This is a genomic window from Arthrobacter sp. (genome assembly GCF_031179985.1).
In the GTDB taxonomy this organism is placed as follows: Bacteria; Actinomycetota; Actinomycetes; order Actinomycetales; family Micrococcaceae; genus Arthrobacter.
On sequence record NZ_JAPSHJ010000014.1, the window covers coordinates 1 to 90064 of the forward strand.

Annotated in this window: 75 protein-coding genes, 3 tRNA genes and 1 riboswitch; of the genes, 57 read left to right on the plus strand and 21 right to left on the minus strand. The window is 62.8% G+C overall.

What is annotated here, in order from left to right:
* Window positions 1–78: 78 nt before the first annotated feature.
* Both RIN13_RS08730 and RIN13_RS08735 read right to left on the minus strand, forming a co-directional pair.
* The gene (locus tag RIN13_RS08730) at window positions 79–330 is read right to left on the minus strand and encodes an acyl-CoA carboxylase subunit epsilon (RefSeq protein ID WP_309106947.1); all 252 of its coding nucleotides are present in this window, start codon (window positions 328–330) and stop codon (window positions 79–81) included.
* Window positions 327–1910 (minus strand): acyl-CoA carboxylase subunit beta, encoded by a 1584-nt coding sequence (locus tag RIN13_RS08735; protein ID WP_309106948.1) that lies wholly within the window; start codon window positions 1908–1910, stop codon window positions 327–329. The genes RIN13_RS08730 and RIN13_RS08735 overlap by 4 nt, the downstream gene beginning before the upstream one ends.
* A 205-nt stretch (window positions 1911–2115) precedes the next feature.
* On the opposite strand from RIN13_RS08735, the gene RIN13_RS08740 reads away from it, so the two are divergent.
* From RIN13_RS08740 to RIN13_RS08825, 18 genes are all read left to right on the plus strand, one after another.
* Window positions 2116–3006 carry an NAD(P)-dependent oxidoreductase gene (locus RIN13_RS08740; protein WP_309106949.1) on the plus strand — a complete coding sequence of 297 codons (891 nt, stop codon included), beginning with the start codon at window positions 2116–2118 and terminating at the stop codon, window positions 3004–3006.
* Window positions 3007–3056: 50 nt separating this feature from the next.
* On the plus strand, window positions 3057–4049 hold the full coding sequence (locus RIN13_RS08745) for a biotin--[acetyl-CoA-carboxylase] ligase (protein ID WP_309106950.1): 993 nt from the start codon (window positions 3057–3059) through the stop codon (window positions 4047–4049).
* Between the two features lie 301 nt (window positions 4050–4350).
* Window positions 4351–4680 (plus strand): PH domain-containing protein, encoded by a 330-nt coding sequence (locus tag RIN13_RS08750; protein ID WP_309107014.1) that lies wholly within the window; start codon window positions 4351–4353, stop codon window positions 4678–4680.
* A 208-nt stretch (window positions 4681–4888) separates the two neighbouring features.
* Window positions 4889–5983 (plus strand): adenylate/guanylate cyclase domain-containing protein, encoded by a 1095-nt coding sequence (locus RIN13_RS08755; protein ID WP_309107015.1) that lies wholly within the window; start codon window positions 4889–4891, stop codon window positions 5981–5983.
* A 271-nt stretch (window positions 5984–6254) separates the two neighbouring features.
* Window positions 6255–12350 carry an Ig-like domain-containing protein gene (locus RIN13_RS08760; protein WP_309106951.1) on the plus strand — a complete coding sequence of 2032 codons (6096 nt, stop codon included), beginning with the start codon at window positions 6255–6257 and terminating at the stop codon, window positions 12348–12350.
* A gap of 111 nt (window positions 12351–12461) precedes the next feature.
* A complete protein-coding gene (locus tag RIN13_RS08765) occupies window positions 12462–13433 on the plus strand; it encodes a MoxR family ATPase (RefSeq protein ID WP_309106952.1) in 972 nt (323 codons plus the stop codon).
* A gap of 51 nt (window positions 13434–13484) precedes the next feature.
* A complete protein-coding gene (locus RIN13_RS08770) occupies window positions 13485–14834 on the plus strand; it encodes a DUF58 domain-containing protein (protein WP_309106953.1) in 1350 nt (449 codons plus the stop codon).
* The gene (locus RIN13_RS08775; RefSeq protein WP_309106954.1) at window positions 14831–17458 is read left to right on the plus strand and encodes a transglutaminase-like domain-containing protein; all 2628 of its coding nucleotides are present in this window, start codon (window positions 14831–14833) and stop codon (window positions 17456–17458) included. Before RIN13_RS08770 ends, RIN13_RS08775 begins: the two co-directional genes overlap by 4 nt.
* 257 nt (window positions 17459–17715) lie before the next feature.
* Window positions 17716–19065: an RDD family protein gene (locus tag RIN13_RS08780; protein ID WP_309106955.1), complete on the plus strand. Its 1350-nt coding sequence runs from the start codon at window positions 17716–17718 to the stop codon at window positions 19063–19065.
* Window positions 19062–20141, plus strand: coding sequence for a protein phosphatase 2C domain-containing protein (locus RIN13_RS08785; RefSeq protein ID WP_309106956.1), 1080 nt, complete (start codon window positions 19062–19064; stop codon window positions 20139–20141). The genes RIN13_RS08780 and RIN13_RS08785 overlap by 4 nt, the downstream gene beginning before the upstream one ends.
* Entirely contained in the window at window positions 20128–22050 is a 1923-nt protein-coding gene (locus RIN13_RS08790; RefSeq protein ID WP_309106957.1) for an FHA domain-containing protein, read from the plus strand. Before RIN13_RS08785 ends, RIN13_RS08790 begins: the two co-directional genes overlap by 14 nt.
* On the plus strand, window positions 22047–23891 hold the full coding sequence (locus RIN13_RS08795) for a serine/threonine-protein kinase (protein WP_309106958.1): 1845 nt from the start codon (window positions 22047–22049) through the stop codon (window positions 23889–23891). Before RIN13_RS08790 ends, RIN13_RS08795 begins: the two co-directional genes overlap by 4 nt.
* A gap of 58 nt (window positions 23892–23949) precedes the next feature.
* A complete protein-coding gene (locus RIN13_RS08800; RefSeq protein WP_309106959.1) occupies window positions 23950–24654 on the plus strand; it encodes a hypothetical protein in 705 nt (234 codons plus the stop codon).
* Window positions 24651–29138, plus strand: a complete 4488-nt coding sequence (locus RIN13_RS08805; RefSeq protein ID WP_309106960.1) for an FtsK/SpoIIIE domain-containing protein — start codon at window positions 24651–24653, stop codon at window positions 29136–29138. The genes RIN13_RS08800 and RIN13_RS08805 overlap by 4 nt, the downstream gene beginning before the upstream one ends.
* A 175-nt stretch (window positions 29139–29313) precedes the next feature.
* Entirely contained in the window at window positions 29314–31656 is a 2343-nt protein-coding gene (gene ligA, locus RIN13_RS08810) for an NAD-dependent DNA ligase LigA (RefSeq protein ID WP_309107016.1), read from the plus strand.
* Window positions 31653–32465, plus strand: coding sequence for an inositol monophosphatase family protein (locus RIN13_RS08815; protein ID WP_309106961.1), 813 nt, complete (start codon window positions 31653–31655; stop codon window positions 32463–32465). Before ligA ends, RIN13_RS08815 begins: the two co-directional genes overlap by 4 nt.
* 133 nt (window positions 32466–32598) lie before the next feature.
* Window positions 32599–33111 carry a GNAT family N-acetyltransferase gene (locus RIN13_RS08820; protein ID WP_309106962.1) on the plus strand — a complete coding sequence of 171 codons (513 nt, stop codon included), beginning with the start codon at window positions 32599–32601 and terminating at the stop codon, window positions 33109–33111.
* Between the two features lie 83 nt (window positions 33112–33194).
* Entirely contained in the window at window positions 33195–33578 is a 384-nt protein-coding gene (locus RIN13_RS08825) for a RidA family protein (RefSeq protein WP_309106963.1), read from the plus strand.
* A 112-nt stretch (window positions 33579–33690) separates the two neighbouring features.
* On the opposite strand, the gene RIN13_RS08830 is transcribed toward RIN13_RS08825, so the two are convergent.
* Complete coding sequence (locus RIN13_RS08830; protein ID WP_309106964.1) at window positions 33691–34380, minus strand: response regulator; 690 nt, start codon at window positions 34378–34380, stop codon at window positions 33691–33693.
* Entirely contained in the window at window positions 34373–36088 is a 1716-nt protein-coding gene (locus RIN13_RS08835) for a sensor histidine kinase (protein WP_309106965.1), read from the minus strand. The genes RIN13_RS08830 and RIN13_RS08835 overlap by 8 nt, the downstream gene beginning before the upstream one ends.
* Window positions 36089–36301: 213 nt before the next feature.
* Here RIN13_RS08835 and RIN13_RS08840 point away from each other — a divergent pair, with 213 nt between their 5' ends.
* The 5 genes from RIN13_RS08840 (at window position 36302) to RIN13_RS08860 (ending at window position 42164) form a co-directional block, all read left to right on the plus strand.
* Complete coding sequence (locus tag RIN13_RS08840; RefSeq protein WP_309106966.1) at window positions 36302–37789, plus strand: CitMHS family transporter; 1488 nt, start codon at window positions 36302–36304, stop codon at window positions 37787–37789.
* Between the two features lie 127 nt (window positions 37790–37916).
* Window positions 37917–38213: an Asp-tRNA(Asn)/Glu-tRNA(Gln) amidotransferase subunit GatC gene (gene gatC / locus RIN13_RS08845; protein ID WP_309106967.1), complete on the plus strand. Its 297-nt coding sequence runs from the start codon at window positions 37917–37919 to the stop codon at window positions 38211–38213.
* A gap of 3 nt (window positions 38214–38216) precedes the next feature.
* Window positions 38217–39797: an Asp-tRNA(Asn)/Glu-tRNA(Gln) amidotransferase subunit GatA gene (gatA, locus tag RIN13_RS08850; RefSeq protein ID WP_309106968.1), complete on the plus strand. Its 1581-nt coding sequence runs from the start codon at window positions 38217–38219 to the stop codon at window positions 39795–39797.
* Window positions 39797–41302 (plus strand): Asp-tRNA(Asn)/Glu-tRNA(Gln) amidotransferase subunit GatB, encoded by a 1506-nt coding sequence (gene gatB, locus RIN13_RS08855; RefSeq protein ID WP_309106969.1) that lies wholly within the window; start codon window positions 39797–39799, stop codon window positions 41300–41302. Before gatA ends, gatB begins: the two co-directional genes overlap by 1 nt.
* A gap of 223 nt (window positions 41303–41525) precedes the next feature.
* Window positions 41526–42164, plus strand: coding sequence for a DUF5666 domain-containing protein (locus RIN13_RS08860; RefSeq protein WP_309106970.1), 639 nt, complete (start codon window positions 41526–41528; stop codon window positions 42162–42164).
* 108 nt (window positions 42165–42272) lie between these two features.
* Here RIN13_RS08860 and RIN13_RS08865 read toward each other — a convergent pair whose 3' ends face one another.
* Window positions 42273–43196, minus strand: a complete 924-nt coding sequence (locus tag RIN13_RS08865; protein ID WP_309106971.1) for a LysR family transcriptional regulator — start codon at window positions 43194–43196, stop codon at window positions 42273–42275.
* Between the two features lie 133 nt (window positions 43197–43329).
* Here RIN13_RS08865 and tdh point away from each other — a divergent pair, with 133 nt between their 5' ends.
* Genes tdh through hutI form a run of 4 tightly spaced genes read left to right on the plus strand, consistent with a single transcriptional unit; the run spans window position 43330 to window position 47979 of the window.
* The gene (gene tdh / locus RIN13_RS08870; RefSeq protein ID WP_309106972.1) at window positions 43330–44376 is read left to right on the plus strand and encodes an L-threonine 3-dehydrogenase; all 1047 of its coding nucleotides are present in this window, start codon (window positions 43330–43332) and stop codon (window positions 44374–44376) included.
* An 8-nt stretch (window positions 44377–44384) separates the two neighbouring features.
* Window positions 44385–45593 carry a glycine C-acetyltransferase gene (locus tag RIN13_RS08875; protein WP_309106973.1) on the plus strand — a complete coding sequence of 403 codons (1209 nt, stop codon included), beginning with the start codon at window positions 44385–44387 and terminating at the stop codon, window positions 45591–45593.
* 47 nt (window positions 45594–45640) lie between these two features.
* Complete coding sequence (locus tag RIN13_RS08880) at window positions 45641–46765, plus strand: FAD-dependent oxidoreductase (RefSeq protein WP_309106974.1); 1125 nt, start codon at window positions 45641–45643, stop codon at window positions 46763–46765.
* Window positions 46766–46776: 11 nt separating this feature from the next.
* Window positions 46777–47979: an imidazolonepropionase gene (hutI, locus tag RIN13_RS08885; RefSeq protein ID WP_309106975.1), complete on the plus strand. Its 1203-nt coding sequence runs from the start codon at window positions 46777–46779 to the stop codon at window positions 47977–47979.
* A gap of 31 nt (window positions 47980–48010) precedes the next feature.
* Here hutI and RIN13_RS08890 read toward each other — a convergent pair whose 3' ends face one another.
* Window positions 48011–48691, minus strand: coding sequence for a histidine phosphatase family protein (locus tag RIN13_RS08890; protein ID WP_309106976.1), 681 nt, complete (start codon window positions 48689–48691; stop codon window positions 48011–48013).
* Between the two features lie 80 nt (window positions 48692–48771).
* Here RIN13_RS08890 and RIN13_RS08895 point away from each other — a divergent pair, with 80 nt between their 5' ends.
* Complete coding sequence (locus RIN13_RS08895) at window positions 48772–49539, plus strand: CPBP family intramembrane glutamic endopeptidase (protein ID WP_309106977.1); 768 nt, start codon at window positions 48772–48774, stop codon at window positions 49537–49539.
* 142 nt (window positions 49540–49681) lie between these two features.
* On the opposite strand, the gene RIN13_RS08900 is transcribed toward RIN13_RS08895, so the two are convergent.
* Window positions 49682–50320 (minus strand): VOC family protein, encoded by a 639-nt coding sequence (locus RIN13_RS08900; RefSeq protein WP_309106978.1) that lies wholly within the window; start codon window positions 50318–50320, stop codon window positions 49682–49684.
* Window positions 50321–50471: 151 nt separating this feature from the next.
* A riboswitch (SAM riboswitch) is annotated at window positions 50472–50587 on the plus strand.
* Window positions 50588–50599: 12 nt separating this feature from the next.
* Between RIN13_RS08900 and RIN13_RS08905 the strand changes: the two genes are divergently transcribed.
* From RIN13_RS08905 to RIN13_RS08920, 4 genes are all read left to right on the plus strand, one after another.
* Window positions 50600–51778 carry a homoserine O-acetyltransferase gene (locus RIN13_RS08905; protein WP_309106979.1) on the plus strand — a complete coding sequence of 393 codons (1179 nt, stop codon included), beginning with the start codon at window positions 50600–50602 and terminating at the stop codon, window positions 51776–51778.
* Window positions 51779–51958: 180 nt separating this feature from the next.
* Entirely contained in the window at window positions 51959–53341 is a 1383-nt protein-coding gene (locus tag RIN13_RS08910; RefSeq protein ID WP_309106980.1) for an MFS transporter, read from the plus strand.
* 6 nt (window positions 53342–53347) lie between these two features.
* Window positions 53348–54466, plus strand: a complete 1119-nt coding sequence (locus RIN13_RS08915) for a zinc-binding dehydrogenase (RefSeq protein ID WP_309106981.1) — start codon at window positions 53348–53350, stop codon at window positions 54464–54466.
* Window positions 54467–54569: 103 nt separating this feature from the next.
* Window positions 54570–54833, plus strand: a complete 264-nt coding sequence (locus RIN13_RS08920) for a DUF3072 domain-containing protein (protein WP_309106982.1) — start codon at window positions 54570–54572, stop codon at window positions 54831–54833.
* A 1-nt stretch (window position 54834) separates the two neighbouring features.
* On the opposite strand, the gene RIN13_RS08925 is transcribed toward RIN13_RS08920, so the two are convergent.
* Window positions 54835–55401, minus strand: coding sequence for a hypothetical protein (locus tag RIN13_RS08925; protein WP_309106983.1), 567 nt, complete (start codon window positions 55399–55401; stop codon window positions 54835–54837).
* A 50-nt stretch (window positions 55402–55451) separates the two neighbouring features.
* Window positions 55452–56327, minus strand: a complete 876-nt coding sequence (locus RIN13_RS08930) for an SGNH/GDSL hydrolase family protein (RefSeq protein ID WP_375164752.1) — start codon at window positions 56325–56327, stop codon at window positions 55452–55454.
* A 70-nt stretch (window positions 56328–56397) separates the two neighbouring features.
* Here RIN13_RS08930 and RIN13_RS08935 point away from each other — a divergent pair, with 70 nt between their 5' ends.
* Window positions 56398–57048, plus strand: coding sequence for an alpha/beta fold hydrolase (locus RIN13_RS08935; RefSeq protein WP_309106984.1), 651 nt, complete (start codon window positions 56398–56400; stop codon window positions 57046–57048).
* Window positions 57049–57056: 8 nt separating this feature from the next.
* Here RIN13_RS08935 and RIN13_RS08940 read toward each other — a convergent pair whose 3' ends face one another.
* Both RIN13_RS08940 and RIN13_RS08945 read right to left on the minus strand, forming a co-directional pair.
* Window positions 57057–57395 (minus strand): transcription initiation protein, encoded by a 339-nt coding sequence (locus RIN13_RS08940; RefSeq protein ID WP_309106985.1) that lies wholly within the window; start codon window positions 57393–57395, stop codon window positions 57057–57059.
* A 69-nt stretch (window positions 57396–57464) separates the two neighbouring features.
* Window positions 57465–57701, minus strand: coding sequence for an RNA-binding S4 domain-containing protein (locus RIN13_RS08945; protein ID WP_247044191.1), 237 nt, complete (start codon window positions 57699–57701; stop codon window positions 57465–57467).
* A 33-nt stretch (window positions 57702–57734) separates the two neighbouring features.
* On the opposite strand from RIN13_RS08945, the gene RIN13_RS08950 reads away from it, so the two are divergent.
* The 9 genes from RIN13_RS08950 to RIN13_RS08990 all read left to right on the plus strand — a co-directional run bounded on the left by RIN13_RS08950 (window position 57735) and on the right by RIN13_RS08990 (window position 67792).
* Window positions 57735–58748 (plus strand): DMT family transporter, encoded by a 1014-nt coding sequence (locus tag RIN13_RS08950; RefSeq protein WP_309106986.1) that lies wholly within the window; start codon window positions 57735–57737, stop codon window positions 58746–58748.
* 253 nt (window positions 58749–59001) lie between these two features.
* Complete coding sequence (locus RIN13_RS08955) at window positions 59002–60387, plus strand: glycine--tRNA ligase (RefSeq protein ID WP_309106987.1); 1386 nt, start codon at window positions 59002–59004, stop codon at window positions 60385–60387.
* Window positions 60388–60389: 2 nt separating this feature from the next.
* Window positions 60390–61367 carry a GNAT family N-acetyltransferase gene (locus RIN13_RS08960; RefSeq protein WP_309106988.1) on the plus strand — a complete coding sequence of 326 codons (978 nt, stop codon included), beginning with the start codon at window positions 60390–60392 and terminating at the stop codon, window positions 61365–61367.
* Between the two features lie 59 nt (window positions 61368–61426).
* The gene (locus tag RIN13_RS08965; RefSeq protein WP_309106989.1) at window positions 61427–62968 is read left to right on the plus strand and encodes a YibE/F family protein; all 1542 of its coding nucleotides are present in this window, start codon (window positions 61427–61429) and stop codon (window positions 62966–62968) included.
* 86 nt (window positions 62969–63054) lie between these two features.
* A complete protein-coding gene (gene dusB / locus RIN13_RS08970) occupies window positions 63055–64233 on the plus strand; it encodes a tRNA dihydrouridine synthase DusB (RefSeq protein ID WP_309106990.1) in 1179 nt (392 codons plus the stop codon).
* The gene (locus tag RIN13_RS08975; protein WP_309106991.1) at window positions 64226–65515 is read left to right on the plus strand and encodes a deoxyguanosinetriphosphate triphosphohydrolase; all 1290 of its coding nucleotides are present in this window, start codon (window positions 64226–64228) and stop codon (window positions 65513–65515) included. The genes dusB and RIN13_RS08975 overlap by 8 nt, the downstream gene beginning before the upstream one ends.
* Window positions 65516–65594: 79 nt before the next feature.
* Window positions 65595–67466 carry a DNA primase gene (gene dnaG, locus RIN13_RS08980; RefSeq protein WP_309106992.1) on the plus strand — a complete coding sequence of 624 codons (1872 nt, stop codon included), beginning with the start codon at window positions 65595–65597 and terminating at the stop codon, window positions 67464–67466.
* Between the two features lie 56 nt (window positions 67467–67522).
* Window positions 67523–67595, plus strand: a tRNA-Asn gene (locus tag RIN13_RS08985).
* Between the two features lie 124 nt (window positions 67596–67719).
* Window positions 67720–67792: transfer RNA gene (locus tag RIN13_RS08990), tRNA-Asn, on the plus strand.
* A gap of 114 nt (window positions 67793–67906) precedes the next feature.
* Here RIN13_RS08990 and RIN13_RS08995 read toward each other — a convergent pair.
* Genes RIN13_RS08995 through RIN13_RS09005 form a run of 3 tightly spaced genes read right to left on the minus strand, consistent with a single transcriptional unit; the run spans window position 67907 to window position 69779 of the window.
* Window positions 67907–68314, minus strand: coding sequence for a hypothetical protein (locus tag RIN13_RS08995; RefSeq protein ID WP_309106993.1), 408 nt, complete (start codon window positions 68312–68314; stop codon window positions 67907–67909).
* A 49-nt stretch (window positions 68315–68363) separates the two neighbouring features.
* Entirely contained in the window at window positions 68364–68543 is a 180-nt protein-coding gene (locus RIN13_RS09000; RefSeq protein WP_309106994.1) for a hypothetical protein, read from the minus strand.
* Between the two features lie 9 nt (window positions 68544–68552).
* Window positions 68553–69779 (minus strand): multidrug effflux MFS transporter, encoded by a 1227-nt coding sequence (locus RIN13_RS09005; RefSeq protein WP_309106995.1) that lies wholly within the window; start codon window positions 69777–69779, stop codon window positions 68553–68555.
* A gap of 179 nt (window positions 69780–69958) precedes the next feature.
* Here RIN13_RS09005 and RIN13_RS09010 point away from each other — a divergent pair, with 179 nt between their 5' ends.
* The 6 genes from RIN13_RS09010 (at window position 69959) to RIN13_RS09035 (ending at window position 75278) form a co-directional block, all read left to right on the plus strand.
* Window positions 69959–70816: a phage holin family protein gene (locus RIN13_RS09010; protein WP_309106996.1), complete on the plus strand. Its 858-nt coding sequence runs from the start codon at window positions 69959–69961 to the stop codon at window positions 70814–70816.
* Between the two features lie 55 nt (window positions 70817–70871).
* Entirely contained in the window at window positions 70872–71495 is a 624-nt protein-coding gene (locus RIN13_RS09015) for a CDP-alcohol phosphatidyltransferase family protein (RefSeq protein ID WP_309106997.1), read from the plus strand.
* Window positions 71495–72400, plus strand: coding sequence for a DMT family transporter (locus RIN13_RS09020; RefSeq protein WP_309106998.1), 906 nt, complete (start codon window positions 71495–71497; stop codon window positions 72398–72400). The genes RIN13_RS09015 and RIN13_RS09020 overlap by 1 nt, the downstream gene beginning before the upstream one ends.
* 115 nt (window positions 72401–72515) lie before the next feature.
* Complete coding sequence (locus tag RIN13_RS09025; RefSeq protein ID WP_309107018.1) at window positions 72516–73724, plus strand: glycosyltransferase; 1209 nt, start codon at window positions 72516–72518, stop codon at window positions 73722–73724.
* Between the two features lie 107 nt (window positions 73725–73831).
* Window positions 73832–73905: transfer RNA gene (locus RIN13_RS09030), tRNA-Ile, on the plus strand.
* A gap of 182 nt (window positions 73906–74087) precedes the next feature.
* Entirely contained in the window at window positions 74088–75278 is a 1191-nt protein-coding gene (locus RIN13_RS09035; RefSeq protein ID WP_309106999.1) for an acyl-CoA dehydrogenase family protein, read from the plus strand.
* 12 nt (window positions 75279–75290) lie between these two features.
* Here the strand turns inward: RIN13_RS09035 and RIN13_RS09040 are convergent, their stop codons facing one another.
* The gene (locus RIN13_RS09040) at window positions 75291–75797 is read right to left on the minus strand and encodes a peptidoglycan DD-metalloendopeptidase family protein (protein ID WP_309107000.1); all 507 of its coding nucleotides are present in this window, start codon (window positions 75795–75797) and stop codon (window positions 75291–75293) included.
* A 465-nt stretch (window positions 75798–76262) separates the two neighbouring features.
* Between RIN13_RS09040 and rpsB the strand changes: the two genes are divergently transcribed.
* The 6 genes from rpsB (at window position 76263) to RIN13_RS09070 (ending at window position 81252) form a co-directional block, all read left to right on the plus strand.
* Entirely contained in the window at window positions 76263–77138 is an 876-nt protein-coding gene (gene rpsB / locus RIN13_RS09045; protein WP_309107001.1) for a 30S ribosomal protein S2, read from the plus strand.
* A 133-nt stretch (window positions 77139–77271) separates the two neighbouring features.
* Window positions 77272–78108, plus strand: coding sequence for a translation elongation factor Ts (gene tsf / locus RIN13_RS09050; RefSeq protein ID WP_309107002.1), 837 nt, complete (start codon window positions 77272–77274; stop codon window positions 78106–78108).
* 149 nt (window positions 78109–78257) lie between these two features.
* Window positions 78258–78995: a UMP kinase gene (pyrH, locus tag RIN13_RS09055; RefSeq protein ID WP_309107003.1), complete on the plus strand. Its 738-nt coding sequence runs from the start codon at window positions 78258–78260 to the stop codon at window positions 78993–78995.
* Window positions 78996–79110: 115 nt separating this feature from the next.
* On the plus strand, window positions 79111–79668 hold the full coding sequence (frr, locus tag RIN13_RS09060) for a ribosome recycling factor (protein WP_247044156.1): 558 nt from the start codon (window positions 79111–79113) through the stop codon (window positions 79666–79668).
* Window positions 79668–80588 (plus strand): phosphatidate cytidylyltransferase, encoded by a 921-nt coding sequence (locus RIN13_RS09065; protein WP_309107004.1) that lies wholly within the window; start codon window positions 79668–79670, stop codon window positions 80586–80588. The genes frr and RIN13_RS09065 overlap by 1 nt, the downstream gene beginning before the upstream one ends.
* 91 nt (window positions 80589–80679) lie before the next feature.
* Window positions 80680–81252, plus strand: a complete 573-nt coding sequence (locus RIN13_RS09070; RefSeq protein ID WP_375164753.1) for a DivIVA domain-containing protein — start codon at window positions 80680–80682, stop codon at window positions 81250–81252.
* On the opposite strand, the gene RIN13_RS09075 is transcribed toward RIN13_RS09070, so the two are convergent.
* From RIN13_RS09075 to RIN13_RS09090, 4 genes are all read right to left on the minus strand, one after another.
* The gene (locus RIN13_RS09075) at window positions 81249–82760 is read right to left on the minus strand and encodes a cation acetate symporter (RefSeq protein ID WP_309107006.1); all 1512 of its coding nucleotides are present in this window, start codon (window positions 82758–82760) and stop codon (window positions 81249–81251) included. The genes RIN13_RS09070 and RIN13_RS09075 overlap by 4 nt on opposite strands.
* A gap of 4 nt (window positions 82761–82764) precedes the next feature.
* Window positions 82765–83118 carry a hypothetical protein gene (locus RIN13_RS09080; RefSeq protein WP_309107007.1) on the minus strand — a complete coding sequence of 118 codons (354 nt, stop codon included), beginning with the start codon at window positions 83116–83118 and terminating at the stop codon, window positions 82765–82767.
* Window positions 83115–83834, minus strand: coding sequence for a LytTR family DNA-binding domain-containing protein (locus tag RIN13_RS09085; RefSeq protein WP_309107008.1), 720 nt, complete (start codon window positions 83832–83834; stop codon window positions 83115–83117). The genes RIN13_RS09080 and RIN13_RS09085 overlap by 4 nt, the downstream gene beginning before the upstream one ends.
* An 87-nt stretch (window positions 83835–83921) precedes the next feature.
* Window positions 83922–85172, minus strand: a complete 1251-nt coding sequence (locus RIN13_RS09090) for a histidine kinase (RefSeq protein ID WP_309107009.1) — start codon at window positions 85170–85172, stop codon at window positions 83922–83924.
* A gap of 165 nt (window positions 85173–85337) precedes the next feature.
* Between RIN13_RS09090 and RIN13_RS09095 the strand changes: the two genes are divergently transcribed.
* Both RIN13_RS09095 and RIN13_RS09100 read left to right on the plus strand, forming a co-directional pair.
* A complete protein-coding gene (locus RIN13_RS09095) occupies window positions 85338–85718 on the plus strand; it encodes a DUF485 domain-containing protein (protein ID WP_309107019.1) in 381 nt (126 codons plus the stop codon).
* A complete protein-coding gene (locus RIN13_RS09100; protein WP_309107010.1) occupies window positions 85715–87331 on the plus strand; it encodes a cation acetate symporter in 1617 nt (538 codons plus the stop codon). The genes RIN13_RS09095 and RIN13_RS09100 overlap by 4 nt, the downstream gene beginning before the upstream one ends.
* 107 nt (window positions 87332–87438) lie before the next feature.
* Here the strand turns inward: RIN13_RS09100 and RIN13_RS09105 are convergent, their stop codons facing one another.
* Together RIN13_RS09105 and RIN13_RS09110 are read right to left on the minus strand one after the other, a co-directional pair.
* On the minus strand, window positions 87439–87843 hold the full coding sequence (locus RIN13_RS09105) for a hypothetical protein (protein WP_309107011.1): 405 nt from the start codon (window positions 87841–87843) through the stop codon (window positions 87439–87441).
* Between the two features lie 529 nt (window positions 87844–88372).
* On the minus strand, window positions 88373–88849 hold the full coding sequence (locus RIN13_RS09110; RefSeq protein WP_309107012.1) for an Lrp/AsnC family transcriptional regulator: 477 nt from the start codon (window positions 88847–88849) through the stop codon (window positions 88373–88375).
* 197 nt (window positions 88850–89046) lie between these two features.
* Here RIN13_RS09110 and pdhA point away from each other — a divergent pair.
* Window positions 89047–90064 (plus strand): pyruvate dehydrogenase (acetyl-transferring) E1 component subunit alpha (pdhA, locus tag RIN13_RS09115; RefSeq protein WP_309107013.1); only part of this gene is annotated, 1018 nt, incomplete at its 3' end.

The window sequence follows — 90064 nt, forward strand, 5'->3', positions numbered from 1 at the left end:
GGTTTCCGCAGCAGGGGCCTCCGCCGCCGAGGGTCCCCTGGCCGAGCGCAGCGAGGTTAGGGAGGCGGTGGGGACGAGTCAGCCGCGGCTGCGTTTCCAGGCCCCTGGCCCTGGTGTGGGCGCCAGCCGAAGTTGCTGACGCCTGACCCAGCCACGGATGGTGGGCTTCGTCGGTTCGGCTTGTTCTGCGCCACCGAGTGAAAGCACGACGGCGGTCAGCGCCGCGAGCTCCTCGGCTGTGGGATCGCCTCTTGTCACGGAGAAGAGCGGCGGCGCCAGAGGTGTCGCTGTTTCTTCGCCTTCGCTCCCGGCAGGAAGTTCAGTGCTCACAGCGGGATGTTTCCGTGCTTCTTGGCCGGAAGGCTGGCACGCTTGTCCCGCAAGGCCCGGAGCCCCTTAATGATCTGGACCCTCGTTTCGGACGGCACAATGACGGCGTCGACATAGCCGAGCTGCGCGGCCTGGTATGGGTTCAGAAGTTCTTCCTCATACTGCCTGATAACTTCTGCCCGCTTGGCTTCAACGTCACCGCCGTCGGCCGCCACCGCCGCGAGGTCGCGGCGGTACAAAATGTTGACGGCGCCCTGCGCTCCCATAACGCCGATCTGCGCCGTGGGCCACGCCAGATTGAGGTCAGCCCCCAGTTTTTTCGAACCCATGACGATGTACGCCCCGCCGTAGGCTTTCCTGGTGATAACGGTGACCTTGGGGACAGTGGCTTCAGCATAGGCGTACAGCAGTTTGGCTCCACGGCGGATGATGCCCTGGAACTCCTGGTCCTTGCCCGGCAGGAAGCCGGGGACGTCCACCAAAGTGATGATGGGAATGTTGAAGGCGTCGCAATGGCGGACAAAGCGCGCGGCTTTCTCAGAAGCGGAGATGTCCAGGGTGCCGGCGAACTGCATGGGCTGATTGGCCACGATGCCTACGGTGTGCCCTTCGACCCGTCCGTAGCCAATCATGACGTTCGGGGCGTAGAGGGCCTGCATCTCCAGGAAGTGGGCGTCGTCCACGATCTGTTCAACGACCTTGCGCATGTCGTAGGGCTGGTTCGCGGAATCCGGGATCAGCGTATCCAGCGCGAGGTCGTCGTCGTCGAGCTCGAGCTCCTGCTGGTGCTCAAGCACAGGGGCCTCAGCGAGGTTGTTCGAGGGCAGGAAGTCGAGCAGTTCGCGGACGAACTCGATGGCATCGGCTTCGTCAGCAGCAAGGTAAGTGGAGGTTCCGGTGGTGGCGTTGTGCTGGCGTGCGCCCCCCAGGGTTTCCATGTCCACGTCCTCACCGGTGACGGTCTTGATGACGTCCGGGCCGGTGATGAACATGTGCGAGGTCTTGTCCACCATGACCACATAGTCAGTGAGCGCGGGGGAGTACGCTGCGCCACCGGCCGATGGGCCCATAATGAGGGAAATCTGGGGTACAACGCCGGATGCGTGGACGTTGTTGCGGAAGATATCGGCGAACATCGCCAACGAGGCCACGCCCTCCTGGATCCTCGCCCCGCCGCCATCGAGGATGCCCACCACAGGGCAGCCATTGCGAAGGGCGAACTCCTGGACCTTGACGATCTTTTCACCGTTGACCTGGCTCAGGGACCCGCCGTAGACGCTGAAGTCCTGGCTGTACACAGCAACCGGCCGCCCGTCCACCGTACCGTAGCCGGAAACGAGCCCGTCTCCAAGCGGCTTCTTCTTTTCCATTCCGAAAGCGGTGGAACGGTGCACGGCGAGGGCGTCGAACTCGACGAACGAGCCTTCGTCGAGCAGGAGATCGATGCGTTCCCGGGCGGTATTCTTGCCGCGCGCATGCTGCTTTTCGATCGCTTCGGGGCCGGAGGGCTGTTCCGCACGCGCCTGGCGATCGCGGAAATCTGCAATCTTTCCCGCTGTCGTGGTCAGATCGTGGCTCATCAAGTGTCTCCGGCTCTGTAGCTGATTAGTCGCTGGCTCCCGGGTGCGGAACTTAAGTAGCATCCACACAAAATCCGGGCCCCGCTGGCTAGTCTAGTAACGTTTTGGACCCGCATGGCTGTAGAAAACCTACAAGGTTCACTGCTCGGGTCGGCTTGGTCGAACATGTTACTCACCAGTAACATACTTCGGCTAGAGTGTTCTCATGACTTCAAGCAACGTTGCTTCGGGCGCCGCAGCAGAGCCGTACAAGGCCGCCGGTTCCCTTTCCGGCCGAACCATCCTGATGTCCGGTGGAAGCCGCGGGATCGGTTTGGCCATTGCCCTGCGCGCCGCCAGAGACGGTGCCAACATCGCGCTGATGGCCAAGACAGGGACGCCCCATGCAAAGCTGGAAGGCACTGTTTTCAGTGCCGCGGATCAGCTGGTGGAAGCCGGTGGCCAAGCGTTGCCCATCGTTGGGGACGTCAGGAACGACGACGACGTCGCGGGCGCCGTTGATGCCGCCGTCGAGCGGTTCGGCGGGATCGACGCAGTGATCAACAATGCCTCGGCCATTGACCTCTCAAGCACCGACGCCATTGATATGAAGCGCTACGACCTGATGCAGGACATCAATGTCAGGGGCACGTTCCTGCTGTCCAAGCTGGCCCTTCCGGCGTTGCGCCGCTCCGATAACGGCCACATCCTGACGCTGTCTCCGCCCTTGAACCTTGATCCGAAATGGGCCGGCATGCACTTGGCGTACACCATGGCCAAGTATGGGATGAGCCTCACCACACTTGGTCTCGCAGAAGAACTCAAAGCAGACGGTATCAGCGTCAATTCACTGTGGCCGCGGACCCTCATTGATACCGCTGCCATCCGGAACATGCCCGGTGGCAGCCAGTTGGTCCAGGCGGCCCGTGGTCCCGGAATCGTCGCCGATGCTGCCCATGCGGTGCTGACCGGAAGCAATTCAGTGTCTGGTTCCGCTTCCCGGAGCGGAAATTTCTACACAGACGAGGAAGTCCTGATTGCCGCCGGAGTCACGGACTTTTCCCCTTACAGCCTTGGTGCGCCTGAGAACCGGCTTGTTCCTGACATTTTCCTTTGAGCCTGGCGCGCGGAGGCGCCGCCGCGGTGGCAACTCGATAGGATTCAGCTATGGAAGCCCCCCAGTCGGATAACAGCCAGGAACCCGTTGACTTTCCAGAGCACGCCGCACGGGAAGCCGAGCGCAAAGGCCTGGACCGGACAGCGCTGGTAAATGAGGATTTCCTGGCCGCCACTGGAATTCCGCGGATCACGGTGGTGGATTCCACCGGCTCTACGAATGCCGATCTGCTGGAAGCAGTCAGTGCTGACCCGCGGTCCTGGCCAGACCTTTCTGTATTGACGACCGAGCACCAGACCGCCGCCCGGGGACGGCTTGGCCGCAGCTGGGAAGCCCCGCCGCTGAGCTCAGTGTTGGTCTCAGTGGTCCTCCGGCCTGTGAACGCGGAGGGCCGTCCGCTGCCCACCCAGAGCTACTCCTGGTTCTCGCTCCTCGGGGCCCTGGCCCTGCGCGAGGCGCTCCTGGAGACGGCCGGCATCCCTGCCGAACTTAAGTGGCCCAACGACGTCATAGTCCGCGGACGAAAGATCGCCGGGATTTTGGCCCAGCTGGGCCCGATGGGGGATGCGGGCGTGCCTCCTGTTGTTCTGGGAACCGGACTCAACGTCACGTTGACCCAGGAGGAGCTTCCCGTTCCCACCGCTACGTCTGTCTTGCTCGAAGAGGCCCAAACCGTAGACCGCACGGTTCTGCTGAAAGGCTACCTTTCCCGGTTCGCCACCTTGTACCGCAGCTTCTGCAACGCCGACGGCGACCCCGCTGCAGGGATGGCGGGTGGGCCTTCCCTGCACAAGCGGGTGCAGGGCGTTCTGGTGACGTTAGGAAAGCAGGTGCGCGCTCAACTGCCCGGGGATCACGAGATTATCGGCCATGCCACACGGCTTGACGAGTATGGATCCCTTCTTGTGGTTGACGCTGCTTCACATGAGCATGTGGTGACCGCCGGCGACGTCGTTCACCTCCGTCCCTGGACTCCGCCAGGGCAAGACGGTTCGAAAGAGTCAAGCGGTTCGCGGGGCCCGACCGAGAGCGGTTATGCGTAGACAGCTGTTGCCGGGTGAACAGGTGATAGTGGTCACGCGGCCTCAGCCCAGGACTTTGATTATCCCGGCCGCACTCTTCATCGCAGTCCCTGCAGTGGGTGCCTTCGCAATGGCATGGATCGTCAAAGGGGAACCTGCGAGGATGTTTCCAGTCGTCACGTCCGCTTGGACGTTTTGGCTGGTGGCTGCGTGCATCTTGCTTGTCGCCTGGGTTCTCTGCGGGTACTGCCTTCCGCGCACTCTGCGGTGGCAGTCAACGCGCTACACACTGACCAGTCAGCGCATAGTTGCCAAGTATGGAATGTTGCGGCGGAGGGAATGGCAGGTGTCCCTTGCCGCTATTCGGCAGGTCTGGGTGGTTCAGTCGGTACTTCAACGCATATTGCGTTCAGGGAATATATCCTTGGATACCGGGCATCATGATCCAGCGGTGCTGGAGGACGTTCCGGAGGCGGGGAAGTTCCGTGATTTTGTCCTTGAGGCCATTGACGAACTGCCGCCGGCGTCGGTCCTGGTAGAAGAGGACAGGCCCGGAGACGGGCTCGAGGACGTGGACAGACGCTGGGAGGGCCGTGAACGACACCGGCCCTGGAGACCGAGAGAAGGTGGAAGAGATGAACGCTGGCAGTGAGCACACTGAAGCTGTGCCATTGGCATCTGCGCAGACTCAGCCACCCGGAGAGATTCCTGAATCGGCAGAATCACAGGAACGCGGAGAAGCGCGGGAACCGGAGGAATCCATTGAACCGGTGGTGGAGGCTGCCACCATTGAAGACGCGGTCCTTGAAACGGCCCCTGACTCGCCGTTCGCCAAGCCTGCTCCTGAGCGGGGTCCTCAAATGGGCGTGGAACCTCTCCGCGCCCCGCAGGATCCCCCAGCCACAGGCACTTTCTCGGCCGAGCGCCTGGCGGCAAAGGCCTTGGAGGCCCGGCTGCTGGGCGGCGAGCGAAAGCTACGGCGGCGCGAAGTTGCAGCAGGTGCAGGGCTCTCCTTGCTGTCGGCACGCAAGCTCTGGAGGGCGCTGGGCTTTCCGAATCTCGGCGACGAGGACGTCGCCTTTACTGAACGGGACCAGGCTGCCCTCTCCACCGTTGTTGATCTTGTCCGCACCGGAAAGCTGACGGAAGAGGCGGCTATTTCGGTGACGAGGTCCATCGGTCAGATGACAGACCGCATGGTGGTCTGGCAGATCGAAGCCCTCGTGGAAGACATGGTCCATCAGCAGGGAGTGCCGGACGCCGTCGCTCGCAAACGCCTGGTCAATGAACTTCCCGCCCTGGTGGACGCCCTCGAGGAAATGCTGGTGTACTCGTGGCGCCGCCAGCTCAACGCCGGCGTTCAAAGGTTGGCCGTCCGTGCCGAAGCCGGCCTGCAGGCCAGCGAAGAAGGCCGCGAAGGGGATGAAGACGACGCGCCATTGCCCTTGGCCCGTGCCGTCGGCTTTGCCGACTTGGTCTCCTATACGAGCCTCTCCCGCCGGATGAACGAAAAAACTCTCGCCCAGCTTGTGCAGCGTTTTGAGAACAAGTGCGCTGAAATCATTTCCGTCGGTGGTGGCAGGCTCGTGAAGACCGTGGGCGACGAAGTCCTGTACATCGCCGAGACCCCGGCCGCGGGCGCAGAAATCTCCCTGGCGCTTGCGGAAGCTTTCACCCAGGATGAGATTCTGCCGGAAGCCAGGGTGTCCCTGGTCTGGGGCCGGATACTGTCCCGCTTGGGCGACATTTACGGACCGACTGTGAATCTGGCGGCACGCCTTACCGCACTGGCGGACCCCGGTACTGTGCTGGTGGATTCCGTGACGGCTGCTGCTTTGGACAGCGACGAACGGTTCGTGCTGGTCCCGCAGCCTGCGGAGACCGTACGTGGTTTCGGCGAAATCCTTCCGGTACTGCTTTCGAGGGGAAGCGGCCGCGGCCTGGTCCTGGACTAGGTCTGGTCCTGGGCAACGCCGGTCCCTGCCCGGGCTGTCCTATTCATACAATTGATGGTCTTATAGGATGGTCGGATCCGTGCCGTTGTGCTGACCGAAGCGATGTCTGTCAGGCGCAGGGGAAGTACTCCCCATCGCCGGCTTTGGAATGCTTGGGTAGGCTATGGCGGGTAACGGAGAGCCCTGTATCGGGTCCGTCTTGTCTTTTATGGTCTTTGGTTGATCTTGTGCTGCTTTTGGTGGCTTCTTATTGCGGGGGAATTGTAGAGCTGTGACACATCTGTTCGGCAGGTCTGGGTCTCGTCGGCGCCGCAGTGGGTTTTTTACCGGCACTGTTTTTGCGGTGGCTGGTGCTGCGTTGGTGGTAGGTGCTGTGGTTTACCCGGGATTTAAAACCACTGAGGTGGAGTTGAACGACGGCGGCGTATGGGTCGTCAGCAAGTCCCGGAATGCTGTGGGGCGGCTGAATTATCCGTCGCGGGTCCTGGACGGGGCAGTGACGCCGGCAAGCACCACCTTTGACGTTTTGCAGAGCGCCGGGGATGTCTTTGTCGATGACCCCACGGGTTCCACCCTGAACCAGGTGTCGGCTGCCAACATGCGTCTGGGTGGGGACAAGCAGCTCCCTGGGTCGGCTGACGTCAGTTTTGGCCGCGGTGTTCTTTCAGTGACTGATCCTGGCAAGGGGACGGTGTGGGCGTTGTCGCCGTCCACAGTCAACGGTTTTGATGAGGAGTCCAGCGAGCCGGTGGTGGTGGGCTCGCAGGGTTTGGTGTCGGCGGTGGGGGCTGATGACCGGATTTACAGTGCTGATCCGAAGACTGGCAGGGTTTCGGTGACGTCGGTGGATGCTGAGGGGGTGTCCACGGGGGTTGAGGAGAGCACGTGGGAGGCTCTGAAGGGCGCAGGGGATCTGCAGTTGGCTGTGGTGGGGGATCAGCCGGTGGTGTTGGATGCTGCACGGGGGAAGCTGTTTTTGCCGGGTGGGCGTGAGTTGGCGTTGGCGGATGCGAAGGACGCGAAGCTGCAGCAGAGTGGTCCTGCTGCTGATGCTGTGGCGGTGGCCACTCCGAAGGCGTTGTTGTTGCAGCCGCTGGGCGGTTCGACGGCGAAGACGGTGACCTTCAATGGTGAGGGTGTGCCGGCTGCTCCTGTGCAGTTGGGTGGTTGTGTGCATGCTGCGTGGTCGGGGGCGAATAAGTATGTTCGTGAGTGCGCCAATGATGCTGATGACCGCAATATCGATGTTCCCAAGGCCAGTGCGTCGCCGGAGTATGTGTTCCGGGTGAACCGGGATCTGGTGGTTCTTAATGATGTGAATTCGGGCAATGTGTGGCTGGTGAACCAGAACATGCAGCTGGTGAACAACTGGGACGACGTCGTCCCACCCAAGAATGAATCCGATGAGCAGGACAAGGACTCAGCGGACAACAACACCATCAACATCCTGCCTGACCGGACCAAGCCGAACCGCCCGCCGGAAACCAAACCGGACGCGTTCGGCGTCAGGCCGGGACGCACCACCATCCTGCCAGTGCTGGACAATGATTCAGACCCGGACGGCGACGTCCTCACCGCCGCTGTTGGAGCGTCCGGCCCTAAGACAGGGAACCTGGAGAGTATTTACGGCGGAACAGCATTCCAGGTCAGTGTTCCGGCCGATGCCAAACCGGGCGTGGAAGCCTTTGACTACAACGCTTCGGACGGGCGGGGACTCTCCGCGGGTGGAAGCATCACGCTTAACGTTGTGGGTCCGGACGAGAACCGTCCCCCGGTCTTCAAGCGCGGCGAACCTACCACCATGCTGGTGGAACAGGGGAAAACGGTCAGCCAGAACATCCTGACGGACTGGATGGATCCCGACGGTGATGACCTCGTACTCATGGATGCGAAGGCGGACAACGACCAGGACCAGGTCAAGGTGCGGCGGGACGGACTCCTGACCTACCAGGACTCAGGAGCTGCCGCAGGCAAGAAAAACGTTACGGTGACCATCTGGGACGGCCGTGCCACAGTTACCGGCAAGGTTGTGATCAACGTCCAGCCTCCTGGCGCCCTGGCCCCGGTGGTGAACGCTGACCATGTCACCGCCGTCGTCGGCCAGGACCTGGTGATCGCGCCGCTGAAGAACGACGTCGACCCCAACGGCGGCGCCCTGAGGCTCGCCCAGGTGGAGGCTTCCGGTCCTGCCGAGCTTGGACCCGTCACTGACGGTGGCACATTTACTTTCCGCAGCGGGACGCCAGGGCCGGTTTACCTGACGTATATAGCCAGCAACGGTCCCCAAAGCAGCCAGGGCCTGATCCGTGTCGATGTTGAATCGGGGAAGGACACCGGTAATCCTGTGGCTGTCCACGACGTCGCCCTCATGCCCGTGGGCGGCAGCGTGCTGCTGGACCCGCTCGCGAACGACTCCGATCCTTCCGGGGGAGTGCTGGTGCTGCAGTCGGTATCCATGCCCGAAAACTCCACAGCCTCAGTGAGCGTCATCGACCACAGCGTCCTGCGCATCACCGACCTTGTGGGCACCAAGGATCCCTTTATTTTCAGTTACACCATGTCCAACGGAAAAAAGTCTGCCACGGGCAGCGTCTCCGTTGTTCCTGTCCCTGCGCCCGCCGTCGTTGAAGCACCGCAGCCCAAGCCGGACGAAGTGAACGTACGCGTCAACGACGTCGTGACCATCCCCGTACTGGATAACGACACCCACCCGCAGGGCGAAAAGCTCACAGTTGATCCTGTGTTGCCGCAAGAGGTTCCCGCGGAGGACGGGAAGAGCTTCGTGTCGGAGAATTCCCTTCGGTTCATTGCCGGGAGCCAGCCAAAGACCGTCCGCGCCATCTACAACGCCGTCGACCCCCAGGGCCAGAAGAGTGCCGCAGCGGTCACCATCCACATCCTGCCCCTTGAAGGGGCAGAGAACTCACGTCCGCAGCCGCGGAACCTGACGGCGAGGGTGGTTGCTGCCGGTTCAGTTCGGATTCCGGTGCCCCTGGACGGGATAGACCCCGACGGCGATTCCGTACAACTTACGGGCATCGACAGTTCGCCCAACATGGGCACGGCCACGGTCGGCAGCAACTTCATCGACTTTACGGCGGCGGGAGACGGCGCGGGGACCGACACCTTCCGCTACAAAGTGGTGGACCGCCAGGGTGCCGTGAACACCGGCACCGTGACCATCGGTATTGCTCCGCGAGGGGACACCAACCAGAAACCCACGCCTGTGGATGACGAAGTCAAGGTGCGCCCGGGACGCCAGATAGCCGTTGATGCCACCGGCAATGACAGTGATCCCGACGGGGACCTCATCCGCATCCTGACCGATGGTATCGAGGCAGATCCCGCACTGCAGGCCACTGTCAGCAAGCAGAGCGGCCGGATCATCCTGCTCGCACCCTCCGCCGAGGGCACAGTCAATGTCGGTTACACGATTGCAGACGATCGGGATGCGTCGGCGAAAGCCTCCATTAGCGTCTTAGCGGACAACGAGGTACCCCTCAAGGCACCTATCGCCCGCGATGACCGTGTCACCTCCGCGCAGACGTTGGGCAAGACCGCCGTCGACGTTCCCGTGCTGAAAAACGATGAAGATCCGGACGGTGTCGGGGAAAACCTGAAAGTCACCGCCCAGGCCGCGACGGCAGCTCCCGGAACCGAAGGCAACATGGTTGTGCAGCTCACCGAGCAGCCACAACTCATTCCCTACGAGGTGGAGGACGTCGACGGGCAAAAGTCTACGGCCATCATCTGGGTGCCAGGAATTGGCCAGCAGGTTCCCACGCTGTCCAAGGATGAAGTCCTCGAAGTGGTCGCCGGGCAGTCGGCCACGGTCAACCTGAATGAGTGGGTGAAGGTCCGTGAGGGGCACACGCCACGGCTGACGCAACGTGACCGCGTCAAGCTCATCGGCGCTGATGGGAGTGACCCCATCGTCGGTAACAACTCAGAATTGAAATATACGGCCGGGGCGGACTACGTCGGACCGGGTTCCATCAGCTTTGAAGTCACGGACGGGTCCGGTCCCGACGATCCGGCCGGCCTCAAATCCACGCTCAGCATCCGGACCAAGGTGCTGCCCGACCCCAACCGGAACAACCCGCCAACGTTGCTCGGAGGGTCCGTGGATGTACCCAAGGGGGATTCCGCCACCACCGACCTGGGCAAACTGACAGCAGATCCGGACCAGGACGATCTCGAAAACATGAAGTACGAGATTGTGGGCGGCAACCCCATTGGTTTCAACACCACCATCGACGGCAAGATATTGAAGGTTTCGGGCACTGACGGCGGAGCCATCGGCACTGCTGGAGCCGTGCAGGTGAAGGCAAAAGACCCAAGGGGTCTGGAAGCCACCGCCACGTTCCAGCTTGCTGTTACGGCGTCCGACCGGCCAAAGCCGGTGGCCAATGACGATCTTGAACCCAACGCGGCGGCCGGAAAACCTGTCACCGTAAACGTCTTGGGCAACGACTCCAATCCGTTCCAGGATTCTCCTCTGAAGATCATTTCCGCTCTGACGGAGACCGGCCAAGGCAGCGCCGTGGCCAACGGCGATTCGGTGACAGTGACGCCTGCCCCAGGGTTTACCGGAACACTGGTGGTGTCCTACACCGTGGCCGACAAGACGGAGGAACCGTCCCGCAACGCCACTGCGCGGATCCGCTTGACTGTCAAGGACAAACCCGTTGTGCCTACCACACCGCAGGCCCAAAGCGTCGGCGACCAAACTGCATTGCTGACGTGGCAGGCACCGGCGGACCGCGGCTCACCCATCACCAAATACACGGTGTATGGTGAAGGCGGCTTCCAGCAGGACTGCCCTGCAAACTCCTGCACCCTCACCGGGCTGACCAACAACACCAAGTACCATTTCCAGGTGACGGCGACCAACGCCATCGATGAATCCGACAGGTCCCCGGCGTCGGCTGAAGTCCGTCCGGACGTCAAACCGGACACACCGCTTGCGCCGACGCTGAAGTTCGGAGACAAGGAACTGACGGTGACTTGGGTGCCGCCGGCGAGCAAGGGTTCACCGGTGAAGTCCTATGACCTGGAAATTTCCCCTGCACCCGCAGGGCAAAACGCCCAAATCCAGAACCTTACCGCGGCCAGCTATGTTTGGAAGGGCCTTCAGAACGGCGTGGCCTACAAGCTGCGTGTCCTGGCGCGCAATGATGCCAAGGAACCATCGGAATGGAGCGCCTATTCGGCCGCCGAAGTACCTGCCGGCGTCCCGGCAACCCCTGCGGCCCCTGCGGCCTCGCAGGCAGGTTCCTTAGGGGCCGAGAGCCAACTGCAGGTCACTTGGACAGCCCCGGCCAACAATGGTGACGCAGTGTCCTCCTACACCCTCACTACGTGGCACGGGGGAGCTGCCGTGGCCAGTCAGCCTGTGACTTCGGGAACTTCCCAGAACGTGAAAGTGGCCAACTCCGAAGCCGACTACACGTTCAGCGTCTCGGCCACCAACAAGGCAGGAACCAGCGGCGACAGCGCTCGTTCCGCACCCATCAGGGCCGCGGGCAAACCAGGCACCGTGAACAGCGGGACAGTAGCAGCGAACGGCAGATCAGGGCAGTTGGACGTCACATTCACCAGACTGAACGAGTCCCAGCGCAATGGCTCCCAGGAAACAGAAATCACCTACTCCTATTCCGCAAGCACCGGGCAGTCGGGGCCAATCGCAGCCGGAGGCGGCACGATCACCGGCCTTCCAAATGGGCGGGACATCACGATCAACATCATTGCCACCTCGACCAAGAACAGTGTCTCGGGTGACGGCAAGAACATCGGGACCGGAAATCCGTACGGACCTCCGGGTGCTCCGGCGGTCTCCGGGCGGACCTCGGCCAAGGGTGACTCTGCCGTTCACTGGACGTGGAGCCCCCCTAACAACGACAACGGCAGGGCCATTACCAAATACGAAGTGAGCTACGAGAACGGCAATTGGACCAGCGTAGGCATGGACCGCAGCTACAGCCGCGACACCGGGGGATGGGATCGGCAGAAGAGACTCGAGGTCCGGGCATGCTCGGTTGTTTGTGGCGGGGCTGACGCTGCAAACTCAACTTCCGGCTCGGATCCCACCCCGCCGCCTCCTGCATCCCAGATCCAAGTGGATGCCTCCAGCGTGCGGACCTGTCCGGGTCAGCCGGGCCGGCCGGACTCCTATCAGGACGGTTCACCGGCTTCCTGTGGTGTCGGCTGGGTCGAGCGGTCCTGGGGGAGGCTGACCATCGACTGCACCAAGGACATCTATGGAAACGGAACACCTTGGTACCGGCTCACGGAATCAGCCAAGAGTGGTTGGTACGTCAAGTCCACAACAGTCGATCTGTATGGTGCGAGGCCCGGCGGATGCTGACGCCGTTCATCCCCACCGCATGACCCGGCGGCAATAAGCCGCAGCTACGCAGCTACAACGCAATGCCCCCCATACAACGCCCCACCACGATGCAAGGAAAAGGAACTACACATGACCATGACAACTGAGCAGGCCGCCTGGTTTGCAGGAACATTCGAGAAGCTCGTTGCCAACGTCGGCCACGCCGTGCTCGGTAAAGCACACGTTATCCGTTTGACTTTTACGGCCATGCTCGCGGAAGGCCATGTGCTGTTCGAGGACGCCCCGGGCACTGGTAAGACGTCGCTGGCCCGGGCGTTGGCGGCGACCGTTCAAGGTTCAAACAACCGCATCCAGTTCACCCCGGATCTCCTGCCTTCGGATGTTACCGGCGTGACCATCTATGACCAGAAGACCCAAAAGTTTGAGTTCCATAAGGGGCCGATCTTCAACAACATCGTCCTCGCCGACGAAATCAACCGCGCCTCGCCCAAGACCCAGTCCGCGCTCCTGGAGGTCATGGAGGAGTCCCGCGTGACGGTAGACGGCGTCACGTACGAGGCCGGGCGCCCGTTCATGGTGATGGCAACCCAGAACCCTATCGAGCAGGCGGGCACCTACCGCCTGCCGGAGGCACAGCTGGACCGGTTCCTCATGAAGACTTCCATCGGCTACCCTGACCACGCCTCAACTGTCCAGATCCTGGGTGGCAACAACCTTAAGGACCGGTCGAAGGACATTTCGCCGGTGATCACCACCCAGGCGATCGCTGACATGGCTGACCTGGCCGCCACCACCCACGTGGACACCGCCGTGCTCGAATACATCTCCCGGCTCTGCGAGGAGACCCGCAACGCCCCTGAGACCCGCCTGGGCGTCTCTGTGCGCGGGGCCTTGGCCATGGTTCGCGCGGCCAAGGTCTGGGCAGCAAGCCAAGGCCGGAATTTCGTTCTTCCGGACGACATCAAGGACCTTGCCGGCGTCGTATGGACTCACCGCTTTGTGATGGACCCCGAGGCCGAATTCTCCGGAGCCACCCCCGAGGCAATTCTGGCGCGTGTGCTTGCCGACGTGGCAGCTCCGCAGCAGCGCGCCAACGTTTAGCCAGAGTCCTTCCAAAACCATCCCAGTCAGTACGCGACCAAAGGCCTCATTATGTTCCGCAGCACTCCGTTAAACCGGCTTGCTGAACGCCTCCGGCGGTTCCTTCCCGCCGGGCAGTTGCTGCCCACAAAAAACAGAGGCAACCTCCTCCGTCCCTCCGCAGTCTGGACGGAAGCCCTCAGCACCGCCCAACTCGCGGTGGAGCCCGTCTGGCGCGTGGTCCGGGCGCAGTGGCTGCGCTTCGTCTGGCCTGTGCTCTCCATCGTCAGCGTGCTGGGCTGGTCCATTCTGGCTGGGTCCATCCTGCTGTGGGTGGTTGGGCAGTCCTTCGGCTGGCAGGAGGCCAAAGCAGCGGCCATAGCGGCCTTCGTGCTCTTCGTCATCGCCGTGGGATTTGTCCTTGGCAGGTCATCTTATGGGGTGATCCTGGACCTCACCCGCACCAGGGTGGCTGTTGGCGACAGTGCGGTAGGAAGCATCGCAGTATCAAACACCTCAGCCCGCCCGCTGTTGCCGGCTGCCCTTGAACTGCCGGTGGGCGCAGCGACCGCCATTTTCCACCTGCCGCGGATGAAACCCGCCCAGGTTCACGAGGATCTCTTCACTATTCCTACGGCACGGCGTGCGGTCATCGTTGTTGGCCCGGTGCGTTCCGTCCGGGCGGATCCCCTGCACCTGCTGCGGAGGCAGGTTCTGTGGACAGATCCTGAGGACCTTTATGTCCACCCCCGGACAGTGGCTTTGGCCGGATCGGCTGCCGGCTTTATCCGTGACCTCGAAGGAATGCCCACCACTGACCTGTCAAGCGCCGACGTTTCCTTTCACGCGTTGCGCGACTATGTGCCTGGTGACGACAGACGCCATATCCACTGGAAGACGACGGCGCGGACCAACAAGCTGATGGTCCGCCAGTTCGAGGAGACGCGCCGCGCGCACCTGGCCATCTCCCTGTCCATCAACACGGACGAGTACGGTTCCGAGCATGAATTCGAGATGGCCATCTCAGTGGCTGCGTCCATTGGGCGCCAAGCCATCAGGGAGCAGCGTGAGCTTGATGTCCTCACCCAAAAAGGACCGCTCCGTTGCGAGACCGGCCGGAACATGCTTGACGACATGACCAGGATCGTTGGCACCCCCATGCGCAAGACTGCAGTGGACCTCGCCCGGACGCTGGCCGACAAAGTCCCCAATGCTTCAGTCGTGTTCTTCATCGTTGGCAGCCAGGTCACCCCTGCCCAGCTGCGATCGGCGGCTGCATCCGTCCCTGCAGGCGTCCGCAGCCTGGCAGTTCGCCTTCAGCCCGGCGCCGCGCCCTCACGGGCCAACATAGCGGACCTGACTGTTCTCACCTTGGGAGACCTCTCGGATCTGGCCATCGTCCTTAGAAAGGCAGCAGCATGAGCTCCGCCACGGGACTCCGCCCCCGGCGCCAGCCCGCACCACCCGCCCAAGTGTCCCCGTTCCTGGACGGGCGGCCGGTGTGGCACTTCGCTGTCGATGTTGCAGCGCTAACCGTACTCCTGGGTCTGGGCGTGCTGGGCTTCAGCCTCAGTTACGGCGGTGACCCTTACTACCTTGTGGCCGGATGTGGTGGAATCGGCCTGGGCCTGGGCATAGCAGCCCTCAACGCCCACCTTCGGCTTGGCCTGCTGATCACGGCTGCGATTGCTTTGGCCGCCTACTTGATCCTCGGTACTGCACTTGCGGTTCCGGGCGCGGCTATTGCCGGGTTCATCCCCACCCTGGATTCTTTGCGGACCCTGCTGCTGGGCGTGGTCTTTTCCTGGAAGGACATGCTGACAGTAGGTGTGCCGGTTGGCACCGCCGGTGGCGTGCTGATCGTCCCCTTCCTGAGTTCCTTCATCACGGCCCTGGCCGCGGCCCTTCTGACCTGGCGCTCGAAGGGGCCATACTGGCCGTTGCTGCCGATCCTGGTGCTCTTTGTCACCGGCATCGCCTTCAGCACCAATGCAAGCTTCCTCACGGTGGAACGAGGGATCGCCCTGACGGTGGTGGCCATTGCCTGGGCTACCTTCCGGCGTGATGCCCTGCGGCGCAGCGATACCCGCAAGGTCTCGGTTAACAGCCCGCAGACTGATGCCTCAACCGCCCGCAGGGCACGGACCCGGCGGTTGGCCACGGCGGCGGGTGTCATTGCACTCAGTGTCGGCATCACGGCCCTGGTCTCGCCCCTGGTCACCGCCAGTGATGACCGCCGCGTCCTCAGGAATACGATCGTTCCGCCCTTCGACCCCAAGGACTACATCACCCCGCTGGCCAGCTTCCGGACCTTCGTGAAGGACAAGAAGGACGACAAGCTCTTCGTGGTCAAGGGCCTGCCCAAGGACGGGCGCGTTCGCCTCGCTGCACTTGATGCGTTCAACGGAACCAACTACAACATCGATCCCAACAGCTCAGGGAACTTCAGCAAGGTCGGTGACGCCAAATCCATCAACACGCTGGCGGACACCAACGGCATCGTGCCCACGGTTGACTACACCCTGGAAATCACCGTCGAGGACTACCAGGGCTATTTCGTTCCTGGGGGGCGGAAAACTACGGGCCTGAGCTTTTCGCAGGCCTCGAGCAATGCAGCCGCAGGGCTGTACTTCAACTCCGGCACCGATACCGCCGTGACCACGAAAGGGCTGTCCAAGGGGGACTCGTACAGCATCCAGATAGCGGATCCCGTCAAACTCGAACACGGCCAGCTCACTCAATATGACTTTGCCAAGTTCAGCATGCCTGATGCCGTTGAAGTCCCGCCCGTGGTGGGATCCCAGGCAAATGACCTTTCTGTCGACGCTCCGACCGCCGTGGACAGGGTCCGCCAGATCGAAGCGCATTTCCAGAAAAAGGGCGCCTTCAGCAATGGCCTCATCACCGAGGGCCAGTTGCCAAGTGTCTCCGGCCATGGGTCCGCACGGATCAGGAACCTCCTGACAGCAAAGCAGATGCTCGGCGACGACGAACAGTACGCCGTGGCCATGTCATTGATGCTCAGGCATCTCGGCATCCCCTCCCGGGTGGTCATGGGGTTCTATCCCGATCCCAAGAGCCCTGAAAACGGGGCAGGGGAAGTCAACATCACAGGTAAGGACGTGCACGCCTGGGTTGAGGTCGCTTTCGACCGTGTGGGGTGGGTGGCTTTCGACCCGACTCCGCCTAAGGACAACGTTCCCATCCCTCCGGATCCGGAGAGCAAGTCCAAACCCAAACCCCAGGTCCTGCAGCCGCCGCCCCCGCCACAGGAGCCGGCTGAGCTGCCGCCGGACTCCTCCCCGGACGCATTGGATGCAGATCAGAAGAAGAACAATCCCTGGCTCTTCTGGGGACCCATTTTGGCCGCCATCGGTGTGGCCATGATCCCGATAGGCATCCTTGCGCTGCCCCTGCTTCTGATTGCGTTGCTGAAGGGCCGGCGTCGAAAGGCCCGGTTCACGGAAGGCGATCCAGCCCGCCGTGTTGGCGGGGGGTGGAACGAACTCCTGAGCCTTGCAACTGACATGGGTGCAGGAGTGGATCATCGCGCCACCCGGCGGGAATCCGCCGTCGTCCTGGCTGACGCGTTCCCCGCAACCCAGTCGACTACCACCTTGCTGGCACACCGCGCCGATGCGAGCATCTTCGGCGCGGGGCAACCGAGCGAAGCGGAAGTCCGGGAATACTGGACCATCGTGGAAGGATCACTCAAGGACATGACGGGAGCTGTGGGTTTCTGGCGCCGCCAGCAGGCCAGGTTCTCGCCGCGGTCCCTCCTTGCCGATGGCAGGACGGCCCTCAGCCTGCGCGGTATGCGGCCGGTCTTGGGTGCGGGGCGCCAGCCTGAAGGAAAGGCCGGGCCTGAAGGAAGGGCTGAGCCCCCAGTCAAGGCAGAGACCCGTCCGGCCGCTTCTGTACCCTCCCGGGAGGTGCCATCCGCGGTGGCACCCTTCGGCGACGCGCCACGAGGACGCCGCGGACTTCGCGGCCAGTCCAATCCGGAGGACGACGGCACTGTCAGGAAGAACCGCAACGAGCAATGACACATGACGCAGAGCGCTGCCAGCGCTGCCAGCAGCTGATCCGCGCCGGAGCCACTTTTTGCACAGCATGTGGCGCCCCGTTGAACAACAGGGCCGCCAGGAGTATCCGCAACGTGAATCATGGTCAGCAGTCACGGGTGGAGGGGCTGTCCGCGCACCGCCCCTCAATACCCGGTAATATCCCGATAGTGCCCGCTCAACCGGGGCACAACTCCGGCCACGGAAATGGGGGCCTTGGACGAGGGGGAGAAGCCGCAATGGCAGCACGACTTGAGGTAGTACCCGCAGCTGCCGGTAAACGCCTTGGCGGTGCCGTGCTCGACTGGCTTCCCGCCTTTGCCGTGCTGGCAGTCAGCTTCACCATCGGTTTCGCCGGTGTGACGCGGACGCTCAGCGGAGGCTTCATCATCTATGACACGTCCACGGTGGTGCTTCTGGGCGGAATCGGCTCGGCTCTCGCACTCGTGTACGCGCTGGTCCTGATGGCCATCGAAGGCCGCACGGGTAACACGCTCGGAAACCAGATCATGGGCATTCGCAGCGCCGACAAGGATGGCTACGCACCTGGCACTGGTCCCGTCTTTCTCCGCGGCGTTATTACGGGGGCAGGCATCATCCTTGGCATCCTGGCGGCGATTGTGCTGGTGGCCCTGAAAGCGTTCGATATAGCGCTCTGGATCGTTGCTCCGCTGTTCCTTCTGGGAAGCGCATGGGCTGTCATCGTGGTCGTCTCCAACACTTGGGATAAGAACGGCAATCTCCGCGGGTGGCACGATGCCGCTGCGAAGACGCTCGTGTTCGATATCAAGGCGGGCAGGAATCCTGTCACCACCGGCGGTATCCAGGGCCCTTACAGCTTCGCGCCGCTTGATCTCCCGCCGGTCCAACAGGTTCCGTCCCCGGTTGCCGGCGCTGCCCCAGCGGCACCGCAGGTAATAAACGCCCAGCAGCTGAACCTGCAGGGCAACCAGGCTTCTGAAGCTCCGGCTCCAGGCGTTGCCGCATTGGACCCGAACAAATGGCAGGCCCCTGCAACACCCCAGCCCTGGTCGGCCCCGGCTGCCGGGCAGGCTTCACCTCTGGCCCAACTGCCGGCGCAGGCCCAACTGCCGGCGCAGGCCCAGCTGCCGGCGCAGGCCCAGCCTGCACAGGTAAACCAGCCTGCCGCGCCAGCTCTACAGGCACCGGCATCCCAGCCCTATTTCGCCGTAGCCCATCCCGATGACGACCACGAGCGTACCCAGCTGAAGGGCGGCGCACAGCTGCCCGCGCCGTTGGCTGTCCTCCGGATCCGGCTCGACGACGGCCGCGACTTCGAGCTCGACCGCACCGTTCTGATCGGGAGGAATCCCGCTGCCCATTCCGGGGAGCAGGTAGCGCAAATACTGGCCATCCAGGATCCGGGCCGTTCCATTTCCAAAACCCATCTTCATCTCCTTTCGGACCGTGACGGGATCTGGGTCACTGACCGGAATTCCACCAACGGCAGCGCCGTCACCACCCCCGACGGCGTCCGCACACCGTTGCAGGCAGGCCAGCCGGCATACGTCAGCCCAGGTTCCACCGTCCACTTCGGTGACCGCACCTTTCACCTAGGACAGGCATGAACACCGAGCCGGACTCCACCACGCCTCCTCAGCACGCCGAACACGGACTACAGCTGAGCTGCGGTTACGGAACGGACCGCGGATTGCGGCGGGAACTGAATGAAGATTCGTTCATTGCATCGGATCCGGTGTTTGCCGTGGCTGATGGGATGGGCGGCCATGAGGCGGGGGAGATCGCCAGCGGCATCTGTGTTCGGGTTTTGGCGGGAATGCCGCAACTGGCCACAGGCGAGCGTACCGCGACGGCCGCCGTCGTCCAGCAGTACCTGATGACGGCGGATGAGCGCATCCGGGAAGCCACCGGCTCAAGGGCAGGCACTACGCTCACGGGTGCCGTAGTGGTTGAGCAGATGGGCCTGCCATATTGGCTTGTGATGAACATCGGTGACTCCCGGACATATCGGCTCAGCCAGGGCGGATTCTCACAGGTCACCGTGGACCACTCCGAAGTCCAGGAACTGGTCGACGCCGGTGAGATCACGCCGGAGCAGGCAACCGTCCACCCTCGGAGGCACGTGGTGACGCGGGCCCTCGGCACGGGCGACGAAACCGAGGCGGACTACTGGCTCCTTCCCGTTGAAGAGGGCGACCGCATCCTGATCTGTTCGGACGGGCTCAATGCCGAACTCACCGATGAGCACATCTTCCGAATCCTCAGTACTGTGGGCCACCCCCAGGATGCAGTTGACGCCCTGATCCAATCCGCACTTCGCAGCGGCGGCCGGGACAACGTCACAGTCATCGTGGTTGACGCCAAGAACGTCCTGAACGACGCCGGCGCTGTCACCACAGCACCACGCTCGGTGGTTGCGGCCGAGGAAGAGGACACGCTTCCGAGGAACCTGATCGACGCCGGAATGGATGACTCGCAGCAGGAAAGTCACGAGGCTGGCGGAGAAAAGGATCCGTCGCCAGGTTCGGGAGCGGATTCGGAGCCAGATTCAGACGCGGGTTCAGCGGCGGTGCCGGAGACCACGCAAGAGGCGTCCGATACCGACATGGAACAGGCGCCACAGGCCGAAGGCAGCCCTGCCGCCGTCCAGGAAGACAGGGAGCAAGGTCATGGTCTCCAGTAGTTACAGCCCGGGGAGCTGGATCGGTGTTGTCCGGTCCGGCATGGCCGTATTGCTGCGTCCGGAGGCCGACCCCGCGCTGGTCCATTCCCTCTGGGGGCTGTTGGGAAATTCCCCCGAGGTCCATGAGGTCCTCCATGCTGTTACCAGTGCTTCCGGCGAATCATTGGCTCAGATCCCGTCGTTCGGCATTGTGGACTTCACGCATTCCCTTCGCGTTTTCCTCCGCGGCGATATCGAGCTCACAGCCCACCTGACAGAGGGCCCTGTTGATCTCAACGGTCGTGATGTCACCACCTGGACTGAACGTCATCTGGCGGATCCACAGTGGTACACAGTGAAGGCTCCTGGCGGGAATGCCGGAGGCGCCGAGTTGCCGTTGGCCGATGGCGTTGTGCTGTTGCAAGGCCTGCGGATGGACCGTGAAGGGGTTTCTGCTGTGCAGGTTCCGCTGGCCAGGGTGCCCTCCGCGCTGCTGGCGGAACCCGATGTTCCCGAGCCCCAGCTCGTGGCAAGGCAACTGCCGGAACCGCCGGTCCAGACGCCGCAGGTGCCGGAACGGCCCGTAGAGGCTGTGCCGGAACTGGTGCCTGCTCCCGCCGTCGTGGTCCTCCCCGAAGACAACGTGCGCGAAGAGAACCTGCCGGAAGAAGACCTGCCGGAAGAGGACCTTCCCGAAGAGAACCTGCCGCAAGAGGACCTGCCGGAAGCGAACGCGCCGGAAGCAACCGATAAGGAAGCGGTTGATCACGGGGTCTCGCAGGAGACCGTGATGGGCATCCACGACGACGATGAAGAATATAATGACGACGTCGCCGACTCTGTTGAACCGGTTGAAGAACCTGATTCCGCCGCAGTCCTCTTTGTGCCCGAGGAGGTCGCGGCCGTCGAAATGACAGGCAGCTACGATCACCTCTGGGAAAAGACAGTGATGCGGAACATCGAGGATGCCGCTGTTCGGGTAGACCCGGATGCCGACGAGGCTGCCCAAGGGACAAGCGCTGGGCCTGCAGTGACCAGCAAGGAACCAGCAGAAGAGGTCCCTGAAGCAGCGGACCAACCTTTGGCAGTCTCCTTCCAAGAGCACGTCCAGGAGCCAGCCCAACAGCCTGCTGAGCCATCAGCCGCACCGCTCCAGCAGGGCGGTTTGATCGACTCGGTGCCTTGGCGCAGCGGTTCCGCGGCCTCCGGCTTGATGCCTCCTTCCTTTAGCGCACCGTCCAATCCCCAGCCGTCCAATCCACTGTTCATTGTGCCTTTCCGTGGGCAGCCGAACATGCCCGCGTCCGGCAATCGGTCCGAGCAGCCGCTCCCGGTGGTAGCGCCCGTCCTGCCGCTGGTGGACGACAGTGACCATGACGGTCAGACCATCATGAAAAGTGATCTGGCCGGAATGGCAGCAGCCGGCCAGGCTTCCGTCCCCGGCAACGGTGACGCGAACGGTGGCGGGACAGGGCCCAGGGTCCTCGCCCGCGTTTGCCCGCTAAACCACGCAAATCCTCCTACTCATTCCGAATGCTCCACGTGCCACCAGCCTCTTCCCGATGATGCAGTCCAGGTTCCGCGGCCTGCGCTGGGCCGGATGCGGGTGTCCACGGGCGAGCTGATAGATCTGGACCAGTCGATGATTGTGGGGCGGCAGCCTTCTGTTTCCCGTGTTCAGGGCGGAGTCATGCCCAGGCTCGTCCAGGTGGCCAGCCCGAGCGGAGACATCTCACGTTCCCACGTGGAGGTGAGGCTCGAGGGCTGGCACGTTATGTTATGCGATCTGAAGGCCACGAACGGCACAGTCCTGGTCCGCGAGGGGCAATCTCCACGGCGGCTGGCTCAAGGTGAGATGGCCATTCTCCTGGACGGGGACATCGCCGAACTCGGTGATGACATTTCCTTACGGTTTGAGGAGATCCGTTGAGTTCCAAACGTCCCCCCGCTCCACCACCCCGTATTCCCGGCTTCACCTACGTCAGCCTCCTGGGCTCCGGCGGCTTTTCGGATGTGTACCTCTATGAACAGGACAGGCCCCGCCGCAAGGTGGCCGTCAAAGTTCTGCTTTCCGGCCTGAAAACTGATGGGGCCCGACGACGCTTTGAGTCTGAGGCCAACCTCATGGCTCAGCTGTCCTCGCACCCGTATATCGTGACCATCTTCGAAGCAGAAGTGACCGACGACGGCCATTCCTATCTGGCCATGGAGTACTGTTCCAGGCCAAGTCTGGATATCAGGTACCGTCGTCAGCGTTTCAGCGTGGACGAAGTCCTCGCCGTGGGCATCCAGGTGGCCTCCGCCGTCGAAACCGCCCACCGTGCCGGCATCGCCCACCGGGACATCAAGCCCGCCAACATTCTGGTCACTGATTACAACAGGCCTGCCCTGACCGACTTCGGCATTTCAGGGACCCTGGGAAGCGACGCCGATGAGGACGCCGGGATGTCCATTCCCTGGTCCCCGCCGGAGCAGTTCCGGGACGGTCCGGTGGACGGCATCATGGTGGACGTTTGGGCGCTGGGAGCCACGCTGTACACCCTACTGGCCGGGCGGTCTCCCTTTGTCATGCCGGGTGCCGACAATTCCCAGCGTGAGCTGATTTCGCGTATCTCCAATATGCCGGTTCCACGGCTCGGCCGCGCCGACGTCCCTCAGTCCCTTGAGCTGGCATTGTCGACGGCGATGGCCAAGTCCCCGACTTCCCGGTACTCCTCGGCTCACGCCTTTGCTCTTGCACTCCAGCGCATCCAGGCTGAACTGAACCTGTCCGTGACGCCCTTTGAGGTTTTGGAAGAGCCGCAGCACGACGACGGACACCCGGATGACGGCTTCGAAGAGACACGGGTTCGGAGCGTCGCTTCGATCGACCCCGAGTTGACCGGCAGCGCTCCCACGTTCCCCGCACGTACCCGCCCCCTCGCCGGTGAACCGACCCGTCAGCCAGCCGGGCAGCCGATCGGGCCGAAGTCTCAGACGCCTGCTCCCTCGGTGGCTCCTCCACCTGCTTCCCAGGTACCGGGGCCACAGTTGTTCACGCCCAAACCCGAGGATCGTACGGAGGTTGGATGGCAGGTTCCCGGCACGGCTTACGCAGCGGGGAACACCACCGAACAGGACGATTCAGCCCAGGCAACTATGCTGCGCGGACCAAGGGCGGTAGCTCCGGCCCGGTCAGCTGACGGCCTTGGCCCACAGGCTGGCGCTGGCCCACAGGCTGGCGCTGGCCCACAGGCTGCCCCTGGACAGTACGCTGCACATCAGGACGTCCGGGATGATGACTTGGCCGCCACGGTCAACCGGCCCCGGGCAATGGGAGCGGCAGATGCCGAGGAAGGTCCCGGGGACACCGGGAAACGGAACCTCTGGCTGGCAATCGCCGGTGGAACCATTCTGGTTGTGGCGATCATCCTCGGAATAACGTTGTCCCAGACGAGGCCCGAACCGCACGTAGTCGCTACTGAACAGTTCAGCCAGCCACCCGCTGATCCCTTGGACGATGGCGTCGTTCCTGATGTCGAGAATTTGACGGCAGTCGATGGAGCACCGGGCAAGGTGATTTTCACGTGGACCAACCCCAGTCCGAAACCGGGCGATGTCTATAAATGGAACCTTGATGGCGGACCTGTCGAGTCCACGACTGAGACCAGGGCTGAGATTATTGCAAACCCGCCCGGAAAGTTCACGTGCATCTCGGTGATAGTAGTTCGTCAGGATGGCACTGCTTCGGCTGGACTGACCATGGGCTCACGCCTATGCCATTCACTCTAGGACCAAGAAAAGATTACGGAACTGATCCGGGCATTGCCCTACAAGGAGGCACGGAAATATGGGGGATCTAGCAATAGATTTCTGTGGTGAGTGGCATGAGCCCTCAGACGAGGATGTCTTCAGCATCGGCCGCGAGGGTGACCTTGAGGTGGACGACAACCCCTACCTGCATCGGAGATTCCTCCAGATAGCCCATTATGACGGGATCTGGTGGCTCAGCAACGTCGGCAGCATGCTCTCCGCCACCATCGCGGACGGTTCGGGCGGAATGCAGGCCTGGCTTTCACCGGGGGCCCGGATCCCGCTCGTCTTCAGCCACACCAACGTGATCTTTACCGCTGGTCCAACGACGTACGAGTTTGCCGTGCACCTGAAGACTCCGTCTTTCCGGCAGGAGGTCCGCGACGACGAGAGCGGAGGGGATACCACCATCGGGCCCGTGGTCTTCACAGACTCCCAGAAGGCGCTGATCGTGGCCCTGGCTGAACCGATGCTCCGCCGTGAAGGAACAGGCTTCAGCGCCATTCCATCGTCGGCCGCGGCAGCAAAAAAACTGGGCTGGGCCCTGACCAGATTCAACCGAAAGCTGGACAACGTGTGCGACAAACTGGACCGGGTCGGCGTGGCCGGACTGCGCGGCGGAGGCGGGAAGCTGGCCACCAACAGGCGCGCCCGTCTCGTGGAACACGCCGTGACATCCCATTTGGTAACTGTCGATGACCTGTATTTGATCGAAAAGATGAGGGGAGTCGAAGAAGGGTGAGAATCCGACTGACGTTGCGCCGTGACCCGGCCGAAGCGAAGGATCTGGCCGTTACCGTGGACGGGCTGGCCACGGTGGCTGACATCGCCGTCGAGCTCTGGACCGCAGATCCGGAACGGCGCGGCACTCCGGCACCCCCCAACCTCACCCTGAGCATCGACGAAGCCTTTGTGGCCGGCGGCATGACGGGCAACGTCCTCAACAGGACGGACAACCTTTTGGAGTCGGGGCTCCGGCCGGGTTCCGTGGTTTCGCTGACGCAGGTCAGTGACCAGTTCGCCGTCCCGGGGGCCAACCGGGGACCGGCCGCGGCAACGCTCCGGATCCTGACAGGCCCCGACGTCGGCCAGGAATTTTCGCTGCCCACCGGAACCAGCTACATCGGCCGGGGCCGGGACGTGGACATCCGGTTGTCGGACCCTATGACGTCGAAGCGGCACGCCCGGATTACGGTGGGCGAGACGGTGGAGATCGTGGACACGAACTCCGCCAACGGGCTCATCATGGACGGACTACCCGTCACCCGGGCCACGTTGAACTCTTCAGACACCCTGATGCTCGGAGACACCACGGTGGCTGTGGTGTCCCTGTCACGCAACCAGGCGGCAGCACCGACGTCGCCCCTCGTCGATTTCAACCGTTCCCCCAGGGTGGTGCCGCGCTTCGAAACTCCCAAGCGGATGCTGCCGGCCGGGCCGAAACGTCCGGATAACCACCCTTTTCCGTTCGTCATGCTCATCGCCCCGTTGATGATGGGCACCGTTCTGTGGATCGTGACCCAGAACGCCATGTCGGCGATGTTTATGGCCATGATGCCGCTGTTCATCGTCGGGCACTATGTGGACCAAAGGATGCGCAGTAAGCGGGAGCGGAAGGAACAACTGAAGCAGTTCCGTGAATCAATGGCAGCGTTCCGGCGTGACATCACCGAGCTCCAGCACGTTGAGCGTTCAGTACGCCTTCAGGAGGCGCCGTCCGTCAGCGACACAGTTGACTCCATCTACAAACTCGGCCCGCTCCTCTGGACCCACCGGCCTGAACACGGCGGCTTCCTGGGGATCCGTTTTGGCCTGGGTACTCTTCCGTCGAGAGTTCCCCTTGAGGAACCGGGCAGCAACGACACCGAGCCGGAGTTCATGCAGGAGATCCAGGACTGCATTAAGCAGTTCCAGATCATCGAAGGCGTACCGGTGGTGTCCCAGCTCCGTTCAGCAGGCTCGTTCGGGCTGGCCGGCGCCCGTGGTCTCGTCGACGACGTCGCGCGGGGAGTAGTCCTCCAGGCCGTCGGTTTGCATTCGCCCGCGGAGGTGGTGGTTACTGCCATCACCTCGGCTCAATCAAAGGACCGGTGGGGCTGGCTGCAATGGCTCCCGCACGTCGGATCAGGGCATAGCCCGCTGAACGGGGACCACCTCGCGGCCGGCTCGGCGAGCGGATCCACGCTCCTGGCCCGCCTTGAAGACCTGATCGAGCAGCGTGAGGCGGCGGCCAAGATCCAGGGTCCGCAGGCCAGGCCAGCCATCGAAGCGGACAAAGAGGAACTTCCCGGCCCGGTGTTGCCCTCGGTCCTGGTCATTGTCGAGGACGATGCTCCAGTGGACCGTGGACGGCTCACCCGGCTCGTGGAGCGGGGACCGGATTCAGGCGTGCACGTGATGTGGGTTGCTACCAGCGTCCAGTCCCTGCCTGCAGCCTGCCGGGACTTTATGGTGGTCGACGGCGATCACGGAACCACTACCGGTCAGGTCCGGCTCGGGCGCCACACATACCCTGTCAGCTGCGAGAGCCTGGACGCTGAGCTCGCCCAGCAGCTTGCACGGATGCTCTCACCCGTCGTTGACGTCGGTAAACCTGTCGACGACGAATCCGACCTTCCCCGGGCAGTGTCCTATGCGACGCTGATCGGGAAGGACTTCATGGACAACCCGCAGGCAGTGGCGGACCGCTGGAAGGAAAACAATTCCGTCCGGGCCACGGCCGTCCCCAACCGCAAGGACAACGGCACCCTCCGCGCCCTGGTCGGGTCGAAGGGCATAGAACCTCTGTACCTGGACCTGAAAAACGAGGGTCCGCACGCCCTGGTGGGTGGAACCACAGGTGCCGGTAAATCGGAGTTCCTGCAGTCCTGGGTGATGGGCATGGCCGCCGCCTACAGTCCGGACCGCGTCAGTTTCCTGTTTGTCGACTACAAGGGCGGGGCAGCCTTCGCTGACTGCCTCCACCTCCCTCACACCGTGGGACTGGTTACCGACCTGTCGCCGCACCTGGTGCGCCGTGCGTTGACATCCCTGCGGGCGGAGCTGCATTACCGGGAACACCTGCTGAACCGGAAGAAGGCCAAGGATCTTCTGGGCCTTCAACGCGAAGCTGACCCTGAAGCGCCGCCGTATCTGATCATCATCGTGGACGAGTTCGCGGCCCTCGCCACAGAAGTACCGGAATTCGTGGACGGGGTAGTGGACGTCGCTGCCAGGGGAAGGTCCCTGGGACTGCACCTGATCCTGGCCACACAGCGGCCGGCAGGCGTCATCAAGGAAAGCCTCCGCGCCAACACCAACCTCCGTGTCGCACTGCGGATGGCCGATGAGGACGACGCCACAGACATCCTTGGCGTTCCCACTGCCGCCTACTTCGACCCATCCATTCCCGGGCGAGGTGCCGCCAAGACCGGTCCGGGCCGCATCCAGGGCTTCCAGACCGGGTATGCGGGTGGCTGGACCACGGAAAAGCCACAGCGTCCCCAGATCGACATCGTGGAAATGGCCTTCGGCTCAGGGGCAAGCTGGGAGCCTCCTGCACCGGAAAACCCCGTCAAGGAAGAGCCGGCCGGGCCCAATGATATTGCCCGCATGACCGCGAATATCATCAAGGCCGCTGACGTGCTGGCCATTGAAGCCCCGCGAAAGCCGTGGCTGAACGAGCTCGCCACGACCTACGATTTTTCCAAGCTCCCCAATCCCCGGACCGATGAGCGGCTCCTGCTGGGTGTGGCGGATGACCCCGCCCACCAGGACCAACCGACCGTCTTTTATGAGCCGGACCGGGATGGCAACATGGCCATCTACGGAACCGGCGGTTCCGGCAAGTCGGCCGCCCTAAGGGGAATCGCCATCGCGGCGGCAGTGACACCCCGGGGTGGACCGGTTCATGTTTACGGCATTGACTGCGGTTCTTCAGGACTGAAAATGCTCGATGAACTCCCGCACGTCGGCGAGGTGATCAGCGGCGACGACGTCGAGCGGGTAGGGCGCCTGTTGCGCTGGTTGCGCGATATCGCCGATGACAGATCAGCCCGCTTCGCCGAAGTCCGGGCATCCACCATTGTGGAGTACCGCAAACTCTCAGGCAGGCCTGACGAAAAGCGGATCTTCGTGCTGGTGGACGGTATGTCGGCCTTCCGCGAGACGTATGAGTTCAGCAGGCTGTCTGCGCTCTGGGACATCTTCCTGCAGCTCGCCACTGACGGCCGGCCCCTTGGTATCCACCTTGTGGTGGCAGGAGACCGCCCCAACTCGGTACCGGCATCGCTGTTGGCATCCATCCAGCGGCGGCTTGTCCTGCGGTTGTCCTCTGAGGACGACTACATGTCAGTCGATGTGGCCAAGGACGTACTGAGCAAAACGTCTCCGCCAGGCCGCGGGCTCCTCGGGAACAACGAAGTTCAACTGGCCGTGCTCGGCGGGAACTCCAACCTCGCCCTCCAGGCAAGGGAAGTGCACAAGCTCGCCCAGGCGATGCTTCGTCAAGGGGTGGAGAAAGCGCCGCAGATCGAACGGCTGCCGGACCAGGTGGACCTGGACATCCTTCCGGCGGGACGTCCGGACGCGCCGGTGATCGGCGTGGACGACGAAACGCTGCAACCAGCCGAAATTCTAGCGAAGGGACCGCTGCTGTTGGCCGGTCCCCCTGGTGCCGGCAGGACCGTGGCCCTGGTAACCATGGCCTACGCCCTCCGCCGCTCCAACCCGAACACGGAGCTTATCTATATCGGATCCCGCCGCTCAGCAGTAGCTTCTCTCCGGGTCTGGAACCGCTCCCTCGTGGGAGTGGACGATGTCCAGGAGGCCCTGGACGATCTGACGGAGTACTCCACGGGCAACCCGGGGAGCCTCGCCATTTTTATCGAAGGCCTTACTGAATTCACGGACACCATGGCGGAATCCGGCATCGGGCGCCTCGTGACGGCATCGATCAAGGCGGACCAATGGGTGGTGGGCGAATCCGAAACGTCCACCTGGTCCTCGGCCTGGTCCCTCGCGCAGCCGTTCAAGTCCGGCCGCCGCGGCCTGCTCATCAATCCGGGAGACATTGAGGGGGACAGCCTGCTCAACACCTCGTTGGGCCGGATCAGCACTGAATTCATTCCCGGACGGGGCTACATCGTCGGGAGGGGCAAGGTGCGCAAACTCCAGGTGGCCCTGCCCCCGGAGGACCGTGCCTATGGGGAGTCAGCCCTCAGCGGGGTCGGTGCGGCCGGCGTCTAAGGCAGATCTGGCGGTTGGAGTCCGCTGACACGAAGGCCCGGAAGCGCTGTGCAGGTTCAGGCGGCGGTCCGGGCCTTCCTGTTTACTGCTTCTGATTACTGCCTTCTGGCGGCCGGACATTGTCGCCCCCTTAAGGCAAGATAGGTCTGTGAGCACAGCACCGGGAAATGAAGCACTGGCAGACGACGCAGCACCGGCAGAAAAGGCAGCACCGGTCCAAACTTCCTCCGGCGCGGTACCACCCGAAGACCTGCGGGAAGAGTATGAGGCCCTGGCCGATCAGGTCCGCAAACACCGCTTCGCCTACTACCAGCAGGACGCACCGCTTATTTCGGATGCCGGGTTCGACGAGCTTTACCGTCGGCTGGAAGCACTGGAGGCCCTGCATCCGGAACTCGTGTCCAACGATTCCCCCACCCAGGAAGTCGGCGGAGAAGTTTCCGCGGCGTTTGCCGCCGTCGAGCATCTGCAGCGGATGTACAGCCTGGAGGACGTCTTTTCCCTCGAAGAGCTGAAGGCATGGATCACCAAGGCAGAGGCCTCCGTGGCAAAGCTGGGTGGGAACAATAACGGGCGCCCCAAATGGCTGACAGAGCTCAAAATCGACGGCCTCGCCGTCAACCTTCTCTACAGGGACGGGAAGCTCGTGCGGGCCGCCACACGTGGAGACGGCACCACGGGTGAGGACATCACCCACAATGTCCTGACCATCAAGGAGATCCCCCAGGAGCTCAAGGGCAGCGGCTTTCCGGCAGAAATGGAAGTGCGGGGAGAAGTCTTCATTCCTTCCGAAGCCTTCGCGGAGTTCAATGCAGCCCTGATCGAGGCTGGAAAGGCCCCGCTTGCCAATCCGCGAAACGCGGCCGCCGGCTCCCTGCGGCAAAAGGACCCCGCCGAAACCGCTAAACGCCCGCTCCGGATGTTCGTTCACGGAATCGGCGCCCGCGAAGGCCTGGACACCGGGAGCCAGTCAGAAACATACCGCCAGCTCGAGAGCTGGGGGCTGCCGGTGAGCCCTTATTTCGAGGTGCTCGATGGTCTTGAGGGCATTCTTGACTTCATTGCCCGTTACGGCGAAAAGCGCCACAAGCTGATGCATGAAATCGACGGCATCGTGGTCAAAGTCGATCACTTCGGCACGCAGCGCGCCCTCGGCTACACCACGCGCGTGCCACGCTGGGCGGTTGCGTACAAGTATCCGCCGGAGGAAGTCCACACGAAGCTGCTGGACATCGCTGTCAACGTCGGCAGGACAGGCCGGGTTACTCCGTTCGGCGTGATGGAGCCCGTCAAGGTCGCCGGATCAACCGTGGAAATGGCGACGCTTCACAATCAGGATGTTGTCAGGGCCAAGGGCGTGAAAATAGGTGACATTGTGGTCCTCCGGAAGGCTGGCGACGTCATCCCGGAAATTGTAGGGCCGGTCCTGGCCTTGCGCGATCTGCAGGACCCTCCGGTCCGGGACTTCGTCATGCCCACCGAATGCCCGTCCTGCGGAACTTCGCTGGCGCCGGCCAAAGAGGGCGATGTGGACATTCGTTGTCCAAATGCGCGTTCGTGCCCGGCCCAGCTTCGCGAGCGGGTTTTCCACCTGGCCGGACGCGGCGCCTTTGACATCGAGGCACTTGGTTGGGAGGCGGCGATCGCCCTTACCCAACCTGCCGAGCCGGAGACCCCTCCCCTCACCACGGAAGCCTCGCTTTTCGACCTCAAGCCCGAGGACCTGGCGAATGTGCGGATCCGTCGTGAGAAGCGCTCCAAGGGTGTGGGCACCGGAGAATATGAACTCGTGCCGTATTTCTTTTCGAAGCCCACGGCCAAGTCACCCTCGAAACCCACGGCCAATACAGAGAAGCTCTTCAAGGAACTCGAGAAAGCCAAGTCCCAACCGCTGTGGCGGATTCTCGTGGCGCTGTCCATCCGCCATGTTGGCCCCCGTGCTTCGCGTGCGTTGGCCACTGAATTCGGCAGCATGGACGCCATCCGCCGGGCTTCCGAGGACCAGCTTGCCCATGTCGACGGAGTCGGACCGACCATCGCCGCGGCCGTGACGGAATGGTTTGCTGAAGACTGGCACCGGGAAATCGTCGATGCCTGGGCTGCGGCCGGAGTGCGGATGGAAGACGAACGGGACGAATCAACGCCTCGGACCCTGGAGGGCCTCACCATTGTTGTCACCGGAAGTCTTGAGCATTTCAGCCGGGATGAAGCAAAAGAAGCCATCCTGATCCGTGGCGGGAAAGCGTCAGGTTCGGTCTCGAGGAACACGAGCTATCTGGTGGCCGGTGAAAGCGCCGGAACCAAGCTGGACAAAGCGGAGCAACTGGGTGTTCCCGTGTTGGACGAGGAAGGCTTCCGGGAGTTGCTGGCGAACGGACCGGCAAAAGCGACGGGCGGGGAACCTGAATCCGCCGCAGACGACGCCAATGCAGCCCCTGCCGGCAGCCCCGGCGGGGACACGGAGCCCGCAGAGGACAACGACGACGTGCAACTCCACAATGCGGGAGGCGCTCAATGAGTCAGGACCATACCCAACTGCTGGAACTGGCCAAGGAAGCCGCTGCCGCCGGTGCGGCTGTCCTGGCCAGCCGGAACGCCGCCGAGCTGAAGGCGAGCAACAAAGGCGCTGCCGGCGACTGGGTGACGGCTTTCGACGTCGCTGCTGAAAACGCAGTCCGTGATGTCCTCGTCCGGGCCAGGCCTGAGGACGCCATCACCGGAGAGGAATACGGTACGCACGTGCCGGCGTCGCCCAGCGGTTACCGCTGGTCCATCGATCCCTTGGATGGAACCACCAACTTCATCCGCAACATCGTTTACTACGGAACATCTGTGGCGGTCGCGGATCCCGACGGCGTCTGGCTGGCCGGGGTGGTCAACGCCCCTGCCCTGGGCAAGTTGTTTTACGCCTCCAGAGGTCAGGGCGCCTGGCTGGAGGAGGGTGGCCACGTCACCCGTCTGAACGGCCCCGAGCCCGGTCGTCCCGGGCAGATCCTGGCATCAGGATTCAGCTATGACCCCGAGGTTCGGGCCGAGCAGGCAAACGCCCTGGCCGGCTTTATGGAGGGCTTCGCGGACCTGAGGAGGCTCGGCTCCGCTGCCTTGGATCTTTGCCTTGTGGCTGACGGTACCCATGACGCCTACGGCGAACGGGGGCTCAACGAGCATGATTTCGCGGCTGGGGCGCTGATCGCCGAGGAGGCCGGCTGCTGGGTGCGCCGTCCCCGTCTTACCAGCCCGCTCGATGGCGGTCCCTCCCTTGAGGAGCGCTTGTCCGCGTGGACATGTGCGGGCACGCTGGACATGTCAGGCAAGTTCCCGCTCTGAGCTTTGAGCCTGGTGCTGGCGGCGGGGCCCGGAGTCTTGTGCCGCGCCGGGAGTGGGCGTCGGGAGTGATAGTTCAATCACGGAAACGATGCTTTCGCGGTGATATCCCGGAAGCCCCTATTAGCATGGCCACGTGCCTTCGCAGATTCTCATACGCCCCGCTGTCCCCGCAGACTACGATTCCGTAGCGCGCATTACACGGGACTCCTACCTGGCTGCCGGCTACTTCGAAACCGCCGAGCACCCCTACATGCGGCAGATTCAACAAGTGGATGCCCGGGCCGCGAAAGCTACGGTATGGGTGGCTGAGCGTGCGGGGAAAGTGATTGGCTCGGTGACGTTGGCCGTGGCTGGCGAACCCTTCGCGGACATTGCCCTGGAGGATGAACTGGAGTTCCGCATGCTGGTGGTGGATCCGGCGGTCCAGCGAAGCGGGGCAGGCAAAGCCATGGTGGAAGCCATTCTTGACTACGCCGGCTCCCTGGACGGGATCCGAGGAGTCTCACTGACCACCGGCATGACCTGGGAAAGCGCCCACGGGCTCTATAAGAAGACCGGGTTCCAGAGGGTGCCTGACCGTGACTGGCTCGTCCCGGGCACCGACATAAAGCTGCTCGTTTACCGGCGGGACCTCCCGGCGACCTAAAGTAGTGCCGACTCCATGACCCTGCTGCATTCGGTGACGGCAAAGAGCCGTCCGCCAGGATGCTGCACTGCGAAAGGCACACGATGCGCAAGACGTTTGGCTCCGGCTCCGCCTGGGAAAAGATCCTTGGTTATTCACGTGCCGTGCAGGTGGACAACACGCTCTACATTTCCGCTACCGCTGCCAGCGGCGAGGACGGGATTGTGGGCGAGGACTTCTACACGCAGACCAAATTCATCCTCGGGAAGCTGGGCAGGGTACTCGCCGATGCCGGGTTTGAGTTCTCTGATGTGGTCCAGTCCAAGCTCTATCTGACGGACATCAGCCAATGGGAAGAGGCGGGCCGCGCCCACGGCGAGGTTTTCGGGGAAATCCGCCCCACCCTGTCACTGGTTCACGTGCTGCCGTTCCTTGACCCCAAAATGCTGGTGGAAATCGAACTCGTAGCCCAGAAGAGCGCCAGCTAGCTTCGCACCCATCCCGCGCGAACTGGCAGGAAATGACCGCAACACCGTGTGCTGAGGGCACGCCTGCCAGTTCGGGCTCCGGGAAGCCGGGCCGGCTCCGGGAAGCCGGGGCCTAGTTGTCTGTTCGTGCCGCCCCGGAGGACGCAGGCGGAAGTCCGTAGCGGTGCTCGGGCCGGCCGGTGGTGCCGTAGCGAAGCTGGATATCGACCGAGCCGTCATCCGCCAGGGAGGACAGGTACCGTTGCGCAGTGGCGCGCGAGACGCCCACCCTCGCGGCAACCTCCGCGGCCGAATACTGTTCCCCCCGGACCAAGGACTCCAGGACAGCTGCTTCCGTTGCCGACCGGGGCCGCGCCGAGGGGCTGACCTCACCGGGAACCAGCGCGCGTTTGGCCCGCTCGACAGTCTCTTGATCGACGTTTCCCGGCTGGGCGAGGATACGGCGGTAGCGGGCATAGGAGCGCAGCTGCTGGGACAAGGACTCCGAAGTGAAAGGCTTGAGCAGATACGCCAGGGCACCGCGGCGGAAGGCAAGCCGCAACGATCCGGTGTCCGAGGCCGCGCTCAACATCATGGTGTCGACGTCGAGCTGCCGGAGCAGGTCCAGGCCCGACGCGTCGGGAAGGTACACGTCCAGCAGCACCAGATCCGGGCGCAGGCTGTGGATGGCCTTGAGGGCCTGGGAGGCAGAACCTACGGGAGCCAACGCAAGGAATCCCGGCACCGAATCCACGTAGGCAGCATGGAGTTTGGCAACGTGGAAATCGTCATCCACAATCAGCACCCTGAAATCCTCAGACATCGTTGTCCCTTCCTGATGAAACCGTTATGCCGGTGTCCGTGGTGCCCGGCAAGGTAGCCATGAACACCGCTCCCGGTCCTCCGGCGGTACCCTTCTCAAGGACAGTGACGTCCCCGCCCCGCCGCCGGGCCAGCTGGCGGGCGAGGGCGAGGCCCAGTCCCTGGCCCCCGGAGGAGCGAGCCGGCGTCGTCGAACTCCCTGCAGTGGTGAACCCCTCCGAAAACACATCGTCAACGTGGCCAGGGTCCAGTCCGTCCCCGGAATCGGCCACCACAATGTGCAGGGTTCCCCCGTCCTCGCCCGGGGCATCCAGAGCCTCCACTTCAACCCAGCGATCGGCAGCCGCACCCGCGACGGCGGCATTGACGGCATTGTCGATGAGGTTGCCAAGCACAGTAGTGACATCCTGGGGATCTGTGACATGTCCGCGCACCAGTGTTTCCGGGCCGATGCGCAACGCAACGCCCCGCTCATGGGCTTCCACACCTTTGGCTCCGACAAAAGCCTGAAGATATGGATCCTGCAGCAATTCAGCCTGGTCCACCGGAAATTTCAAAGGGCCCGTCGCCACCAGCTGCTTCAGATAGTCCTGCGCCTGCCGGAACTGTCCGATGCTCATGAATCCCGCAAGGGTGTGCATCTGATTCGCGAATTCGTGACGCTGGGCCCTCAACGCCGTGGACATGGTCCCAACAGCGTCGAGTTGGCGCGTCAGATGCTGCAACTCGGTGCGGTCCCGCAGCATGATGACCCAGCCGAGGTCCTCTTTCCGGTGCAGGGCTTTCCGTGCGCTTGCGACGACCACCCGGGCACCGACAACAAGTTCGATTGCATCCCTCTCCTGGCCGTCGGGTTCCGTCAGTGCTTTCAGCTGGGCGGGAAGCGGGGCCCGGGTCCAGGGAGTCCCTGTCAGATCGTCGCAGTCGAGAAGCCTCTGGGCTGCTGTGTTGAAGACACTGATCCTGCCGTCGCCGGAGATGCCGATAACGCCCTCGTCCACACCCTGAAGGACAGCAACCTGGTCGTGGACAAGGGTGCTGATTTCCTCCGGTTCCAGTCCCAGCGTGAGCCGCTGCAGGTGGCGTCGCAAAAGGAACGATGCGAACACGCCGGCGAGGAGGGCTCCGGCCGCCGTCACTGCAATGGGGACAATATCCCGGGCAAGGCTCCGGGAGATGCTCTCCGTGGAATATCCCACGCTTACCTCGCCGACGATGGCCGGAGAGTCAGGGGCAAAAACGGGCACCTTTGCCCCGGCGGAAGGACCCAGCGTGCCTGTGTTCCGGGTGGTCACTTCCTTGCCCGCGAGCGCATCGGAAGGATCTGTGCTTACCTTTTCCCCCAGACGGTCGGCGTCAGGGTGGGCCAGTCGGAGTCCAGTCTCGTCGGTGATGACCACAAAGAGTGCCCCGGTGCGGTTGCGGGCACCTTCCGCCGCAGCCATGAGGGGGCCCTTTATCAGCACTGATGCCGGGGGAGTGCCCTCCTTCTGGCTGATGGACTGCACCTCGGCACGGACAGAAGGATCCGAAGCTACGGTTCGGGCCAGCGTGAGCGCCTGGTTTTCCGCCTCGCGGCCTAAACGGTCATAGGTGAGCCACGCGTGCATTGCCCCGCTGAGCAGGACTACGAGCAATACGACGCCAAGCTGCAGGAAGAGGGTCTGTGTCGAAAACCGCAGGGGAAGACGGGTTGTGGAGCGCTTCATGATCCTCCTGCCGATCCCCTCAATCTAACTGACCCTTGCTGAGCGGGCGTTGAATGCATCTGCCACATGGCTGTGAGCTAAATGAGCAAAATGCTCCCAATAAGCAGTATGCCAATCAATTGAGCCAAAGGCACAGCCGTGATCGAGGCCACTATAACGTCTGTATCGCGCATCACACCGTTGTGGTGCTGTTCACAGGAAAAGGAGCCGGCCGTGCTGGTATTACTTGGATTCGCCATGATCGCAGTATTCATGGTGCTGATCATGACGAAGAAGTTGACGCCGGTCCTGGCGCTGATCATTGTTCCCACCGTATTCGGATTGTTTGCAGGCGCTGGCCTGGGCATCGGCGACATGGTCATGGACTCAATGAAGTCCATGACCTCCACCGCTGCGCTGCTGATGTTCGCCATCATCTACTTCGGCCTGATGATTGACGTCGGGCTGTTCGATCCGTTGGTCCGGTTCATCCTGCGCAAGCTCGGCAACGACCCCGCAAAGGTCGTACTGGGCACGGCGATCCTGGCGGCAGCAGTATCCCTGGACGGCGACGGTTCCACCACATTCATCCTCACCACGGCTGCCATGTTGCCGATCTACCTCCGGCTGAAGATGAGCCCCGTGGTCCTGACCTGCGTTGCCGGCCTGGCCAACGGCACCATGAACATCCTTCCATGGGGAGGGCCCACGGCACGCGCCGCCTCCGCGCTGAAGATCGACGTCAACGACGTCTTCGTTCCGATGATCCCGTCCCTGATCGCAGGCCTGGTTGTAGTCTTCGTGTTCGCCTGGCTGCTGGGCCTTCAGGAGCGCAACCGGCTTCGGGCAACGGCTCCCGAGGTCTGGGGCGATCTTTCGGATCCGTCCGACGCGTTCGACGGCGGCACCCCGGCCCTGGGCGGTCCGGGTGCGACGGGTATATCCGGTAGCGGCCGCAGCGGAGGCAGGAGTGACGCAGCTGCCGGCGGAAGCCCCGCCGTCGGGGGCTCAGCAGTTGCGGTCCTGGACCATCCTGAATTGCTGGTTGATGACAAGGATTCAGCCATGGCAGACACCGCACTGGACCCCAACCGCAAGACCTTGCGCCCTAAGCTCCAGTGGTTCAACCTTGGCCTGACTGTTGCCGTCATGGGCATGCTCATCGCTGACCTCGTGCCCCTGCCATACGTCTTTATGGTGGGCTCGGCCATCGCCCTGCTGGTGAACTTCCCCAGGGTCAAGGACCAGGCCACCCAGCTCATCGCCCACGCGCCGTCGATTGTTGCCGTGGTCAGCATGGTCATGGCCGCCGCTGTACTGACCGGCGTGCTCACCGGCACCGGCATGGTCGAGGCCATGTCTGCCTGGCTGGTGAATATCATCCCGTCCCAGATGGGTCCCTTCATGGCCGTGATCACCGGGGTCCTGAGCATCCCGATGACGTTCTTCATGAGCAACGACGCGTTCTACTTCGGCGTGCTGCCCGTTCTGGCCGAGACGGCCGGCCACTACGGCATCAGCGCCGCGGACATGGCGCGCGCCTCCATCACCGGCCAGCCGTTCCACCTGCAGAGCCCGTTGGTTCCCGCTATCCTGCTGCTCGTCTCCCTCGCAAAGGTTGACCTCGGCGACCACCACAAAAAGGTGCTGTGGCGCACGGCCGTTATTTCCCTCGTGATGCTCGGGGTGGGAGTCCTTACAGGAGCGATAGGAATCGGCTAACCTGAAATTGCCGGCGGCTTGCCGTCTGGCCGGTTGTGCCCGTCTCACGCCCGCTGGGGGTCGTCAGGCGGGCACACTGTTGCCACGTAGACTATGGGGGAAACCAACTACCTTGCAGGGGAGATCCATGGCTGCGATCAACCGTGACGACGTCGCGCATCTTGCGCGGCTGGCGCACATCGAGATGAGTCCTGACGAGCTCGACAGAATGGCAGGCGAACTCGCCGTCATCGTTGACGCCGTGAAGTCGGTGAGTGAAGCCGCCGGTGATGACGTCCCGGCGACGTCCCATCCCATCCCGCTCACCAACATTTTCCGTGAGGACGTCGTGGGGCACACGTTCACCGCAGAAGAGGCATTGTCCGGCGCGCCGGATGCCCATGAGAAGCGGTTCAAGGTTCCGGCAATCCTGGACGAGGACTGAGACATGACTGAATACAACACCACCGGTACAAGTGCCTCCGAGCTCATCCGCAACTCCGCCGCGCAGCTGGCTGAGAAGCTTGCGGCCCGCGAGGTTTCCGCCGTCGAGGTCACCCAGGCGCACCTGGACCGCATCGCCGCAGTAGACGGCGGCGACAGGGGAGTCCACGCCTTCCTGCACGTCAACACCGAAGAAGCGCTGGCCGTTGCCGCCGAGGTGGACAACATCCGCGCCGCCGGCGGAGCCGCAGCAGAAGAGTTGCACGCGCTCGCCGGCGTGCCCATCGCCGTCAAGGACCTCATCGTCACTGTCGGCCAGCCCACCACGGCGGGCTCCAAAATCCTCGAAGGCTGGCACAGCCCGTATGACGCCACGGTCGTGAAGAAGCTGCGCGCCGCGAAGATGCCCATCCTGGGCAAAACCAACCTTGACGAGTTCGCGATGGGTTCCTCCACGGAGCACTCCGCCTTCGGACCCACCCGCAACCCGTGGGACCTGGACCGCATCCCCGGTGGTTCCGGCGGTGGCTCCGCTGCCGCCGTCGCGGCCTTCGAAGCACCCCTGGCCCTCGGCACGGACACCGGTGGCTCCATCCGCCAGCCCGGCGCCGTGACCGGAACCGTAGGCGTCAAGCCCACGTATGGTGGCGTTTCCCGCTACGGCGCCATCGCCATGGCTTCTTCCCTCGATCAGATCGGCCCCGTATCACGCACGGTACTGGACTCGGCCTTGCTGCATCAGGTAATCGGCGGGCACGATCCCTTCGACTCCACCTCACTGCCGGATCCCCTCGCTGACCTTGTTGCCGCTGCGTGCATCGGCAACATCGAGGGCATGAAAATCGGCATTGTCAAGGAACTTCACGGCGAGGGCTACCAGGCCGGCGTCGAGAACCGTTTCAACGAGTCCCTTGAGCTGCTGAAGCAGGCCGGAGCCGAAATCGTTGAGGTCTCATGCCCCAACTTCAAGTACGCGCTGGGTGCCTATTACCTGATCATGCCCTCCGAGGCCTCCTCCAACCTGGCCAAGTTCGACGGCGTCCGGTACGGCCTGCGGGTCCTCCCCGAAGACGCGCCGATGACCATTGAACGCGTGATGGGAGCCACCCGCGCAGCCGGCTTCGGCGACGAAGTCAAGCGGCGCATCATCCTTGGCACCTACGCCCTGAGCGCCGGCTACTACGACGCCTACTACGGGTCTGCGCAAAAGGTCCGCACCCTGATCCAGCGTGACTTCGAGGCCGCCTTCGCCAAAGCTGACGTCCTGGTTTCGCCCACGGCACCCACCACCGCATTCAAGCTCGGTGAGAAGCTGGACGATCCCCTGGCCATGTACCTCAACGACGTCGCCACCATCCCCGCCAATATGGCGGGTGTACCAGGCCTGTCCCTTCCCGGCGGACTGGCCGACGAGGACGGGCTCCCCGTGGGCATCCAGCTCCTTGCTCCGGCCCGTGAAGATGCCCGGTTGTACCGCGTTGGTGCAGTCCTTGAATCATTGCTCGAGGCGAAGTGGGGTGGCCCCATCCTGGCCAGTGCGCCGTCGCTGACTGAGCTTGTCACCACACCCGGAGGTTCACGCTGATGTCCGACCCGATCCTGACCTTCGACGAGGCCATGGAGAAGTACGATCCCGTCCTGGGGTTCGAGGTCCACGTGGAGCTCAACACCAAGACCAAGATGTTCTCCTCGGCGCCCAACGTGTTCGGTGACGAGCCCAACACAAACGTCAACGAGGTGGACCTTGGCATGCCCGGCGTCCTGCCCGTGCTGAACAAAACGGCCGTGGAATCATCCATTAAGATCGGCCTCGCACTCAACTGCAAGATCGCCGAGTACTGCCGCTTTGCCCGGAAGAACTACTTCTACCCGGACACCCCAAAGAACTTCCAGACTTCGCAGTACGACGAACCCATTGCGTATGACGGCTACCTGGACATTGAGCTCTCCGACGGAACGGTGTTCCGCGTCGAAATCGAACGGGCGCACATGGAGGAGGACGCCGGCAAGCTGACCCACATGGGCGGATCCGCCGGCCGCATCCAAGGTGCCGATTACTCCCTGGTGGACTACAACCGCGCCGGTGTTCCTCTGGTCGAGATCGTCACCAAACCCATCCAGGGTGCCGGCTCGCGGGCTCCGGAACTGGCCAAGGCCTATGTGGCCGCGGTCCGTGAAATCGTGAAAAACCTCGGCGTTTCGGATGCCAGGATGGAACGCGGCAACGTCCGCTGTGACGCCAACGTTTCGCTCCGCCCGCACGGCCGCGAACGCTTCGGCATCCGGTCCGAGACCAAGAACGTGAACTCCTTGCGCGCCGTCGAACACGCCGTCCGCTACGAGATCCAGCGGCACGCCGCGGTTCTGGACTCGGGCGAGCCCGTGGTCCAGGAAACCCGCCATTGGCACGAGGACACCCGCACCACCACGTCCGGGCGGGCCAAGTCCGACGCCGACGACTACCGCTACTTCCCGGAGCCTGACCTGGTTCCCGTCGTGGCTTCCCGCGAATGGGTCGAGGAACTGCGGGCGACTCTGCCCGAGCCCCCGGCCGAGCGGCGCAAGAGGCTGCAGGCCGACTGGGGCTATTCGGATCTGGAATTCCGCGATGTCGTCAACGCCGGTGTGATGGACGAGATCGAAGAAACCATTGCCGCTGGCGCCACTGCATCGGTGGCCCGTAAGTGGTGGATGGGCGAGATCGTCGGGCGCGCCAAGAACGCCGACGTCGATCCCGGCCAGCTGGGTGTTGCGCCTGCCACCATCGTTGAGCTGAACAAGTTGGTTGAAGACGGCAAGATCAACAACAAGATGGCCACGGAAGTACTCGACGGCGTGCTCGCCGGCGAGGGCACTCCGGCGGAGATCGTGGAGAAGCGCGGCCTCGCCGTGGTGTCCGACGACGGCCCGCTCCTGGAAGCCATCGACGCGGCCCTCGCCGCGCAGCCCGACGTCGCAAACAAGATCCGCGGCGGCAAGGTGCAGGCCATCGGAGCAATTGTTGGCGGAGTCATGAAGGCAACGCGCGGACAAGCCGATGCGGGCCGGGTGCGCGAGCTGATCCTGGAAAAGCTTGGCGTCGAAGCCTGAGTCGAGGCCTGAGGTTTTTTCCTTCCCAACCGGGTTGCAGTGAACGTTGTTTTGAGCAGTCAAAACAGCAACAACTGCGACCCGGTCGGGTTTGGGACCGGGGAAGTCTGCAGCAGAATTGCCGGATCTGAACTTGTGTCAATCTTGTGCATTCGCCGCTGCTTCCGGTCGTAAACTGCTCACAGGGCGCCGGTGTCCACTCGGCGCGGTGGGAGGAAGTGCCATGGTTACTCAGGAGCCCAGGAACATACGTAAAGCTGCCCTCGTGGGCACCATTGCAGTCGCGCTGACCGGAACGGGAGCAGCTGTCGCATGGTCGGCCGGTGATCCGCCCAACAACGGCCAGTCCCAGTCAGCCACCCCGCCGGGCCATTCTGAGGACAAGGGACAGAAGAACAGGCCGGACAAGGCCCAGCGAGGTCAGGCCCTGCATAGCGAGACCGTGGTCAAGAACAGCGATGGTTCCTTCCAGACCGAGGTCTCCCAGCGTGGAACGGTGGAATCAGTCAGCGAGAACTCCGTCACGGTCAAGAGCGAGGACGGGTTCAGCCAGACCTACGCCATCAACGCTGAAACACGGATCACCAAGCTTCCGCCACTGGCAGAGGATGGCTCCGCACCCACTGATGAGTCGGGGAAGCGGCTCAAGCCCACCGATGTCAGCGCAGCGGACCTGAAGGCCGGCGACACCGTCCGCGCCCAGGGGATCAGGGACGGCGACTCGGTTACAGCCGAAAAGATTGTTGCCGGGGTAGCTCCGGACGGACGCGGGAACGGTATGGGCTTCGGCAGGGATCACCGGCCAGGCAAGGATCACGCCAAAGGCAATGGCAAGTCCCTGGGCAAAGATCAGGCACCCTAGGCGGAACGCCTGAGCCACCAGAGCCGCTCGGGACGCGCAAACGGTCGGAGGACACCCAAATTTAGGTGTCCTCTGACCGTTTCGGCGTCCTGATGCCCTTTGCGTGTCCTAAACCGGAGACCCGTCCGCGTCAATGAGTCCGTCCATGATCTTCTGGAGTGCTTCGCAGACCATCATGACCGACGTCCGTTTCAGGTTTTCGGGGCGTGCCAGGATGTCGATCCTCCTCCGGGTGCTGATGCCCTCCAACGGGCGCAGCACGATACCCGGGTTCAGTGCCGGCCTGGCTGTGTAGCGCGGCAGCAGGCCGATGACACTGCCTGCGGCCACGAGGGCTGCGACGGTGGAGTAGTCGTTGATGCGGTGCACGATGTTGAGTTCCCGGCTTGATGAGGCAGCGACGGCGGTCAGGACGTCCGCCGGGGAGTAGCCCGCGCGGCTGGTCACCCAGCGTTCGCGAGCGACATCGGCGGTTGTGAGTGAGCGCAACTGGGCCAGCGGGTGGTTGGCTGGCAGGGCGACGTCGAGCGGTTCCCGCGCTAGCGGAATCACGGCCACCCTCTCCTCAGGCCATGGCGGGCTGTGGTCCATGCGGTGCGCCAGCACCAGGTCATAGCGCGCGGTCAGCGCCGGAAAGTCCTGCTGGGCCACGTCTTCGTCGGAGAGTAGCACCTTCGGAGTATCAGGAGCGTCCAGGACCCGGGCAAGCGGGGCGAACAGCACCTGGCCGGCACTGTGGAAACCGCTCACCGTCACCGGGGAGACGGGAGATACGTGGTAGGCGCCTATCGCCCGCCGGGCTTCGGCCATTGCGCTGACGACGGCGGCTCCCGCATCGGCCAGAACCTGCCCGGCGTCGGTGAGGACAAGGTTCCGTCCTTCCTTCCGTGTCAGCGGCACATCCAGGCTTTTCTGCAAAGCCGCCAATTGTTGGGACACGGCGGAAGGTGTTACCAGGAGCGTTTCTGCCACGGCTTTGACGCTGCCAAGGGCACCGAGTTCCCGCAGCATCTCCAGCTGGTGAATTTCCATAAGCATGATTGTATGCCTAAGCAAAATCTAAATCGTCGATTGAGGAATTGCCGGTTGTGCTAATGCGTTATTGAGGCTCTAATGAAGGAAGTTCAGCCTCGGAGACGCAGGCCAGCAAGAGTGGAGGAAGCCAATGAAGGCTCTGTATAAGTCCGGTGCCCATTCCGGGTTTGAACTGGCAGACAGGCCAGAGCCCGAAGCCGGCCCCGGCGATGTCAAGATCAGGGTAATGACCACGGGAATCTGTGGCACCGACCTCCACATCCAGTCCTGGGATGCCTGGGCGCAAAGCATCATTGAGGCCCCGCTCATCCCGGGTCACGAGTTCTACGGCGAAGTGGTGGAAACAGGGGACGGCGTCCGGGACGTCAAGGTCGGCGACAGGGTTTCCGGCGAGGGCCACGTGGTATGCGGGATCTGCCGTAACTGCCGAGCAGGACGGAAGCAGATGTGCATCCATACCGTCAGCGTCGGTGTCCAGCGCGACGGCGCCTTCGCTGAGTACGTGGTTATCCCGGAAACGAACGTCTGGGTCCATCACGATCCCTCGGTGACCCCGGAGTTGGGCGCGATCTTCGATCCCTTCGGCAATGCCGTCCACACCGCCCTCAGCTTCCCGCTCGTCGGTGAAGATGTCCTTATCACCGGGGCCGGTCCCATTGGTTTGATGGCCATCGCCGTCGCCCGGCATGCGGGAGCCAGGAACATCGCCATTACTGACGTCTCGGCTCCACGGCTGGAACTGGCCCGCAAACTGGGCGTCGACCTGGCCATTGACGTCTCCAAGATGAGGATCAAGGACGCGCAGCAGGCGCTTGGCATGCGTGAGGGTTTTGACATCGGCATGGAAATGTCCGGCCATCCCACCGCGCTGCCGGAGATGATAGACAACATGAACCATGGCGGCCGCATCGCCATGCTTGGCCTTCCCAACCAGTCAATTGATATCGATTGGGGCAAGGTGGTTACCCATATGCTGACCCTCAAAGGCATCTACGGCCGTGAGATGTTCGAGACCTGGTACGCCATGAGCGCCATGCTGTCCTCAAACCCTGCATTGCATGCCGGCATATCGGCCGTCGTTACCGACACCCTCCCGGCCGCCGACTGGGAAAAAGGCTTTGAAATCGCCCGTGCCGGCATCGGCGGCAAAGTCGTCCTCAACTGGACCGAAATCTAAGGAGCACCATGTATTCAGGCATCAAGGATCAGCTGCAGGGCGAGCTCGACGAAATCCGCACCGCAGGGCTTTTCAAGACTGAACGGCACATCGATTCCCCGCAGGGCAACCACATCCTGGCAGGGCAAATCGGTGAAGCAGGAGCAGACGTCCTTAACTTCTGCGCCAACAACTATCTCGGCCTCGCCGACCATCCGGAGATCATCGCAGCGGCGAAGTCCGCCCTGGACGAGCGGGGCTTCGGCATGGCCAGCGTCCGTTTCATCTGCGGCACGCAGGATGTTCACCTGGCCCTGGAGGAGCGGGTTTCGAGGTTCCTGGGCACCGAGGCCACCATCCTGTTCTCCAGTTGCTTCGATGCCAACGGCGGCGTTTTCGAGTCACTGTTCAGCGCCGAGGACGCCATCATTTCCGATGCCCTGAACCACGCGTCCATCATCGACGGTATCCGCCTGTGCAAGGCCCAGCGGTTCCGCTATGCCAACCGGGACATGGCAGACCTCGAGGCGAAACTGATTGAGGCAACGCAGGGGGAGAAGCCGGCACGAAGGACCATCATCGTCACGGACGGTGTGTTCTCGATGGACGGTTACCTTGCCCCGCTGGAGGCCATCTGCGATCTTGCCGAGCAGCATGACGCCCTGGTCATGGTGGACGACTCCCATGCTGTGGGCTTTATGGGAGGCACAGGGGCCGGCACCCCTGAGCATGCCGGAGTTTCCTCCCGCGTGGACATCTACACGGGAACGTTCGGCAAAGCCCTGGGAGGCGCATCCGGCGGCTACGTCTCAGGACGCAGCGAAATTGTGGCGATGCTTCGCCAAAAGGCGCGCCCCTACCTCTTTTCCAATTCGCTGGCGCCTTCCATCGTCGCAGCGACCCTCAAGGCCCTCGACCTGGTGGAAAATTCCGCGGAGCTGCGGAGCAAGCTCTTCGCCAATGCCGAATTGTTCCGCAACAGAATGACCGAAGAAGGTTTTGAACTTCTTGAGGGCGAACACGCGATCGTTCCGGTGATGTTCGGTGACGCAGTGGCAGCTGCCAAGGTGGCAGACCGGATGCTGCAGCACGGAGTCTTCGTGACGGCGTTCAGCTACCCGGTGGTACCCAAGGGCGCAGCGCGGATCCGGGTACAGCTTTCGGCAGCGCACAGCACTGACGACGTCGAAGCTTGCGTGAGGGCATTCGTGGAAAGCCGTGAGGCCCTCGCAGCCTGAGCTGATATTGCACTGCGCCAACCGCCACTGTCTGCAAGGATGGAGCAATGTCAGAAAATTATGATGTGGTGATTGTGGGCGGCGGCATCGCCGGGCTGTCACTGGCCTCGGCCCTTGCCGGAAAATGTGCGGTGGCCCTGGTGGAAGCCGAGCAGACCCTTGCCTATCACACCTCATCGCGCTCGGCCCGGCAGCTGATTCCGAGCTACGGCCCGCCTGTCGTGCAGGAGCTGACTGCCCGTACCCTTGAGCTGATCGCGGCAGAGGATGAGGCCAGGCCCGTCAAAGTCCTTACACCACGCAGCTTCATGCTGATCGGGGATGAGGATACCGTCCGGGCGGAGGCCAGCGGGTCCATGCGCCGGATCAGCCATACGGAGGCGTTGGCGCTTTGCCCTGTCCTTGAACCGGATTCGTTCACTGCGGCAGGCCTGGATACAGAGTCCTTCGGCTGCAATGCTCCGGTGCTTTTGGAGCATCACCGGCAGGTGGCGGAGAGTGCGGGCGTCGACATCATCACGGGAGCAGGGGTTCACTCGGCCCAGCATCTGGGCTCCGGCTGGCAGATCGGCGCCGGTCAGGAGGCGCTGCAGGCCGGTGTGCTGGTCAACGCCGCAGGCGCCTGGGCCGATGAGCTCGCTGTCATCAGCGGGGTGGAAAAGCTTGGCCTGCAACCGTACCGGCGGACCGCGGCGATTGTCGCCGTCGAACATTCACTTCCGGAGAACTGCCCCATGGTGGCGGCAGCCGACGAATCCTTCTACTTCCGCCGCGAGGGGGCCGACGTCCTGGTTTCCCCTTCGGAAGCGGTGCCCAGCGGTCCCGAAGACGCGAAGCCGCACCCCGGAGACGTGGAGGCGCTGATCGCGCGGCTGAACTCAGTGACCACTTTGGGGATCAACGGAGTCAGGACCGCCTGGACAGGCTTGCGGACGCAAGCGGCCGACGGCCTTCCCATCGTGGGGTTCGACGCCGAGGCCCCCGGATTCTTCTGGCTCGCCGGACAGGGCGGTTACGGCTTCCAGACCTCCTCGGCGATAGCTGAACTGGCGGCAGAGGAGATCCTTGCCGGACATCAGACTGCCGGACAACAGACTTCCGAGGAAGGGAAGCGTCCGGCATCCCGTACAGCTGAAGCCCTGGCCGCCACCCGCTGGTCCATCCGGCGCTGAAGAATTGATCCATGAGCACCCTCCTTACGAATATCGCCGAACTGATGACCCAGGACATGGAGCACCGCGTCCTCAAGAATGCCGCTGTGGTAATCGAAGGGGAACGTATTTCGTGGATCGGCGCAGCCGCAGAGGCCCCGGCGGCTGACGATGTGGTGGACGCCGGCGGCCGTGCCGTGCTGCCGGGCTGGGTGGACTCCCACACCCACCTGATTTTTGCCGGGGACAGGACTGCAGAATTTGAGGCCCGCATGGCTGGCGAAAGCTACAGCGCGGGGGGCATAGCGGTGACCACCGGCGCTACCCGGAACACCAGTGACTACGACCTGACGAGGCTTGCTCTTGGCCGGGTGACAGAGGCGGTCTCGCAGGGGACCACGTACCTGGAAACCAAAACGGGCTACGGACTGGATGTGGACAACGAGGCGCGCAGTGCCCGCATCGCCGCCACCGCCGTCGACGAGGTGACCTATCTCGGAGCTCACCTGGTGCCGGACGGGATGGATGCCGAAGAGTACACGGACCTCGTTTGCGGCCCCATGCTGACGGCAGTCCGGCCCTACGTCCGCTGGGCAGACGTCTTCTGTGAACGCGGCGCCTTCAGCGAAGAGCAGTCAAGGCGGGTGCTGAAGGCCTGCAAGGATGCAGGACTGGGCCTGCGCGTCCACGGCAACCAGCTTGGCGAAGGCCCTGGGGTCCAGCTGGCGGTGGAGTTTGGCGCAGCGAGTGTTGACCACGTCAACTACCTGTCACAGGCAGACGTGGACGCGCTCGCCGGCAGCTGGTCCGGGGACACTGGAAACGGACACCGGGGAACGGTGGCCACTTGCCTTCCCGCCTGCGACCTGTCCACGAGGCAGCCCCTTGCGCCCGGCCGGGAGCTCCTGGACGCCGGAGTCCCGATTGCCCTGGCCTCCAACTGCAACCCGGGAACGTCCTACACAAGTTCCATGGCCTACTGCGTGACCACTGCAGTCCTGCAGATGCGCCTCAGCGTCCACGAAGCTGTCCGGGCGGCGAGCTACGGCGGCGCCCTGGCGCTGGGACGGGAGTCGGGGAACGATGTCGACGGCGAACGGGCGGTGGGTTCCATCGCCGTCGGTCACCGGGCAGACCTTCACATGCTCAATGCGCCCTCGGCGACTCACCTGGCCTACCGCCCGGGAATCCCGCTGACGCATGCCGTCTGGCGTGCCGGCGCACGGGCTAAGTAAAGCCAGACCAGGGGCCAGGCTTGCAGGCGGGCTAGAAGAGCATCGGGGGAGCGTCGAGCACCGTCTCGTCCACCCTGCGCTCCACCCACTGGCTGAAGGGCTTGTCCAACTCGTATTTCCCGAGCTCGGTGCGGATCAGGGTCCTGACTTCTGCGTTCTCGGGATTGTTGAGGGACTCAAAGTACTCCACCGACCAATGGAACCAGCGCATGCAGAACAGGCGCATCGTCAGTCCGTGGGTTACCAGCAAGGCGTTCGGCGCGTAGGACGGCTTGGACCAGTGCCGGTACAGGGTTTCCATGAAGGAGGAGATCCGGTCGTAGACGTCGGAGCCTGATTCACCCTCCCGGAACCTGTAGAAAAAGTGCCCGTAGGCGTTGCGGAGCTCCTTCTGGTCCTCGATCTCCCCGGAAATCTGGAAGTTGGCCCAGTCCTGCTCCCTTAGCCGGGGCTCCTCAATGACGCGTTCAACGAGGTTCCCCAGGTTCAGCGCCTCGAGGGTCTGATAGGCCCGGAGGTAAGGGGAGACATAGACGCACACCTGCTGACCGTCCAGCTGACGGCGGACGTCGTCCCCGGCCTTCCTGGCCTGCTCCAATCCCGCAAGCGTGAGGGGAATGCGGTAATCGGGCACGCGGTTGTAAATCGAGGTATCGGCGTTGGCGGCCGACTGGCCATGCCGGATCATGATGATTTTCCCGGGCGCACTCATAAGCCTCAAGCATAGGGGCAGGTCCGTCTTGTACCGGGCGGGTACAGGAAAGAACCAGCAAATGCATGCAAGATAGGAACATGCTGGTGCCATCCCGCCGTCGTCTGCGGATTGAAGTGTTGATTGTCCTGGGCCTCTCCTTGGGCCAGTCCGCCGTTTACTCAGTGGTGCAGCTGCTGGACAAGATGAGCCAGGCACCGCTGGCCCAGGGCACGTCCACCCTCAACCGTTCCCAAAGTACGCGGGAATACTTCGACCTGACCTACCAGTTGCTGGACATTGCCTTTGCCCTGGTGCCGGTGCTCCTGGTCTTCTACTTCCTCACCGAACAACGGCCCGCAGGCCTTCGGGGACAGTCAGCGTTCGGCAAGCTCGGCTTCGACCTGGCCCGGCCGGGGAAGGACCTGCTGCAGGGAGTGGGACTCGCTGCCTTGATCGGCATCCCCTCGCTGGCGCTCTATGCCGTTGGCAGGCAACTGGGCATCACCACCGCCATCATCCCCAGCGCCCTTGACGCCTACTGGTGGACCGTTCCCGTCCTGGTTCTCTCTGCCATCCGGCACGGAATCGTGGAGGAAGTAATCGTGGTGGGGTACCTGCTCAACCGGCTCGGGAAGTTCGGCTGGAGCGTGCCGCTGGCCATCTTCACCAGCGCAGTGCTCCGGGGAAGCTACCACCTGTACCAGGGCTTTGGCCCCTTCATCGGCAACGCGGTGATGGGAGCTGTGTTCGCCTGGCTTTACACCCGGACGCGAAGGGTGATGCCGCTCGTGATTGCCCACGCCTTGCTGGACACAGTGGCTTTTGTGGGCTTCAGTTTCTTTGGAAAGGCAATCGGGCTGGGATAGGGGCTTAACGGAGTTCGGCCGCCATCAGCCGGTGACGTCATTGGCACCCGCTGTTGGCGGCCGAAGTATTGCGGGCAGACTTTGCCCAGGGACATGGGGGAGCTGTCTCCAAAGAAAGAGGATGCTCCCCACAGAGGCGGGATCAGATGGTGACTGCTCCGACGGGGGTTTCGAACGTGACGGACAGGATCCCCGGCGTTCCGTGCGGGGCCAGCCAGTTTACGGCGACGTCTTCGAGCGGCCGCTCCACCGGCTCGCCCAGCCATTCGGTGACCCGCTCGGCTGATCCGGCAATGGTGAGGCTGGACATCTTGACGCTGCTTGGGTACGCGTTGGACGGGTGCAGTGACGGGTCACCTTCCCACTTGAGCATGTAGGGAACCTGGGGATCGGCGATGAGTCCCAGGATGCCGATCTGCTTCCAAACAAGTTCGCGTCCGTCGGGGAATTTACGGTTTCCGTTGACGGCCGCACGGCCCAGCCGCTCCTCAAACGGTGCCAGGTCGTCTACTTCGACGCACCATCCCATCCAGCCGCCGCCGGCTGCGGAGCGGGCCCGGACAGCCTGCCCGAAGGGAGCCTTATCTGATGCCGGGTGGTCAAGGACCTCCACAACTTCAAGGTATTTGTGCCCGGCCAGCGGGATGATCATGTTTCGGGTTCCAAACCGGGGATGTACCCCGCCCTTTACAGCTTCGACGCCCAAGGCGGACGAAATTCGTTCGGTGGTGGCCGCGAGGCCATCGTTTTCACAGGCGTAAGAGACGTGATCCATGCGCATAGCTTCATCTTGGCACTTTGTGATGGGCCTCTCAGCTTAGGGTCACCTAACTGCGCTATTATCCGCGTCGTCCGGCGTGCATTGTCCTCCTGAGTCATATTGCTGTCACAATCTTCGCTATTCCGGCACCGTTCTTCGTAGACTTTGAAAAGGTCATGAGTGCCAGCGACAGCCCCGGCTTGCTGGCCGGCAACCCTCCTTCCGCGGTGGGGTGCCCCGGGTGAAGACCTGGCCTGTCGGTCAGCTGACGGCAGGCAAGCGCGTAGAAAAGGTCCTCTTATGACGATTGCCGTCAACCGCACCGGCGTACCCGGAATCCAACTGCCCGGAACGCCACTGCCCGCTACGGAACCCGTTGCGAGTCCGAAGAGCGTTCCGGATGGGACTGTCCGGTTCCTGACCATCGGCGGCCTCGAACTCGAAGCCGGGGGCCACCTTCCAGACGTCACACTGGCCTACGAGACCTGGGGAACCCTTAACAGCGATGGCTCCAACGCTGTCCTGATCCAGCATGCCCTGACCGGAAGCACGCACGTTACCCGCGGTGAGAGCGAGGAGGAAGGCTGGTGGGAGCAACTGGTAGGTCCGGCAGCCCCCGTTGACACCGACAAGTTCTTCGTCGTCTCCATCAACATCCTCGGTGGCTGTTACGGGTCCACGGGACCATCGACGGCGGCACCCGATGGCCGTCCCTGGGGCTCACGCTTCCCGCTGGTGACGTTGCGGGACACCACGGCGGCGGAAGCGCGCCTTGCTGACGCCCTGGGCATCGGCAGCTGGTACGCCGTCCTGGGAGGCTCTCTGGGCGGCGCCAGGGCCCTTGAGTGGGCTGTCAGCCATCCGGCGCGGGTGCAGCGCTGTGGAGTGATCTCCATCGGTGCGCGCAGCACCGCAGAGCAGATCGCCTTTGCCCAGGCGCAGACCCTGGCCATCCGACAGGACGTCAACTTCAACGGAGGGGACTACTACGGTGGGCCCGGGCCCGAAGCAGGGCTCGCCCTTGCCCGACGCATCGCCCACATCACCTACCGTTCAGCTGCTGAACTCGACACAAGATTCAGCCGGGATGCCCAGCACGGCGAAAGCCCGCTGCAGGGGGTGTCACTGGGGGACCGCGGCCGGTACCAGGTGGAAAGCTATCTGGACCACCAAGGCAGCAAGCTGGTAAAGCGTTTTGATGCCAACAGCTATATCGCCATCACCGAGGCGCTCATGAGCCACGACGTCTGCCGGGGGCGCGGCCCGCTTCAAGTCGCGTTGTCCTCCACGACCGCCGAGTTCTTTGTGGCGGCGGTAGACACGGACAGGCTGTACTTTCCTGCCCAGTCCCACGAGCTTGCCCAGGCGCTGCCGGGCGACGTTCCCGTCCACGTCATTGAGGCGCCCATTGGCCATGACGGTTTCCTCACGGAGATCGGGCAGCTCAGCGAAGAGCTGCGCAGGAGCTTCTTTCCGTAGTTAGGCTTCGAGCGCAGAGTTTCTGCATTTTTGCAGAGCCTGTCTGCACTTTTCGCCGTTGAGCCTGCACTGATGTGCGGCCATACTCGATGAATCCGGCGGTTCGTGGTGCAGGTCACCAGCGTCCGCCTTCGAATGGTTCCACGTGGCGTCGATGTAGACGTTGAAGGAGTTCGCATCATGAGTACGGAAAACTCCGCCGCAAGGCGCGCAGAAGAAACTGATATCAAAGCTTCAGGGCTCAAGAAAGTTGTCACCGCCTCCATGGCCGGGACTGTGGTGGAGTGGTACGAGTTCTTCCTCTACGCCTCGGCCGCCACCCTCGTCTTCGGAAAGATGTTCTTCCCGAACTCGGGCACGGAACTGGACGGCATCATCGCAGCCTTCGTCACCTACGCTGTCGGCTTCGTGGCACGCCCCATCGGCGGAATTGTCTTTGGCCACTTCGGCGACAAGTTCGGCCGGAAGCAGCTCCTGCAGCTGAGCATCATCCTGGTGGGCGTATCCACCTTCCTGATGGGCTGCCTGCCCACCTTCGGAGAGATCGGCTACTGGGCGCCGGCGCTGCTCGTGTTCCTTCGCTTCGTCCAGGGTTTCGCTGTGGGCGGGGAATGGGGAGGCGCAGTGCTTCTCGTCGCAGAGCACAGCCCCAACGCGTCCCGTGGCTTCTGGTCCAGCTGGCCCCAAGCGGCCGTGCCGGTGGGCAACCTGCTCGCCACCGGTGTGCTTTTCACGCTCTCGGCAGTGCTGTCGTCTGCTGACTTCCTGGGCTGGGGATGGCGCGTAGCGTTCTGGTTGTCCGCGGTGATCGTCGTCGTCGGCTATTACATCCGCACCAAAGTCAGCGACGCCCCGATCTTCCTCGAAGCGCGTAAAGAAGTAGCCGTCGAAAAAAAGGGCTATGGCGTGGCCGAGGTGTTCCGCCGCTATCCCCGTAGTGTGTTTACCGCCATGGGCCTGCGCTTTGCGGAAAACATCCTGTACTACCTCGTGGTGACGTTCTCCATCACGTACCTGAAAGTGGTTGTCCAGACAGACACGTCACGGATCCTGCTCCTGCTCCTGGTTGCCCACTTCGTGCACTTCTGCGCCGTGCCGCTCGTCGGGAAGCTGTCGGACGCCTTCGGCCGCCGGCCCGTCTACCTGGCTGGAGCGATCCTGGGCGGCACCTGGGGGTTCTTTGCCTTCCCGATGATGGATACTGCGAACGACCTCATCATCCTTTCGGCGATTACCATCGGCCTGCTCTTCCACGCCCTGATGTACGCCGGACAACCTGCCATCATGGCTGAGATGTTCCCCACGCGGATGCGCTACTCCGGAGTGTCCCTTGGCTACCAGGTAACCTCCATTGTTGCCGGCTCGCTCGCCCCGATTATCGCAACATCCCTGCTGAACGCCTTCGGTTCCTCCACCCCGGTAGCCCTGTACCTTATGGGTGCCTGCCTGGTGACGGCGGTGGCCGTACTCGTGCTGAAAGAGACCCGCGGAATCTCCCTTCTCGACGTCGATGCCGCCGACGCCAGGGGAACAGCGGATCTGCTCGCAACCGGACGAAAGTAGCACCCGATGCGCGCGGCCATCCTGTATGCAGCAGTTCCGCCCGGCACCGTTCACACCCAGGCAAACACCCTGAGAATGGAGGAGCTCGAGCAACCGGAACCCCGCGGCGGCGAGATCGGTGTGGCCATTACGTGCTCGAGCCTTTGCCACTCTGACCTCTCAGTGGTGGACGGGTCGCGCGTCAGGCCGTTACCTATGGCCCTTGGCCATGAGGCGGTAGGCCGCGTGGCCGCCCTCGGGCCGGGTGTAACAGACGTCGACGTCGGGGATCACGTGGTGCTGGTGTTCGTCCCCAGCTGCGGATCGTGCCGCGCCTGCCTGGCGGGACGGCCGGCGCTCTGTCACCGCGCGGCGGAAGTCAACGGCTCCGGGGACCTTCTGCACGGAGACGCCTTACTGAGGACCGCCTCCGGAGAAAGGATCAACCATCACCTCGGGGTTTCGGCTTTCTCCGAATATGCCGTGGTGGCAAGGGAGTCCGCGGTCGTCATCCCCGACGACGTCCCTGACACCGTTGCAGCCATGTTCGGATGCGCGGTACTCACGGGAATGGGGGCTGTGCTTAACACCGCGGAAGTAACGCCTGGACAGTCGGTCGCCGTCGTCGGGCTGGGTGCAGTTGGCCTGTCAGCAGTAATGGCCGCCCGGTTGGCCGGCGCCGTGCACATCATCGCCATAGACCCGAACCGCGGAAAGCACCGGTTCGCCAGGGACTGCGGGGCGACAGCAGCCGGCACTCCTGAAGAGGCGGAAGGGCTCGTTGAGGAGGCGACCGGGGACGGCGTGGACGTGACCGTTGAGGCCGTCGGTTCGGCAGCGGTGATGGCCGCGTCCCTTGGCCTGCTGACCCGAGGAGGGGCCCTGGTGTCGGTCGGACTGCCGCATCCGTCGGCACAGCTGGCCGTTCCCGCATTGCAGTTCGCCGGGGCAGGGAAACGGCTGCTCGGTTCGTATATGGGGGATTCGGTCCCGGAACGTGACATCCCCCGCTACCTCGGTTTCTGGCGGGAAGGAAAGCTCCCGGTCGAACTGCTCCACACCGACACCAGACCGCTTGAGGAGATCAACGAGGGACTGGACGCCCTTGCTGCAGGCACTGTCATCCGGAGGCTCTTCCGGGCTTAGGCGCGCTGCAGGCGCGTCGCAGAAGGGAGTTGCCGGACCCGTCTTCAGAGCAGGGCAGCGAGGCCCCCTACACCGGGATTGTTGCTTGTCCTAGAGTGTTTTTATGGACAACGACGACGAGACTCTGGGCAGCGCTGTTCCGGAACCCGGAGCAGGAATGGACCGCGATCCAGAGGACTGGGTCACGGGTGATGAACCGATGACTGCGGCTCAGCGCAGCTATCTGGACACCTTGGCGAGGGAGGCCGGCGAAGAGATCCCGGCCAATATCAGCAAGGCAGAGGCCTCAAAGCACATCGACAGGCTGCAGAAGAAGAGCGGCCGGGTTTCGGGCGGCGACGTTGCCGGCGGCAAGAGGCCAAGGTAGCTTAGCCCTTCATGATCTCCGCCCGGCGGGCCATGTACTCCTCCATGGCGATCTCACCATTGCTGTATTGCTGATCCAGTTCAGCCAGTTTTCGTGCCCGGTATCCTTGGGGGGCCGACGGCGGCGGCGGGGTTTCAGGGGCGGAAGGCTGCTGGGGCTGTTGGCGGGACAGCCACTCCCGATACTCCGGGCTGTCCTCGAAAGGCACCTGACCAGGCTGACCGGGCTGGCCGGGAGCCTGGTAACCGCCGGGACCCTGATAGCCGCCCTGACCCTGGTAGCCATTTGGATCCTGATAGCCGTTTGGTCCTTGGAACGGTGGAACCTGAGGCGGTCCATACTGACCTTGGTTGCCGGGCTGGTTGCCTGGTTGGTCGAAGGCGCCGAAAGCTCCGTAGTAGTCCCGCTGGGTGTAACCGTCCCTGTATTGGTTGTTCTGGTTGTTCAGCGGGCCAGGGTACTGACCGTTGATGCCCTGATTCTGGTTCCGGCTGCCGGACCTGCGGAACAGGCGGATTGCCACGGGAACCAGGACCCCCAGGATGATAAGCAGGAAAAATGCGTCCACGACGTCACGCCTCTCAGATGTATTCCTTCCAGCTTAACGGCCGGGGAAAGCTACGCGTGCCGTGAGTCTTCGGTTGCAAGGGGGCCTTCACCCGAGCCCAGTGGCATGCCGGGTCCGAACACCGGGCCCGGAGTCGGCCGTTTGGCGGTGATTCCATCACCGGATGAGCGGTTCCGTAGTCGCCGCACAACCCAGGGGACAAAGTACTCCCTGGCCCAGACAAGATCGCCGGTCCGTGCCTCGCGCCAGCTGCGGGGAGGCAATGGTTTTGGCGCAAGCGGTTCCAGCGTGTGCTTGACGTTGAGTGCATCAAGGACCATGGCCGCTATGGTGTGGTGTCCCAGCGGTGAGAAATGCAGCCGGTCAGCGTCCCACATCTGCGGGTCATGCAGCTGCCGCAATGACCACATGTCGGCGATGACGGCATCGTGCCTCGCCGCCACCGTGCGGAGATTCTCGTTGTAGATGGCCACCTTGCTGCGGATCCTGCCCAACACCGAGGATCCTGTGTCCGGGCCGTTGAAAAGCACCACCGTGGCGCCGTCCATGCTGAGGATCTGGACCACTGAATCCAGCTTCTCCGCCAGGGCATCCGGATCGCCCCCGGGGCGGATGAGATCATTTCCCCCGGCTGAGAGCGTCACCAGGTCCGGCTTCAGAGCCAGGCAGGGGGCAAGTTGCTGATCCACGATCTGTTGAAGGAGGCGCCCCCGGACGGCCAGATTGGCGTAGGCGAAGTCCTCGTGTCCGCGGCTCAGTTCCTCGGCTACGCGGTCCGCCCAGCCTCGATGCCCGCCGGGATTGCCCGGTTCGGGATCGCCGATGCCTTCGGTGAACGAGTCGCCCATGGCTACGTAACGGCTCCAGGGATGCGGCTGGATGGGCTCTGGCTGGCTGGAGGCGGCTTGAATTTGGCTCACCTTCATATCCTGCCCTCCAGGTCCAAAGGTACGCCACCGTAGGTTGTTACTTATGGGTAACTGTAAGAATGGATCCATGACTTCAGCCGATAGCTTTCCCGCCCCTGTTGTTCTCTGGTCCAAGCCCCAAGAGGAGCGGGCCGGCAAGCCGCTCCTTGTTCTGTTGCACGGTTATGGTGCCAATGAGCAGGACCTGTCGAGCCTGGCGGAGATGCTGCCGGAGGAATTTGTTGTTGCATCCGTCAGGGCTCCGATAGCCATGGGGCCGGGTTTCACGTGGTTCCCGCTGACCGGATCGGTCGAATACTCACTCGACGCTGTGAAGATTGCCTCCTCCTATGTCCTTGACTGGCTCGACGGCGTCAAGGCCAACCATCCGTCCGTGACCCTGCTCGGGTTCTCCATGGGCATGGCCATGGCCACCACAATGCTCAGGCAGCGCCCCACGGACTTTGCCGCCATCGTCGGACTTTCAGGTTTTGTGGTGGATTCCGGCGACGATCCGGACTTCTTTGATCACGAGCTCGACGGCGGTGTGCCGATGTTCTGGGGCCGCGACCAGCAGGATCCGGTCATCACGCCGGACAAGATCGAATTCACCATGGGCTGGGTGCGCAAGCACGTAAAGCTCACCAAGGTGCTTTACACCGGAATGTGGCACGGGATCAACCAGCAAGAGATCGGCCACGTGTCCGAGTTCCTCACCCATGAGGTCCTGAACAAGTAGCCCGACAGCTAGCTGTCGGGGTCGTACCCGAACTCGCGGAGCTCCTGTGAGCAACGACAGGCCACCGCGATCTTCCTCGCCCACTCGACAGCGTCCTCGCGGGTGGGCAGCTCCAAAACGGTGAACCCACCGTTGATTTCGAAGCCCGGATAGGTCTCGGTGCTCACAGATCCGTCGGGGGAGACCAGCAAGGGATCGACTTCCTCGTTGATCCCGCCGCCGAATATGTAGACGCCCGCGGCCTTCGCCTCCGCGATCACAGCGTGGGATTCGGCGAAGACAATCGGGAACTCCTCGTCGGTGAGCACCATGGCTTGGCTTGGGAAGGAGATGAGGTATTTGGTCATGACTCGATGGTGCCCCCGTGGCTGGCGCAATGTCACCAACGTCCGAAGTGAATGCACAAGCGAACGCAGCTAAATGTCGGAAGGCGCGATGATCTGGACCGTGTGTCCGTTAACGGTGACGGTGTCCCCATCGTGGAGCTGGCGGCCCCGCCGGTCGTCGATTTCCCCATTGACCTGCACGAGGCCGTTCTTGATCAGCTCCGTAGCCTGCACCCCGTCCTCCACCAGGTTGGCAAGCTTCAGCAGCTGGCCGAGGCGGATCATCTGGTCACGGATGGGAATCTCTTCAATCTCCGGGTTGCTCATACAAGCAATAATGCCTGACGTAGGGTGGATCCGGTGACTCCCGTTCCCCGCCTTCCCCTTGCCGCAGGACTGCCGTTGGCTGTTGCCGCCGGACTGGCCATTCCCCTCCAAGGCCGGATTAACGGGGCACTGGGCACGAAACTGGATGACGGCATTGCAGCAGCGACGGTGAGTTTCACCACAGGACTGGTGCTGATGCTGGTCATTTGCCTGATCCTGCCCAAGGGAAGGGCCGGCCTCGCACAGATCCTTCCGGCTGTGAAGGAACGCCGCTTTCCACCCATCTATGTCATGGCCGGAAGTATTGGTGCCCTGTTTGTGTTTGCCCAGTCATTGACCATCGGGCTGCTCGGTGTAGCCCTGTTCACCGTGGCCACGGTAACGGGCCAGACCCTCAGCGGGCTCCTCGTGGACAGGCTGGGGATCGGGCCGGCAGGAAAGCGGTCCGTCACCGGTATCAGGATCCTGGGCTCCCTGCTCACAATTGCAGCCGTGTGCTGGGCGGTATCGCCACGGTTTGGGGCACCGACGGCTGCGGCCACAGGCCCGGCAGGGCCGGGTGCAGACGCGGGATTGAGTGAACCAAGCCAACTGCTCCTACCCCTGCTGCTCCCTGTACTGGCAGGCTTCTTCATAAGTTTCCAGCAGGCGATGAACGGCACTGCCACCGCCCACTACGGCACGCCCCTGGCTGCCACGCTGGTTAACTTCATTTCCGGCACCGTGGTGTTGTGGCTGGCATGGCTGGTGAAGCTTGCTGTCCTGGGTGCAGGCAATGCGCTGCCTGCAGAGTGGTGGTACTACCTTGGCGGTCCGATGGGGTGCATCTTTATCGGGCTCGGGGCACTGTTGGTCCGCAGCCTCGGAGTGCTGGTGACGGGGCTGGGGATGATCGCCGGCCAACTCCTGGGGTCCCTTGGGTTGGACGTGGCCTTCCCTACCCCCGGAACGGTGATAGCCCTCCCTGCAGTCCTTGGCACACTCCTTACGCTCGGTGCGATTGTCCTGGCCACGCTGCCATGGCCGCGGGGGATACTCAGAAGGTAGGTCCCCGGGTCGCCACTGGGCGAGCCATCACGCCGGGAGGCCGGTAGTCTAGGAAACGCAGCTTTTCTGCACAGCTTTCCCGCGCACCCAACCATGCAGCACTGAATGTCGTTTTGAGGGCTCAGAACAGCATCCACTGCTACTTGGTTGGGGACTGTGAATCATGCACCGCCCCGCCTGGCAACCAGCCGGGGATACGGGGCCAGACCACGCGGACCGCACCCAGCGGCCTGTAGAAATTGGAGTTACCACCATGGCAGCAAAATCCGTCCTCGACCAGATCATTTCCCTCGCCAAGCGCCGGGGATTCGTTTTCCAGGCCGGTGAAATCTATGGTGGCTCCCGTTCAGCGTGGGACTACGGGCCCTTGGGTGCAGAGCTGAAGGAAAACATCAAGCGCCAGTGGTGGCAGTCAGTGGTCCGCGGCCGTGAGGACGTCGTCGGCCTGGACTCCTCCGTGATCCTGCCCCGCCAGGTATGGGAAGCGTCCGGCCACGTCGACGTATTCTCAGACCCCCTTGTGGAATGCCTCTCCTGCCACAAGCGCTACCGGGCTGACCACCTCGAAGAAGAGTACGAGGAAAAGAAGGGCCGCCCGGCCGAGAACGGCCTGAAGGACATCGCCTGCGCCAACTGCGGCACACGCGGCCAGTGGACGGAGCCGCAGGAATTCTCCGGCCTCCTCAAGACCTACCTGGGCCCCGTGGCAAACGAGGAAGGCCTTCACTACCTCCGCCCGGAAACCGCCCAGGGTATCTTCGTGAACTTCAGCAACGTGCTCACTACTTCGCGCAAGAAGCCGCCGTTTGGCATTGGCCAGATCGGCAAGTCCTTCCGCAACGAGATCACGCCCGGAAACTTCATCTTCCGTACCCGCGAGTTCGAGCAGATGGAAATGGAATTCTTCGTGGAGCCAGGCACTGACGAGCAGTGGCACCAGTACTGGATGAAGGAACGCATGTCCTGGTACACCGAGCTGGGTATCCGGGAGGAAAACCTCCGGTTCTTCGAACACCCGCTGGAAAAGCTCAGCCACTACTCCAAGGGCACCACGGACATCGAATACCGCTTCGGCTTCCAGGGTTCAGAGTGGGGCGAGCTGGAAGGCATCGCAAACCGCACGGACTTCGATCTCTCCACCCATGCCAAGGCCTCCGGCCAGGACCTCAGCTACTTCAACCAGGCCACCAACGAGCGCTACACGCCGTACGTGATCGAACCCGCTGCCGGCCTGACCCGCTCCTTTATGGCGTTCATGATCGACGCCTACACGGAGGACGAGGCCCCCAACGCCAAGGGCGGCGTCGATGTCCGAACAGTGCTCAGGCTCGATCCCCGCCTCGCTCCCGTGAAGGCTGCCGTTCTTCCGCTGAGCCGCAACGAGGATCTGTCCCCGAAGGCCAAGGACCTTGCGGCCCAGCTGCGCCGGAACTGGAACATCGAGTTCGACGACGCCGGCGCCATCGGCCGCCGTTACCGCCGCCAGGATGAGATCGGCACACCGTTCTGCATCACTGTGGACTTCGATACCCTCGAGGACCAGGCAGTCACCATCCGTGAACGCGACACCATGAGCCAGGACCGTGTTTCGCTCGACAAGGTGGAGGCCTACCTCGCAGCCCGGCTGGTAGGCGCCTGAGTATGGCCATTGAGTACAGGGAATGGCGCGACGGAGACGACCTCGCGCTGCTGGAAATCTGGGGAGACCCCGAAACTGTCCAGGCTGGACAGTTCCGGGGAACGCTCGCGCCGTCAGGAAATGCTCCGTGGCGCCGCTGCATTGTGGCCGAAGACGTCGTTGACGGCGTCGCCATTCCGGTGGCGGCAGGCGTGGTGCACGAAGCGTCCCTCCACCCTGAACGGCTCTGGGCCTACATTGAGGTTGCCCGGGACCACCGGCGGGAGGGCGTAGGCTCCACCCTGCTGACCATGCTGCGGCACGAAGCAAAGGCGGCGCCGTCGGGCGTTTCCAAACTGCGCTGCAAGGTGGAGCCGGGCACGCCGGGCGCAGCTTTTGCCGCCCAGGCCGGGCTCACTCCGATCCAGCGCTCGCAGCTGATAGTGGTGGAACCGGCAGCCCTGAAGCTCCCGGTGTTCGGGGACGGTTCAGAGGAAGCAGCGTCGGAACGGGTGGAGGACCTGGCCACTGGTTCCGTGGAGCTCAGCGACGTGGTCGGCCGATATTACACAGCTGTCCACGACTGGGACAGCCCGGGGGACCTCGCCGTTTCTACCGTCCAGCGGCTTTTCCTGGATGACCTTAGCGGAGCGCACGGTGCCATTGTGCTGAGGGCTCCCAAGGCCAGCGCCTTCGGGGCCGGCGTACCTGCGAGCAGGAAAGGCAAGCTGCTGGCCTTCGCCATCAGTTATGCGCAGGGCACCGCAGAACCCGGGCAGCCTGCGCAGCCGTCCGACGTCTTTCTGGGCCATGATCCGCAGCTTGCTCCGGATGAGGCACAGGCGGCAGTTCGTGACTTGTTGGCCCTTATTGCCTACCAGTACCCGGTCCTGCTGGAACTGGATGACTCAATGACTGCCCTGCGCGCCGTCGTCGAACCCCTGTTGGAATCGGGCAAGGCCCGCCGGCAGGGCGTCGAGACTTTCGTCGTCTCGGACTGATCGGTTCCGGGGGGCCACTGCACCTCACGTAGAGTTGAAGATATGAGGTCGAACTGCTGATGGGATCAGGACACTCGCACGGCCACACAGAGCATTCAGAGCTGACGCCGGAAGCCATCGCTTCCAGGCGGCGGGCGAACTGGCTCCTTGCGGCAGTCCTCGTTCCCCTGACCCTGCTCACGCTGGCCGCCATGGTGATGATGTGGCCCTCCGGCAGCAAGGAGGGGTTGACCCTCGCCAGCCCTTACACAGCTGCCCCCGGAGTCACGTTTGATACCGGCAAAATCCAGCGGGTGGTGGTGGAATCCTGCACTCAGGCCCCCGCCAGCAGCGGACAAGAGAACAGCGGACAGCAGGGCACAGGGGAGCAGAGCGGCGCTCAGCCGTCCCAGCAAGGATCCGACTGCACCTTTGCCTACACCGAGCCTGATAAAGGCGGGAATCCCGTCAAGGTGGTCATCAACCCCGACGTCGTGAAGTCCCACGGCGTCAAGGTGGGTGACAATATCCGCTACCTCAACCTCTCCAACGCCCAGGGCGCCTCGTCCTCGCAGGGTGCACCGGCCTACATCTTCGTTGACTTCGTCCGCACCCTGCCCATCATCCTGCTTGCGATCCTCTACGCGGTGGTCGTAGTGGCGGTGGCACGCTGGCGGGGGCTCCGGGCCCTGGTGGGACTCGTTGGAGCCTACGCCGTTCTTGTCGCTTTTATGCTCCCGGGGCTGGTCGAGGGCAAGCCGCCGCTCCTTTTGGCGCTGGTTGGTTCCACGGTGATTATGATCGGGGTGCTGTACTTTGCCCACGGTTTCTCGGCCAGGACATCGACGGCACTGTTGGGCACCATCTTCGGACTGGTGATCACCGCGCTGTTGGCGGCCTGGGCCACTGATGCCGCCAACCTCGCCGGAGTGGGCAGTCACGATGCCGCCACCCTGAGCAATGTTTCGGCCAACATCTCCATCTCCGGAATCATCCTTTGCGGGCTCATTATCTCCGGACTGGGCGTGCTCAACGACGTCACCATCACCCAGTCCTCGGCTGTCTGGGAGCTCTACGAACTGGCACCGGAGACCAGTGCGCGCAAACTCTTCTCCTCGGCCATGCGGATCGGCCGGGATCACATCGCCTCCACCGTGTACACCATCGCCTTCGCCTATGCGGGCGCGGCCCTGCCAACCCTCATCATCGTAATGCTCTACAACAGGCCCCTGGGCGAAGCGCTCACCAGCGCCGAGCTCTCCGAGGAAGTCATCAGGACTCTCGTCGGCTCCGTCGGCCTGGTGCTGGCCATCCCGGTCACGACTCTTATCGCCGTCCTCGTTGTTAAAGCCACCGGGATAAGGGCAGCGGGCGTTACGGACGCAGGCATCCTGCCAGCTTCACGGGCGGGCTCCCCGGCCATAGAGCCCGACGACGTCGAGGACACCGGCGCGCTGGCAGCGGCTGCAGCGGTGGCCCGCGGCGATACGACACGAAACTCTGGAGAGACAGCAGCACCTGGCACGGCAGTGCCTGGAACAGCATCACCACCTGGTACACCGCGGGACGCCGGTGCAACAGAGGGAACCCGGAGGGGTAGGCGGGCGGCCGAACGGCCCTGACCGGGCAGCATTCCGCTCCCCAAAGTTTTCTTCTGCCAGGTGCACACGCTGCAGCCCGATTTGCCCCGCTTTGAGACAATGGACGGGTGACTGTTGTAGCAACGCCTCCCGCCCCCAAGCTGGAACTCCCTCCGCTGAAACTTGGCCCCATCACGGTGGACACCCCCGTGGTGCTGGCCCCCATGGCCGGAATCACCAACACCGCGTTCCGCCGGCTCTGCCGTGAATACGGCGGCGGGCTGTACGTAGCGGAGATGGTCACTTCCCGCGCCCTCGTGGAGCGTACTCCGGAATCGCTGCGCATCATCTCCCACGACGACGATGAGAAAGTCCGTTCCGTTCAGCTCTACGGCGTGGACCCCGTAACCGTGGGGCAGGCAGTGCGGATGCTCGTCGAAGAAGACCGCGCTGACCACATCGACCTGAACTTCGGCTGCCCTGTGCCCAAGGTGACCCGGCGCGGCGGGGGAGCAGCCCTGCCCTGGAAAATCGACCTGTTCACCTCGATCGTCCAGACAGCTGTGCGCGAAGCCTCCAAGGGCGATGTTCCCTTGACCATCAAGATGCGCAAAGGCATAGACGAGGACCACCTGACGTACCTCGACGCCGGCCGGATTGCCCGCGATTCAGGTGTCGCCGCCGTCGCTCTTCACGGCCGTACCGCGGCCCAGTTCTATTCGGGGCAGGCCGACTGGTCAGCAATTGCCCGCCTGCGCGAGGCGCTGCCGGACATTCCGGTCCTGGGTAACGGCGATATCTGGTCCGCCGAAGATGCGGTCCGCATGGTCCGCGAGACCGGAGTGGACGGTGTGGTGATCGGCCGGGGCTGCCAGGGCCGGCCGTGGCTCTTCGGGGACCTCATGGCTGCCTTCGAGGGCAGCGACGAACGCCACAAGCCAGGCCTGCGTCAGGTGGCCGAAGGCGTCTATCGGCACGCGGAACTGATGATCGAGACGTTCGACGACGAATACAAGGCGCTCCGGGAAATCCGCAAGCACATGGCCTGGTACTTCAAGGGCTACGTCGTGGGCAGCGAACTCCGCACCAAGCTGGCAACCGTGCCCACGCTGGAGGTGTTGCGCGGGATACTGGACCAGCTGGACCTCGATTCCCCTTACCCCGGCGTGGACGCAGAGGGTCCCCGTGGCCGTGCAGGCTCACCCAAACAGCCTTCCCTGCCAAAGGACTGGCTGCAGGACCGCTGTATGGACGCCGACCAGTCGCGGGACATCTCCGCAGCGGAACTGGACGTCTCTGGTGGCTGAAACCAGGACGACAGCCCCTGTCCTTCCCGGCTATGAAGCCCACGACTTTGCCCGCTGGGTAGAGGAACCGCCCAAAAACACCTACCGCTCGGATTTCGAACGGGACCGGGCACGCGTCCTGCACTCCTCGGCCTTGCGCAGGCTCGGAGCGAAGACGCAGGTGGTCGCCCCGGACACCGACGACTTCGTCCGGACCCGGCTCACGCATTCCCTTGAGGTGGCACAGGTGGGCCGCGAGCTTGGCCGGGCCCTTGGCTGCGACCCCGACGTCGTGGACACCGCATGCCTCAGCCACGATCTGGGCCACCCTCCCTTCGGCCACAATGGCGAATCTGCGCTTAATGAAATGGCGCACTCCATCGGCGGATTTGAAGGAAACGCGCAGACCCTGCGGCTCCTGACCCGGCTGGAGCCCAAAGTGCTGGATGCGGAGGGAAGGCCCGCTGGCCTGAACCTCACGCGTGCCAGCCTTGATGCCGCCGCCAAATACCCCTGGTCCGCCCTTGAAGCGCCGGTGATCCATGGGCAGCGGACCAGCAAGTTCGGCGCTTACGAGGACGACCTGCCCATCTTCAACTGGATCCGCGACGACGCCCCGGAACGGCGCTCATGCCTTGAAGCGCAGGTCATGGATCTCGCCGACGACATCTCCTACTCCGTCCACGACGTCGAGGACGCCATCGTTGCCGGCCACTTCCAGCTGCGCTGGATGGACAACCCCGACCATCGGGCCCGCGTAGTTGGTTACGCGAAGCAGTGGTACCTGCCCCACAACGATCCAGAAGCCATCGACGCCGCCCTGGCCCGCCTTGAGGCAACCTCAGTGTGGGTCCGGGAGGCAGACGGCAGCCGCAAGGCCATGGCCGCGCTGAAGGATATGACCAGCCAGCTGATCGGGCGCTTCTGCCAAAGCGCCCTGGAGACTACCCGTGCCGTCTACGGTCCCGAGGATCTGACCCGGTACAACGCCGAGCTGATCGTGCCGGATGAGACAGTGATGGAAATCGCGGTCATGAAAGGACTGGCCACCACCTTTGTGATGACCACAGAGCACCGCCAGCCCATCTACGAGCGCCAGCGGGAAGTGCTCCATGCCCTCGTCACGGAACTCAACGCCAGCGGCGACCGGCACCTCGAGCCCATGTTTGCTGCCGATTGGCGGGACGCGGACGACGACGGCGCCAGGCTGCGCGTGGTCATCGACCAGGTGGCTTCCCTGACAGACGGCTCCGCGCTCGCGATGTATGAACGGCTCGTGGGCAGCCTGCCCTCGCTTTGGTAACCCGGCCGGCAAAGGCTGTTCCGGCGTCGAACGCCGCCTCCGGCCAAAGGCTGACGGACCCTCGTACTAGGATGACTCTGTGGCCGGCCTGATCAAACGCGAAGACATTGACGAGGTCCGGCAGCGCACGGACATCAAGGAAGTCGTGGACGGCTACGTGACCCTCAAGGGCGCTGGCATGGGCACCTTCAAAGGCCTCTGCCCTTTCCACGACGAGCGTTCGCCGTCCTTCACGGTGCGGCCGCAAGTTGGCAGGTACCACTGCTTCGGCTGCGGTGAAGACGGGGACGTTATCGCGTTCGTGCAGAAGCTGGACCATTCGACGTTCCAGGAAGCCGTCGAAAAGCTGGCAGCCCGTATCGGCTTCGAACTCCGGTACGAGGACGGTGGGACCGGGCCGAACCGCGAAGAAGTGGGCAAACGGCAACGGCTCCTGGACGCGCACAAGATAGCGGACGAATTCTTCCGGGGGCAGCTCCTGACCACCGGCGCGGCCGAGGGGCGTAAATTCCTCCAGACCCGTGGCTTCGACCGCGCGGCCGCCGAGCACTTCGGCGTCGGCTATGCCCCGCAGGGCTGGGACGCCCTGCTGAAACATCTGCGCGGGCGGGGCTTCACGGATCCGGAGCTGAAACTGACGGGCATGTTTTCCGAAGGCGGGCGCGGAATCTACGACCGCTTCCGGGGACGCCTCATCTGGCCCATCAGGGACATCGCCGGCGACACCATCGGTTTCGGTGCCCGCAAGCTGTACGAGGACGACCAAGGCCCCAAGTACCTCAACACCCCTGAAACCACCCTCTATAAGAAGTCCCAGGTTCTTTACGGGATCGACCTCGCCAAGCGCAATATCGCCAAAGAGCGCCAACTGGTGGTGGTGGAGGGCTACACGGATGTGATGGCCTGCCACCTCGCGGGCATCGCGACCGCCGTGGCCACCTGCGGAACGGCTTTCGGCACTGACCACATCAAGATTGCCCGCAGACTGCTGTCCGACGACGGCAGCGGCGGGGAAGTAATTTTCACGTTCGACGGCGACGCTGCCGGGCAGAAGGCGGCGCTGCGCGCCTTCGAGGAGGACCAACGGTTCGTTGCCCAGACCTTCGTGGCTGTGGAGCCAACAGGGGCCGACCCTTGTGACCTCCGCCAAACGAAGGGTGATGCCGCAGTCCACGCACTGGTTCAGTCGCGGAGACCCCTGTTCGAATTCGCCATCCGAAGCACCCTTAAGCAATTTAACCTGGACACCGTGGAGGGGCGGGTGCAGGGCCTCCGGGCATCGGCTCCGGTGGTGGCGGCCATCCGGGATGCCTCAACGCGCACGGGCTACTGCCAGGCTCTTACAGGCTGGCTGGGAATGCCGGATCCCAATGAAGTCCTGCGTGTGGTCAATGCGGCCGCGAAACAAGGACTGCAGCCGTCACAGGGGCCAGGTGTGGCTGCGTCCACCCCATCCGGAGTCGTGCCCTCCTTCAACCGTCCGGATCCCAGGGATCCCGTCGCGTCCATGGAACGGCAGGCCCTGGAAGTCGCGGTCCAGGAACCCGGGATGCTCGAGGGCGAAACCTGGCAGCGTTTCACCGATGCCAGGTTCTCAACCCCCGCCTACCTTGCAGTTCACGAGGCAATCCGTGCCACTGGGCTGGGATTCGCAAGTGACCCCGTCCGGTGGGTGGAGCAGTTGCGCCAGGAGGTTCCCGAGCCGCTGCGTCCGCTGGTGTCCGAGCTCGCCGTCGTGCCTCTGCCCGCCAGCACGGCAGAGGGCGTGCAGAAGTACTGCAAAGACATCCTGGCGCGTCTCTTTGAACTGCAGATCACCAGGGTCAAGGCTCAGAAGATGGGCCAGCTGCAACGGCTGGACGCATCAGCTGACCCGGAGGAGTTCCAGCGGCTGAACCGGGAACTCATGCAGCTCGAGATGGAGCGCCGGGCGCTGCGGGCTGAGGCGTGAAACTGTTCCAATTTCGTTTCCACGGCCAGTGTTTGCTAGGCTTATAGCCGCTTCATTCCTCCTTAGCTCAATTGGCAGAGCATTCGACTGTTAATCGAAGGGTTGCTGGTTCAAGTCCAGCAGGAGGAGCGCACAGCCTCCGTCCGGACTCTTCGGACGGAGGCTTTTTCGTACCCCGGTGGGGTATTTGTCCCTGCAGGGCTCTCGATTTCCCATAGGGGCAAAAGCTTTGCTAATGTCGTACCTGCTTCCTTCCTCCTTAGCTCAATTGGCAGAGCATTCGACTGTTAATCGAAGGGTTGCTGGTTCAAGTCCAGCAGGAGGAGCGCACAGGTCCCGCAGCAGGTGAAAACCCGCTGCGGGACCTTTTTTATTAGCTTCTGTCAACCGGTTTTTCGGAGATTGAGGGATTCCCGCGAATGCCGGCCGTATGGAGAGATTCAGACAAAGTCCATCTCAACCTGCAAAAACCGCTCTGCCTCGGCTACGGCAGCATGGAAGGCTTCGTCTTCGGTGGGGGACTCCCGCGGTTTCCGCGGATGCCATTCATGCGGGGCGGAGTGGACGCGGGTGAAGCCGGCGTTGGGCGGTGCGTAGAAGATCCCGAAACGCTGGACGGGCCACTCCGGGGATGTTTCAGGTGCTACCAGGAGCGCGGCGTTGAATGCTGGATTGAACCATTGGGCAATGGGGCGCCGACGGTCCTCTGTAAAAAGTCCCGCAGCATAAAGAGCAGCCGATTGGGGACTTGTTTGGCTGCACAGCCGTTCCCACCACAGTGGCAGGATCCCGGTGTCGCACCGCTGCCACGTGGCCGGAAGAGAACGACGATCCCGCCAGTTCGGCATAGCACAACTTTATCGCGCATCGGGGCGCAGGGACTACTGGTGGAGCGGACTACTCGCGGTTCCAGGGTCCCGGGTTTACCCGATAGAGCAAGGCCGATCCCACCACTGCACCCAGGATGATTCCGAGGGCGAGGTTCCCCATCATCCGCCCCACAAAGAAGCCGGCCACGCCACCCAACAGCGCTCCGAGAAAGAGCCCGCGCCCGTTGCGGTGCAGATTTTGAGCCATGCTTTCAGCCTACCCGTGGATGGAAGGGACAGTCCGGGGCCGTACCACCAGCCAGAGGGCCGCAGCGGCAAGCAGAATGCAGCCAGCCTGGACTGCTCCCATGGGCGTGGCCGAATCCACGCCGAGGGCGCCCACTACGGGAGAGATGATACCGGCGAGCATGAAGGTGGCGGCACCGAGCAGAGAGGCAGCAGTCCCCGCCTGGGCGCCATGATTGGCCAGGGCAAGGACTTGAACGGACGGAAAGGTGAAGCCGGTGCCCAGGATGTAGAACCACAGTGGCACCAGGACGCCCCACAGGCCGAATCCCAACTGGTCGAAGAGAACGATCAGCAGGGCCATAAGAAACATCCAGGCAGTGGAGCAGGCGAGGATCCACTGCGGCGGGACGTTTTTTATGAGGCGTGAGCTTGTCTGCACCCCTGCGACAATTGCCAGCGAGTTGATGCCGAAGAGCAGGCCGTACTCCTGCGGGCTGAAACGGTAAACGTCCTGGAAGAGGAAGGGCGAGCCGGAAAGGTACGCGAAGAGTCCCGCGAAGTTCAGGCCTCCCACCAGCAACAGCCCAACGAAGATCCTGTCGGAGAACAACAGCTTGTAACGCTGTCCTGCGGTCAGGCCGGATCGTCCGCGGGCCTCGGACGGCAAGGTCTCGCGCACCAGGAAGATCGCAGCCACGACCACCACCGTGCCGTAGCCCGCCAGGAAGACAAAGATGCCGGGCCACGGCATCACGAGCAGCAGCTGCGAACCGATAACCGGTGCCAGGATCGGCGCCAGACCATTGACCAGGGCCATCCGTGAAAACATCCGCACCATGGCATATCCGCTGAAGAGGTCACGGACCATGGCCATCGCCACTACTCCGCCTCCGGCCGCACCCACTCCCATGAGGACACGGAAGATTCCCAGGCTGGTGATGTCAGTAGAGAGCGCTGCGCCCACCGATGCGGCAATATGCAGTGTCGTGGCAATAATGAGCGGAAGCCTGCGGCCGAACTTGTCGCTGAAGGGACCAACCACCAGCTGGCCCAGGGCAAACCCCACAGTCGTGCCCGTAAGCGTCAGCTGAACCGCCGCCTCAGAAACCCCGAGGCTGGCCTCCAGCGCAGGGAAAGCCGGGAGGTACAGGTCCACTGTGAAGGGACCCAGGGCAGTGAGGGCACCGAGCAGCAGAATGTACAGGATCTTCCGGCGGCGGCTTAGGAAATCGCCCGGAGTGGGGGAAATAGTCACGGAAGTCAATCCTAGGGCCCTGAGAAAACTTCTACAGCGTTGGAGGACGCGCGGCGCGCTGCCGCCCCAAGCCCGTCAACACCCTGAATGATAGTTTTGACAACGGGGGATGCGGTTAGTGGCGTCGGCCCGGCACCCAGCGATAGCGGAACGAAGATGGAACCAGTTAGGCGGTACCGATGAGCGGACGTCACAGCGGCCGGACAAGCAACGGGCTGCGCCTCACCGCGCTGCCCAAAACCCTGAGGCTTGTCATCAGGCTCTTGCCACGCCAGATCAACGATGAGATCGCCTTGGCCAAGGTGGAGATCAAGCGTAAAGGCATTCAACTTGGCACGGCGGCTGCTTTCTTCGCCGTGGCATTGGTTTTCGCCGCCTTCCTGCTGACAGGACTTATTGTTGCAGCCATTATGGGCCTGGCAACCATCATGCCCGCCTGGCTCGCGGCCCTGATCGTCTGCGCGGTCTTCCTTCTGATCACCCTCATAGGAGCCCTGATGGGCCTCCGCAAGTTCAAGAAGGCCATGCCCTTGCTGCCCGAAGAAACCATTCGCGGATTCAAGCACGATCTCGGCGTGGTCAAGGAGGGCTCGGACTTTGATGCCAGCATCCTTGATCCTTCCTCGGAGCAGGCCAAGGCCGCCAAGGCCGAAAAGGACGCGAAGGCCGCCATGGCCAAGGCGGAGAAGGAAGCAAAGGCTGCTGCCGAACCCGATCTTGCTCCCGCCCCCACCGAAGCCGAGCTGCGCCGCCGCCTGACTCAGCGCCGTCATCATCTCACCGGGGTCCGGGACGATCTCGGCGAAGAACTCGACGTCAAGGTGCAGGGCCAGGCCCTGCTTAATGGAGCCCAAGCCATGCTGAAGGACGGGCAGGCCGCAGTTGGAGGCCGGATCGCAGCCCTCACGGAAGCGGCGTCAGCCTCGATTCCCAAGGGGAGCTCAGGCAAGCCGGAATTGCGCTGGAAGCCTCTCGCCGCCTTCGCCGCCTCCGCCGCCGTTTTTCTGGTTCTGCTGCGGAAACTGTTCAAGAGTTAGGACCCTGAGCTGAGCTCAGCCACAACGCCGTTGCCGGCATCGAAAGGGTGAACGGATGAAGTTTATCGGCGCTGGTGCCCGGCCGGGTCAGCCGCAGGTCGATCACGACCTGATCTTCACCGTCCCCAATATCCTTACCGTCCTGCGCTTTATGGGTGTGCCTCTCTTCGTCTGGCTCGTGCTTGCCCGAAAGGAATACGGCTTCGCCGTGCTTGTCCTGGCGATCATGGGCAGCACCGACTGGATCGACGGGTATATCGCCCGGCGCTTCAACCAGACGTCCAGGCTCGGGCGCATTCTCGATCCGATGGCTGACCGTCTGGCCCTGATCTCAGTTGCGGTCACCCTGGTCATAGCCGGAGTGGTGGAGTGGTGGTACCTCACCGCATTGCTGGTTCCGGACGCCGTCCTGCTGTCAGCTTCCCTGTTCTATTTCGGGAACCACCCCGATCTTCCCGTCAGCCGTATCGGCAAGATCCGTACAGCCCTGTTGTTGGTGGGCACGCCTTTGCTGGTACTGTCCAAACTGCCCATCCCCCTGACGGAGGTGTACTTCGTCATCGCCTGGGTATTTTTGGGATTTGGACTTCTAGGGCATTGGGTGGCTGCCTTCAACTACTTCCGGGCCATCGTCAGGAAAGGCAAAATGCAAAGCGCCGACGACGGCGGACGTCACTGATGGTATGGCTGGCGGTTTTCCTTGCGGTACTGGGAGCCTTTTTTCTGGCTTTCGGCGCACAGCGGCAGGGGAGCGCGGTCAAAGCCGACACGGGCGGGCTTGCCTTGAGCTCGAACGGGTTCCTGCGACTGCTCCGTAACCCCCGCTGGGTATTCGGGCTGCTCCTGTTAGTGGCGGGAATGGCGATGAACTCCATTGCCCTCGTAACTGCACCACTCACCGTTGTCCAGCCCATCGGGGCAATCGCCCTCGTGATCACCACTGTGGTCAACGCCCGTGACCAGGGCATCAGCATCAACCGGGCCACGGTGGTGGCCATTTCGGCGTGTGTGACAGGGTCCGCGCTGTTCGTTCTCCTGGCCGTCAACGTGACCCAGGAAAACCATCATGTGAGTTCCGACGACGAACTCACCATCGTGCTCCTCCTCGCTCTCGCCGTGGGCATCTTCGGATCCCTGGCAGCCATGTTCAGGCACCGGATGAGCGCTTTTGTGTACATCATCGGAGCAGGCGTCCTGTTCGGCTTCGTGGCCGTCCTGACGCGCATCATCGGCAAGCACCTTCTCGATCCGAACGGGCTGGGACTGCTCAACGTGCCGTGGTACTCGGTTGTGGCAATCGTCGCCGCCGGAGGGCTGGGTTCCTGGTTCGTCCAGAGCGCTTATTCCGGCGGGCCACCGGACCTGGTGATTGCCGGACTTACTGTGGTGGACCCGATTGTGGGGATTGCGATTGGCATCGCTATCCTCGGCGAACTGAGGCCGGATGTCCACGCCGTGATGGCCATTTCGATGGGTACCGCGGCAACCCTTGCTATCGTGGGAGTGATAGCCCTTTCCAGGCACCATCCCGAGGTCACGAAGCGCAAGAAGGACGCGCGGAAGGCCGCGGGGCGGGTCCAGTAGGGCGCTCAGCCGACCAGACTCAGCCGGCAACCGGTGCCTTAGGCACCGGGCACCCTGCACGGAACAGCGGCTGCCGCTGTCCTCAACGTGAACACCAGGAGCTTTCCACGTGACAATGCCCGATAGCCAAGAAGCGCCCGACAGCCAGGATCCGCTCACCATCCTGATCGCCGCGGATACTTACCCGCCCCACATCAATGGAGCTGCGCAGTTCGGCTACCGCCTGGCCAAAGGCATGACCGGACGCGGGCACAACGTGCATGTGCTGGCCTGCCGGCAGGACAAGGGCTCCAGCTACACCGAGTTCCGGGACGAGGCGACGGTCCACAGGCTGCGCTCCCACAAGGTGCCCACCCACGAATACTTCCGGATCTGCTTCCCTTGGGAGATCAAGAAGGAAATCAGCCTCCTGTTCGACAAAGTGCAGCCGGACGTCGTCCACATCCAGAGCCACTATATGATCGGCGAGCACGTGCTCTACGAAGCCGTGAAGAGGGGCATCAGGGTGGTGGCCACCAATCACTTCATGCCGGAGAACCTCAACCCTTTCATGCCGTTCCCGCAGTGGTTCAAGGACATCATCGGGCGCATTTCCTGGAAGGACATGGGCAAGGTCATGGGCAAGGCAGACGTGGTTACCACTCCCACGCCGCTGGCAGCCAAGGCCATGCACCAGCACGCCTTCCTGCGGAAGGTCCTTCCCCTCTCCAACGGCATTGATTCAGCAGCCTACGAGCTCCAGCCGGGGGAAGTCCTGGAGCCAAATCCAGCGCTCACCGTGGTGTTCGCCGGTCGGCTGGCCGAAGAGAAGCATGTGGATGTGCTGATCGATGCTGTGGCAAAGACTCCCGCTGAGCTGAACGTGCACCTCCAGATAGTGGGCGGCGGCGAAGTCAGGCCGGCGCTTGAGGCGCAGGTGGAGCGCCTTGGCCTGAAGGGCAGGGTGACCTTCCTGGGCCTGGCGAGCGACGCAGAGCTCAGAGAGGCCTATATCAAGGCAGACCTTTTCTGCATGCCCGGTACCGCCGAACTGCAGTCCCTGGTCACCCTCGAGGCGATGTCGGCTTCCACTCCCGTTGTGCTGGCAGATGCAATGGCTTTGCCACACCTGGTCAACGACGGCGAAAACGGCTACCTCTTCCGGCCCAATGACAGCAGTGACCTCGCGGCGAAGATAACCCAGGTCTTCAGCCTCCCGGCCGAAGACCGGGCCATGATGGGCAAAGCGAGCCGCTCCATGGTGGAACCCCACAGCATCGACGGCGTCCTGCAGAAATTTGAAGGTCTGTACCGGGGCGCCAGCTACGACGACATCCAGCTCTGACGACACCCCGGGTTCGCGTGGCGTGGGCCCCACGCGTGCTCGACTACTATTGTTAGAGTGTTTTGGCCCCGGGCGCGGTCCTGTCTGGACGGTGCCGCCGGGCGCATGGGGCTATAGCTCAGCTGGTTAGAGCGCGGGACTCATAATCCTAAGGTCCTCGGTTCAAGTCCGAGTAGCCCTACTGTTTGAACAGTATTTGAACAACACACGGGAGCCGTGGCTGATGGTGAAACCTCAGCCACGGCTCCTTTGTTTTTGGGTCAACATGCGGTATGTTACTGGTCAGTATGTTACTCGAGGGTAACTTCGCGATCGCGGACTCCTGGCCCTCCGGCCGTTGTTGACCACATGTGAAGGAACACCATGTCCAAAGCTGCTATTGACATCGACGACCTCCCCTACGCTGACGGCGACTTCTTTGGATTCGAACAGATGCTCACCACCAAAGAGAAGGACCGCCTTGCCGAAATCCGCGGGTTCCTTGCCCGGGAAGTAAAGCCGATTGCGGTGGACTGCTGGAACAGGGGAGAGTTCCCTATGGACCTGATCCCCAAACTGGCAGAGATTGACCTCGTCAGCCCCGTAAGGCGCCAGGGCCACTCAAACCTTTTCGCCGGCATCATGCACGCCGAAGTCACACGTGCTGATACGTCCATCTCCACCTTTATGGGGGTCCACGACGGGCTGTTCACCGGCTCCATCGAGGCCCTCGCCTCCCAGGAACAGCAGGAAGCCTGGCTGCCCGATATCTACTCAATGAAGAAGATCGGAGCTTTCGGCCTGACCGAACCCCTGGGCGGATCCGATGTTGCGGGTGGCACCCGCACCACGGCACGTTACGACGGAGGCCAATGGATCCTTAACGGAGCCAAGCGCTGGATTGGAAACGCCACCTTCTCCGACTGGGTGGTGATTTACGCGCGCGACGAGGCCGACAACCAGGTCAAGGGCTTCCTGGTGGACACCAAGTCCGCCGGATACACCGCCACCAAGATCGAGAACAAGATCTCCCTTCGCACCGTACAGAACGCGGACATTGTGCTCGACAACGTGGTGGTTCCCGAGTTCTTCAAACTCGCGAACGCCAACAGCTTCAGGGATACCAACAAGGTCCTCAAGGTCACCCGCCTGGGCGTCGCCTGGCAAGCGGTCGGTCAGCAGCTTGCCGCCTTCGACGTCGCCCGCCGCTACGCAGTTGAGAGGAACCAGTTCGGGCGGCCACTCGCCTCCTTCCAGCTGGTCCAGAACCAGTTGGTTCAGATCCTGGGGAACGCCGTGAGCTCAATGGGCATGATGGTCCGGCTCTCCCAGTTGGAGGATGCAGGCGCAGCCAAGGACGAACAATCGGCGCTTGCCAAGGCCTTCACCACCGCCCGCATGCGGGAGAGTGTTGCCCTTGGCCGCAGCATCCTGGGCGGCAACGGGATCGTCACCGACTACGAAATGGCTAAAGTCTTCGCTGACGCCGAGGCCATTTACTCCTATGAGGGCACTCACGAAATCAACACCCTGGTGACAGGGCGGGCCATCACCGGAATCTCGGCAATCGTCTAAGCCGGCAATCATCTAGGGCCCTCGGGCTGTCAGAGGGAGCAGGACGGAGGGACGCAGGTCCCTGACGAATGACAACGGGTTGAGGTACTCCTCGCCGCGGCGGACTCCCCAGTGGAGGCACGGCGCATCCCCGCAATGACCCGCAAGCACCGTGCCGATCACATCGCCCTTGGATACCGCTGTTCCGACAACCAGGGTGCTCTCCACCGGTTCGAAGCTGCTCTTGATGCCCCCATGGTCGATGGTGATGACCGGCCTGTCCACCACAACGCCTACAAAGGTGACAGTGCCTGACTCAGGGGAGATGACCTGCGCCGGATCTTCGGCTTTCAGGTCCACTCCCCGATGCCCGCTCAACCATGGCTTGTCCGGCGGGTCGAATTCCCGCAGCACCGCGGGCTGCGGAGACAGCGGCCAGCTCCAGCTGCCCCGGGGTTCCTCAATGGCCGGTGGAGCGGCGCCTTGACTTGCCGGCGGCGCGATGAGCAGCAAGAGCACTGCCGGGATTAATGCTTTCATGCCTCCAGCCTGTCCGCCTCCGCGTGGCGTTGTAAGGCGCCGATCCTGCTATGTGGAGAACGTCCTGATGGCCCCGGAGTTGGTCTCTGGCAACGAACGCGCTGTAGTACACTTGACGGAGCAGTTTGCTGTGCCCTCAACGGTGCCTGCCTTCAGCCCACGCCACGTCCGCGTCCGTGTTCTGCAGGCTGTCATTCGTCGGCACGTCTCATTCAGAGGTGTGGGGGAGCAGCAGCTGACTACGCGCATCCAGCCCTCCGTTTTCTGGAGTCCGGGTTAGTCCGGACTTTCGGCTGTGGAGGATTGCGCCTCTTGCGGTCAGTGCCGGCAACGGTCCTGATGAGAGGAGCAAGGGATGCCAGGAGCAAAAGCCCGCCTGGGCAAAGCTAAATCAACCGTCAACTATTGGCAGGGTAAGAGAGCCATGGGCTCTCTCATGAATGACCTGCCGGAAGGAGCGTCGGCATGCCCGTCGTAACTATGCGCCAGCTGCTTGACAGCGGCGTCCACTTTGGACACCAGACCCGTCGTTGGAACCCGAAGATGAAGCGCTTCATCTTCACGGAGCGCAACGGCATCTACATCATTGACCTTCAGCAGTCGCTGTCCTACATTGACCGCGCCTACGAGTTCGTGAAGGCCACCGTTGCACACGGCGGCACCGTTCTCTTCGTCGGTACCAAGAAGCAGGCCCAGGAAGCCATTGCCGAGCAGGCAATGCGCGTTGGCCAGCCCTACGTCAACCAGCGTTGGCTCGGCGGTATGCTGACCAACTTCCAGACGGTTGCCAAGCGTATCCAGCGTATGAAGGAACTCGAAGAGATCGACTTCGACGACGTCGCCGGTTCCACATACACCAAGAAGGAGCTGCTGCTCCTCAAGCGCGAACTCACCAAGCTTGAAACCAACCTTGGCGGTATCCGCAACCTGACCAAGGCACCCTCGGTGCTTTGGATCGTGGACACCAAGAAGGAACACCTTGCTGTTGACGAAGCCAAGAAGCTGAACATCCCGGTTGTTGCCATCCTGGACACCAACTGCGATCCCGATGAGGTCGACTTCCCGATTCCGGGTAACGACGACGCCATCCGCTCAGTGAACCTGCTCACCCGCGTAGTCGCCGACGCCGTTGCTGAGGGCCTCATCGCCCGTAACCAGCGGGCAACCGGCACTGCCGAGACCCCCGAAGAGCCGCTGGCTGAGTGGGAGCGCGAGCTTCTCGAGGGCAGCAAGGCTGAAGAAGCACCTGCCGCTGAGGCCGCCCCCGCCGAAGCTGCTCCAGCTGCTGCCGAGGAAGCCCCGGCTGCCGCCGAAGCACCCGAAGCTGACGCTGCCAAGTAAGCAGGCATTCAAGGCTTGACCATCCCTGGGCTGCCCGCAGTTCCGGGATTACCGACCGGATGGCTGCTCACTCGCTGAGCAGCCATCTTGGCGGTGACCACAAACACATAATTTTCTAGACAGAGGGGTTCACATGGCCAACTACACTGCCGCTGATATCAAGGCTCTGCGCGAGCGCACCGGCGCCGGCATGATGGATGTCAAGAAGGCTCTTGACGAAGCCAACGGTGACGCCGAGAAGGCCATCGAGATCATTCGCATCAAGGGCCTGAAGGGCGCTACCAAGCGTGAAGGCCGCTCCACTGCTGAAGGCCTGGTTGCTGCCAAGGTCGAGGGCAACGTCGGCGTTATGGTCGAAGTCAACTGCGAGACCGACTTCGTGGCCAAGGCCGACAAGTTCATCCAGCTTGCCGACAAGGTGCTGGCTGTTGCTGTTGAGTCCGGTGCTGCCGATCTCGATACCCTCCTGGCAACTGACGTTGACGGCAAGCCGCTGTCCGAGGTCGTCGTCGAAGAAGGCGCTGTCCTCGGTGAGAAGGTTGTTGTCCGCCGCATCTCCCGCGTGGAGGGTGGAACGGTTGACGCCTACCTGCACAAGACCTCCAAGGACCTTCCGGCCCAGGTTGGCGTGCTCTTTGCTGTTGAAGGCGAAGGCGAAGCTGCCGCTACGGCAGCCCACGACATCGCTGTCCACATCGCTGCCATGGCACCGAACTACCTGACCCGCGCCGACGTTCCCGCCGATCTGGTTGAGTCCGAGCGCCGCATCGCCGAAGAGACTGCCAAGGCTGAAGGCAAGCCTGAGGCTGCCATGACCAAGATTGTGGAAGGCCGCGTGACGGGCTTCTACAAGGGTGAGGTCCTGGTTGACCAGGCATTCGCCAAGGACGCCAAGAGGTCCGTGGCACAGGTTCTCGAAGAGGCCGGCGTCAAGCCCGTCGCCTTCACGCGTTTCCGCGTAGGTTCCTAGTCATACATGCCAAGGGGTGGTCACTGCGGTGACCGCCCCTTTTGCATGCACAGATGGCAGCGGCCGTTGCCTGGCCAAAGGCGCCGGCAATGACACTTTTACCGCGCCGCACGATAACCTAGCTCAGAGTTCACCAACGGGAAGGCACCATGGAAACCGTAAACACTTCGCCCCATTCGGAGAAGAACCGACGGCGCGTCCTCCTCAAGCTATCAGGTGAGGTCTTCGGCGGCGGCAAGCTCGGTGTCGATCCCGACACCGTACGCGGGGTGGCAAAGCAGATCGCGGCCGCAGTACCGGACGTTGAGGTGGCTATCGTCGTCGGCGGCGGCAATTTCTTCCGCGGCGCAGAACTTTCCCAGAGCGGGATGGACCGCTCCCGTGCCGACTACATGGGCATGCTGGGCACCGTGATGAACTGCCTGGCCCTCCAGGATTTCCTGGAGCAGGCCGGCGTCGAAACCCGAGTCCAGAGCGCCATCACCATGGGCCAGGTCGCAGAGGCCTACATACCCCGCCGCGCCATCCGCCACATGGAAAAGAACCGGGTTGTCATCTTTGGCGCGGGGGCAGGACTGCCGTACTTTTCCACGGACACCGTCGCTGCCCAGCGGGCACTCGAGGTCCATGCCGACGTCGTGCTGATGGCCAAGAGCGGAGTGGACGGCGTCTACACGGCTGACCCCAAAAAGGATCCCAAAGCCCAAAAGCTGGACCGGCTCAGCTACGACGACGCCCTCCGCCGGGATATACGGGTAATGGACCAGACAGCCATGACCATGTGCAAGGACAATGACCTGTCCATGGTGGTCTTTGGTATGGAGGGCGAGGGCAACGTGACCCGTGCCATCCGTGGCGAGGAACTGGGCACCCTGGTCACGCCCTAGCAACGGCTAGGATGTTTTTAGGCTTGGTCCCGCAGGCGGGACGAACAGGCAGACGGAACCACAACCGTGCAACTCGCAGGCAAGCCGGAGTGCACTAATTTTCTGAGGAGAGATCGTGATCGAAGAAACCTTGCTCGAAGCCGGGGACAAGATGGACAAGGCAGTCGAAGTAGCCAAGGAAGATTTCGCCTCGATCCGCACGGGCCGCGCCACTCCGGGCCTCTACAACAAAGTCATCGTTGAGTACTACGGCACGCCCACGCCGCTGCAGCAGCTCGCCTCCTTCGCAGTTCCGGACGCCAGGACCATCCTGGTAACGCCCTATGACAAGACAGCGCTGCGGGACATCGAGCGCGCCCTGAGCGATTCCGAAGTTGGCGCCAACCCCTCAAACGACGGCAACGTCATCCGCATCACCATTCCGGAACTGACGCAGGAACGGCGCAAGGAATACGTCAAGATCGTCAAGGGCAAGGGTGAGGACGCCAAGGTGTCCATCCGCAACATCCGCCGTAAGGCCAAGGAGACGCTGGACAAGCTGGTCAAGGACGGCGAAGCCGGCGAAGACGAAGGAAGCCGCGGCGAAAAGGAACTCGATTCCATGACTAAGGCACACGTGGACAGCATCGACGAGCTGCTCAAGCGCAAGGAAGCCGAGCTGCTCGAGGTCTGATGAGTCAGGCACAGCAGGGCTCGGGGGCTCAGCCCCGGGTGCGTCGGATGCAGCGTCCCAACCCGACCCCCAAGGCGGGACGCAACCTTCCGGCTGCTATCGCCGTCGGGCTTGCCATGCTTTTTGCGGTACTCGGCGGGCTGCTGTTCCTGCCGCTTGGCTTTGTGGTGGTCACCACCACTTTTGCCGCGATGGGAGCCTGGGAGATTTTCCGGGCCCTCGAAGTGTCAGGAACCAGGATCCCGATCGTCCCCGTGATGACCGGTACGGTGGCAATGCCCATCTCGGCCTATTTCGGTGGACTGGAAAGCCTGCTGTTCGCGATGCTGCTCAGCAGCGTGGCTGTTCTTCTCTGGCGATCCATTGAAAGCGCCGAAGGCTCCGCCCGGAGCATCTTCGGCGGTGTCTTCACGCTCGCCTGGGTACCCTTCCTGATCAGCTTTGCCGTACTTCCGCTGCATGCTACCGGCGGGGCCACTCCCGTGGGGCTGTACGAAGACGGCGTGGTGCCGCAGGGTGCGTGGCAGATCGTTACGCTGCTGCTGCTGGTGGTCTCCAACGACACCTTCGGCTATCTTGTTGGTGCGTCCTTGGGGAGGCATCCGATGGCCCCGAAAATCAGCCCAAAGAAGTCCTGGGAAGGCTTCGCCGGCTCCGTGGCAGGCGCCATGGTTATCGGAGTCCTGGCGAGCATCTTCCTGCTGGACAAACCCTGGTGGGTGGGCGTGGCCCTTGCCGTCGGTATGGTGGCGGCGGCCACTGCGGGGGACCTTGCCGAGTCGATGGTCAAACGCGAGTTGGGGATCAAAGACATGAGCAGCGTCCTGCCCGGTCACGGCGGCATTATGGACAGGCTGGACTCGATCGTGTTCGCTTCCCCTGCCGCTTTCATCCTGTTCGCAGCCTTCGCGCGAACATGACGGGTCTTCGCACCGCTCCTATCCGGCACCCTAGAATGGTGCGGAGCAACCCAGGCTGGACCGTATTGAAGGACAGAACGTGAGAGTGGACATGCAACGGCAGATACCCGCAACCTTCGACCGTGTAGAGCGGAATGAATACGGTTATAACGCCAAGCAGGTGGACGAGTTCCTGCAACGTGCCCGGATCTCGTTCGAAAATCCGCAGGCTGCGGCCTCCGTTATCAAAAGCTCCGACGTCCGTGCAGTGTCCTTTGACCCCGTCAAGGGAGGCTATGCCGCGGACGGCGTGGACGCTGCTTTGGACCGGCTGGAGGACGCTTTCGCGCGCCGGGAACGTGATGAACTCATTGCCCAGCGGGGTGAGGAAGCCTGGCTCAAGGAAATCGGAAAGCTCTCCGGGCTCCTGAGGGGACGCCTGCACCGGCCAGATGGTGAGCGCTTCCGCCGGCCAACCAAGTCCCGGGCGCGGAGCTACAACATGATTGACGTCGACAATCTCTGCCGCGATCTGATCGGTTACCTTGAGGAAGACCGGCCGCTCAGCGTTGACAATGTCCGCAAGGCCGTCTTTCGTCAGGCATCAGGTCCGGATGGCTATGAGGAAACCCAAGTGGATGCTTTCCTCGACCGCGTCGTGGAACTCATGGCCGCTATCGACTAACGCTCGGATGACTGGCCCTGCACTGACTGGCGTTCGGCCGTTTGGCGTACCGTCTCGAGCGGACGCTCCGGGGTATGCAGGCGGGTCATAACGCGAGAGGTGGTTGACGGCACTCTGCTGCGGGTTGCCCGGGAGGCCAGGACCATGACAGCGAAAGCTGCCGGTACCGACCATGCTGCCGGCTGGGCCAGCCAGAAAGGTGTGGCCGCTGAGCCGAAGATAGCTCCGGCAACCATCGCGCCGCCGCATAGGACTGCTCCGGTCACCATGCCGGCTATGGCGCCTGCATCTGTGAGGCCACGCCACCAGATGCCCAGCAACAGAACCGGGCACAACGTGGAGGCTGTGAAGGCGAAGACCAGGCCAACACTGCCGGCCAGGGCCAGGGAATCTGTCGAGAACGCGAAAGCCAGAGGCACCGCAGCGGAGATCAGCGCCGCTACCCGGAATCCGCGGACGCTGCCGCCAAGGACATCCTGGCTGATGACACCAGCGAGCGATACCACCAGGCCCGATGTGGTGGACAAAAAGGCTGCAAACGCACCCGCCACCACCAAAGCGGAGAGCAGATCACCTGCCGTGCCGCCTATTAATCTGCCGGGAAGCAGCAGCACCAGGGCATCCGCTTGGCCGCTCTGCGCCAGATCGGGAGCGAACATCCGTCCGGCCAGTCCATAGGCGGTGGGAAACAGGTAGAAGACGGACAGCAAACCGAGAACGATCAACGTTGTACGGCGGGCTGACTGACCGTCCGGGTTGGTGTAGAAGCGCACCAGCACGTGCGGCAGCCCGAGGGTGCCGAAGAGCAGCGCCACCAGCAGGGACATGTTCTGATACAGCCCCGCTGACGGCAGCCCGGTTGGGTTGGTGACTGGTTCGGCCAGGGGAGTGGCGCCGGTTCCGGCCAGAACAAGAAGCATAAAAATAACCGGGACGGCCAAAGCCGTGAGCTTCAGCCAGTATTGGAAGGCCTGGACGAACGTGATGGACCGCATTCCCCCTGCCACCACGGTCAGACACACCACCACAACCACCGCCACCGAGCCCACCCAGGAGGGAAGCCCCGTGGTGATACGGATGGTCAGGGCCGCCCCATGGAGCTGCGGAACGATGTACAGCCAGCCGACCATGACAACAATGAGGCTCGTGACACGCCTGACAGCTTTGGAGTCCAGCCGCGACTCGGTGAAATCAGGAATAGTGTACGCCCCCGAACGCCGAAGCGGCGCCGCCACAAAAAGCAGCAGCATGAGGTAGCCGGCCGTGTAGCCTACCGGAAACCACAGGGCATCTGTTCCCGAGAGCAGAATGAGTCCGGCCACGCCCAGGAAGCTTGCCGCGGACAAGTACTCCCCACCGATCGCGGAAGCATTCCACCAGGGCGGTACAGTGCGGGAGGCGACGTAGAAGTCGCCGGTGGTCCGGGAGATCCGCAGCCCGTAGAAGCCGATTGCCGCCGTCGCCAGCGTTACCGCAACGAAAGCCGCGATGCCCACCACCGGGTTCATCCGCTCATCCCTTGTCCTCCGTAAGGTCCCGGTACCGGGATTCGTTCCGTGCAGCGCTTCGGATGTAGAGCCAGGCGCTTATCCCCATCACCGGGTAGATCCCGGCCCCCAGCAGGAGCCAGTCAAAGGGGATCCCGGCGATCCGCAGGGCGGCAAGCCCCGGGACCAGACCCAGGAGCAGGGGGAAAGCAACGAGGATCAGCAGGAAGCCTGCGGCCACCACGATTCCCAACCGCAACTGCGAGCGGATCAGTGATCTCACAAAAACCTGGCCCACCTCTGATTCCTGGGCCGCCTCGCGGCTGTCTACGGCGGGCCTCGCCGCCGAGCGGGGTGCTGTGACGCGTACGCGGGTCATGTCTGTGGCCGGATCCTTGTGGCCTCCAGCTTTTCCCGGACAGAAGGGAGGTGCCTGCGGCTGATGGAAAGCTCCGCACCGACCACCGTGACGCTGGGCCGCGCAGCCGCCAGCTTCATGTGCGTGACATGCTTCAGCGAAATCAAGTACGAGCGGTGTGTGCGGATAAACCCGGCCTGGGCCCACTGTTGCTCCAGATCGGCAAGGGGAACCCTGATGAGGTAGCTCGCCTCGGCAGTGTGGAGCCGTGCATAATCACCCTGCGCCTGCACGTAGGTGACGTCGTCGCGCCGTATCATCTTTGTGGTGCCGCCCAGGTCCACTGTGATCAGCTCCGGGGGCTCGGCGCCGTCCTTGAGCAGTTCACAGATCCGTCCCACGGAACGGGCGAGACGTTCGGCCCTCACCGGCTTGAGCAGATAGTCGACGGCGGCAAGTTCGAACGCTTCCAGTGCGCAGTCTTCATCGGCAGTGACAAATACGACGGCGGGTGGACGGGAGCTTCGGGAAATCACCCGGGCGATGTCCAGGCCGGACACGGCAGGCATGTGGATGTCCAGGAATACGGCGTCAACAGTTTCCGCTTCGAGCGCCCGCAAGGCGGCGGCACCCGAGGAAGCGCGGTGGATCGTGCCAATGCGGTCGTCCTTGCCCAGTAAGAAGGCGAGCTCCTGCACGGCCGGCAGCTCGTCGTCGGCGACGAGAACATTAATCATGGTTCTAGGGTAGTGGGCGCCGGTGGCCCCAGCGACAGTGCAACAGGAACGGTAGAAATGGCGGGCTGGCGGGTTCGCGAATGGAGTTCAAGCGTCGTGGTGGGGTTGGGATTTTGGAATCCGCATGGTGATCAGGGTTCCTTCCCCGGGAGCAGTCTCGATCACCAGGCCGTTGTCCTCGCCGTAGACCTGGCGAAGCCGGGCGTCCACGTTGCGGAGCCCTACATGATCGCCGTCGGTGTGGCCCGCGAGCATGGACCTCAGTTCGTCCGGATCCATTCCGACCCCGTCGTCCTCGATTGTCACTTCGGCGAAAGCGCCGGAGTCATGGGCAGTCAGCGATATGTGGCCCGGCCCTTCCTTCGCTTCAAGCCCGTGCCGGACGGCGTTCTCTACCAGCGGCTGCAGGCTCAGGAACGGAATCACTGTGCTCAGCACTTCCGGCGCGATCTGCAGGCTTACCTGGACCCGGTCACCGAACCTTGCCCGTTCCAGGAGCAGGTATCGGTCAATGCACCGCAGCTCTTCCGCGAGAGTGGTGAAATCCCCGTGGCGGCGGAAGGAATATCGGGTGAAGTCAGCGAACTCCACCACCAACTCCCTGGCCCGGACGGGGTCGGTGTTGATGAAGGAGGCGATGGCGTTGAGGGAGTTATAGATGAAGTGAGGGCTGATCTGCGCACGAAGGGCCCGCACTTCGGCTTCCATGAGAAGGGTCCGGGAGGCATCGAGCTCTGCCAGTTCCACCTGAGTGGCCACCCATTCCGCCACCTCGCCGGTTGCCCGGACAAGCCCTGATCCGGCGGACGGAGCGAACGCAGCAACCGCTCCTACAACCCTGCCGCCGGCCTTGATAGGCGCTATGACGGCGGCAAGCTCTGTTGCTTCGATGTCATTGTTTTTGACCCTGTTCCGGCCTTTACTGCTCGCTCCCGCCTGAGCTGCCGCCTCCACAGTCAGGAGTTCTCCGGCAGGTACGACGGCGGTGCGCCCGCCGGTCAGGACGTCAGCCGCCCGGGCCATCAGGTGGGGCTTCAGCTCCTCGGCTCCGCCATCCCAGGCCAGAACTCCTGACGTGTCGGTGATGGCCAGCGCCTCACAACCCAGCAGGCTCCGCAGCTGGCGGCTTGCTTTGGCCGCTCCGGATGGGGTCAGCCCGGTTCTCAAATGCTGCCCGGCGCGGGAGGCCGCATGGAGTGTTTTGTAGGTTGCCCGTTCAGCGTCACTGCCCAACTCCCGGAAGGAGCGCAACACTTTCAGGCCAACGCCCACGACGACGGCAATGGTCAAGGCGATCACGGCAATTGCGGCGACGGTATAGAGGGGAGAGTCCGGCATGGTGCCAGCGTAACCGCCGTTTGTCGCAGCATCGCAACCGTTGGGCGACGGATGGGGTACTGGCTCTGGAAGGCCGGCATGGTCACGGGGCACAGTGATTGCAGTCACATTGGCCGGGGGAATCTGGAACCGGTGTGGATGAGCAAGTCTCAACGAGGAGGAATGATGGGTAACGACGCCCAAACACCGGATACAGCGGAGTCCGTGGACTTCAAGGAAGTCCAGTCGACGGAGCGGTTCCAGGAACTGCGTAAACGTCACCGTAGCTTTGTTTTCCCCATGGCCATTGCGTTTCTGCTGTGGTATTTCGCCTACGTGCTGCTGGCCGACTACGCAGTGGGCTTTATGTCCACGAAGGTCTGGGGCAACATCAACATCGGCCTTATCCTGGGCCTGCTGCAGTTTGTGTCCACTTTTGCCATCACGGGCTGGTACGTCAGCTACTCCAACCGGAAGCTGGATCCGATTGCCGCGGAAATCCGCCAGGGCATTGAAGGCCACGAATTCGATAAGGCAGGCAACCCTGTGAGCGGAGCAGTGAAATGATCGGAATTCCGTCTGCGGTGAACGTTGCCGCCCTCAAGGACACCACCCTGCTGAACATGGCGATCTTCGGCCTGTTCGTAGCGGTCACCATGGTCATTGTTTTCCGGGCCAGCCGCAACAACAAGACGGCGGCGGACTACTACGCTGCCGGGCGTTCGTTCAGCGGATCCCAGAACGGGACTGCCATCGCCGGCGACTACCTGTCCGCCGCTTCCTTCCTTGGAATTACCGGGGCCATCGCCATCAACGGCTACGACGGCTTCATGTACTCCATCGGCTTCCTTGTTGCCTGGCTCGTGGCACTCCTGCTCGTGGCCGAACTGCTTCGCAACACCGGCAAGTTCACCATGGCCGACGTCCTGTCCTTCCGGCTCAAGCAACGTCCCGTCCGCATCGCAGCCGCCATTTCCACACTCGCTGTGTGCTTCTTCTACCTGCTCGCGCAGATGGCAGGAGCCGGAAGCCTGATTTCCCTCCTGCTGGGCATCAGCGATTGGGGCGGACAGGCTCTGGTGATCATCGTTGTCGGCGCCCTCATGATCATGTACGTCCTGATCGGGGGGATGAAGGGCACCACCTGGGTCCAGATCATCAAAGCGATCCTGCTGATCGCCGGCGCCGGTGTCATGACCTTGTGGGTTCTGTCCATTTACGGCTTCAATCTCTCCAACCTGCTTGGTGCTGCCGTGGAGACCGCCAACAATCCCAACGTGTTGAACCCGGGCCTTCAGTACGGTAAGTCGGAGACTTCCAAGCTCGACTTCATGTCCCTCGGGCTTGCCCTCGTGCTGGGCACGGCAGCGCTTCCCCACGTTCTCATGCGCTTCTACACCGTCCCCACGGCCAAAGAGGCCCGCAAATCGGTGGTCTGGTCCATCTGGCTTATTGGCCTTTTCTACCTGTTCACCCTGGTCCTGGGCTATGGCGCAGCCGCCCTCGTGGGGGCAGACACCATCAAGTCCGCACCCGGCGGTGTCAACTCTGCGGCTCCACTGTTGGCCTTCCACCTTGGCGGCCCGCTGCTGCTGGGCTTCATCTCCGCTGTAGCGTTTGCCACCATCCTCGCGGTGGTTGCCGGTCTGACCATCACTGCGGCGGCTTCGTTCGCCCATGACATCTACGCGAGCGTCATCTCCAAGGGCAAGGCCGACGCCGACACTGAGGTGAAGGTTGCCAGGCGTACCGTAGTGGTCATCGGGGTGATGGCAATTGTGGGCGGTATCTTCGCCAACGGCCAGAACGTGGCGTTCCTTGTGGCGCTCGCCTTCGCAGTGGCCGCCTCCGCAAACCTGCCCACCATCCTTTACTCCCTGTTCTGGCGCAAGTTCACCACCCAGGGTGCCGTGTGGAGCATGTATGGCGGGCTCGGCTCGGCAATCATCCTGATCATTTTCTCGCCGGTTGTTTCCGGCGGAGCGACCTCGATGATCAAGGACGCAAACTTTGCGATCTTCCCCTTAAGCAACCCCGGCATTGTTTCCATCCCGCTGGCCTTCTTCCTCGGCTGGCTTGGAACAGTCCTTGACAAGCAGCGGGAAGACACCACAAAGCAGGCCGAAATGGAGGTCCGCTCCCTGACGGGGGTCGGCGCAGAGAAGGCAACCAACCACTAGCCCCTAACTGCTGACGACTTGAATCGACAGGAGCTCCCGTGCACATGCGCGGGAGCTCCTGTCGATTCTGTTATTTGCTTGACTCTGGTGCTAGTCAGGGGTTCGCCTCATTCCACGGGCTCTATCCAGACACTGGTCAACTTGAGCTGGTCCTTTCCCTCAAGAAAGTACTCAAACTCGAGGTCCTGAGCATCGCAGGCCAGCACACCCCAGACCTCGGCATACTTTGTTCCGTCCACTTTGTACGAATCCACAAAGTCATACGAAGGCTCGCAAGAAGCGTCAAGTTCGAGCTCCTGGTGGCCTGCGATGAAGTCCTCCTTGGAGACTTCCTGCTGGAATGAGGAATCAAGGTAGTTGTCATAGGCGTTATCCGTCTCACCAGAAACCATCAGCCTCGTAAAATCGTCGGCCACGTCTTTGGCCTGGTCACTGGTAGCGCCCAGAACGTTGACCAACAGCACCACCCCCGCTGCTACCAGGAGCACAACGCCGCCCACACTCCCGAGCACAATCCACAGCGCCTTTTTGCTGCTGGCCGGGGGTGGCGGCCACTGGGTTTGGGACTGGGGGTAAAAGGGCTGCCCTGGGAACTGGGATTGCGGCCAGCCCTGCTGTGGATAAGGGGGCTGCGGCGGGGATCCTGGGACGGATGGTTGTTGCCAGCCCTGCTGTGGATAAGGCGGCTGCGGGGATGGTTGTTGCCAGCCGTGTTGCGCGTATGGGACCTGTCCCCGGAATCCGGGGACGGGCGGTAGCTGCCCGCCCTGCTGCCCGCCCTGTTCCGGATGCGGCTCAGGGGGAAGCTGTCCCGGGTCCTGCTCCGGCGATCGGCGGGCATAAGGGCCGGGTTGTTCAAATTGCGGAGGATTGCTCAAGAGGGTGCCTTTCCGGCAGCCTTTTGCGCCACTGCCTGGTGTTCAAGGAGCCGGGGCGGTCCATGGATACGACGAAAGTCAGCCTATAGCCAGGACACCTGCCCACGCGGCTGTTTCAGGCTGCAGTGCCCGCGTCTTTGTAACTTCCGGCTCTGCAATACCGCTAAGTGGATTCCGCCGAATCCCGTTCAAGCAGTGGCTGGATCCGGAAAGGAATCAGCTCGCCCATCGCCAAGGCTGTGTCGGTCCGGTCCACACCCTCGCAGGACAGGATCTTCCCGTTGATCCTGAACAAGTCCTCGGCGTCAACCGCTACAACACGAAGGAACAGGTCCGCCGAACCCGTGAGTCCATGCCCTTCAAGGATTTCAGGGATCGCGGCCAGATCAACCGCAAGCTGTTTCAACTTCTGCTGCTGCACGTGGACTGAGATAAAGGCCATCAACGGATAACCAAGCGATACAGGATTGATGCGCCGTTCGAAGGAGAGGAAGACGTGCTTTTTCTCCAGTTGCGCCATGCGGGCCTGGACGGTGTTCCGGGAGAGACCAAGTTTTTGCGCGAGCGCCACTACTGTCCGCCGTGGATCGCGTGCCAAGGCAGAAAGCAGGCGGGTATCAGTGCCATCCAAAGCTTGCATAATGCGCAACGTTAGCACGGTGCCAACGCTCCAGACAGTGCACAATGCTCAGTTCAAATTGAAGTGGTTGTACCGCATGAACATTGTGAGTATGGTCACAATTATCCGGGGCAACGGGGCCCGGCGGGCTGGCGTGCACAGGAACCACGAGTTCCTGGAGCCGCCGGTCACACGACGTCAGAAGGTTGCGTGCAACTATGAACGCAGACGATTTGAGCCAGGGCGGCACCACCGCAGCTGGCCCGGATAACTGGGCAAACCATCACTATCGGACCGGTGGGAACCTGGTCCAGCTGATAACCCCCGGCGGTGAACGCGTCAGCCATCCTGAATACGATGTCTGGGTCAAGGACGTCACCGACGAACAGCTTGCCTCGCTCTATGAGGACATGGTTGTCATCCGCCGCATCGACACCGAGGCCACAGCGTTGCAGAGGCAAGGTGAATTGGCCCTCTGGCCGCCGCTTGCCGGGCAGGAAGCCTCCCAGATCGGCTCGGCCAGGGCACTTCGCGACGACGATTTCGTCTTCTCCAGCTATCGGGAAAACGGAGTGGCATACTGCCGGGGAGTGGACCTGAGCGACATCGTCCGGGTGTGGCGGGGCAACGCATCCTCAGGCTGGGATCCCTACGCCATCAACATGGCCACACCCCAGATCATCATCGGTGCACAAACACTCCACGCAACCGGTTATGCGCTGGGGATTCAGCACGACGGCGCGGACAGCGTTGCAATGGCCTACTTCGGCGACGGCGCAACGAGTGAGGGCGACGTCAACGAAGCCATGGTCTTCGCTGCCAGCTTCCAGGCACCCGTCATTTTCTTCTGCCAGAACAACCACTGGGCCATCTCAGAGCCGGTGGGCCTGCAGTCCCACATTCAACTTGCTGACCGTGCAACAGGGTTCGGAATTCCCTCCGTCCGCGTGGATGGAAATGATGTGCTCGCCGTGATGGCGGCAACCAGGGAAGCACTCGAAAGAGCACGGCACGGCGGAGGGCCCTCGTTCATTGAGGCAGTTACCTACCGCATGGGCCCCCACACCACAGCCGACGATCCCACCCGCTACCGTGACGCCAACGAACTTGAGGACTGGGCCGCGAAGGACCCCATGGCCCGCGTCAGGTCACTTCTGGAACGAAGGGAATCCTGGAGCGAAGAGCTGGAAGCCCGGGTCGCAGCCAAGGCTGATGCCGTGGCCCAGGAGATGCGCA

Coding starts and splice junctions, on each gene's coding strand:
- RIN13_RS08735 (WP_309106948.1), bottom strand. CDS start 1,910: ATGAGCCACGATCTGACCACGACAGCGGGAAAGATTGCAGATTTCCGC.
- RIN13_RS08740 (WP_309106949.1), top strand. CDS start 2,116: ATGACTTCAAGCAACGTTGCTTCGGGCGCCGCAGCAGAGCCGTACAAG.
- RIN13_RS08745 (WP_309106950.1), top strand. CDS start 3,057: ATGGAAGCCCCCCAGTCGGATAACAGCCAGGAACCCGTTGACTTTCCA.
- RIN13_RS08750 (WP_309107014.1), top strand. CDS start 4,351: ATGTTGCGGCGGAGGGAATGGCAGGTGTCCCTTGCCGCTATTCGGCAG.
- RIN13_RS08755 (WP_309107015.1), top strand. CDS start 4,889: ATGGGCGTGGAACCTCTCCGCGCCCCGCAGGATCCCCCAGCCACAGGC.
- RIN13_RS08765 (WP_309106952.1), top strand. CDS start 12,462: ATGACCATGACAACTGAGCAGGCCGCCTGGTTTGCAGGAACATTCGAG.
- RIN13_RS08770 (WP_309106953.1), top strand. CDS start 13,485: ATGTTCCGCAGCACTCCGTTAAACCGGCTTGCTGAACGCCTCCGGCGG.
- RIN13_RS08775 (WP_309106954.1), top strand. CDS start 14,831: ATGAGCTCCGCCACGGGACTCCGCCCCCGGCGCCAGCCCGCACCACCC.
- RIN13_RS08780 (WP_309106955.1), top strand. CDS start 17,716: ATGGCAGCACGACTTGAGGTAGTACCCGCAGCTGCCGGTAAACGCCTT.
- RIN13_RS08785 (WP_309106956.1), top strand. CDS start 19,062: ATGAACACCGAGCCGGACTCCACCACGCCTCCTCAGCACGCCGAACAC.
- RIN13_RS08790 (WP_309106957.1), top strand. CDS start 20,128: ATGGTCTCCAGTAGTTACAGCCCGGGGAGCTGGATCGGTGTTGTCCGG.
- RIN13_RS08800 (WP_309106959.1), top strand. CDS start 23,950: ATGGGGGATCTAGCAATAGATTTCTGTGGTGAGTGGCATGAGCCCTCA.
- RIN13_RS08815 (WP_309106961.1), top strand. CDS start 31,653: ATGAGTCAGGACCATACCCAACTGCTGGAACTGGCCAAGGAAGCCGCT.
- RIN13_RS08825 (WP_309106963.1), top strand. CDS start 33,195: ATGCGCAAGACGTTTGGCTCCGGCTCCGCCTGGGAAAAGATCCTTGGT.
- RIN13_RS08830 (WP_309106964.1), bottom strand. CDS start 34,380: ATGTCTGAGGATTTCAGGGTGCTGATTGTGGATGACGATTTCCACGTT.
- RIN13_RS08835 (WP_309106965.1), bottom strand. CDS start 36,088: ATGAAGCGCTCCACAACCCGTCTTCCCCTGCGGTTTTCGACACAGACC.
- gatC (WP_309106967.1), top strand. CDS start 37,917: ATGGCTGCGATCAACCGTGACGACGTCGCGCATCTTGCGCGGCTGGCG.
- gatA (WP_309106968.1), top strand. CDS start 38,217: ATGACTGAATACAACACCACCGGTACAAGTGCCTCCGAGCTCATCCGC.
- gatB (WP_309106969.1), top strand. CDS start 39,797: ATGTCCGACCCGATCCTGACCTTCGACGAGGCCATGGAGAAGTACGAT.
- RIN13_RS08860 (WP_309106970.1), top strand. CDS start 41,526: ATGGTTACTCAGGAGCCCAGGAACATACGTAAAGCTGCCCTCGTGGGC.
- RIN13_RS08865 (WP_309106971.1), bottom strand. CDS start 43,196: ATGGAAATTCACCAGCTGGAGATGCTGCGGGAACTCGGTGCCCTTGGC.
- tdh (WP_309106972.1), top strand. CDS start 43,330: ATGAAGGCTCTGTATAAGTCCGGTGCCCATTCCGGGTTTGAACTGGCA.
- RIN13_RS08875 (WP_309106973.1), top strand. CDS start 44,385: ATGTATTCAGGCATCAAGGATCAGCTGCAGGGCGAGCTCGACGAAATC.
- RIN13_RS08880 (WP_309106974.1), top strand. CDS start 45,641: ATGTCAGAAAATTATGATGTGGTGATTGTGGGCGGCGGCATCGCCGGG.
- hutI (WP_309106975.1), top strand. CDS start 46,777: ATGAGCACCCTCCTTACGAATATCGCCGAACTGATGACCCAGGACATG.
- RIN13_RS08890 (WP_309106976.1), bottom strand. CDS start 48,691: ATGAGTGCGCCCGGGAAAATCATCATGATCCGGCATGGCCAGTCGGCC.
- RIN13_RS08895 (WP_309106977.1), top strand. CDS start 48,772: ATGCTGGTGCCATCCCGCCGTCGTCTGCGGATTGAAGTGTTGATTGTC.
- RIN13_RS08900 (WP_309106978.1), bottom strand. CDS start 50,320: ATGCGCATGGATCACGTCTCTTACGCCTGTGAAAACGATGGCCTCGCG.
- RIN13_RS08905 (WP_309106979.1), top strand. CDS start 50,600: ATGACGATTGCCGTCAACCGCACCGGCGTACCCGGAATCCAACTGCCC.
- RIN13_RS08910 (WP_309106980.1), top strand. CDS start 51,959: ATGAGTACGGAAAACTCCGCCGCAAGGCGCGCAGAAGAAACTGATATC.
- RIN13_RS08915 (WP_309106981.1), top strand. CDS start 53,348: ATGCGCGCGGCCATCCTGTATGCAGCAGTTCCGCCCGGCACCGTTCAC.
- RIN13_RS08920 (WP_309106982.1), top strand. CDS start 54,570: ATGGACAACGACGACGAGACTCTGGGCAGCGCTGTTCCGGAACCCGGA.
- RIN13_RS08930 (WP_375164752.1), bottom strand. CDS start 56,327: ATGAAGGTGAGCCAAATTCAAGCCGCCTCCAGCCAGCCAGAGCCCATC.
- RIN13_RS08935 (WP_309106984.1), top strand. CDS start 56,398: ATGACTTCAGCCGATAGCTTTCCCGCCCCTGTTGTTCTCTGGTCCAAG.
- RIN13_RS08940 (WP_309106985.1), bottom strand. CDS start 57,395: ATGACCAAATACCTCATCTCCTTCCCAAGCCAAGCCATGGTGCTCACC.
- RIN13_RS08945 (WP_247044191.1), bottom strand. CDS start 57,701: ATGAGCAACCCGGAGATTGAAGAGATTCCCATCCGTGACCAGATGATC.
- RIN13_RS08955 (WP_309106987.1), top strand. CDS start 59,002: ATGGCAGCAAAATCCGTCCTCGACCAGATCATTTCCCTCGCCAAGCGC.
- RIN13_RS08960 (WP_309106988.1), top strand. CDS start 60,390: ATGGCCATTGAGTACAGGGAATGGCGCGACGGAGACGACCTCGCGCTG.
- RIN13_RS08965 (WP_309106989.1), top strand. CDS start 61,427: ATGGGATCAGGACACTCGCACGGCCACACAGAGCATTCAGAGCTGACG.
- RIN13_RS08995 (WP_309106993.1), bottom strand. CDS start 68,314: ATGCCGAACTGGCGGGATCGTCGTTCTCTTCCGGCCACGTGGCAGCGG.
- RIN13_RS09000 (WP_309106994.1), bottom strand. CDS start 68,543: ATGGCTCAAAATCTGCACCGCAACGGGCGCGGGCTCTTTCTCGGAGCG.
- RIN13_RS09010 (WP_309106996.1), top strand. CDS start 69,959: ATGAGCGGACGTCACAGCGGCCGGACAAGCAACGGGCTGCGCCTCACC.
- RIN13_RS09015 (WP_309106997.1), top strand. CDS start 70,872: ATGAAGTTTATCGGCGCTGGTGCCCGGCCGGGTCAGCCGCAGGTCGAT.
- RIN13_RS09020 (WP_309106998.1), top strand. CDS start 71,495: ATGGTATGGCTGGCGGTTTTCCTTGCGGTACTGGGAGCCTTTTTTCTG.
- RIN13_RS09025 (WP_309107018.1), top strand. CDS start 72,516: ATGCCCGATAGCCAAGAAGCGCCCGACAGCCAGGATCCGCTCACCATC.
- RIN13_RS09035 (WP_309106999.1), top strand. CDS start 74,088: ATGTCCAAAGCTGCTATTGACATCGACGACCTCCCCTACGCTGACGGC.
- RIN13_RS09040 (WP_309107000.1), bottom strand. CDS start 75,797: ATGAAAGCATTAATCCCGGCAGTGCTCTTGCTGCTCATCGCGCCGCCG.
- rpsB (WP_309107001.1), top strand. CDS start 76,263: ATGCCCGTCGTAACTATGCGCCAGCTGCTTGACAGCGGCGTCCACTTT.
- tsf (WP_309107002.1), top strand. CDS start 77,272: ATGGCCAACTACACTGCCGCTGATATCAAGGCTCTGCGCGAGCGCACC.
- pyrH (WP_309107003.1), top strand. CDS start 78,258: ATGGAAACCGTAAACACTTCGCCCCATTCGGAGAAGAACCGACGGCGC.
- RIN13_RS09065 (WP_309107004.1), top strand. CDS start 79,668: ATGAGTCAGGCACAGCAGGGCTCGGGGGCTCAGCCCCGGGTGCGTCGG.
- RIN13_RS09070 (WP_375164753.1), top strand. CDS start 80,680: ATGCAACGGCAGATACCCGCAACCTTCGACCGTGTAGAGCGGAATGAA.
- RIN13_RS09075 (WP_309107006.1), bottom strand. CDS start 82,760: ATGAACCCGGTGGTGGGCATCGCGGCTTTCGTTGCGGTAACGCTGGCG.
- RIN13_RS09080 (WP_309107007.1), bottom strand. CDS start 83,118: ATGACCCGCGTACGCGTCACAGCACCCCGCTCGGCGGCGAGGCCCGCC.
- RIN13_RS09085 (WP_309107008.1), bottom strand. CDS start 83,834: ATGATTAATGTTCTCGTCGCCGACGACGAGCTGCCGGCCGTGCAGGAG.
- RIN13_RS09090 (WP_309107009.1), bottom strand. CDS start 85,172: ATGCCGGACTCTCCCCTCTATACCGTCGCCGCAATTGCCGTGATCGCC.
- RIN13_RS09095 (WP_309107019.1), top strand. CDS start 85,338: ATGGGTAACGACGCCCAAACACCGGATACAGCGGAGTCCGTGGACTTC.
- RIN13_RS09100 (WP_309107010.1), top strand. CDS start 85,715: ATGATCGGAATTCCGTCTGCGGTGAACGTTGCCGCCCTCAAGGACACC.
- RIN13_RS09110 (WP_309107012.1), bottom strand. CDS start 88,849: ATGCAAGCTTTGGATGGCACTGATACCCGCCTGCTTTCTGCCTTGGCA.